The sequence below is a fragment of the Winogradskyella sp. PE311 genome (genome assembly GCF_046545555.1).
In the GTDB taxonomy this organism is placed as follows: domain Bacteria; phylum Bacteroidota; class Bacteroidia; order Flavobacteriales; family Flavobacteriaceae; genus Winogradskyella.
Map to the genome: position 1 here is coordinate 1144852 of NZ_JBHZTH010000001.1, position 115343 is coordinate 1260194.

The following is a 115343-nucleotide window of genomic DNA, read 5'->3' on the forward strand; positions in this document are numbered from 1 at the left end:
GTTTGCAGCTGGCGCAATTACTTCATATCCTAAAAACGTATTAAAACGTCCAAAGGTTAACGTAGTAGTTTCTGAAACATTCCAGTAAGCATAAGCTTGGTTTACAATTCCATCCACAATATCGTTGCTAAAAGTGGCACCTGCCCCTCTTGGCCCTACAACTAAATCTAAAACAGCACCTATTTTACCTTTCTCATAGCTTGCTATTATATTACCCATGCCTAAAGCAAATCCTGTTTGATCTGCAAAAGCAGTACCGAAAGATGCACCTGCATCATCTGGTGCAGATATGTAAGTTTGATAATAAGCATCAACGCTTCCACTTAAAGTAAATGATGATTTTGCTTCTTCCTCTTCTTGGGCAAATGTCATGATTGTTGTAATACCCATTAAAAGTGTAAATAATTTCTTCATAATTTTATTCATGTTTAAAAAGTTAGTTGGGTCAAATCTATTTTTTTTAGACACTTACCCCAAAAAAATAGGGGTTAAAATAAAATTTTTACCAATATAACATTTTATACCCTATAATTTTTAGGGTAAGTGTATTTTTTGTTGATTTTTTATGAAATTGATAATTTGTTAATTACAGTATTAGCATTAATTAAATCATTTTGATGAAGTATTCTTAAGTTATTTTATATTCCGAAATCGTTTTCGCAATAATTAACTTTTATTTCTGAAAAAATCTTTTTTGAGTTATTGGCAGTAAATAGCTAAAATATTATCATTCTCTCAATTAATATGCCCATTATTATCGATTTGCGAAAAGTGTTTTTGCTTTTTTTATAATCGAATTCTTGACGCTATATTAGAGGTTCAATGTGGCTTAAAAAACCCTCAAAATTTATTGAATTATGCTGAAGAAACAAGGCCTTTATTTACCAGAATTTGAACACGATAATTGTGGTGCAGGATTTATATGTAGTTTAACAGGTAAACGCTCAAATGATATAATCCATAAAGCACTTGAAATACTAGTTAAACTAGAGCATCGAGGTGCTGTGAGTTCTGATGGTGTAACTGGTGATGGTGCTGGTATATTAATAGATATCCCTCATAAGTTTTTTAAGATTTTTTGCGAGTTTGATTTACCAGAAGCTGGCGACTACGCAGTTAGTAATGTTTTTCTTCCAAAAAAGGAAAATCAACGTCAGTTTTGTATCGATGTTTTTGAGAAAGAAATTGAAAAACAGGACCTTAAGTTAATTGGCTGGAGAGACGTACCTGTTAACAGTAATGTTTTAGGTAAAGTGGCTAAAGTTACTGAGCCCTTTGTAAAGCAAATCTTTATAGGAAAATCTCATAACAAACAAACCGACAGAGATTTCAATTTAAAATTATTTGCTGCCAGAAAAATTGCAGAGCATACTATATATGGTTCTAAATTATCTGAATCGAAATTCTTCTATCTACCTAGTCTTTCCACAAAAATTATAATTTTTAAAGGATTATTAATGCCAGAACATATAAATGAGTATTATCTCGATTTATTTAATTCTGCTTTAGATACACGATTGGCACTTGTACACCAGCGTTTTTCAACAAATACATTTCCTACGTGGGACTTAGCGCAGCCGTTTAGGTATATATGCCATAATGGGGAAATTAATACGGTTAGAGGTAATGTATCTAGAATGTTTTCACGCGAAGAAATTATGGAAAGCCCATTGTTTGGTGAGGATATTAAAAAGATAATTCCAACGATATTAAAAGGGAAATCAGATTCTGCAACTTTAGATATGGTTGTAGAATTATTATTAATGACGGGTCGCTCTTTGCCAGAAGCCATGATGATGCTTGTGCCAGAAGCTTGGGAAAAAAACCCAGATATGTCTGATGCTAAAAAGGCTTTTTATGAATACAACTCCTGCCTCATGGAGCCATGGGATGGACCAGCTTCTATACCATTTACAGACGGAAATTATATCGGAGCTGTACTAGATAGAAACGGATTACGCCCTTCGCGTTACACCGTTACCAAATTGGGTAACGTAATCATGTCTTCGGAGACTGGCGTGGTAGATATTAAGCCAGAAAATGTTGAGTACCATGGGCGATTAGAACCGGGTAAGATGTTTTTAGTAGATATGAACGAAGGTCGAATTGTCAATGATGAGGAGATAAAAGAAGAAATAGCTTCTAGGCATCCTTATCGAGAATGGTTAAATGAAAATTTAATTCACCTTAAAGATATTGAAGCTAAAAAAGGCCACATCGCCTATGATGAAATAGACTTAAAAAAACGTGAAATTGTTTTTGGATACACACAAGAAGATTTAAATACTATAATTCGTCCGATGGCTCAATTAGGTAAAGAACCTATTGGCTCAATGGGAAGTGATACTCCAATTGCTATTTTGTCTGAGCGTCCTCAATTGATATATAATTATTTTAAACAGCTATTTGCGCAAGTTACTAATCCGCCCTTAGATGGTATTCGTGAAGAGTTAATAACAGATATAAGTTTAACTTTAGGTAGTGACGTTAATATTTTTGAGATTAATGCAGATCATTGTAAAAAACTAAAAATTCAAAATCCTGTAATTTCAAAACATGATTTAGATAAGATTAGAGATTATGATTCTAATCCAGATTTTAAAGTCGAATCTATTTCAATGTTATATGAAGTGAATCGTGGATTAAACGAATTAGAGGTCGCATTAGATAATTTAGTAACTAAAGCCTCTAAAGCAATTGATGAAGGTGCAAATATCATTATACTCTCAGACCGTTATGTGGATAAGAATCATGCTCCAATTCCAGCATTACTTGCTTGTTCTTATCTAAACCATGCGCTTCATAAATTAGAAAAGCGCTCAAAAATTAGCTTAATCATAGAGTCTGCTGAGCCTAGAGAGGTACATCATTTTGCTTTATTATTCGGTTTTGGTGCAAGCGCTGTTAATCCTTATATAGTAAATGAGATTGTTCAAAAGCAAATAAACGAATCGGATGTTACAGATTTAGAATACCTAGCGGCTATTAAAAATTATAATAAGGCTGTTGGTAAAGGCATCTTAAAAGTGATGAATAAAATTGGGATATCAACATTAAATTCTTATCGAGGATCACAACTTTTTGAGTGTATCGGAATTAACACAAAAACGGTAGAAAAATACTTCCCAAATACACCAACTCGCATACAAGGTATTGGTTTAAGAGAGATTGAACAGGAAATTGTCAAACGTCATAAGCGCGCGTTTCAAGCCAATGAAACTAACGCAGATATAGAAATTGGTGGAGAATATAGATGGAGACGTGGCCAAGAAAAGCATATGTTTAACCCATTAACGGTAGCTAAACTTCAAGAATCTGTTCGTACCAATAAGGCATCAACATTCAAAGAATATTCAAAGTTGGTTAATGATCAATCCGCACGCTTAATGACTATAAGAGGTTTATTTGAATTTGATCAATTTGACCCAATTCCGCTTGAAGAAGTAGAGTCATGGACAGAAATTGTAAAACGTTTTAAAACGGGAGCTATGTCTTATGGATCTATAAGTAAAGAAGCTCATGAGAATTTAGCGGTAGCAATGAATAGAATTGGTGGGAAATCTAATTCAGGTGAAGGAGGAGAAGATCAAGAACGTTTTTATAAAAGTTCTCAAGGTGATTGGAAAAATTCAGCTATAAAACAAGTGGCTTCTGGTCGTTTTGGTGTCACCTCTAACTACCTAACAAGTGCAAGCGAAATTCAAATAAAAATAGCACAAGGTGCAAAACCAGGAGAAGGAGGGCAGTTGCCAGGTCCAAAAGTGAATAAAGAGATTGCAAAAACTAGAAATTCTACACCTTATGTTGGTTTAATTTCACCACCTCCGCATCATGATATTTATTCTATTGAAGATTTATCACAACTAATTTATGATGTTAAATCAGCGAATAGATCAGCACGAATCAATGTAAAATTAGTCTCGGAGATTGGTGTAGGAACCGTTGCTGCAGGAGTTGCAAAAGCAAAAGCAGATGTAATTTTAGTAGCTGGTTTTGATGGAGGAACCGGAGCAACACCACTAACCTCTCAAAAACACGCAGGTTTACCTTGGGAACTCGGTATTGCCGAAGCACAGCAAACTCTTGTAATGAATGATTTACGAAATCGTATTGTTTTAGAGTGCGATGGTCAATTAAAAACAGGTCGTGATGTTGCTATTGCATGTCTTTTAGGTGCTGAAGAGTTTGGTTTTGCTACTGCACCTTTGGTGGCTTCCGGTTGTATTATGATGCGTGTTTGTCATTTAAATACGTGTCCTGTTGGTATTGCAACGCAGAATCCTGAGTTGCGTAAAAAGTTTAAAGGGAAACCAGAACATGTGGTGAACTACATGTATTTTGTAGCTCAAGAGTTACGTGAGATAATGGCGAAACTTGGCTTTAGAACCATCAACGAAATGGTTGGTCAGTCTCAAAAACTAAATAGGAATAAAGCTATAGATCATTATAAGTCTTCTGGTATTGATTTAACACCAATTCTGCATAAAGTAGAAGTCGAAGATGATGTAAAACTATATAACACTTATTGCCAAGATCACAATTTAAATGTGCACTTAGATTTTAAAATTGTAAAACAAGCGCATCAAGCATTATTTAGAAGGCAAAAAACACATTTAGAGCTGCCAATAACAAATATAGATAGAGCAGTAGGAGCTATAATTAGTAATGAAATCTCAAAGATTTATGGCGCAGACGGTTTACCAGATGATACCATAAATATAGATTTTCTAGGTTCTGCGGGCCAAAGTTTTGGTGCCTTCGCAACTAAGGGATTATCTTTTACAGTACATGGTAACACTAATGACTATCTTGGAAAAGGATTATCTGGCGGAAAATTAATTATTAAGGTACCAGAAGAATGCACTATCGTACCTGAAGATAATATTATAACAGGAAATGTTACCTTATACGGAGCAACTTCAGGAGAAGTTTATATTAATGGAAAAGCTGGAGAGCGTTTTTGTGTAAGGAATTCTGGCGCTAAAGCTGTGGTAGAAGGTATTGGAGATCATGGTTGTGAGTATATGACGGGAGGTGTTGCAGTTATTCTTGGAGAAGTTGGTCGAAATTTTGGTGCAGGTATGAGTGGAGGTATAGCTTACGTTTTAGACGAAAAGGATACTTTTAAGCGTAACTGTAATGCTGAAGATTTAAATATTGATCCAATAACGGAGGTGGAAGATCAAATGCAATTAGAGCAGTTGATTCAAAATCATTTTGAAGCTACAGAAAGCCCATTAGCGAGACGTATTCTAGACAACTGGAAAACTTATCTCCCTAAGTTTAAGAAAGTATTGCCAGAAGAATATAGACAAGCCTTAGTGCGATTAGAACAAGAACAATTAGAATTAGCGTAGATTATGGGAAAGACAACAGGATTTTTAGAGTATAAGCGTCAAGATGAGAGCTATATCGCACCAGAAAAGCGTATTGAAAATTACAAAGAATTTACTATTCCGTTAAAGGAAGAAAAACTAAAAGATCAAGGTGCACGATGTATGGATTGTGGTATACCTTTTTGTCATAGTGGCTGTCCGCTTGGTAATTTTATTCCAGATTTTAATGATAAAGTTTATAAAGGTAAATGGAAAGAAGCTGCTGAAATTTTGCATAAGACTAATAATTTTCCAGAATTTACAGGTCGTTTGTGTCCTGCGCCATGCGAGGAAGCTTGTGTGTTAGGTATTAACGAAGATCCAGTAACAATTGAGAATATTGAAAAAAATATTGTTGAAACAGCTTTTAATGAAGGTTGGATAGTTGCAAACCCTCCAAAAGTAAGAACTGATAAAAAAGTGGCGGTTATTGGGTCAGGACCAGCAGGTTTGGCTGCGGCACAACAATTAAACCATGCGGGCCATACCGTTACGGTTTTTGAACGTGATGAAAAGGTTGGGGGCTTACTACGCTATGGTATTCCTGATTTTAAAATGGAAAAAAATGTGATCGACAGGCGTGTTAAAGTTTTAGAAGAAGAAGGCATAACCTTTAAAACAAACGCTCACGTTGGAAAAAATATAGATGCAATACAATTAAAAAATGATTTTGATGCCATTGTATTATGTGGTGGTGCAACTGTAAGACGAAGTATTCCTATTCCTGGATCAGACTTAAAAGGTGTAACTCAGGCTATGGATTTTTTAAAGTTGAATAACGAATATGTAGATGGCATTGCAGAATTTAAAGATATCATTTCTGCAACTGATAAAAATGTCATTGTTATTGGAGGTGGTGATACTGGTAGTGATTGTATAGGAACGTCTAACAGACATGGTGCAAAATCAGTTACTAATTTTGAGATTTTAAGTAAACCATCTGAAGGAAGACCAGCACACCAACCTTGGCCTTATTGGCCTATGAAACTAAAAACTACTTCATCTCATAAGGAAGGTGTAGAACGTTTTTTTAGTATTTCTACCAAGGAGTTTTTAGGAGATGAAAATGGGAAGCTAAAAGGTCTTAAAACAGTTGAGGTCGAATGGATTTTTAAAAATGGCGAACGTCCACAGTTAATAGAAGTACCAAATACAGAGAAAGAATGGGAATGTGAGTTAGCTTTATTAGCATTAGGGTTTACTGGTGCAGAAATGACTTTAGCGGAACAGTTTGATTTAAAAATGGATTTTAGAACAAATATTGATGCTTCCGTGAAAGATTATGCAACAAATATTCCTGGAATTTTTGCAGCAGGTGATATGCGCAGAGGACAGTCTTTAATAGTCTGGGCAATATCTGAAGGTAGGCAAGCAGCACATCATGTTGACACCTATTTAATGGGTGAATCTAATTTACCTTTAAAAGATGATAGTGATTTACCAAGAGTATAGTTATATTTGTATCTAGAACAAGCTACAATATTATTTTATAGAGTTAGGGCTATTAATTAATTAAATAGTAGCGTTCTAAAAAGCACCTATTTTTAGGTGCTTTTTTTATTTCGGATACTTAGCTTCAATATCCTTTAAACACAAATTATGAATACTACCAATATGAGAATGTTCTTTTCCTAAATCTGGTTGGTATGTATCATTTTGTACTTGATTTCCAATCTTTTGATAAGCCTCTCTAAATGACATACCATCTATTACTAAATTATTAATGCTATCCACTGTAAACAAGTATTTATACTTATCATCATTAAGGTCTACATCTTTAACAATGATTTGTTGAATGGCATAATTAAAAACATCTAAAATGTCTTTGACATCTTCAAACGCATTAATGATATTCTCTTTTAGTAATTGAAAGTCTCTATGATAACCACTTGGTAAATTATTAGTTATTAATAACATCTCGGTATGCAAAGCTTGTATTTTATTACACTTTCCTCTAATGAGTTCAAATACATCAGGATTCTTTTTGTGCGGCATAATACTACTACCTGTAGTCAATGCATCTGGAAATGTGATAAATCCAAAATTCTGACTCATGTATAAGCAAATATCCATGGCGAAACGACCCATAGTATTACATAATCCGCCTAATGCACTCGCAATTGCGCGTTCACTTTTTCCTCTACTTAATTGTGCGGCAACTACGTTATATTTTAAAGTGGAAAAGCCTAATTCTTTGGTAGTAATATTTCTATCGATAGGAAAAGAACTTCCATAGCCAGCTGCGGAACCTAAGGGGTTTTGATCTGCAATTTTAGAAACTGCATTTAATACATATATATCATCAATTAACAATTCAGCATAAGCAGAAAACCATAAACCAAAAGAAGAGGGCATGGCAACTTGTAAATGTGTGTAACCAGGTAATAATTGATTTTTGTGAGTTTCGGCTAAATTTAAAAGCGTATTGAAAAACGTTTTTGTTTTGTCATTAATGATTTCTAGATTCTCCTTGTAATATAATTGAAGTGCTACTAATACTTGGTCGTTTCTAGAACGTGCTGTATGAATTTTTTTTCCAACTTCGCCTAATGTTTTGGTCAACTCATGCTCAATTTTAGAGTGTACATCTTCAAATGATTCTTCTATAATAAAAGTGCCTTCTTCTATAGATTTAGATAAGTCGTTTAATCCTGATTTAAGTTGTTGTAATTCATTAGAAGTTATAATTCCAATAGACTCTAACATTATTGCATGTGCTAATGAGGCTTGAACATCATATTTAGCAATATGCATATCAATCTCTCTATCGTTTCCAACCGTAAATTGTTCTATTTTTTTATCTATTGAAAATCCTTTGTCCCAAAGTTTCATAATACTTTATTTAATAAGTTAATGTAGATACCAATTCCTTCTTCAATTTCAGTCAAATAAATAAACTCATCTGCTGTATGCGATCGTGTGCTATCTCCAGGCCCTAATTTTAAAGAAGGACAACTCAAAACCGACTGATCTGATAATGTAGGCGAACCATAAGTTTCTCTTCCTAAGGCAATACCAGCTTTTACCAAATCGTGATGAATAGGAATAGAAGATGAATTTAACCTTAAGCTTCTTGGGGCTATACGTGTACAAGGTGATTTTTGATTTAATATATTTGCGATTTCTTGGTTTGTGTATTTATCATTCACACGAACATCAACAACCAAATCAACTTCAGATGGAACAGCATTGTGTTGCGTGCCAGCATTAATTTGAGTCACAGTCATTTTTACATCTCCGAGGACCGGTGATTTCTTTTCAAACTTATAGTCTTGAAACCATTTTAAGACATCAATAGTATTATAAATAGCATTGTCTTTATTTGGATGTGCCGCATGACTGGCTGTTCCTTTCACTTTGGCATCAAAAACGACCAAACCTTTTTCAGCAATTGCCAGATTCATTAATGTCGGTTCTCCAACAATTGCAACATCTACATTTGGTATGATAGATAACATACTATTCAAGCCATTTGGCCCACTGCTTTCTTCTTCAGCAGAAGCCACTATGACCAAATTGTACTTCAAGCTTTTCTTTTTGTAGAAATGGGTGAATGTTGCGATTAAAGACACTAAACAACCACCTGCATCATTACTGCCTAAGCCATATAATTTACCATCTTCTACAATAGCTTTTAATGGGTCTTTCGTATACCCATTATTTGGTTTTACAGTATCGTGATGTGAGTTTAATAAGAGCGTAGGTTTCTTCTCATCGAAGTGTTTATTGGTTGCCCAAATGTTATTTTTATTCCGTTTGAATGGAATTTGATGTGTAGTAAACCAATCTTCAATTAACAAAGCAGTGTTGTCTTCTTCTGAAGAAAATGACTGCGTTTCTATAAGCTGCTTTAATAAATCAATAGCTTCTGTTGTCAGTTGTTCTATCATTTTGTAATGATTGTATGTTTGTTATTTGAATTGAAAAGCATATCGGATTTTCCAATACAAACTTTTTGTACATTATGATGTATAGCATGGAAACAGTTATCTAATTTTGGCAACATGCCTTCGAATATGATGCTGTTATCTTTTAGTGTTTCGTAGGTTTCTGTATTGATGGTTTCAATAACAGAATCATCATTTTCTACATCATTTAAAACACCATTTTTTTCAAAACAATAGTAAAGTTCTGTATTATAAATTGAAGCAAATCCAATCGCTAATTCTGAGGCTATTGTATCTGCGTTGGTGTTTAGTAATTGACCACTTTCATTATGCGTAATGGCACAGAAAACAGGTGTAACAGTATTGTTTAAAAGGACTTCTAGTGTTTTTGTGTTAACTTGTTTTACATCGCCAACAAAACCGTAATCTATAGGTTGAGCTGGACGTTTCACAGATATAATTGAGTTTCCGTCTGCGCCAGAAAATCCGATAGCGTTACAATCATTTGCTTGTAATTGAGCAACTATATTTTTATTGATTTTACCAGCATATACCATTGTAATAATGTCTAAAGTTTCGTTATCTGTTATACGTCTGCCTTCATTCATTTTTACAGGAACATTCATTTTTTTAGCCAATTGTGTTGCCAACTTTCCGCCACCATGTACCAATATTTTTGGGCCTTTAAGCTTTGCAAATTGACTCAGAAATAGTTCTAATGCTTCACTGTCATCAATTATATTACCTCCTATTTTTATGATTTTTAGTGTTTTCATATTAGATGTTTTCTAATAATTGTTTCAATACTACTTGTGCTGCAAAAGTTCTGTTGTTAGCTTGTTCTATGACGACAGATTGTCCGCTATCTAAAACTGCATCTTCTACAACAACATTTCGTCTTACAGGTAAACAATGCATAAATTTAGCTTTACCTAATTTAGCTTTGGTCATCATCCAATTTTCATCTTGACTAAGTATCTTTCCATAATCATTATAATTGCTCCAATTTTTAACATACACAAAGTCAGCATCTTTTAATGCGTCTTCCTGATCATAATTAATAGTAGAGTTTCTAGTTATTTCAGGATTCAATTCATAGCCTTTAGGATGTGTAATCGTTAAATCTACATCTAAATCTTGCATCATTTCTACAAATGAATTCGCAACTGCCTGTGGTAACGCTTTTGGATGTGGTGCCCAAGACAATACTACTTTCGGTGTCTTTTTTTCTGTTAATTCTGAAATGGTTATGGCATCTGCCATCGCTTGTAATGGATGTGCTGTAGCACTTTCCATGTTGATGATTGGTACCGATGCATATTTTTGAAAGTTATTGAGTACATATTCTGATTCGTCTTTAGCCTTATCTTCTAATGTTGGAAATGCTCTAACAGCAATAATATCTGCATATTGTGAAATGACTTGAGCCGCTTCCTTGATATGTTCAGATGTGTTGACATTCATAACCGTTCCATCTTCAAATTCTAAATTCCAAGCGTCATTTATATTTAGGATCATAACATCCATGCCTAAATTTTTTGCCGCTTTTTCTGTACTTAATCGTGTACGTAAACTCGAATTAAAAAATAGCATAACCAAGGTTTTATTTTTACCTAAATCTTGAAATTCAAAAGGATTCATTTTTAGTAAAATGGCTTCCTTTATTGTTTCAGAAAGGTTCGATATATCCTTTATTGTAGTATAGTTTTTCATATTAATTTCAATTCATTTTTCAATGCTTCAATGAAGACATCAACATGCTTTTTTTGGATCGTTAATGGCGGAAGAATTCTGAGGACATTAGGATTTTTAGCACCTCCTGTAAAAATATAATGCTTGTAAATAAGTGTCTTTCGTAATTCAGAAATCGAAAAATCAAACTCTAAACCTAGCATTAATCCTCTTCCCTTAATGGTCTTTAACTTTGGCAATGCTTTTGCTTTTTCAATAAAGTACTCGTATATCTCTGAAGCATTTTGCATTAAGTTGTCTTGTTCTATAACTTCTAATACAGCACGAGTTGCAGCACAAGCCAAATGGTTACCACCAAACGTTGTGCCCAATAAACCAAAAGAGGCTTTAATCGATGGATGAATTAAAATTCCACCAACAGGAAACCCGTTACCCATACCTTTAGCAATTGAGATAATATCTGGTGTAATGTTGTGTTTTTGAAAGGCGAAAAAATCCCCTGTTCTGCCAAAACCAGATTGCACTTCGTCTGCAATCAATGCTGTGTTGTATTTTTCACAAAGTGCTTCTAATCCTTGATAGAATTCAGTTGTGCTTTGATCAAGCCCACCAACTCCTTGAATACATTCTATAATGACAGCACAAGTTTGATTTACTTTTAGAATTGCTTCTACAGATTTTAAATCACCTAGTTCTACAAAGTCAACCTCTTGTTGTGCGTTTAATGGTGAAACAACTTTTGGGTTGTCCGTTGCGGCCACAGCTGCTGAAGTTCTGCCATGAAACGAATTTTTAAACGCTAATATTTTGTGTTTACCATTATGAAACGAAGCTAGTTTCAAAGCATTTTCATTGGCTTCTGCACCAGAATTGCATAAAAACAATTGATAGTCTTTACAACCAGAAAGTTCTTCTATTTTATCCGCTAATTCAACTTGTAATGGGTTTTGAATCGCATTACTATAAAAGCCTAATTTTTTAACTTGGTTAGATATAGCTGAAACATATTTTGGATGTGAGTGCCCAATAGAAATTACAGCATGTCCTCCATAAAGATCGAGATATTCTGCACCTTTATTATCGTAAACGTAGATATCTTTTGCGCTTACTGGTGTAACATCGTATAAAGGATATACATTAAATAAACTCATATCTGTTCTTTTTTTATGGTGTTGATTTTATTAAATGAAGCTACCATGCCTTGTATCAATGACGAGCTTAATCCTTTATGTTCCATATGATTTAAACCAGTAATTGTACAGCCCATAGGTGTGGTTACTCTGTCAATTTCTTCTTCAGGATGATTTTTATTTGTGATTAATAAATTAGCAGCACCTTCACTTGTGTACATCGCTAATTCTTGTGCTTCTTTAGCATCGAATCCTAATTGAATTGCAGCTTGGGTTGTGGCACGAATCAATCGCATCCAAAACGCAATTCCACTAGCACAAACTACTGTTGCAGCTTGCATTTGGGCTTCTGGTATTGCTAAAGTGTGCCCTAATCTGTTGAAAATTGCTTCTGCAATTGGAATACGTTTTTCGCCTTTTTCATTACTACATAAGCAGGTCATTGATTTTCCAACTGCAATAGCTGTATTTGGCATAGCTCTTATAATAAACTGATCTTTTCCAATTTGAGATTCAATTTTTGGAATTAGATATCCTGTTATAGTCGAAATCATTACATGATTTTCTGTCAAATATGGCTTCACGTCGTTTAATATTTGCTCAAAATGTGCTGGTTGTACAGCAAAGATTAAGATATCAGATTGCTTTGTGGCCTCAATATTATCAGTTGTTAATACGACATTTTTGTAGCCTTCAAATTCTTTAATGTCATCCAAGTTTCGTTTGGTAAGATATAAGGTTGTTATTGCATTGTTGGTTATCAATCCTTTTGCGATTGACTTACCTAAGTTTCCTGTTCCTATGATTGCGATTTTCATATTGTCGTTTTTTTGTCATTCCTGCGAGGGCAGGAATCTATTTTTTATTAGTTCTTCATTGTGGATTCCTGCCTGTGCAGGAATGACAACAATTAGAAATAATTTGCTTTCAATTTTAATCCTTCAGTTTCTTCAAAACCAAAAGCTAAATTCATGTTTTGGATTGCTTGTCCTGAAGCACCTTTTAATAGATTATCAATTACACTTGTAATTAATATTTTATTTCCGTGTTTTTCAACACCTATGATGCACTTGTTGGTATTTACCACTTGTTTCATATGAACTGCTTCATCTGAAACAAACGTAAATTCTGCATTTTTGTAATAACTCTTATAAAGTGATTTAGCATCTTCTAATGTGCCATTAAAAGAGGTGTAAGCAGTTACAAAAATTCCTCTAGAAAAATTACCACGATTCGGCATAAAATGGACCTCAGAATCAAAATCGTCTTGTAATTGATTTAAGGTTTGATTGATCTCACCTAAATGCTGATGTGTAAATGCCTTGTAATGCGAAAAGTTATTATCTCTCCATGTAAAATGTGTCGTTTTAGATAATGATGTTCCTGCACCAGTTGCTCCTGTAACTGCATTTATATGAATATCTTCTTTAAAAGAATTTGAATCTGCTAAAGGTAATAGTGCTAACTGAATTGCTGTTGCAAAACAACCTGGATTTGCGATATAATTAGCCTTTTTTATTACTTCTTTTTGTAATTCTGGTAAGCCGTAAATAAAATCTTTTCCAGCGAAAATTTTATCAGCTTCCAGCCTAAAATCATTACTTAAATCAATGATTTTTGTGTTTTCAGAAAATGTATGCTGCTCTAAAAAGGTTGTTGAATTACCATGACCTAAACAAAGGAATAACACATCAACATCAGTGTTGACTTCACTTGTAAAATTCATTTCTGTAGAGCCAACTATATCTTGATGTACCTTGTATAGTTTATTTCCTGCATTTGATGTACTAAATACAAAATCTATACTTGTTTGCTTATGATTTAATAACAATCTAATCAATTCACCTGCCGTATATCCAGCACCTCCTATAATTCCTGCCTTAATCATAATTCTGAATTTACTTGTTGATAGATTTTGTTTTGATTACCTATTATTTTAATGAAGCCTTTCGCTTCATCCGCTGTCCAACCTTTATTTTCTTCACCATAACTTCCAAATTTAGCATTCATTAAATCATGCTGAGATGAGATACCATCTAAACTGAAATGATATGGCTTCAATGTAACGATAACATCACCAGAAACTTTGTCTTGACTGTTTTGTAAAAAGGCTTCCATATCTCGCATCACAGGATCTAAATACTGACCTTCATGCAAATGCATGCCGTAGAAATTTGACAAATAATCTTTGTGTTGTAATTGCCATTTAGTTAAAGTGTGTTTCTCTAATAAATGATGCGCTTTTATAATAATTAAAGCAGCAGCAGCTTCAAAGCCAACACGTCCTTTAATGCCAACAATAGTATCACCAACATGAATATCTCTGCCAATTGCATAAGCCGAAGCTATATCATTTAATATTTCTATGTTTTTGTCAGCTGAATCTGCTTTTCCATTTAAAGCAACTAATTCACCTTGCTTAAAAGTTAAGGTTACTTGTTCTTCACCGTCTTTTTTTAATTGTGAAGGATATGCAGATTCAGGTAGTGGTTGTTCTGATGTCAACGTTTCTTCTCCACCAACACTAGTTCCCCAAAGTCCTTTGTTAACAGAATACTTTGCTTTGTTCCAAGACATGTCAATCCCATTTTCAATGAGGTAATCAATCTCTTGTTGTCTTGTTAATTTGCCATCTCTAATAGGTGTGATGATTTCGATTTCTGGAGCTAAGGTTTGAAAAATCATATCGAACCTTACTTGGTCATTTCCTGCTCCAGTACTTCCGTGAGCAATATACTTAGCATCAATACTTTTTGCATATTGAATAATTTCAATGGCCTGAATAATTCGTTCTGCGCTTACAGACAAAGGATAGGTGTTGTTTTTAAGCACATTTCCGAAGATTAAATACTTAATCACTTTATCATAATAGGATGCAATAGCATCAATATTCTTATATGTTGAAACACCCATTTTGTAAGCGTTACTTTCTATAGTTTTGATTTCTTCTGATGTAAAACCACCAGTATTAACACTTACGGCATGTACATCATAACCTTCTTTACTTAAACTTACTGCGCAATACGATGTGTCTAATCCACCACTATATGCAATTACTAATTTGCTCATTTTTTTTCTTTTTTTAGAAACATCGATTGCTTAATGTTTTTCAATCGTGTCCATACTTTTTTATCAATATTTTTCTCTTCTAGTTTCTGCTCTTCCTTTTTATTAGGATCGTAGAGCATACCAGTACATAGACACATTTTTTGTTCGGTTCTGGTTAAAACATCAAAGTTTTTACAGGTTTGGCAACCTTTCCAAAAGGATTGATCATCTGTTAACTCTGAAAACGTCACAGGCTTATAACCTAGATCACTATTCATTTTCATAACAGCTAATCCTGTTGTAATACTAAAGACTTTTGAATCTGGAAACTTTGTTCTAGAGTGTCCAAAAATTACTTTCTTGATTTTTTTTGCTAAGCCTTGATTTCTAAAATTAGGATGAACAATTAGTCCTGAATTAGCAACAAATTTTCCGTGTCCCCAAGATTCGATATAACAAAAGCCAGCAAATTCATCTCCATCTAAGGCAATTACTGCATTGCCGTTTTCCATTTTGGTAATGATGTATTCTGGTTGTCGTTTTGCGATACCAGTTCCTCTGACTTGAGCAGCTTCTTCGATAGTTTTACAGATGATGTCTGCATAAACTGTATGTGATTTATCAGCAATAACAATTTTCATTGTAATTGAGTTTTAATTTAATAATGTGTTTTTGTTTTTTGAAAGCTGAACAGGACTCACCTAAGTTCAATACATAGAAATACACCCTAAGGGCGACGTGGAAAAAAGCGGCGTGCTACATAGTTATTATCTAATGAGATAATTAAAAACTGAAAACGATATTTGAAATTTGATTTGTACACAATAAAAATAAAAAAATGAAATAGAGTTTGTTGCTAAAATGAAGTATTAGCGGCGGCGTAAATGTCTGGGAGCTCTATATAATTGTGTATTCATAATGCTAATTTACATATTAAAATATAAACGACAAGAGATAATTTCTTGTTTTCTACAATATTTATGGATTTCTAAAAAAAAGACTTTTCATATTGTAAATATCTCATCTTTAAGCCGTTTTAGTTGATAAACTTAATTTAAACTAAAAACTGAAACAAATCAGGTTTATCGTTTAAATAATCTCCATAGAAATTATGAAGCTTCATTTTAGTTATCAATGGCTCTAAGTCGTCAGGTGACTTTAATTCTAAACCAACTACGGCGACGTCATTCTCACGATTTGCTTTTTTTGTATATTCAAAATGAGTGATATCATCTGTAGGACCTAAAATGTCAACGACAAAATCTCTTAAAGCTCCTGCGCGTTGCGGAAACTTTATAATAAAATAATGCTTGAGATTTGCATAGAGAAGGGCACGCTCTTTAATTTCAGCAGTACGTGTAATATCATTATTACTGCCACTAATTACACAGACTACATTTTTACCTTTAATCTCATCTTTAAATTGCTCTAATGCTGAGAGACTTAAAACCCCTGCTGGTTCTGCGACAATGGCGTCTTTATTATATAGATCTAAAATTGTTTGGCAAATCTTTCCTTCATCCACTTCAACAACACGATGTAAAGTCTCTTTGCATATGGCAAAATTTAAATCACCAACACGCTTTACTGCAGCACCATCAACGAAGCTATCAATGGTTTTTAATGTAGTATTCTTATTCGCGCGTATCGAAGTTAACATCGCTGCGGCACCTTTTGGTTCTACGCTAATAATTTTTGTTTGAGGTGATAAGAGTTTAAAGACAGAAGATAAACCTGCTGCAAGTCCACCACCACCAACTGGAACAAACACATAATCTATGGGATGGGTTTCAGCTTGATCTATTATTTCTAAGCCAACCGTTGCCTGACCTTCAATAACTTTTTGATCATTAAAAGGGTGGACAAAAGTTTTGTTCATGTCTTCGCTTTGTTGTTTAGCGGCATGATAGGCATCATCAAAAGTATCACCAACTAATACAACATCTATATAATCTTCGCCAAACATTTTAACTTGTTCAATCTTTTGACCAGGCGTTGGAGAAGGCATAAAAATGGTGCCTTTTATTTTTAAAAGTTTACATGAAATAGCCACACCTTGTGCATGGTTTCCAGCACTCGCACACACAATTCCATTTTCAATTTGAGATCCATTTAAAGAAGAAATTTTGTTATAAGCTCCTCTAATCTTATAAGAACGGACTTCTTGTAAGTCTTCCCTTTTAAAATAGATATTCGCCCCAAATTGTTTGGAGTAGCGTGCATTTTTAATCAAAGGAGTGACAGATGCAATGTCTTTTAATTTTTCTGCAGCAGCTTCAATTGCTTTTAGTGTTGGTCTATATGTGGTTTTTGTTTCTTCCATCTTTAGTTCCCGTAAAAACGGGAATCTCTTTTATTTTGTGGATTCCTGCCTTTGCAGGAATGACAAGTTTACGCTAAAACTGAATCAACAGTTTTAACATCAGATTTTATCACTTTCATTGCTGTCATTGCCGCACGCAAACGTTGACCAACAGCTTCGATTGGATGATTTCTGATGGCATCATTAATCGCTATTAATTCTATATTATCAACTCCGTTTGAACTTGAAAATGGCTTTCCGATTATACTAGTATCAACTGTTTTCATAAAATCAGTTAATAATGCTTTGCAAGCATGGTCAAACAAATAGCAACCATATTCAGCTGTATCAGAAATCACTCTGTTCATTTCGAATAATTTCTTTCTTGCAATTGTATTAGCTATTAGTGGTAATTCGTGTAAAGATTCGTAGTAAGCAGAATCTTCAATAATACCAGCACTAATCATAGATTCGAATGCTAATTCTACTCCAGATTTTACAAAGGCTACTAAGAGTACGCCATTATCAAAGTATTCTTGTTCAGAAATATGATCTGACGTTAATGCCGTCTTTTCAAAGGCTGTTTCACCAGTAGCTTCTCTCCACTTTAATAAATTAACATCATCATTTGCCCAATCTTCCATCATTGTTTTTGAGAAATGGCCAGATATGATATCGTCCATGTGCTTTTCAAATAATGGACGCATAATAGCTTTTAATTCTTCAGATAATTCGTAAGCTTTTATTTTAGCAGGATTGGATAAACGATCCATCATGTTTGTTATTCCACCATGTTTTAAAGCTTCGGTAATCGTTTCCCAACCAAACTGAATTAATTTAGCAGCATAACCAGGCTCAATACCTTCTTCAACCATTTTATCAAACGATAGAATAGCTCCTGTTTGTAACAAGCCACAAAGGATGGTTTGTTCTCCCATTAAATCTGATTTTACTTCAGCAATAAAAGAAGACTCTAAAACACCTGCTCTGTGTCCTCCTGTTGCAGCGGCATATGCTTTGGCTTGTGCCCAACCTTTTCCTTCTGGATCATTTTCTGGGTGAACTGCAGTTAATGTTGGTACACCAAATCCACGTTTATATTCCTCTCTAACTTCAGTTCCTGGACATTTTGGCGCCACCATAATTACAGTTAAATCCTCGCGAATTTTAGTGCCTTCTTCAACAATGTTAAAACCATGTGAGTAACTTAAAGTTGCTCCTTTTTTCATTAAAGGCATAACCGCTTTTACAACATTAGTATGTTGCTTATCTGGAGTTAAATTTAAAACCAAATCTGCTGTAGGAATTAATTCTTCGTACGTGCCAACTGTAAATCCGTTCGACGTAGCGTTTTTATATGAATCACGTTGCTGATCAATAGCAACTTGACGCAATGTATAAGAAATATCTAAGCCAGAATCTCTCATGTTTAAACCTTGGTTAAGACCTTGTGCGCCACAACCAACTATTACAATTTTCTTTCCTTTTAATGCGTTTACACCATCTTCAAATTCTGAAGCATCCATAAAGCGACATTTTCCTAGTTGCTCTAATTGTTCTCTTAATGGTAAAGTGTTAAAATAATTTGACATTGTTTTAATTTTTAATGTTGAAATGCTTCTAGCATTGTTGATATTCTCATTTCTTCCTTAGTAACTGCAACACGTCCAGAACGCGTGAACTGCATAATTCCAAAAGCGTTTAACTCTCTATATAGTAGATCTATTTCTTCTTTTCTACCAGATTTTTCGATAGCAAAAAAGACTTTGTTTACGGTTACAATTCTAGCATTACTTTCTTTGATTATATTCTGAATTTGACGTTCATCAAATAATAATTCTGATTTGATTTTGAAGAGACACGATTCCTGATATATGATTTCGTCTTCAGTATGATAGTAAGCTTTAATCACTTCGACTTGCTTCTCAATCTGTCCGATAACTTTTTTCATTTGAGACTCGGTAATATTAACTACAAGGGTAAACCTTGATACACCTGCAATTTCAGAAGGTGAAGTGTTTAGGCTCTCAACATTCATGTGTCTTCTTTGAAATATTGCCGAAATTCTATTCAGTAAGCCTATATTGTTTTCCGTATATATTGAAACGGTATATTGTTTCTTTTCGTTTTCCATAATTACTCTAATCTTATATCTGAAACACTTGCACCTGTAGGAATCATTGGGAAGACATTGTCCTCCTTTTCAACTCTTACTTCTAAAAAATATGGACCATCACAATCGATCATTTCTTTTACGGCAGCTTTTAAATCTTCTCTTTTCGATACCTTTTTAGCATCAATATGATAACCCTTAGCTATAGCTACAAAATCTGGGTTTACCATTTCTGTTGACGCATAACGCTTATCAAAAAATAATTGCTGCCATTGGCGTACCATCCCAAGAAATTCATTGTTCAATACCACAATTTTAACAGGTACTTTTTGCTGAAAAATAGTTCCCAATTCCTGAATATTCATTTGGTAACCTCCATCTCCAGCAATCATAACAACTTCGCGATCTGGTGCAGCCATTTTTGCTCCGATTGCTGCTGGTAAAGCAAATCCCATGGTTCCTAAGCCACCTGATGTAATATTACTTTTCGTTTTATTAAATTCTGCATAACGACATGCAATCATCTGATGCTGACCAACATCACTAACAATAGCAGCTTCTCCTTTGGTTTGAATATTGATTTCTTTCAATACTTCTCCCATAGTTAAACCTTCCTTTGTTGGATGTAAATCATTTTTAATGACTTTATCGTATTCTATTTTGTATAGATCTTTAAATTTTTGATGCCAATCGTTATGCGAATTTGCATTCAATAGTGGTAATAAATCTTTTAAACTTGCTTTAGAATCACCAAGAACAGCGACATCAGTTTTTACATTTTTATCAACTTCAGCTGCATCAATTTCAAAATGAATAATTTTGGCTTGTTTTGCATAGGTTGCTAAATTCCCTGTAACACGATCATCAAAACGCATTCCGATGGCGATTAAAACATCACATTCATTAGTTAATACGTTTGGCGCATAATTACCATGCATACCAACCATTCCAACGTTTAAAGGGTGCGATGTAGGAATTGCAGAAGCACCTAGAATCGTCCATGCAGAAGGGATTCCTGCTTTTTCGATAACAGCTTTAAATTCTTCCTCGGCTTTGCCTAAAATAACACCTTGTCCCCAAACTATTAATGGTTTTTTTGCATTATTAATAAGTTCAGCAGCAGCTTTTAATGAACTTTCTTCTGTGCTTGGAACAGGTTTGTAACTTCTTACACCTTTACACTTTTCGTATTTAAAATCAAACTCTTCAAACTGTGCATCTTTAGTAATATCTATTAAGACAGGTCCTGGTCTTCCACTTTTGGCGATGTAAAATGCTTTTGCGAAAACTTCAGGAATTTCTGAAGCTTTAGTGATTTGATGATTCCATTTTGTAACCGGAGTTGAAATACCTACTATATCAGTTTCTTGAAAGGCGTCACTACCTAATAAATGAGAGCCTACTTGTCCAGTAATACAGACTAAAGGTGTTGAATCTATTTGGGCATCAGCAATACCAGTAATTAAATTGGTAGCTCCTGGTCCTGAAGTTGCGATAGCAACACCAACTTTACCAGAAATACGAGCATAACCTTGGGCAGCATGAGCTGCACCTTGTTCATGACGCGATAAGACATGATGAATTTTATCTTGGTATTTATATAATTCATCATAAACAGGCATAATTGCACCTCCTGGATAACCATAGAGTACTTCTACGCCTTCAGCTAAAAGACATTTTATAACTGCTTCACTGCCAGAAATACGTTCTGTAGTTTCTGAAGTTTTACTCTTATTTTCTATTGTTTGAGTTTCTTTCATAATTTAAACTTCAATTTATGAGATTCCCACTTTCGTGGGAACTAGAATTCGTCAGTAACACAGCCTTTAGAAGCTGAAGAAACTGTTTTTGCATATTTATATAGTACACCACGTTCAAACTTCAATTCTGGTGCTTTCCAATTCTGTCTTCTTTTTTGTAATTCAGCTTCAGAAACTTCCACTGAAATAGTGTTAGTTTCTGCGTCTATTGTTATAATATCTCCATCTTCAACAAAGGCCAATGTTCCTCCTTCTTGAGCTTCTGGTGTAATGTGTCCTACGACAAAACCATGAGTTCCGCCAGAGAAACGACCGTCTGTGATTAAGGCAACATCTTTTCCTAAACCTGCTCCCATAATCGCAGCAGTAGGTTTTAGCATTTCTGGCATTCCTGGACCGCCTTTTGGACCTTCATAGCGTATGACGACGACATCTCCTTTTTCAACTTTTCCATCTCTTATGCCATCATTTGCGGCATATTCACCTTCAAAGACCTTTGCTTTTCCTTTAAAGCTTAAACCTTCCTTTCCTGTAATTTTAGCAACACTTCCTTCAGTTGCTAAATTTCCGTAGAGCATTCTTAAGTGTCCAGATATTTTGATGGGTTCTTCTATTGGTTTAATGACATCTTGACCTTCAGTTAAATCAGCCACATCCAATAAGTTTTCAGCGATTGTTTTTCCTGTAACGGTTAAACAATCTCCATGAATCAATCCTTTTTTAAGAAGGTATTTTAATACAGCTGGAATTCCTCCAACAGCATGCACATCTTCCATTAAGTATTTGCCACTTGGTTTTAAATCTGCCAAGAATGGTGTATTGTCACTTATATCCTGAAAATCTTTGAGTGTAAAATCTATTTGTGCTGCTCTCGCAATAGCTAAAAAGTGAAGCACTGCATTTGTAGAGCCACCTAGAATAGTAACTAGTCTCACGGCATTTTCAAGAGACTTTCTTGTAATGATATCAGAGGGCTTTATATCTTTTTCGAGTAACACTCTTAAAGCTTCTCCGGCTTTTACTGATTCTTCTTTTTTTGCATTACTTAATGCTGGATTAGAAGAGTTGAATGGCAGCGTCATACCTAAAGCTTCAATTGCAGAAGCCATAGTATTTGCTGTATACATGCCTCCGCAAGCGCCAGCTCCAGGACATGCTTTTTCTACGATGTTCTGATATTCATTTTCTGTCATGGTTCCAGCAACTTTGCTTCCCCAAGCTTCAAAAGCTGAAACTACATCTAACTTTTTGCCATTATGACAACCTGAATCAATTGTTCCACCATATACTAAAATTGATGGACGATTTAATCTAATCATAGCCATTAAAGCTCCTGGCATATTTTTATCGCAGCCAACGACAGTAACTAATCCGTCGTAACTCATGGCTTGTACAACGGTTTCCATAGAATCTGCAATAATATCTCTAGATGGTAATGAGTAACGCATTCCTGGTGTTCCCATTGAAATCCCATCACTTACACCGATTGTATTGAAAATCAACCCAACAACATCTTCATTTTTTGTACCTTCTTTTACCAACTTAGCCAAGTCGTTAAGATGCATATTACAAGGGTTACCTTCATAACCTGTACTAGCGATACCAACGATTGGTTTAAAGAAATCTTCTTTGGTTAAACCGATAGCATGCAACATAGCTTGTGCAGCTGGTTGTGTTGGATCTTGTGTTACGGTTTTACTGTATTTATTTAGTTGACTCATAGTTTTATTTAGGCAAAAGTGATTTGCAGAAACTAAATTACTTGTTATCGTATGTTTAAAGATTTACATAATATGTAACAATCTAAATTCAATAGCAGTGACATTTATTTAAAATATTGATAATCAATAATTTAAATAAAAATAAATATGATGTTCAAGTGTGTTAATTTTTTGCATAAAAAAGCCTTCCAAATAAGGAAAGCTTAAAATAAATTTATTCTATTTTCAGTAACTAGTTGCCGTAATCTAAAACGTTTTCGGTTCATAAATCTATTATTCAAAAGATTATAATTCTCGTCAACTAAAATTATTTTTAACTTATAGCCATTAAATCGACTTCTTATGAATAAAAAAATACTTGTATGGTCTATTACTGCTGCACTCGCAGGTTTTCTCTTTGGTTTTGATACTGTAGTTATTTCTGGTGCTGATAAAAAATTACAAGCACTTTGGGGTTCATCAGATGCGTTTCATGGCTCAGTAGTTATGGCTATGGCTTTATGGGGAACTGTTGTTGGGGCATTATTTGGTGGAATCCCAACCAACCGTTTGGGTAGAAAACAAACCTTAATTTTGATTGGAATATTTTATTTAATCTCAGCTATTGGTTCTGCCTTAGTTAATGATCCATATACTTTTGCATTTTTTAGATTTTTAGGAGGAATAGGAGTAGGAGCATCTACGATTGCGGCACCAGCCTATGTTTCGGAAATTTCGCCTGCAAAGGATAGAGGGAGATTAGTGGCTTTATATCAGTTTAATATTGTTCTTGGTATTTTAATTGCTTTTTTATCTAATTATTTGCTCAGAAATGTCGGAGAAAACGCATGGAGATGGATGATAGGCGTAGAGGCTTTTCCTGCATTGATTTATACAATTTTAATATTTACTGTCCCTAAAAGCCCACGTTGGTTAATCTCTAAGCATAGAGATGAAGAGGCTAAAGAAGTTTTAGAACTTATTAACCCTCACGGGAATGCAAACGAATTAATGGAAAAAATAAAGATTGAAAGTCAAAGCCATTCTAAAGGGGAGAATATTTTTATGAAGAAATATCGTTTTCCTTTAATGTTAGCATTTTTAGTAGCGATGTTTAATCAATTTTCAGGTATTAATGCATTTTTATATTATGCTCCAAGAATATTTGAAGAAGCTGGTTTAGGAGAAAGTACTGCACTTTTGAGTAGTATTGGTATTGGTGTTACTAATTTAATTTTTACGTTATTGGGTGTGTTTTTAATTGATCGATTAGGTAGAAAAGTGTTGATGTATATTGGTTCAATAGGCTATATTATTTCATTATCACTAGTGTCAATGGCATTCTTTTTAGAGTGGGAAGGCTTAGCAGTACCAATATTCTTATTCCTATTTATAGCATCGCATGCTATTGGCCAAGGAGCTATAATTTGGGTCTACATTTCAGAAATTTTCCCGAATCATTTAAGAGCAAGTGGTCAATCTTTTGGAACATCTACGCATTGGGTATTAGCAGCAATAATACCATCTTTAGTACCAGTTTTATTTTCATCAATTGGAGCAGGAACTGTGTTTATGGTATTTGCTATCATGATGGTTTTTCAGTTGTTGTTTGTCATATTTATGATGCCTGAAACTAAAGGGATTTCATTAGAAGAGTTAAGTAAAAAATTAATACGAGATGATAAATAATATGAGAACGATTAAACTAACTTTTATTGCAGTAGTTATCGCTTTAATTACAACATTCGGTTGTAAAGAAAATAAAGATTCTGAAACTGAAACGTCAATTGTTTCTACTGAAAATTTAGATGAGGAATTTTATAGACCTAATTATCACTTTACACCAAAAGCCAATTGGATGAATGATCCTAACGGTATGTTTTATCTAAATGGGACATATCATTTGTATTTTCAACATTATCCAGATGGTAATGTTTGGGGTCCGATGCATTGGGGACATGCTACAAGTAAAAATCTTATTCAGTGGAAAGAGCAGCCAATTGCGTTGTATCCAGACGAGTTAGGTCTTATTTTTTCGGGTAGTGCAGTTGTAGATAAAGAAAATACATCAGGATTTGGAAAAGATGGAATTATACCTGTTGTCGCTATATATACGTATCATAATATGGATGGTGAAAAAGCAGGGGATATTGATTTTCAGACACAAGGTATTGCCTATTCTTTAGATGAGGGAATGACTTGGACAAAGTACAGTGATAATCCAGTTATTAAAAACCCAGCAATCAAAGATTTTAGAGACCCTAAAGTAATTTGGGATAACCAAACTAATAAATGGATCATGTCCTTAGCAGCTGGTAATAAAGTTATGTTTTATAGTTCATCGAATTTAATAGACTGGACGCTCGAATCTGAATTTGGCGAAGATAAAGGAGAGCATGGTGGAGTTTGGGAATGCCCAGATTTATTTCCTATGAAAGTAGAAAATAGCGATGAAACAAAATGGGTTTTATTAGTAAGTATAAATCCTTCTGCGCCGAATGGTGGCAGCGCAACACAATATTTTATTGGTGATTTTGATGGTCATAAATTTGTGTTAGATAAAGATTTTGAACAGCAACTACAACAGAAAAATTCAATCTGGTTAGATTATGGTAGAGATAATTATGCGGGAGTGACTTGGTCTAATATTCCAAAATCTGATGGAAGACATTTGTTTATAGGTTGGATGTCTAATTGGGATTATGCACGAGACGTACCCACCTTTAAATGGAGAAGTACAATGACTATTGCTAGAGAGCTTAAACTAAAGAATAAAAACAATGCATACTATATAAATAGTTTACCTGTTGGTGAGCTCGATAAGTTTGCAGAATCAAAACTTTCGAGAGCATTACTACAGAATGATGAGCTTACTAAATTATTAAAGGATGTAGATTTAAATTTTGAGAGGTTAAGACTAGGTTTTACTCTAAATAATTTAAAAAATGACAGCTATAACTTAGTCTTTCATAATAAAGTAGGTGACTCACTTATTTTAGGATTAGATAATGCAAATCATGAACTGTTTATTGATAGACGAAAATCTGGTAAAGTTGACTTTTCAGAAAAATTTGCTCCACGTATTTCAAAAACTAAATTACCAAATAGCCTCGCAGCTTTGCCTGTTCAAATTTTATTAGATAAAACATCAGTTGAGGTTTTTTATAACAATGGAGAGATTGTAATGACTGAGTTGTTTTTTCCAAACGAACCTTTTGTGCAATTTTCTATAATTAGTGATGATGATAGTTTTACGATTGAAGATTTTAAAGTAAGAGAATTTAATTTTAAATAGGATGTCAAAAATTGTATGTTTTGGTGAAGTATTATGGGACGTTTTTCCTAACCATAAAAAAATTGGTGGTGCACCTTTAAATGTAGCTTTTAGACTAAAGTCTTTTGGTAATACGGTTAGTGTAATTAGTAGTGTAGGTAAGGATTCAGACGGCGAGAAGTTATTAGATTTTATAAAAGATAATAATGTTCATTGTGAGGAGATTCAGATACATAGTGAATATAAAACAAGTCATGTAAAAGTTGTATTAGATGATGGAGGTTCTGCATCCTACACGATTGAACAACCTTGTGCTTGGGATTTTATAGAACTTACCGATAGTTCGAAAAATTTAGTAAAAGCTTCTGATGCATTTATTTATGGGAGTCTAGTTGCTAGAACAAAGGTTTCTAGAGCAACACTCTTAGCACTTTTGGGGTATTCAAAATTCAGAATTTTGGACGTTAATCTTAGAGCTCCACATTATGAGTTCAGTTTTTTAAAAGAACTCATGCTAAAATCAGATTTTATAAAGTTTAATGACGAAGAACTTTTAGAATTTTGCGAGTATTATGATTTTAAATCAGATAATATTGAAGCGCAAATTAAATATGTAGCAAAGTTTACCAATACTAATCGCATATGTGTTACACTAGGAAGTAAGGGGGCTATTTTATATGTAAATGAATTATTTTATAGAAGTTCTGGTTACAAAGTTGTTGTGAATGATACTGTGGGTGCGGGAGACTCGTTTTTGGCAACTTTAATTAATGGACTTTTAAATAAAAAAGGGCCATTAGAAACCATAAACATGGCTTGTGCTATAGGTGGTTTAGTTGCTTCAAAGAAAGGAGCTAATCCCAGGATTGAGGCTTATGAAATAAATTCGATATTGAGGAACTAGTTATTAGGTGGAGTTTCTTACAATTAATTCTGTATCAATAATTATAGTTTGATGCGTTATTGGTAAGTCCTTTTGTTTACATTCAATTTCTTGAAATAAAACTTCTATTGATTTTTCTCCAGTCTTTTGTGCATTTTGTTCTACAGATGAAAGTGTCGGTGTAATTACTGTAGACATAAACCAATTGCTAAATCCAAGAACTGCTATATCCTCAGGTATTTTTATTTGCTTTTCATTAAGATAATTAATAACACCAATAGCAGTTAAATCCGTCATTGTGCAAATAGCATCTATAGTTTGCCCATGTTCAGTAATTAATTTCTCAGCATTTAAATAGCCTTCCTCAAAGTCTGCGTTAGAACAGGTATAAACAATGGAAGAATCGAAAATTATATTATGATCCTCTAAAGCTTTTTTATAACCAAGAAAACGATCAATAGAATTTTGTGGATTTAGGTCACCTCTGAAATAAGCAATCCTTTTATATCCTTTTTCTATGAGATACGAAACGGCGTCATAAGATGCTTTTTTGTCATTTATTATAACCTTAGAGCAGTTTATCAGTTTTGTGATTTTATCAAATAAAACCAAAGGCACATCGTAGTTGATAATTTTTTGAAGGTGTGTAAAATTATTTGTGTTATTAGAAAGTGAAATTAAAATCCCATCAACACCTTTGTTAATTAATAAATCTACTTGCTTTATTTCTAAGGCTACGTCTTCATTAGATTGCATTATTATAACCATATAACCTCTTTCCTCAGCTTCTTTTAAAATTGCAGTAATGACACTAGAAAAATAGTAATGTACCATACTAGGAATAATTACTCCGATAGTTTTAGATTCTTTACTTCTCAAACTTTGAGCAAATGCATTTGGTGAATAGTTAACAGCCTCTGCTAATTCAATTACACGTTGCTTGGTATTTTTACTAACATCAGGATAATCTTTCAGAGCCTTAGAAACTGTTGAAATAGATATATTAAGAGTTTTAGCAATTTCTTTTAACGTCGTCTTTTTCATTAAGGAATTTTCAATTTTATATTTAGAAAGGCACAATTTAAATATTCTAACTCATAAATGTTCTTTCGAAATAAAATATTCTATTTATACATAAATATATGTCAATTTAACACTTTACGAAAACCTTTTCGTAAACTTTTTTGGGTTTTTTGTTCAATTCATTTTGCTAAATGTTTAAAAAAATGCAATTTGCTTATTCATTTAATAAATATTTAACAATTTTTTGTTAATTTGTTAACTAAACACCAATTACTAATTAAACTAACTGAATATGACACAAAATCTTTTAAGAAAAATTGTATGTAGTTTTTTCTTTGTTTTAGGGGGATTAATTTATTCCCAAACTGTGACAGGTACTGTCTCAGATGCTACAGGTACATTGCCTGGAGTTAATGTTATTGTTAAGGGTACCTCAAATGGTGCACAAACAGGACTAGATGGAATGTATACTTTAAACGATGTGGCATCTGATGCTGTTATTGTTTTTAGTTACTTAGGATATTTAACTCAAGAGATTCCGGTTAACGGTCAGTCAACTATCAATGTTACTTTAGAAGAGGATGTTGCTCAACTAGAAACGGTTGTCGTAGTTGGTTATGGTAACCAGGTAAGAAAAGAGATTACAACAGCTGTAACAAGTGTAAGTGAAGAAGAATTTAATAGAGGAACCATTAATAATGCCTCACAACTTCTTCAAGGTAAAGTAGCTGGTCTGTCAATATATAATAAAGGTGGTAATCCAAATGATTCTGGTGTTATCAGATTAAGAGGTTTATCAACAGTCGGTGGTAATACAGAACCACTAGTTGTTATAGATGGCGTATTAGGACAATCGTTAAGTAACGTAGATCCAAGTGATATCAAAAATATAACTGTTTTAAAAGATGGATCTGCGGCTGCAATATATGGTTCTAGAGCATCGAGTGGTGTGATATTAGTAACTACTAAGTCAGGTCGCAGTAATCAACCATTTAGTGTTGAATATAATGGTCAATACGGTGTCTCAGGTGCGGTTAATCAGATTGAGATTATGAATCGCAACGAATTCTTAGCTGTTGGTGGGACTGATTTAGGTAGTGATACAAATTGGATTGATGAGGTTACAAGAAACGCATTCTCACAAGTCCACAATATTTCTGCGTCAGGTGGAGCTGAAAACTCTAACTACAGAGTATCATTTAACTATAGAGATACTGACGGTATCTTAGTTAATTCAGGTTTTGAACAAGTGAATGTTAGAGCGAATTTTACAGGACGATTGTTTGACGATAAATTAAGGATTAACTTTAATTCGGCATTTACGCAAAGAGATAGCGAATTTGGTTTTAATGAAGCATTAAGATACGCAGTTGTTTATAATCCAACAGCACCTGTATTTGGTGCAGATGCGCCATTTAATTTTAATTCTGCACAATTCGGTGGATACTTTCAAACTTTAGGTTTATTCGATAGTTTTAATCCTGTGTCAATAGCAGAATTGAATAGAAATGAAGGTAATACAACTACAATAAATTATAATGTTGATTTTAAATATTCTTTTTCAGATGATTTAACTGCGACATTAAATATCGGTAATCAAGTTTCTAAAACGAATAATAATCAATATTATCCTACAACAGGGTTTTTTAGAGGTGGTGCTTTAAGTCCATTTAGAAAAGGTAGGGTGGATTTCTATACTAATGAAGCAAGAACACAGACTTTAGAATTATATGGTACATACCAGAAATCACTTACGGATAAACTTTCAATGAAGTTTGATGGTGGTTACTCTTTCCAAGAAAATGATTTTAATGATTATTTCTTAAGCTTAGGGGATTTTCCACCAGGTATAAACTTTGACTTTAGCAACATTATTGAGATTTCTCAAGATTTAAATGAGGCTGGTCGTGTTAATGCTGCGAGTTCAAGAAATGATAATGATAGAATTATTGCATTCTTCGGTAGAGCGAGTTTCGCTTTTGATGATGCTATTTTCTTAAATGCTTCATTAAGACATGAAGGTTCAAGTAGATTTGGTAGCGAGAATCAGTGGGGTACTTTCCCTTCGGTTGCTGTAGGTGCAGATTTGAACAAATATCTTAATTTAAACAATGTGTCTTTATTAAAGGCTCGTGTAGGTTATGGTGTTACTGGTGCTATTCCTCCAGGAGTTGGTTTGTCTCAAACCACATTTAATGTAACGAATGGTACAGGTGGATTTGGATCTTCTTCTACTGGTTTAGGTACAAGATTAGCTAATCCAGATTTAAAATGGGAAGAGAAGCAAGAATTAAACTTTGGTATCGAATTAGAAATGGACAGATTTTCAGCCACTTTAGATTTATATAATAGAGATATTGTGGACTTCATTACTGCAGTTTCGATTGATGCTGCATCCAACGATGGATTTACATCTCAGTTTCAAAATGCAGGTGAGTTAAATACTAAAGGTGTAGAACTTACTTTGAACTATGATGTAATCAGAAAAGAGAACGTTAATTATAATATGGGGTTAGTTTTATCAACTTACCAAACAACTTTAGAGAAGAATCCAGGTGGTGATAGAACAATTGCCAACTTAGGTGCACCTGGACAGAATGATACTGAAGTAATTTTAGTAAGAGAAGGTGAAGAAGTAGGTCAAATTTGGGGTCCTGTGTTTACTGGTGAAGTAGATGCTAATGGTACACCAATTCTTGCTGATGTAAATGGTGATGGTAACTTAGTCACTGACCAAGGTTCTGCTTTAGCAGAAGATGGTGATTTCGCAGTGTTAGGTAAAGGTTTTCCTGATTTTGAATTAGGATGGACACACAGAGTAGAGTTTGGAAATTGGGATATTAATGCTTTCTTCAGAGGTGCATTCGGTCATAGTTTAGTAAATACATTTAGAGTATTTTATGAGCCAAGAATTGGTTCTCAATCTTCTTACAACTACGTAAATACTGATTTAGCAAGAGACGATATAAGAACTGCGCAGTTTAGTTCTTACTATGTTGAAAAAGCTGATTTCTTAAGACTAGATAACTTAACAGTAGGATATAATTTTGATATTAAAGAAGATTCTTTTATTAAGAGTGCGAGAATTTCTTTAACTGGTCAAAACTTGTTTACGATAACAAATTATACAGGTTCAGATCCTGAGCCTGCATTCCAAGATCAAGGTGCTGTAGATAATGGTGGTACACCAGCAGCAAATCCAGATGTACTTGCGCCAGGTATTGATAGACGTTACAATTATTTTGCATCGCGTACCTTTACTTTAGGATTAAACGTTAAATTTTAATAAAAATTGATATGAAAAATTTTAAAAAATCATTAATTTTTGTATTAAGTGTGATGACGATGTTCTACACTTGTACAGACCTCGAAGAGGTTCTCGAAGATGAGTTAACAGATGAGTTCTCGGACAATGGAGTTCCGGATAGCTCTTCAGAAACAGCAGGAGGAGTATTTCCTTCAGGAGCTTTAGCAGCTTCTTACGCAAGATTAAGAAATGGCTCAGCCGGTCATGGAAGTTACTACTCAATACAAACTGTAGCTTCAGATGAAATGGCAATTGGTCAAAAAGGTGGAGACTGGTTTGACGGTGGTATATGGTTAGATATGCACAGACATACAGTAAACTCTTCTAATGGACCAATTAACGGTACTTGGGTTGATGCGTATGGCGGAATTGCTGAAGTTAATTTAGCATTATCTGGTGCATTATCACCAGACGAAATGGCACAAGCGAAAACGATAAGAGCATTTTTCTACTGGAGATTACTAGATTTATATGGAAGAGTAAAATTAATTACTGCTCCAGGTGCTGACGCACCACAATCTTCACGTACAGATGTATTTAATTTCGTTGAGCAAGAATTGTTAGATGCTATAGGTATTGCTGCTGTTACAGGTAGTATGGATTTATCTTCTAGTAACCTAGGTACTAGTAATGATCCGTATATCGTTAATCAGTATGCGGCAATGGGTCTTTTAGCAAAGTTATATTTAAATGCAGAAGTTTATACAGGTACAGGTCGATACCAAGAAGCGGCATGGGCAGCAGGTTATGTTATTGACAATGGGCCTTATCAATTATGTGATTCAGGGTGTTCAGTTACAAACTTAGCTAAGCGTCCGGCTGTAGATACGGATCCAGATCAATTAACAGGTTATGCAGCTGTATTTGCACCTAATAATCAGTTTAACCCAGAAATGGTTTGGTCAATTTATTATGATCAAGCAAATGCTGGTGGAATGAATTTCTCTCAGATGAACTTACATTATAGTTCTCAGCAAACGTTTGCTTTAGATGCGCAGCCATGGAATGGTTATCAAGTATTAGAAGAGTTTTATAATAGTTATGAAGATACAGATTCAAGAAAAGAAGCCAACTTCTTAGCAGGACCTCAATTAGATTTTGGTGGAAGTGCACTATTAGATTTTGCTGCGGATGATGATAACTTACAAGTTGATTATACTCCTGAAATTACTGAGTTAGAGCCTAATTCTGTTAGACAAAGTGGTGTAAGAGCTTCAAAGTTTAGTTTCCAGTTATTTGGAAGACCTGATATGAATAATGATTACCCTATTATGCGTTTAGGTGATTTATACCTAATCCGTGGAGAGGCTATGGCAAGAAATGCAGGTGACTGGAATATGGCTTTAGCTGATGTAAATACTATTAGAGCAAGAGCAGGTGTTTCTGCACTTGCTTCTTTAACAGCTGATTCTTTCTTTGACGAAAGAGGTAGAGAAATGTTCCAAGAGGCTAGTAGAAGAACTGATAGAGTAAGATTTGGTAAATGGGGTGATTCTTGGTGGCAGAAAACCAACAGTGATGCATTTAGAACAGTATTTCCTATACCACAAGAACAAATTGAAGCTAGTGCTGGAACTTTAACACAAAATCCAGGATACTAATTTAATTTAAGTATTTTATTTGAGTAAAAAAGGGGTACTTTTAAAGTATCCCTTTTTTAATTAATCTTACTTCTACTGCATACTTAAATGAAAAGCGCTATTTTAATTTTATTATTGATTTGTACAGTATCTTCTTGCACAGAATCTAGTAAAAATAATTCTGATAGTTTATTCCTCAAAATAGAAAGCGCCGAATCTGGTGTAACATTCAATAATTCTCTAAAATATACAGAAGCATTAAACCCTTACACATATAGAAATTTTTTTAATGGAGGAGGTGTAGCTCTTGGAGATATTAATAATGATGGACTTTTAGATATATATTTTACTGGTAATTTAGTAGATAACCAACTTTATCTAAATAAGGGCAACTGGAAATTTGAAAATATTACTAAAACAGCTGGTGTAGCTTGTGAAGGTGTATGGTCATCTGGTGTTACTTTTGTAGATATTAATTATGATGGTTTATTAGATATTTATGTTTGTAAAGCAGGTCCTCCGAGCGACTTGAGTAATAGACATAATGAACTGTACATTAATAATGGAGATTTAACTTTTACAGAAAAGTCTAAAGAATTTGGATTAAACATTACAGGTCTGAGTGTGCAAGCTAATTTTTTTGATTTTGATAAGGATGGTGATTTAGACTGTTACCTATTAAACAACTCTATAAAAACTGTCGGGAATTTTGATTTTGTAAAAGATCAAAGAACTAAGTCCACACCAACTGGCAATAAGTTTTTACGTAATGACAATAATTATTTTGTAGACATCACAAACGAAGCAAATATCTATTCTAGTTCTATTGGATTTGGGTTGGGAATTACGGTTAGTGATTATAATAATGACTCTTGGCCAGATGTTTTTGTTTCTAACGATTTTTTTGAGAGAGACTATTTGTATATCAATAAGCAAGATGGCACATTTAAAGAGGATTTGGTAAATCAATTTGGATCTATTTCGATGGGTTCTATGGGTGCAGATGCAGCGGACTTAAATAACGATTCTTTTTCTGATATAATGGTTACAGAAATGCTACCTAAGACTTTACAAAGACAACGTACTAAAACATTATTTGAATCTTGGAATAAATTTGACTTGGCTAATAAAAATGGCTATCATCAGCAGTTTTCTAGAAATGCTTTGCATAGAAATATGGGTAATAACTCCTTTTTTGAAGTAGGTAGATTTTCTAATGTTGCGGCCTCGGAATGGAGTTGGGCTTCATTATTATTTGATGCTGACAATGATGGGTTAAAAGATATATTTATAAGTAATGGAATTTATAGAGATCTTTTGGATAGAGACTACTTAATCTATATGGCAACAGAGGATAAGATTAAAGAGATGATTAAAACTGATAAAGAAATAATGAATAAATTGGTTGATATGATGCCAACTCAAGCTTTACCAAATTCGGCTTTTAAAAATAATGGTCAATTTCAGTTTTCAGACCAAACCATAAATTGGGGTTTTGAGGAACCAAGTTTTAGTAATGGTAGTGCTTATGGAGATATTGATAATGATGGTGATTTAGATCTTGTGGTTAACAATGTTAATATGCAAGCATTTTTATACGAAAATACCACTGATACAATAAGCTCGAATAGTATTTCGCTTAAACTAAATGGTTATGGTAAAAATAAATTTGCAATAGGCTCTAAGGTTGAAATTTTTTACGATGATAATCATTACGGTAGTTTAGAAAATTTTCCTTCCCGTGGTTTTCAAAGCTCAATTTCTCCAAATTTGCTTTTTGGGGTTAATAGTAATAAGTCCATTGACAGTCTAATTATAACTTGGCCAAAAGGAGAGAAAACCAAGCATTATAATTTGAAAACTAACCAAACTTATGAGTTTGATGAATTAGAAATATCTAAAAATAAGAATATTGAGCCTGAAAAATTAAATAGTAATTTATTAATACCATTAAAGGATTTATTTCAATTTAAGCATAAAGAAAATGTAAGTGTAGATTTTAATAAAGAGCAATTATTACCAGAAATGTTTAGTAATGAAGGGCCATTTATTAGTAGTGCAGATGTTAATAATGATTCTATTTTAGATCATTATATTGGTGGGGCAAAAGGTCAAACAGGAGTTTTATATCTATCACAGCATGATACTTTTATTAAGGTTTCGGCTCCGTTTAATATAAATGCAAAGTCAGAGGATACAGACGCTGTGTTTTTCGATAGTGATAATGACGGTGATTTAGACTTGTATGTCTGCAGCGGTGGAAAGTCGTTTTCTAAATTTGATTACTCCTTAAGTGATCGACTTTATGTTAACAACGGTAAAGGTAATTTTAGTATAAGTTTAAAGTCACTAAACTTTAAAAATCCAATAAGTACATCAACAGTTTCAATCTATGACTTCGATCAAGACGGTGATAATGATGTGTTTATAGGAGAGCGCTTTAAAGTAGATACCTATGGTCTTCCATCATCAGGATATTTGTTGATTAACAATGGAGACAACAATTTTGAAATCATTAGACCAAATGCATTATCAAATATCGGATTAATTACGGATTCTAAATGGGTAGATCTTAATGAAGATAATATTAAAGATCTAGTCGTTGTGGGCGAATGGATGCCTATTTCGATTTTTATAAACATAAATGGTGAATTAGTAAACCAGACTGAGAAATTTGAACTTGGAGATACATCTGGTTTATGGAAGACTGTAGAAGTTGAGGACCTAAATAACGACGGAAAATTAGATATAATAGCCGGCAATAAAGGTGAGAATACTTTTTTTAAGCCTAACATGAGATTATTTGTTTCCGACTTTGATAATAATGGTACCAAAGAGCAGATTTTTTGTTATCGAAAAGGTGATGCATATTATCCTATAGTAGATAGAGATGAACTAATTTCTCAAATTTCAAGCCTTAAACAAAAACTGTTATTTTACGAGGATTATTCAAACGCGAGTATGCGTACAATCTTTAGTGAAAATCAATTGGAAAAAGCAAAAATTTTAGATATTAAAATATTAAAAACTTCACTTTTTATAAATAAAAATGGGACATTTGTAAGTCAAGATTTACCAAACGAGATTCAGTACTCCAATGTTACTGCAATTGCAACATTAGATATAAATAAAGATGGGTTTTTAGATGTTATTTTCGGTGGAAACCAATTTAAGATAAAACCACAGTTTGGAATAGATGACGCTTCTAAAGGTTGGGTGACTTTTGGAAGTAAAACTAATGACTTTAAAAAAGTAAGGTCCTTAAATATCGATGGTCAAATTAGAGATTTTGGTTTTTCCTCTTTCAAAGATGAATTACTACTAATGACTACTATAAATAATGACAGCATAAGATTTTATAAAATTGAAAATAAAAAACCCTTAGATGAAATTAAAACTCCATAATATATTAGTGTTTTTTTCTTTGTTATTAATTTGTTCTTGTGGTTCTGATTATGATAAATTAGTAAAGAGAGAGTTAGCAACTGGTAAACAATATAATGACATCTTTTATGATTTAAAATTGGGTCAACCTAGATCAGAGTTCTATGAAACCTGTTGGGAGTATAATAAACGAAAAATATTTACACATGGACCGAGTAATAATTCAGTTCAAGTTGTTTTATATCCAACAGATACAACAAGAACAACTGAAAAAATTAGAATGTTGTTTTATGGAAAATTTAGTGCCGATAAAAAAATAATTGGTATGGATATAGAATTTTCTTATGTAGCTTGGTCACCTTGGAATAAAAATTTGACTTCTGAGAAATTATTACCTAGAGTAAAAGATACATTACTGAAATGGTATCCAGGAAATGACTTTATTAAGGTTAAAGGTAATTTAGTTAAAGTGGATGGTAACAGGCAGATTAGATTAAGTAAAGGGCCAGGTAAGGATGTCAATGTCGTTATAGAAGATTTAGAACATAAATTTAGTAATCTTAATTTATAATTAATGACTAAGTACATAAGTTTAATTATAGTGGTTTTTCTTTTATTTTCTTGTAATGAGGAAACTGAAAATACTTTCGCAATTAATGATTCACCACAATTTCATTTATTACCAACGGATTCTACAGGTATTAATTTTAGTAATGACTTAGTCTCCACTGATGCATTTAATGTTTATAAATATCGAAATTTTTATAACGGAGGTGGTGTTGCAATTGGTGACATAGATAATGATGGGTTACAAGATGTTTATTTAACATCTAACCTAAATGAAAATAAGTTATATCTCAATCAAGGAAATTTCAAATTCAAAGATATCACCTTAACTGCTAATGTTGGTGGTGATAAAGCTTGGTCTACAGGAGTATCCATGGTAGATATAAATGCTGATGGTTATTTAGATATATACGTGTGCAACTCTGGTGATGTCAAAGGGGATAATAAGCAAAATGAATTTTTCATAAATAATGGTGATGCGACTTTTACCGATAAAGCGGCAGAACTTGGCTTAGATGATAAAGGCTTCTCTACTCACGCCTCATTTTTTGATTATGATAAAGATGGAGATTTAGATGTTTATCTTTTAAATAACTCATATCAAGCCATTGGTAGTTTTAATCTTACTAAGAATGAACGTCCTAAGAGAGATGTGTTGGGTGGTGATAAACTTTTTGAAAATAGAGATGGCTTTTTTGTTGATGTTAGTGAAAAAGCAGGAATTTATGGTAGTGTTATTGGTTTCGGTCTTGGCGTCACAGTTGGTGATATGAATAATGATGGATGGCAAGATATTTATGTGTCTAACGATTTTTTTGAGAGAGATTATTTATATATCAATAACCAAGATGGTACTTTTAAAGAACAGTTAACAGAGTCTGTAAACTCTATTAGCGGAGCCTCAATGGGTGCGGACGCTGCGGATATTAATAATGATGGTTTTAATGACATTTTTATCACAGAAATGTTACCTAGTGAGTACGATAGATTAAAGACGGTAACTACTTTTGAAGATTGGAATAAATACCAATACAATTTAAAGAATGATTATTACCACCAGTTCACCCGAAACATGCTTCAGCTTAATAACAGTGACTTAACTTTTAGTGAAATTGGACGTTTTAGTGGAGTTGAAGCTTCAGATTGGAGTTGGGGAGCATTATTTTTTGATATGAATAATGATGGATTAAAAGATTTATTCATCGCCAATGGTATATATCAAGATTTAACAAATCAAGATTATTTAAAATATATATCTAATCAAGAAGTCATTCAATCCATTGTAAAAAATAATAAAGTAGATTATAAGAAGCTAATAGATATTATACCTTCAAATAAAGTTAAGAATCATGCATATATCAATAAAGGAGATCTTAATTTTGAAAGGCAAACCAATGGACTAAATACCGAAGGTTTTTCTAATGGATCGGCTTATGGTGATTTAGACAATGATGGTGATTTAGATTTAGTAGTGAATAATGTGAATATGCCACTATTCGTCTACAAGAATGAACTTGATAAAAATGAGAGTCATTACCTAAAAGTTGTTTTAAAAGGTGAAGGAAAAAATATCGATGCTATTGGAGCAAAACTAAAATTAGCAAACGATTCTGAATCTTACTATCTAGAGCAACAACCAGTAAGAGGATTTCAATCGTCCATGGATAAAAGGCCCAATTTTGGATTTAGGAATATAGGTAATTTGAAATTAACTGTGAATTGGCCATCTGGTAAAGTAACGGAAGTGTTGGATATTGAAGCTGATAATACCTTAACACTAGAAGAAAAAGATGCAGTAATCCAAGAAGATGTTGCTAATGATAACTCTAAAAATTTATTTGAAAAAAGTGATAATAGTTTAAACTATACACATAAAGAAAATAATTTTATTGATTTTAATGTTGAGCGTTTATTGCCATTTATGCGAAGTACCGAAGGACCAAAAATGGCAGTGGGTGATGTTAATGGTGACGAAAAAGAAGATATTTTTATTGGAGGCTCTAAAGGTAATTCAGGGAAGTTGTTTTTACAAGACGGCGAACGTTTTATAGAAGGTAATTCAGAGATTTTTGAAAACAATAAAGCCACAGAAGATGCGGAAAGCGTATTTTTTGACGCAGATGGTGATGGTGATTTAGATTTATACGTGTGTAGTGGAGGAGTAGAGTTTTCAAAATTCAGTCCTTACTATTTAGATAAACTTTATTTAAATGACGGTAAGGGAAATTTTACGGTTTCATCACAAATATTACCAACTGAAGATGGTTATCATAGTAGTAGTACTGTCACAGCAGCAGATGTGGATAATGATGGGGATATCGATCTTTTTGTTGGTGAGAGATCAATTCCTAAACTCTACGGTAATTCAGGAGCAGGTTATTTATTAATTAATGATGGCAAAGGAGGTTTTATTGAGAAATCTAATACAATAGCACCAACTTTTGATGCCATAGGAATGATAACCGATGCCTCTTTTTTGGATATTGATAAAAATGGGTTTCAAGATTTAGTAGTCGTTGGTGAGTTCATGGGAGTGAGAGTGTTTCAAAATACCAATGGAACATTTAAAGAAGCATTAAATAATGAACTATCAGAATTAAAAGGATGGTATAACAGTATTGAAATAGCGGACTTAGATAATGATGGCGATAATGATTTAATAATCGGTAACCACGGACTAAACAGTAGATTTAAAGCTTCAAAAGAAAACCCAATAATACTCTATGCCAATGATTATGACAATAATAGTTATGTAGACCCAGTTTTAGCATTTACGGCAGAAAACGGAAAACAATATCCTTATGCACTGCGGCATAACTTAGTTGATCAATTAAAGTATTTAAGTAAAAAATATCCGGATTATGAGTCGTTTAAAGATGCCTCTATTTCAGATATTTTTACAAAAGAACAATTAGATAAGAGTGTAATAATTGAGGCTAATAACTTTAACACCATCATGTTAATTAATAATGGTGATTTTAATTTTGAAGTAAAGACTTTACCTAAGGAAGTTCAGTTTTCTCCAATTTATGCAATAACTACCGCAGATTTTGATAAAGATGGTGATCTCGATATGCTTTTAGGAGGTAATTTAAATGGTGTAATGCCAGAGTTTGGAAGATATGATGCCTCGTTTGGTAATTATCTTGAAAATTTGGGGAATAATAACTTTAAACATCATGTTACTGGTAAGGGTATAAAAATTAATGGAGAAATAAGAGATATAAAAGTGATAGGGAATAAAATCTTTATTGCCAAAAACAACAATCCATTAGAAGTATATAAATTTTAATATGATTAAAAGAATAGCCATAATTTGTTTTTTTATTTTTTCTTGTTCGGGAGAACGAGATAATAAAGAAGGACTTGGTGATGAAATACAAACCGTACCATTTAAAATCTTAAATCCTGAGGATTCAGGACTTAAATTTTCTAATGACTTAACAGATACTGGAGATTTAAATATTATCGAATATCTCTATTATTATAATGGTGGTGGAGTTGCTTTAGGTGATATTAATAACGATGGTTTAGATGATATTTATCTTACAGCAAATCAGAAGCCAGATAAGCTGTTTTTAAATTTAGGAAATCTAAAATTCAAGGATATTTCTAAAGAAAGCGAAATAAGTTTAGAAACCAATTGGTCTACAGGTGCAACAATGACAGATGTTAATAATGATGGTTTACTAGATATTTATGTTTGTAAAGTTGGAAATTATAAGGGTTTATCTGCTCATAATGAATTGTATGTAAATCAAGGTAATAATAAGTTTAAAGAAGAAGCAGCATCTTATGGTCTAAATTTTTCTGGATTTTCAACACAAGCATCATTTTTTGATTATGATAATGATGGTGATATGGATGTTTATCTATTAAATCATTCTATTCATTCAGTGTCTTCATATGGTAATAAAGACCTAAGAGAAAAATCAGATGCTTTAGCTGGTGATGTATTATTAGAAAATACTAAGGTTAATAATCAGGTTACGTTTGTAGATGTTACAGAGAAAGCTAAAATCTATAATAGTGCTTTGGGTTATGGATTAGCTATTTCAACATCAGATGTCAATAATGATGGTTTTATAGATATTTACGTGGGTAATGATTTTCACGAAAATGATTATTTGTACATCAATAATGGTGATAAAACATTTAAGGAATCTAGTGCAGATTATTTTAATAGCACATCTAGATTTACTATGGGAGTAGATATAGCTGATATGACCAATAATGGTAAACTAGATATCATGACTTTAGATATGATGCCGTATAAAGCTGATATATTCTTAAAGTCAGGAGGTGAGGACTCAGATAAAGTCAATCAAATTAAAAATTCTTTTGGGTTTCAGCAGCAATACGCACGTAATCATTTGCAATTAAATCAAGGTGATTATTTTGCCGATGCAGCTTTATTAACAGAGACCCATGCAACGGATTGGAGTTGGTCGCCTCTTTTATTAGATTATAATAATGATGGATTAAATGATATATATATTACAAACGGAATTTATAAAAGACCCAACGATTTAGATTATATAAAATATATAAGCACAGTAGATTTCGCCAATTACGCAGATAAAGAACAAGATACTATTGAGTTGAAGTTAATTGAAGCCATGCCAACACTTAAATTGCCGAATAGTCTTTTCACCAACCAAGGTAATTTAACTTTCGATAATACAAAGGCTGACACTAAAAATGAAGGAACATATTCAAATGGAGCAGCATATTCAGATTTAGATAATGATGGGGATTTAGATATTGTAGTTAATAATCTAAACGATAATGTAACTGTTTTAGAAAATTCCACATCTAATAATTATCTCACTATTCAGCTTATTGGAGAAAATGGTAGTCTAAATACTAATGGCGCTAAAGTTATTTTATATAGCGAGGGAAGTACGTTATATAAAGAGCAAGTAACTGTAAAAGGTTTTTTATCAAGCTCGACAGCTAAAGTACATTTTGGTTTAGCCAATGCTACTAAGGTAGATTCATTAAAAGTAGTTTGGTTAGATGGAACTGAAACTATAAAAACAGATCTTAAGATAAATTCTATTGTAAAAGTTAAAAAAGAAGATGTTTCTGAAAGTCAATTGAATAAAAGGACAGCTCCAAAAATATCAGAATTTGATTATCAGCATTTTGAAAATGGTTTCTTAGATTATGAACAAGATGGATTGATGCCAGAAAGGTTATCTATAGAAGGCCCTTCTGCTGTACAAGCCGATTTTAATGGGGATGGACTTAAAGACCTTTTTATTGGTGGTGCAAGAAACCAAAAGCCTGTATTATATTTTATGACTAAAGAGGGCAAGCTCGAAATACAAGATGTGGCAGTTCTAAAAAGTGACGCTATGTACGAAGATACAGATGCTATTGCTTTAGACATAGATAATGATAATGACCTAGATATTTATGCCTTAAGTGGTGGTAATGATTATCAAGAAGGTCATCCATTGTTAGAAGATCGTGTCTATCTCAATGACGGAAATGGTAATTTTTCTAAGCTTAAAGCTAAACTTATAACTACTAATGGTGCAACTGTATCTAGTTATGATTACGATAAAGATGGGCTTGTAGATTTATTTATAGGTAACCGCTCACTACCTGGTGCTTATGGATTATCTCCACAAAGCTTTGTTTTAAAGAATAAAGGGAATAATAGCTTTGAAATTGTTGCTAAGTACCGTTTCGGAATGATTACAGATTCCAAATGGGCAGATTTAAATAATGATGGTCTTACAGAACTTATCATGGTAGGTGATTGGATGCCAATTACAGTCTTGTCTTATAATGCGGAAGGAAAATTTGAAAACAAAACAAAAGAGTTTGGTTTTGATAAGAGCAACGGAATGTGGAATACAATCGAAGTAGCAGATATAAACAGCGATGGTCAACCAGATATTTTGGCTGGTAATACAGGGTTAAATTTTAAGTGGAAAGCGTCAAAAGAAAAACCTGTAATAATGTACCTAGATGATTTTGACGAGAATGAAAAATTAGATCAACTCATTTTTTATGATTTCTTCGGGACCTACGTTCCCTTCGCATCAAAGGATAAATTAGTAGAACAACTACCATCGCTAAAAAAGAAATACACGGATTATAAGTCGTTTTCAAATGTTGAAAAAATAGGAGATTTAACGGATAAACCAGAGTCGGAAATTATAAATATTAAATACCTCTACGAATTAAGATCTATGGCATATATTAATAAGGGTGATCAATTTATACCAAATGAATTACCTAAAGAAGCTCAATTAAGTACAATTGAAGATTTTCTAATTGATGATAATCAAATACTATTTACTGGAAACTATGATGGTTTTATTACAGAATTGGGTCAGTCTTCTTCAAATTCAGGAGGTCTAATTAACATAAGTGACCAAGAATCTATGAGTTATCAGCCCTTAAATTTGCCTAGATATATTAATGGGAGAAAGCTTGTGAAAATAAATGAAAACGAATATTTAATCATAACAAACGGCGGAAAGTCATATTTACTTAACCGTTAATGCTATTAAAATGAAAAAGATAAAAAATCATATAAATGCGCTATTATTATTGCTTTTGGTGGCAAGCTGCGCAAAACCCTTAGAGCATATAAAAGTAAACCCAGAATTATTTCACGCCTCTGTAGATAAGGTGATGGAAATACAAATACACGATATATTTTCGCCTCCTGTGGCGAGTAGAGTATTTGTCTATCCTAACATTACAGCATATGAAATCATAGCTCAAAACAATGATGACATGGAGTCATTTGCAGGTGTTATAAATGAATTTACAGTAATTCCAAAAGCTGTAGTTAGTGATAGTATTAATTTAGAATTATCTGCACTTATTGCTCATATGGAACTAAGTAAAAGTCTCATTTTTTCTGAAGAAAAAATGGGTGTAGTTCAAGATAGTTTGTATGCTGAGTGGACTGCTTTAAATGAGGCGGAATTCTTAGATTCTAAAAACTATGCCTTTAAAGTCATTGCCCACGTGAAAGAATGGATGGACAAAGACAACTACAACCAAACCCGAACTATGCCTAAATTTACAGTAGATACGGATGATCCTTCTCGTTGGCAACCAACACCACCATCTTATATGGATGGAATAGAACCACATTGGAATAAAATACGACCGTTTGTATTAGATTCTGCATCTCAATATAAACCAAAAAAGCACCCTGAGTTTTCTTTAGAAAAAGGATCGAAGTTTTATGATGAGCTAATGGAGGTCTATAACGTGAGTAATGAAATCACTAAAAAAGGGGATGACTCAGAAGAAATAGAAATTGCACAATTTTGGGATTGTAACCCGTTTGTATCAGTAACTAGAGGGCATTTTATGTTTGCTACAAAAAAGATTTCTCCAGGCGCACATTGGATAGGGATTGCTAAAATAGCAGCAAGAAAGTCAAATGCTAATGTGGCGGAAACAGTCAACGCATATACAAAAACGTCTATAGCAATAGCAGATGCGTTTATTAGTTGTTGGGACGAAAAATATAGAAGCAATCTTATAAGACCAGAAACTCTAATTAATCAAAATTTAGATCAAGATTGGTTGCCAATTTTACAAACACCTCCATTTCCAGAATATACAAGTGGACATTCAGTAGCTTCAGGTGCAGCATCTACCGTATTAACAGCACTTTTTGGTGATAACTTTCAGTTCGATGATGATACTGAAGTACCATTCGGACTACCAATTCGTTCATTCGATTCATTTAACCTAGCAGCAGAAGAAGCAGCAGTAAGCAGAATGTATGGCGGAATTCATTACAGAGCAGCAATAGACGAAGGTTTAATTCAGGGAAGAAGTGTCGGTTCTAATGTTGTAAATAAACTAAAGATAAAATTGGAAAAGTAGATTTGATAGGCGATAAACTAACATATCATTCAAACTTTAAAGTAATTAGTGATGAGGTTATTACTCATCTAAAAGACCAATTCTTAAATAAGAAAAGAATTTGTATAGCAGTTGGTGGAGAATCTGGAAGCGGAAAAACGTCACTGGCATATGCTCTATTTCTAGATATAGAAAAACAACTAGGTATTAAGGGGTTTACATTTCATGGAGATGATTATTTCCATTTACCACCAAAAGATAATCATAACCAAAGACTTACTGATATTAAAAACGTTGGTGTCGATGAAGTTAATTTAACCCAGTTGGATCAACATATTAGATTATTTTTAAATGATGAAAAACGTCTAAAAAAGCCTTTGGTAAATTACGGAGAAAACACGATTAATGAGGAAATAATATATCCTAAGGATTACGATTTCTGTATTGTAGAAGGTACATACACTATGTTATTAAAAGAGCCGTCTTATAAGATATTTATAGAAAATTCTTATGCAGACACTATAGAAAATAGAATAAAAAGAGGACGAGATATCTTGGACGATTTTAGCGAGCAGGTTCTAGAGATTGAGCATAAAATTATAAAAGTACACGTTACACTTGCTGACAAGACTGTAAAGAATATCATTTAATAATATCTGTAAATATTATTTATAGTCTTGTGATTGGGTCGTGTAATTTGTTTTTTTAACCATTAAAATCAAAACATTATGAAACTAACTAAACCAAGATTATCATTTTGGCAAATCTTCAACATGAATGTGGGATTCTTAGGAATTCAATACAGTTTTGGATTGCAACAAACAGCAATAAATCCAATCTTTTTATATTTAGGTGCACCAGAAGACATGTTACCTATATTGAATATCGCAGGTCCGGTAACTGGACTAATTGTACAACCAATAATAGGAGCGATGTCAGACAAAACGTGGTCTAATCGTTGGGGAAGACGAAAGCCTTATTTTTTAATAGGTGCCTTGTTAGGTAGTTTATGTCTATTTGCATTTCCGCATAGTCCAGTGTTATGGTTCGCCGTTGGTTTGTTATGGATATTAGATGTTGGTAACAATATGGCTATGGAACCTTACAGAGCATTTGTTGGTGATAAATTACCAGAAAAGCAATTAAGCTTAGGTTATCAAATGCAAAGTCTTTTTGTTGGAGCTGGAATACTTTTAGCTAATGGTTCAATTATCTTGTTTCAAAAATATCTTGGTGGTGATTCTGTTGAAGTCGCTGGTAAAATCCCTCAGTGGTTGTATTATTCATTTTATATCGGTGGTATTCTTTCAATTACAACGATATTATGGTCTGTTTTAAAAACACCAGAAATTCCGCCTTCAGAAGAAGAACTAAATGATATTAATCACATAAAAAGTCTTCCGTTTAGTAAGCGCTTATCACAACCCTTTCAAGAAATCGCGCACGCTATAAAGCATATGCCAAAATTTATGTGGAAAATTGGAGCCGTATATCTTTTTCAATGGTATGCACTATTTATTTATTGGCAATTCATCACACCATTGTTTAGACAAACCTTAGGTTTTTCAATTTCTGAAGCAGGTGCTCAAGCGGCTAAAATGAGTACGACATACAATATTGTTACAATGGTAATAGCATTGGCATTGGTGCCTCTAACATTACGTTATGGTGGTAAAAAAATATATGCCTACAGTTTAATTGGTACAGCATTATCACTTTTTATTATTCCTTACATATCAGATCCAATAATGGTATTAGCACCAATGGTACTTTTTGGTATTGGTTGGGCAGCTATGATGGGCATTCCATACACCATGGTATCGAAAGTAGTTTATCAAGAACGGCGTGGTGTTTATATGGGTATTTTAAATATGATGATTGTTATACCGATGTTCATACAAACCCTAACATTTGGTCCAATTTACAAGTATTTATTAGGGAATAATGCAATAAATGCCATGCTATTTGCAGGTGCATTTTTTGTCATCGCGGGTGTATTAGCAATGCGTTTAAATGTGCCAAAGTCCTCTGAAGATTCTGAGGTTGAAATTTCAGAATAACAATAATTAATTATGTATGAAAAACTTAGGAATTAAGGTTTCGATCTATTTAAACTATTTTGTTTTTGCTATACTTTTAAATAGCGTTGGAATTGTTATTGAAAGATCAACTACAATTTATAAAGTAACTGAATCTCAGGCTTCAGTCTTAGAGGCATTTAAGGACTTGCCAATTGCGATTGTATCATTTATTGTAGCTTCATTTCTCCCTAGATTTGGTTATAAAAAAGCAATGCTAACAGCCTTAGCTATTGTATTTTTTGGATGTTTGTATATGGTGTTTGGTAATACATTTTATCATACCAAGGTCCTATTTTTATCCATAGGAGTAAGTTTTGCATTAATTAAACTTTCAGTTTATTCATTAATAGGGATTTTGACAAGTTCAAAAAAGGAGCATGCATCATTTATGAGTTCTATAGAAGGATTTTTTATGGTAGGTATTGCCTTAGCTTACTTTTTATTCCCAGCTTTTTACGATGACGAAAATAATATAAATGATTGGTTGAATGTTTATTATCTGCTTTCTGGCCTTATCCTTATTTCCTTTTTGTTTTTACTATTTTCAAAATTAGAATATAAAATAGAAGCTGCTGGAACAAACCTTAAAGAAGACCTTTTAGCTTCAGCTAAACTAATTATTGTCCCATTAGTTTTAGTATTTATTATATCTGCTTTTCTTTTTGTTATGATAGAGCAAGGAATAATGACTTGGTTACCAACATTTAATAAGAAAATATTCAATTTTAGCTCAGTTTTAAGTGTTCAAATGGCTAGTATCTTAGCTTTATCTTTGGCTGCAGGTCGTTTCATAGCTGGTGCCTTAACTAAATATCTAAATTGGGTAGTACTCGTTATTTCTTGTGTAGTTATTTCTGGAGGTATTTTAGTTTATGTTTTACCTCAATTACAGGGCGAGATTGAAGCAATTGGTACTATCGATAGTTTATCTCAGGTTCCATTTTTGGGCTTCATTTTACCACTTATAGGTTTATTTATTGCACCAATATATCCACTACTAAACTCTACAGTATTAAGTTCTTTGCCAAAAAGACTCCATTCACCAATGTCTGGTTTAATAATAATTTTCTCTGCTTTAGGTGGAACTATTGGATCAAGAATTGTTGGTGAATTATTTGAAAGTATAGGTGGTGCAAACGCATTTTATTTCCTGTTAATTCCTATGGTGTTACTTATTGTATTTGTATTACTTATAGATAGAATGTCTAAAAGAAATAGTGCTTTAGCAGAATGATTTTTAAACTAAATATTGAAGAAATACTTTCTAAACTTTTAGCCCAAGAAGACCCAGATGGTGATAAAAAAATAACCATTGAGGATAATGGACCAAAAGCTTTTAAATTAACTTCTACAGAAGGAAATCAAACAACTATAAAAGGAACATATCAACTTTCAAATCTTTTACAAGAGTTGGTTATTCAAAAGCAACAGGGTAAAACTGAAGCAATAATAGATTTTCAGAATATTGATGAGTTGCCAGCGAATAGAATTTCTAGAATGATTAGAGATTTTTATTGGAAAGGATTGACGAGACGAATGGATAAATCAGGAATTGAGGCATTAATTTCAGATACTAAAAACGATAGTTTAACAGCCAAAACACTTCCAGTATATATTCCGTATTCTGACGATTTAGCTTTTAATTATTACAAGGATTTAGAAGCTGACCTTCCAATCAAAGCCATTAAATTGCCTAAAGACATCACACCAGATTTTGTGAAGTCTATAAATAATGCGCCTGGTATTTTAAGTTTAAAATTAGAGAATAAAAATGGTGATATAGAAGGCGTTCCTTTTGTGGTTCCTGGTGGTCGATTCAATGAAATGTACGGTTGGGATAGCTATTTTGAAGCTGTTGGTTTACTCTGTGATGGAAAGGTTGAACTTGCCAAAGCTATGGCTGATAATTTTCAATATCAAATTGAACATTATGGTAAAATCTTAAATGCGAATCGTAGTTACTATTTAACCCGAACACAACCACCGTTTTACACGAGTTTGATTTCCGAGGTTTTTGAAATCACTAAAGACAAAGACTGGTTGCGTAGTCATTTAAAAACAGCAATAAAAGAATATGAGACGGTCTGGATGGTTAAAGGCAAGCGATTAACTTCAAACGGGTTAAATCGATACTATGCAGAAGGAATTGGTTTTCCCCCAGAAACGGAAGAAGGTCATTTTGATGAGGTCATAGAATCTTATGCAAAATCACATTCACTTTCAATAAAAGAATTTGTTGCAGACTATCAATCTGGTAAAATAAAAGAACCAAACTTAGATATCTACTTTACACACGATAGAAGTTTAAGAGAATCTGGCCATGATACCTCTTGGCGTTTAGATGATGTCTGTGCAGATTTAAATACAGTTGCTCTAAATAGTTTATTATACAAATACGAATCTGATTTTGCGCATCTGATTGATACTTATTTTGATGGTGTTTTTGAAGGTTATCACGGCGCATATTGGTACACAATTGCAGATGAAAGACTAGAGCGAATGTATAAGTTCATGTGGAATGAAGATAAAGGGCAGTTCTTTGACTATAATTTTAAAATGGAAGAGCAATCACATTTTGAAAGCGCCTCTAATTATATTCCTCTTTGGACTGGAGTTTATAAGAGGCACGCAAAAAATATAGTTGATACTTTAATGTATCAACTTAAAGAAAAAGGTGGTATTGCTGGTACATCTAGAGCAATGAACGCTGAACTTCCTGAGAATGCGATTCAACGTCAATGGGATTATCCTAATGGTTGGGCTCCGCACCAAATGATGATTTGGAGAGGGTTAAAAATTCAAGGTTTTCAGGACGAATTACAAGAATTAGTCTATCGTTGGTTATATATGATTACTAGGAATGCAGTAGATTATAATGGTACAATTCCAGAAAAATATGATGTTGTTGCTGCAACCCATAAAGTGTTTGCCGAATACGGAAACGTGGGTACAGATTTCGAATATATTACACAAGAAGGTTTTGGCTGGATGAATGCCTCTTTTCAATATGGACTACAATTATTAAATCAAGATTTAATTCAACGGCTTAATAACTTAGAAGCACCAGAATCAATATTCAAATTATAATATGAAATCATTACAACTCATTTTATCTAATAAACGCTACTTCTCAATTGTTTGGGTTTTTAGTTCACTAAATATAATGATTGGAACATGGGTATTATACATTCCTCAGGTAAAAAATAAATTACAATTAGACGATTCTCAAATAGGATTTGCCTTGTTCTGTTTGGCGTTGGGCTTATTGTTTTTTATTCCTGTAGTACCTTTGATTACCAAAAAGATTGGAATAGGAAAAGCAACATTTTTTGGTATATGTATTTTTAGTGTCGCCTTCATTGGTCCATTAATTGCCCCAACATACGTAATGTTATGTATATCTCTTTTTTTAGTTGGCATCTTTTCAGGATTAACAGATATAGCCATGAATACCGTAGTATCTGAAATGGAGAAATCAGATGAGGTGAATTTTATGTCTGCTGCTCATGGTTTTTTTAGCTTAGGAGGAGCTATAGGTGCTTTAGTTGGTTCAGTTTTAATTGGTGTTTTTGATTCACCATTATATCATGTTGTGATTATGACAACTTTTGTTATAATTACAAACCTGCTTTTATTTAGACAGTATTTTAATATAAGAGAAGTAGAAGAGGTCTCTGAAGAAAAGCAAAAGCTTCCTATGAAATTACTAAAACCATTAATAATTCTTGGGTTTTTAGCTATGGTAATTATGGGTAATGAAGGAGCGATTGAACACTGGAGTTCGATTTATTTAACTGAAGTTGTACAAGTATCTTCAGAAAATTTGGCAGGTTTAGGATTTACCGTTTTTTCTATAATGATGACTATTGGACGTTTTTTTGGTGACGGAATTAGTGCAAAAATAGGCTCTGCTAAAATAGTAATACTAGGCTGTACTTTAGCAGCCATAGGATATGTGTTTGTACTTCTAAATGGACTTATTTTAACAGTTTTAGGTTTCGGTATTATTGGCCTTGGTTTATCAGTTATCATTCCAGAGCTGTTAAGAATTGCCGGAACAACAAAAGGAATTGCAGCTTCGAAAAGCATTTCGTTCGTTTCTGGTGTAGGTTTTGTCGGATTTTTAGTTGGTCCAGTAATATTGGGTTATATTTCAGATAGTTTTAGTTTAAAAATGAGTTATGTGTTTTTATTAGGCATTACTTTATTAGCAACTTGTATTGCTGTTTTTAAGCTAAAAGCGAAATAAGTACCAAAAACAATACATGTTTAATAGAAAGGCACAATTAGAAAAGCTTAAGGCGACAACTCAATTTGATATTATAGTCATTGGAGGTGGCGCCAGCGGATTAGGTATTGCTGTTGATGCTTCGTCTCGAGGGTTTAAAGTCGCTTTGTTTGAATCTCATGATTTTGCAAAAGGTACATCAAGCAGAAGCACAAAGTTAGTGCATGGTGGAGTACGATATTTGGCACAAGGAAATATTAAATTAGTTACTGAGGCCTTAAGAGAAAGAGGTTTGCTTCAAAAAAATGCAAATCATTTATTTAAAAGACAGGCATTTTTAATACCGAGTTACACGCGACTCAATAAATATTTTTATGGAATAGGATTAATAGTATATGATTTATTATCCTTTAGAAAATCAATAGGTGGTTCAAGAATCATTTCTACAAAAAAGGCTATTAGTAGAATAGTAAATCTTAAAAAGAATAAACTTAAAGGAGGCGTTACCTACTTTGATGGGCAATTTGATGATGCCAGATTAGCATTGAATTTAGCGCAAACAGCATGTGAATCTGGTGCAACTATTCTTAATCATTTTAAAGTAACTGACATGCTTAAAAATGAAGAAGGTACGCTTTCAGGAGTTGAAGTCGTTAATGCTGAAACTCATGAAATCATTAAGGTGAAATCTAAGGTTGTTATAAATGCAACTGGTGTATTTTCTAATAAGATTTTAAAACTTGCAGGACGTAAAAAGAAGAGCCTCAAAATAGTACCAAGTCAAGGTATTCATTTGGTTTTAGATAAAGATTTCTTGGATGGTGAAACTGCATTGATGGTTCCTAAAACAAGTGATGGACGCGTTTTATTTGCAATCCCATGGCATAATAAAGTGGTGGTTGGTACAACAGACACACCTATTAAAAAGCCAAGCTATGAACCTAAACCTTTACAGGAAGAAATAGATTTTATTTTAGAAAATGCTTCAGAATATCTTATAAAAAAACCCACCAGAAAAGATGTGCTATCCGTTTTTTCAGGGTTAAGACCTTTGGTTGCTCCGGAAGGTGATAAGAGCAATACCAAAGAAATTTCTAGAGGGCATAAAATTATACATTCAGAAAGTGGTTTACTCACTATTGTTGGTGGTAAATGGACAACCTACAGAGAGATGAGTGAAGATGTAGTTAATGAAGCGATAGTTACCCATAATTTAGCGAATGTAAAATCTAAAACAAGAGTATTGCCAATTCATGGGAATCTAAATGGATCTGATAAAAAAGAACTAGATAAAAATCTATGGTTTTATGGAAGTGATACTACAGCATTAGAGCAACTAATAAATTCAGAAGATAGTTATAACGAACAGATTCATCCTAATTATGAATTTATGGTAGGTCAGGTAATTTGGGCTGCAAGATATGAAATGGCAAGAACTGTTGAAGATTTTCTCGCAAGACGAATTCGATTATTGTTTTTAGATGCTCAAGCTTCTATAGATTGTGCTGAGGTCGTTGCAGATATTCTACAAAAAGAATTAAAGAAATCTGATTCGTGGAAGCTTCATCAAATAGAAGAATTTAAGAATCTAGCGCAAGGCTATTTAATTTAAAAAAATATGTCACAACAACTCATTTTAGCACTCGATCAAGGCACAACATCTAGCCGATCTATTGTTTTTGATGTAAGTGGAAATAATATTGCTTCTTCCCAACAAGATTTTGAACAAATATTTCCTAAAAATGGTTGGGTTGAGCACGATCCTGAAGCCATATGGCAATCGCAATTAAAAACTATAAACGAAGTACTTTCAAAAGATGCTTACAAAGTAAAAGATATTTCTGCGATTGGTATTACCAACCAACGTGAAACAACCATCGTTTGGAACAGAAAAACTGGCGAACCTATTTATAATGCTATTGTTTGGCAAGATAGAAGAACAGCCGCTTTTTGCGATCAGTTAAAAGCTAAAGGCTATGCTGAAGAAATTCAAGAAAAAACAGGACTAATCATAGATGCTTATTTTTCTGGATCTAAAATCAAATGGATATTAGATAATGTGCCTAAGGCTAAAGATTTGGCTGAAAAAGGCGAATTGTGCTTCGGTACAGTAGATACCTGGCTAATCTTCAAGCTAACAAAAGGCAATGTCTATGTTACGGATGTTAGTAACGCATCACGTACCATGATATTTAATATTCATACACTCAAATGGGATAAGGAATTATTAGATTTATTTGGGATTCCGGAAACAATGCTTCCAGAGGTAAAATCGTCATCTGAAATATATGGCTATGCAGAATTGTTTGGTGAAAAAATTCCAATCGCAGGAATTGCAGGTGATCAACAAGCTGCACTTTTTGGTCAACTTTGTACAAAAAAGGGCATGGTAAAAAACACCTATGGTACAGGATGTTTTCTGCTAATGAATACGGGAAAAACACCTGTTGCATCTCAAAATCAACTATTAACGACAATAGCCTGGCAAATCAATGGAAAAACCCAGTATGCTTTGGAAGGTAGTGTGTTTGTTGGTGGTGCAGCTGTACAATGGCTAAGAGATGGATTGAATTTAATCGATGATGCTAAGGATGTTGAGGCATTAGCTAGTCAAGTAGATGATAGTGACGGAGTTATTGTTGTGCCTGCATTTACTGGCTTAGGATCACCCTATTGGGATCCATATGCAAGAGGGAGTATTCAAGGTATTTCTCGCGGTACCACTAAGTCACACATCGCAAGAGCGACATTAGAAGGTATTGCCTTGCAGGTATATGACATTGTAAAAGCTATGGAAAGTGATGCTAATATGCACTTAAAAGAGCTTAGAGTAGATGGAGGAGCTTCTGCAAATGATTTGTTATTGCAAATACAATCTGATATATTTAAATGTGATGTTGTGAGACCTACGAATCTAGAGACAACGGCCTTAGGTGCAGCATATTTAGCTGGTTTAGCGGTAGGTATGTATAAGAATAAAAAGCAGATTCGAAAACAATGGAAAAAAGACAAAACATTTAATCCAAACACGAATTCTGAAAAACAACTGAAACTTATTTCTCAGTGGCATAAAGCTGTTAATCGCAGTAAGAATTGGGTGGAGGATAATTAATCCTGAAATTCTAAAATTTCAATATTTTTAAATTCAATAGGATGACTTTCGCTTTGCAAGGAAATGTATCCAGATTTTACTGGTTCGCCTGCTCTAGCTTCTGATAATGGAGTACCATAATCTCCACCATAGATAGGCTTTGTATATTCCATTACTTTTTCACCATTTATAAAATGTTTAATAATGGAATCATTGTAAACTTCGATTTCTACATGTACCCATTGGTCATTATGAAACGTTTTCGCTGTTGAAGGTATACAATGTTCAGTTACTAATTTGTTATTAATATTTATATGTATACCTGGAGTGCATACATTACCTGTTGGCCTCTCGTCAACCCCATTTCCACCTAAAAATTGAGCTTCGATAGATACTGGAAATCCTTGATCTAATCCTATATTTTTAGGGTTTTCACAATGCAACATCACACCACTATTCTTATAACCCCAATCTTCACCATCAGCAATCTGATCATCTAAAAATCTATAATCTAGACGTAACTTGTAATTAGAAAATGGTTTTTTGTAATATATATGCCCAAAGGTGTTATTAAACGTGTCATTGTATTCAGAATAATTTACACTTAAAATACCATTATTAACTCTAAATGTATTTTTATAATTATCTCCAGCAGGATAGCCTTTAATCTTAACAATCCAATCGTCTAAATTATTTTTTTCAAGTAGATTAACCCATTCAGCTGCAGTCTCAGTTTCTTCTTTTTGAGTTTCATTTTTACAGTTAACCACAAAAATTCCGAAGCAACAAATAAAAATTAAGCGTTTATATAATTTAAAGTTCATATTTATAAATTAAAGTGAATACGCTTTTCCGCTAGTTTCACTCAAATCTATACAGCCTTCCTGTTTACCAGGAACTGGCACATAATCCATAATTTCTTCACCGACCTTTTCAGAATTTTTGTAAGCAAAAATACAAAGATCTCTAACCCTACTTAAGGCTACAAAATTTAAAGCATCACTAGGTATATCAGTCTCATCGTCTAGTGCTGTGTAAAAAGATTTCATCAGCGCTTGGTTTTCTTCTTTAGTCTTTTTTAATATAGTCGCTAAAGCAGGTTCAATAGCACTTGATTCTACATCAGCCAATACTTCAGTATTGGCATTTTTCATTACAATGTTACCAAAATTAGAAAAGCCTTTCATAAAAAGTTCTCGTTCTTCCGTTTCATAGGTTTCTAAGACGTATCTGTCTATAAATTCAGGCACATTAACTTCCGTTGCACTTGGTGCATCTTCTGTTTTTGGTAAAATAATATCTGTAAGTTTATTTAGTAAAGATGCCTGGTCGACCGAAAATAATGTTGGTACCCAAGTTGGTTTATCACTAGTACAACCTTGTAATAAACTCATAGCTGAAGGTGCTACTAATAATGCTCCTAAAGACAATCCTAAACCTTTAATTACTTCTCTTCTTTTCATGTGTTTATGTATTATAGATTACCTTTTTTAAATTCACTAGCGGCATGATCTGCAGCTCTTGCTGTTAAAGCCATATAGGTTAATGATGGATTTTGACATCCTGCAGATGTCATTGCTGCTCCATCAGTTACATAAACGTTTTTAACATTATGTACTTGGTTATATTCATTTAATACAGACGTTTTTGGATCTCTACCCATACGTGCTGTTCCCATTTCATGTATACCTAATCCAGGTGCTCCAATACTATCCATTGGAGAAATATCTTTAAAACCAGCTTTTTCTAACATTTGCATAGCTTGAGCAATCATATCTTTTCTCATTTTTAACTCGTTCTCTTTAAACTCAGCATCAAAAGTAACTGTTGGTAAACCCCATTTATCTTTTTTATCATAGTCTAGAGTCATTTTATTTTCGTGATATGGTAAAGTTTCACCAAAGCCCATTAATCCCATTGTCCATCCACCTGGTTTTAGAATAGCTTCTTTAAGTTCTTTGCCATAACCTAATTCTTTTACACTATCTGACCAATCTTCTCGGCTAGCACCACCTTGGTATCCATAACCTCTTAAAAACTCTTTTTGATCAGTATCTCCACCTATATTTCTAAATCTTGGGATATAAATACCATTAGGACGTCTACCAGAATAATATTTATCCTTAAACCCATCAAACTTGGCATATGCACCAGCTTTAAAATGGTGATCCATAACATTATGACCTAATTCACCAGAATCATTACCTAGTCCATCAGGGAATCTTTCAGATTTAGAATTCATTAATATATAAGTAGATGCAATTGCAGAAGCACATAAGAAAATTACTTTTGCTTTAAATTCAAACGTTTCGTTAGTTTCTGCATCAATCACTCTTACTCCAGTTGCCTTTTTTGTAACATCATCATACATAACTTCATGTACAATAGAGTTTGGTCGCATCGTCATATTACCTGTAGCTTCTGCTGCTGGTAGGGTAGAAGAGTTACTACTAAAGTAAGCTCCAAACGGACAGCCTCTCATGCAACGATTACGATATTGACAGTTAACACGACCCATACCAGGTTTTGTCCCTTCTGTTATATGAGCTACTCGACCTATTGTTAGTAATCGGTCTTCGTAATTTTCCGAAATGCTATCTTTTAAATGATCTTCAACACAATTAAGTTCCATTGGCTTTAATAGTTTGCCATCTGGTAATTGTTTTAAGCCTAAGTTTTCACCACTCACGCCAATATATTCTTCTACATAGTCATACCATGGTGAAATGTCTTTATATCTAATTGGCCAGTCTACAGCAATACCATCTCTTTTATTTGCAGTAAAATCAATATCACTTAATCTATAACTTTGACGTCCCCACATTAATGAGCGTCCACCAACATGATAACCACGAATCCAATCAAAACGTTTCTCTTCATTATATGGGTGATCTATATCATCTACAAAAAAGTGACTGCGTTCTTTTCTAGTAACATAACCCGTTCTGTGTTGTTTTTCTTGTCGTTTTATATCTTCTTGTGTTGGTCTTCCTGCATTTGGTAAATCCCAAGGATCTAAATTCGCTGTAGGATAGTCCTTAACATGTTGTACCATTCGACCACGCTCTAGAACGAGGGTCTTTAAGCCTTTTTCACATAATTCTTTTGCTGCCCATCCGCCAGAAATTCCTGTTCCTACAACAATAGCATCATATTCTGTAGTTTCTACTTTAGTGTTGTTATTCATAGTCTTAGTTTAATCGATATCGTGAAATTGATAATATTTTTCCAATAAACTTGAGAAAAGCTCATAAATTATCAAATATATTTTTTGAAAACAGAAAATTAGCTAATTTGCATGGTATAATTGTTTAAAATATTTCAGTGAAAGTAAACAAACAAGAAATTGAGCCTTATGAAGTTGATGGAGTGGTTTATCATGCAGACACATGTTTGCCATTAATTGATGCTTATAACAGAAATAAGATAAAGTTTAAGGCACTAGCACGTCATACGTACCCAGGCGATCGATTAGATGAAAATACTTTAGGTCTAAATAGTATTGGGTACTGGGATGCAAACGAACCACAAGATTGGGGTTTAGATTGGCATAGAAACGAGGGTATTGAGTTTCATTTTTTAGAATCTGGTACAATGCCTTATTCTCAAGAAAACAAAGAGGTAGTGCTAACACCAAACCACTTAACAATTACACGTCCTTGGGAAGCTCATAAAGTAGGAAATCCTAATATAGGTATGGGTAAATTTTATTGGGTTATCATAGATTTAGGTGTTAGAAGGCCGCATCAAGAATGGGTTTGGCCAGATTGGATTACTTTAACAGAAAGTGATTTAAAACAATTAACTAACTTTTTAAGACAGGATGAGAAATCTATATTAAAAACAGATCAGCGCATACGCGATTGTTTTAAGCGTATAAATAGTGCTGTAAATACAGATAAAAAAGGTAGTAATGCTTCACGAATTCGTTTATTAGTAAACTACTTATTGATTCTTATTTTAGATTTATTAAAGACGGAAGACATTGTGCTCGATGAATCATTAATTGATAGCTCGAGAAGCGTTCAGTATTTTCTAAAAGAATTGGATAAAAACTTATCAGAAGATTGGACTATTGAGCGTATGTCACGCAGTGCAGGTGTAGGTTTAACAAGGTTTACGCACCATTGTAAGCAATTAACAAATCTTACGCCGATGCGTTACTTAGCAATGAGACGTGTAGAAATGTCTAAAAAAATACTGTTAGAAAATGAAGCGTTGACAGTTGGTGAGGTTGCTTATTCATGCGGATTTACAACAAGTCAATATTTTTCTACAGTCTTTAAAAAGCATGAAAAATGCTCGCCAAATGAATTTCGGAAAATGCGCCAAATTGAAACGTCCTTAACAGCTTATCCAGAAATTTAATACGCTTTGTATAAATCCTTTCACTGAATAAAAGTAAACATCGAATCTTAAAGGATTGATTATTTTTCAATTCTAAACTAACTAAATACAACTAATGAAACGATTTTTTATATTTCAATTCGCTCTTATTACTTTATTTTTATTTAACTGTAAAGAAGAAAAAAAAGAAGAATCTGTGAAAGAAGACCAAACAGAAATAATTAAAGACGATACGAATTATCCGATTTCTTTAGCACAATGGTCGCTGCATAGAGAAATTGAAACAGGAAAACTAGACCCTTTTGATTTCCCTAAGGTAGCAAAAGAGCTCGGTTTTGAAGCTGTAGAATGGGTAGATCAATTATATGCAAAGGAACTTGATAGTTTAGGTTTTGATGCAGTAATAGAACGATGGAAAGAAGAGAGCGAAAAACATGGAGTAAAAAATGTGCTTATTATGGTAGATCGTGCAGGTGATTTATCACATTCAGATTTAGAAAAAAGAAATGAGGCTATAGAAAGTCATAAAAAGTACATAGATGCTGCTGCTTATTTAGGGTGTCAAGCGATTCGTGTAAATACATTTGGAACCTTCAATGCTGATGAATGGGTTGAGGCTACTTATGATGGTTTAAAGCGATTATCAGAATATGCCGCTACTAAAAATATTAGCGTCCTTGCTGAAAATCATGGTTGGTTTTCATCAGACCCTAGATTAGTAATACCAGTTATAGAAAGGATTAATTTAGATCATTGTGGTACCCTTGCTGACTTTGGTAATTGGTGTATAAAAAGAACTAAAGACGAAAACTGGGGAGACTGTGCAGAGGAATATCCAGATAAATATGAAGGGTTTGAACGTTTAATGACAAAAGCTCAGGCTGTAAGTGCAAAAGCTTATGAGTTTGATGAGAATGGAAATGAAACAACCTTGGATTTTGAAAAATTCATTCAAATAATTAAGAACTCAGATTATAAGGGTTATATCAGTGTTGAGTACGAACATGAAACTCTAAGCGAGCGTGAAGGAATAATTGCAACTAAGAAATTATTACAAAAGTATTTAAAAACTAACTAATATGAAATCATCTACTTCCGTTAAGTTATCAATAATGATGTTCCTTGAATTTTTTATTTGGGGAGGTTGGTTTGTTACCATGGGTTCTTTTCTTGGGAACAATTTAAGTGCATCTGGTGCTGAAACAGCAATGGCCTATTCTACACAATCTTGGGGAGCAATTATTGCTCCTTTTATAATTGGTTTAATCGCTGATCGCTTTTTTAATGCTGAAAAAATATTAGGAATACTGCATATTGCAGGTGCTATTTTAATGTATTTAATGTCGCAAACTACTGAATTTAGCGTGTTTTATCCATATGTGCTAGGATATATGATTGCTTACATGCCAACACTAGCATTAGTTAATTCGGTCGCTTTTAATCAGATGAATGATCCTGCAAAACAGTTTCCACATGTAAGAGTTTGGGGAACCGTTGGTTGGATTTTAGCAGGTTTAGTAATTAGCTTTGTATTCAAGTGGGATTCTATTGAGAATATTGCTAATGGTATGTTGTCTAATACATTTTTAATGGTAGCAATTGCTTCGGCGATATTAGGCGTATTTAGTTTTACGTTACCAAAAACACCACCAAGTATTTCTAAAGAGGATAAGGTGGGACTTTCAGATATACTAGGATTAGATGCTCTAAAATTATTGAAGGATACAAATTTCTTAGTGTTCTTTATATCTTCAGTATTAATATGTATTCCTTTAGCCTTTTATTATCAGAATATAAGTCCATTTTTAACTGAGTATAAAGTGGAAAACTCAACGGCTTGGGCTTCTTTGGGTCAAATGTCTGAAGTATTATTTATGCTGTTATTGCCATTCTTCTTTAAAAAATACGGCTTTAAGAAAACAATCTTATTCGGAATGCTAGCTTGGGGAATTAGATACTTGTTGTTTGCTTACGGTAATGCAGGTGATTTGTTTTTTATGGTTGTCTTAGGAATTGCTTTACATGGTATTTGCTATGATTTCTTCTTTGTTTCTGGTCAAATTTACACAGATTCGAAAGCTGGTGAAAAAGTAAAGAGTGCAGCACAAGGTCTTATCACATTAGCGACTTATGGTGTTGGTATGTTGGTTGGTTTTTGGGTAGCCGGACAAATTGTAGATGCAAATTTAATAAGCGAGGGTTTACATAGCTGGAAAGATATTTGGGTATTCCCAGCGATCTTTGCAGGTGCAGTTATGCTTTTGTTCGCTTTATTATTTAAAAACGAAAAAATAGAATACAAAGATTCATAAATATATGAGTAATAAAATACGACTTGGCATTTTAGGTGGAGGTGGAGATTCACTTATTGGAGTTTTGCACAGAGTAGCTTCTTCGATGTTTGATAGATACCAACTTGTTGGAGGATCTTTTAACCCTTCTTTGGACGAAAGCATCAAGTTTGCTAATCAGATAGGTATTCCTACAGATCAAGTTTATAAAGATTTAGATACGCTAATCGAAAAAGAATTAGAACTTCCTGAAGAGAAACGAATGGAAGTTGTGTCTATCTTAACTCCTAATTTTTTGCACTTTCCAATGGCTAAAAAATTATTGAAAAATGGATTTAATGTCATTTGCGAAAAACCAATGACAACAACTTATGAAGAAGCGAAAATTCTTCATGAGATACTTAAAAAGTCAAATACTGTTTTTGCGGTTACTTACACGTATACAGGTTATCCGATGGTTCGTCAAATGCGTCAAATGATTGCAAATGGTGACATCGGAAAAATTCAAAAAATTGATGCGCAATATTATCAAGGTTGGATTAATCCTATAATTCATGATAAAGCACAACGAAAATCCACATGGAGATTAGACCCAGTAAAATCAGGTATTAGTTGCTGTATTGGTGATATTGGTACACATGCTTTTGATATGGTTGAATATATGTCTGGACTTAAGGTAAATTCAATATTAGCAGATTTAAATTACTTGTATGAGGATAACCAAATGGATATCGATGGAACTGTCCTTATTCATTGCGATAATGATGTCAAAGGTGTGATTCGTGCAAGTCAAATTGCTACTGGAGAAGAAAATAACTTTACAGTACAAATTTATGGTGATAAGGCAGGATTAAAATGGGAACAAGAGAACCCGAACTATCTCTACCTATTAGAGGATGGTCATCCCTTAAGAGTTTTAAAACCAGGTCATGCTTATAATAGTGATCTATCCTTGGATGGTACTAAGTTGCCTCCAGGACATCCTGAAGGGATTTTCGACTCCATGGGAAACATCTATAAAGGTGTTGCGAAAGCTATAAGAAATGAAGATTATGACCACGGAGAATTTCCTACTATGATCGATGGAGTGCGAGGTATGAATTTTATTGAAAAAGCAGTTGAGTCGCATAAGGCAGGTAATATTTGGGTAGAAATTGATAAACAATAATTGAGCATGAAAACGATTAAAGGACCTGCAGTATTTTTAGCCCAATTTATGGATAGTAAAGCTCCGTTTAATTCATTAGATGGGCTCTGTAAATGGGCGAGTGATTTGGGTTATAAAGGTATTCAAATACCAACAGACATAAGTCTAATCGATTTAAAAACTGCTGCTGAAAGCCAAACCTATTGTGATGAGTTTAAAGGAAAAATAAATTCTTACGGATTAGAAATTACTGAACTTTCTACCCACCTGCAAGGACAATTGGTAGCGGTTCATCCTGCGTATGATACTATGTTCGATAATTTTGCGCCTGATAATTGTAAGGGCAATCCAAAAGCCAGAACAGAATGGGCTATTCAACAAGTAAAAGATGCGGCAACAGCTAGTCGAAGATTAGGTCTAAATGCACATGCAACTTTTTCGGGTTCTTTATTATGGCATACAATGCATCCATGGCCGCAGCGACCAGACGGATTAGTTGAAATGGGTTTTGAAGAGTTAGCTAAACGATGGCTACCAATTCTTAATCATTTTGATGAACAAGGTGTCGATGTGTGTTACGAAATTCACCCAGGTGAAGACTTACACGATGGTATAACTTTTGAGCGCTTTTTAGAAGCAACGAATAACCATAAACGCGTCAATATTTTATACGACCCATCACATTTTGTATTACAACAACTCGATTATATTGAATATATAGACCATTATCACGAATTTATAAAAGCCTTTCATGTTAAAGATTCAGAATTTAAACCTACAGGTAAAAAGGGAATGTTTGGTGGCTATGGAGATTGGAAAGACCGCGCTGGTCGTTATCGTTCGCCTGGTGATGGACAGGTAGATTTTAAAACAATTTTCACAAAACTTACAGAATATGGTTGCGACGTTTGGGCAGTTATGGAATGGGAATGTTGTATAAAAAGTCCGGAGCAAGGAGCGCGTGAAGGTGTAAAGTTTATACAAGATCATATTATTGAAGCTACCGAAAAGCGTTTTGATGATTTCGCTGGAGCTGAAATAGATAAAGAACATTTAAGAAAAATACTAGGAATATAAATACTATAGAAATGAATAAATTTTTGATTTTAGGCCTATGCCTTTTTACTATTATTTCTTGCAAAGAAAACAAAGAAGTGGAAGTAGAAAAAGAAGTTGTTGAAGTTGTGGCTAATGAAAATACCAAGGAATGGACGATATTGTTTGACGGAACGTCATTAGATAACTGGAGAGGCTATCTGTCTGAAGAAATGTATCCTGAATGGACCATTGAAGACGGCGCTATGGCTTTTACACCAGGAAAAGAAGGTGGAAAAAACATTATTTCTAAGAATACGTATACCAATTTTGTTTTGTCACTAGAATGGAAAATATCCGAAGCCGGAAATAGTGGTATTTTTTGGGGAGTTTATGAAGATAAAAAATATCCGGAAGCATATATGACTGCTCCCGAAATACAGGTGTTAGATAACGCTAAACACCCAGATTCATTTGTTGCAAATGGTACGCATAAAGCAGGTTCATTATATGACATGATAATGTGTCCAGAAGAGCATGTAAATCCGGCAGGTGAATGGAATCTATGTGTTATTGAAGTAAACCAGGATGCTAACTTGGCCAAAGTAAATATGAATGGTACTGAAGTTATGAGTTTTCCGTTACACGGAGAAGATTGGGATAAAATGGTGGCGAACTCAAAATTTAAAGATTGGGAAGGTTTTGGTAAATACAAAACAGGTCACATAGGATTGCAAGATCATAGCGATAAGGTTTGGTATAGAAATATTAAAATAAAGAATCTAGACTAGTTATATTTTCTAAGTTGAGCTTCCCAAGGTTGAAGTTCTTTAATCGAATGCGAAATTGAAAGGTTAGAGATCACCAAGGTGCTTGTATCTAAATTTAAATCAGGATGTTTTATTGATTGTATATCATCACTAAAATTTAACAGAATAACATAACGATTTTCATGGTCAGATCTTGTGTAGATAAAAAGAAATTCGTCTTTTTCATTTATGCACTTGTAATCGCCATAAACCATTGTGGTGTTAGCTTTTCTAAATGCTATCATTTCTCGGTAAAAATTTAAGACAGAATTTGTGTCGTTTTCTTGAGTTTCAACATTTATAGTCTTATAATTTTCATTGACTTTAAGCCATGGTTTACCTTTAGAAAAGCCTGAATTTTTAGTGCTATTCCATTGCATAGGAGTACGCGCATTATCCCGACTTTGCATATGGACTAGGTCTAAATATTTTTCCATATTCTTACCGTTTGCTTTGGCTTCATGCCAGCTGTTAAGCGTCTCAACATCGTTATAGTCTTCAATTGACGAATAGGCGACATTGGTCATCCCAATCTCATCACCTTGATATACATATACAGTACCTCTTAATGTGAATAAGAGCATTGCCAAAAGCTTTGCAGATTCAGTATGGTATTTTTTGTCATTACCAAAACGAGACACCATCCTCGAAAAATCATGATTGCCTAAAAATATACTTCCCCAACCTTTATCTTTTAATTTAATGTCCCAATCGTTAAATACTTTTTTGAAATGAGGTAATGACACTTCGATGGGATCATATTTTCCACCAGGACCATTATCAATAAACATATGATCAAAATGAAAAATCATATTCAACTCGTTTCTATCAACATTTACATAATCCAGTCCATTATTGAGGTCAATACCAGGACCTTCACCAACAGTCATTATATCATATTTAGATAATACTTCTTTATTGAGTTCGTTTAGATATTTGTGAATTTTTGGACCGTTTGCATAATAGTTTTTTATAGTCTTACCATAATCATTAGGATAAATACTGTCAGGGAAATTGATCTGCTTTGAGATTAAAGAAATAACATCCATCCTAAATCCATCCACTCCTTTTCTACACCAATAGTCAACAATTTTATGTATTTCTTCGCGTACTTTCGGATTTTCCCAATTAAGATCGGGTTGCTTTTTGGTGAACAGATGCAAAAAATACTCGTCTGTAATATCATCTTTTTTCCATGCAGAACCGCTAAAAAAAGAAGTCCAGTTATTTGGTGGATTTCCATGTTTTGATGGTTTCCAAAAATAATAATCTCTATAAGGGTTATCTTTAGATTTACGAGATTCTTTAAACCAATTGTGCTCATCAGAACTATGATTTAGCACTAAATCCATAACAAGTTTTAGACCTCTTTTGTGCATGCCATCGAGTAGTTGGTCAAAAGCATCTGAGCCACCAAAATCTTCCGAAATTGCTTTATAGTCAGAGATGTCATAACCATTGTCATCGTTGGGAGATTCATAAACAGGACACAACCAAATGATATCTACGCCAAGCGATTTTATATAATCTAGCTTTTTAATTATACCGTAAATGTCACCCAAACCATTTCCCGTTGTATCTTTAAAAGAGCGCGGATAAATTTGATATACGACTCCCTCTTTCCACCAAGTTTTTTGCATAAATAAAATTAGATTACTTATTTAGAATATAAAATACGTGGATAACACTACTATTACAATGAAGATGCCAATTGGTTTGGTGTATCTCCAAGGTGTTGTGTCAATGACTTCTGTAATTTCAGGAACATATATATCTTCGTCCTTTTTGGGCTTTACAAACCTAAATAATAACATAATTACCATGTTAATGACAAACAAAATCCCCATAATATGTAAGAAATGCGGATAAGCCTCGGCTTTTATAGTGGCTAATTCGTCCACATCAGTAATTCCATTAGAAGCAGCATCAGCCATTGCATTATCTATAGTATTTGGTCCTAAATATAGTAAGCTAAAGAGATACATAAGTACTCCACCTATTAATACTGTTTTAGCGCCAATGGTAGGTACTCTTTTAGATATAATTCCTGTTAATACCACAGCTAAGATAGGCACACTTAGGCTTCCTAAAGCTTGTTGTATATAGTCAAATAAACCTCCAGGCGCATTAGCGATAAAAGGGGCTATACTCATTGCAATTAAGGCAAGTATAAGCCCTGCAATTTTCCCTGCTTTTACCGATTGTTTTTCAGTTGCATTTTTATTAAAATTTTGTTTGTATAAATCAGATCCAAAAAGTGTTGCGCTACTATTCAATAAACTATTAAATGAACTTAATACAGCACCAAACAACACCGCAGCAAAGAAACCGATTAAGGCTGTTGGTAGTACTTTTTTAACCAAAGATGGGTAAGCTTGATCTGCATTTTCAAGGTTACCTTCAAAAACGTGCCAAGCAATAATTCCTGGCAGTACCACAATTACAGGTATTAGGAATTTAACAAATGCAGCTGCCATCATTCCTTTTTGTCCTTCTGCTAAATTTTTAGCGCCAAAAACACGTTGCAAAATAGATTGGTTGGTTCCCCAATAATAAATTTGTGCAATCATCATACCAGTGAAAATTGTTCCAAACGGAATCGATGAAGTCACATCACCTACAGCATTAAATTTTTCAGGATTACTATTCCATAATGTATCAAGACCGTCCATTACATTTCCGTCACCAATAACACTTAGTCCAAAAATTGGTATTAAAAGTCCACCAATTAGCAAACCAATAGCGTTAATTAAATCGGAAACAGCTACGGCTTTTAATCCGCCAAAAATGGCATACACAATACCTATGATTCCAATACTCCAAACACATAACCAAATAACACCAGATTGAGACATACCTAATAATTCTGGTAAGTCAAACATAGTACTAAAAGCTAATGATCCTGAATATAAAATTGTAGGTAATAATACAACACCAAAGGCTATTAAGAATAATACAGCTAATATCGCCCTTGTCTGCTGATCAAAACGTCCTTCGATAAATTCTGGAATTGTAGTAATACCAGAGCGCATGTATTTAGGTAAAAGAAAAATAGCAGTTACAACAATAGCTATAGCGGCAAGTGTTTCCCATGCCATTACTAAAATGCCTTCAGAAAATGCTTGACCATTAAGGCCAACAATTTGTTCTGCAGAAAGATTTGTAAGCAACAAGGAACCTGCTATGGTTAATGCACCGAGGCTTCTTCCGCCAAGATAAAAGCCATCTGCTGTTGATTCATCCGTGTTTCTAGTGGCATACCAAGCTATAATTGCAACTAAAGCGGTAAAACCTATGAAGGTTATTATTGATAACATATATATTAGAAGTTAGTTAGTACGTACCAATATATGAAAATCCAATTAAGCACACTTTATTTTTAGTAATAGACATACACCAAATCAATCGAAAACGTTTTCGATGTAAATTTAATTTTGTTTTTGATTAGAATTATGGTTTGTGCCAAACGGATTGTAAATTTAATAACTAAATAATAAAATATTTAAACTAGCAGGATGAAAGGAAACAATGAAAATCAAAAAACTCAATTTAATGGCGTTATGCTTAATGCTTATCCTGATAGTATTGGTGAGAGGTTAAAAGATACTTTAGATGTGTTAAAGCTACCCGAGTTTAAGAACACCTTTTCACTTTTTTATGTATTACCAACATTTTTTAATAGTGATTTAGATCGTGGTTTCTCCATTGTAGATTATAACATCAATGATGAGCTAGTTTCAAAGGAAGATATGATATTATTTGAAGAACTCGGGATAAGCCTAAAATTTGATATCGTTTTGAATCATTTATCGGTTGGTTCTCCTCAGTTTAAAGATTTATTAAAACACGGTAAAAACTCTAAATACAAGGACTTTTTTATTAATTGGAATACCTTCTGGAAAGATAACGGAACACTTAATGAAGACGGAATAATAATACCAGAAGAGTTATTATTGAATAAGTTATTCATGCGAAAATCTGGATTACCAATTTTAAAAGTGGTATTTCCTGACGGATCAGAGCGACCTTATTGGAATACATTTTATCAAAAAGTAACCTATAATAAGATTAGTGTTGAAGACTTAAAAGAAATACAAAATTTATCTACTCAACAGGCAGTTGCAATATGTAAACTGGTAAACGCTGAAATTGATAGCATTGAAAATTTAAAGGAATTAGATTTTGGTGCTTACAAAGCGTTTAAAGATGCTGTCATTTCTATTTTAAAAAAAAATAGGTCCTATTTAGGACAAATGGATGTGAATGCAAAATCTGAATTAGTTTGGGATTTTTATGAAGAAACTTTAGCTAAGCTTAAAGATTTTGGTTGTAAGATTTTAAGACTAGATGCTTTTGCTTACTTACATAAGGAGGTTGGTGAGTCTAACTTTTTTAACACACCTGGCACTTGGAATCATTTAGATAGAATTAAAAAGATTGCAGATAAAAATGATTTAATTTTGTTACCAGAAATTCATGCAGAGTATGGTGCTAACCTTCATGATGAGGTCGCAGCAAGAGGTTTTCAGATTTATGATTTTTTCTTACCAGGATTAATGGTTCATACACTAGAGCAAAGGTCTAGTACTGCGCTTTTAAAATGGGCTCAAGAAATAGTTAATAAAAAATACAAGGTTGTAAATATGTTGGGTTGCCATGACGGCATTCCTGTCTTAGATTTAAAAGGTAAAGAGGTTAATGGAACCTATAACGAAGGCTTATTAAAGGATGAGGATATTGATTCGATAATGGAAACTGTGATAGGTCGAGGAGGACGAGTAAAAAACTTGTATGGGCCTAATGGAAAGAAAATATCCTACTACCAGGTTAACGCTACTTTTTTTAGTGCTTTAGGTGAAGATTCGCAAAAGATGCTTTTGGCAAGAGCCATTCAATTGTTTATGCCAGGTATTCCTCAGATATGGTATCTAGATCTTTTTGAGGGTAAGAATGACTATAAAGCTGTCGAGAGAGCTGGCGATGGTGGACATAAAGAGATTAATAGAACGACTTTGAAAGTAGAAGATATAAACGCTGGGTTAGAGAAAAAATCAGTACTCAACCAATTAGATTTAATTAGATTAAGAAATACGCATGAGGCATTTTTAGGTGAAATAATTGTAAACTCTGGTTTGGAGTCTGATATTAAAATATGTTGGAAGAATAATTCTAGTTATGTAAATTTAAGTGTTAATCTAAATAATTACAGTTTTGAAATTAGGTATTCAGAAGAAAACCAAGAAAAAATTATAAACTTTAATTAAAAAGAGCAAACTTATTTTATAAATAAACTTGCTCTTTCATTTCTTATTTAATAAAAATTAAAACATTTGCTGAACAGGACATAACTGATTTCCACTTTGTGTTATTCCTGAAACGATTTCTAGATCTGGTATAATAAATCCAGGTCCAATAACTTGAGAGCAATCTGTTATTAGTGTTGCTACTTGTTCGTTATCAACAAATAAAATAATTTCATCACCAAAGGTATTATTATCAGTATTGCCAGTTACTGTAAACTCTTCATTTAGTTCAAGTACGCTGTTAAATATAATAATACCGTCAGAAGTTTCAACGCGAACAGGTGCTTCTTGGGAGCCTCCAATATATTTAAAGGTTAATTCGGTAATAGCACTATCGCATTCAACGCATGTCTCTTCTGTTTCTATTTCGAGTGCAATATTATCGATGGCGCCAGAACTGTTCATTACTATTTCCATAAAAGCAATATCAGTTGTATTTTCTAGATCTACGGTGGTTTTTGAATTATCACCACCAGGACTTATCTCTGAACTAAATAATATAATACCTTCCATGTTAAATAGAGTAACCATTGATGGATTAGATGACGCTTCTATGTCTAAAATATCAAAAGAAGTTAAAGTTATATTATTGTTAGCGCTAAAATCAAAAACAAAGCTGGCTCCAATTTCAAAAATATCATCAGGATCATTTGCATCTAAATCTTCAGATAGTATAAGAACATTGCCTAACGAGATATCATTACTCGCGCCGCCACTACCTATACCTGGGCCACCATAAATTTCATTTGGTGTGCCGATGTCAAAATCACCTCCAGTAGGATTTGATGAGTCAAAAATCATAGCATTATTGCTATTTGGAAAAATCATAGTTATACCTTCAACCAGAGTATTTTCGAATGGATCGTCAATATTAATTTCTGAAACAATATCACCAGCAGTAAAATCTTCAAAATCAATTATGTAAGATTGGGTTGTTGAGAATTGTTGATCTAAATTATAGCGATAGTTAATCGTTTCTGTAAGTTGAGAGTCTGTGTCCGTTTCACAAGCAAATACTAAGGATAGCATGGCTAATGAAAAAAGGGGTAAATTTTTCATAGTAGATTAAAATTTAAAGATTTGGTGTAAGAAATTTAGAAAAAATATTTACTGTTTTACCATTTTCAGTTTGAAAAACGTTGAAACGAACTCTATTTGTAATTATTTTCTGATAAAATACGTCCTTTAGACAGGTATTTATTGCTATTTACCAAAAAACCCGATTCAAATGAATCGGGTTTTTGATGGTGGTGCCTCCAGGAATCGAACCAGGGACACAAGGATTTTCAGTCCTTTGCTCTACCAACTGAGCTAAGGCACCAATTGCTTAATTAAGCGGATGCAAATATATATGCAATTTTATTATTCACAAAAGGAAACTTGTAAAATTTGATTTTATAAATTTGTATTTTACCAATAACGTATGAATCTTATAGTTGATGTCGGAAATACCTTTGTTAAATTTGCTGTTTTTCAGGACGATAAATTAATATACAAAGTCAGTTTTGAGCTTTCAGAATTTAAAAAGGAATTTAAATTACTTAAAAAAGAATTCCCAGAACTTAGAAAAGCTATTGTTTCTTCTGTTGGGCGTTTATCAAAAAAGCAAATTGATATTATAGATGAAGATTTAAAGTTACACGAGCTAAATTATAAAACGAAACTTCCTTTTAAGAGTCTTTATAAAACTCCGAAAACTTTAGGTGTGGATCGTATTGCGTTAGTAAGTGGTTCTGTAAGTCAATTTCCATATAAGAATGTATTAATTATTGATGCAGGTACTTGTATAACATACGATTTTGTAACGAGCGAAAATGACTATTTAGGAGGTGCTATATCTCCAGGCATACGATTACGATATCAGTCACTTAATAATTTAACTGCAAATTTACCGTTATTAGAAAAAGATAAACCAAAAACAATTATTGGCGACTCCACAGAATCATCTATTCATTCAGGCGTTGTAATTGGGATAATTAAAGAAATTGATGGTGTTATTGAAGAATATAGAGCAAAACACCAAGATTTAACAGTTATTTTAACAGGAGGAGATGCCAATTTTTTGTCAAACCAATTAAAAAATAGCATATTTGCGAATTCAAATTTCCTATTGGAAGGTTTGAATTTTATTCTAGATTTTAATTCAAAATAATGATAAAAAGACTCATTGTAATTTGTATTACAATTATCAGTTCTAGTGTTTTTGCTCAGCAAGGAACAACTTCACCATATTCATTTTACGGAATAGGTAGTCTTAAGTTTAAAGGAACGGTAGAAAATAGAAGTATGGGAGGTATAGGTGTTTACTTAGATAGTATACATGTAAACCTCAGAAACCCTGCAGCCTATGTTGGTAAAAATGTAGATGCGTTTCCTTTTGATGGAGAAAGTAGACCTGTAAAATTTACGATAGCAGGCACAGCTTCTAATGTAACTTTAAAGAGTGACTCTGGTGAGGCTTCAACGAGTAGTTCTACCTTTGACTATTTGGCACTTTCTATACCTGTTGGTAAGTTTGGATTTGGATTTGGATTGTTGCCATTTACTTCAGTAGGTTATAAGTTAGATGACATTAATGATGATGGTGATATTGTAAATCGTTTTAGAGGAGAAGGTGGTGTTAATAAAGTCTTTTTAGGTTTTGGTTATCAATTATCTGATAAATTAAGTGCTGGAGTAGATTTCAATTACAATTTCGGAAACATTCAGAATTCGGCAATAGAATATGCATATACACCAGAGGGTGATATCGTTCAGTATCAAACAAGAGAAGACAGTAGATCAGACTTAAGTGGCCTGAATGTAAACTTTGGTTTGGCTTATAAAACTAAAGTTTCTGATAAATTAGAATTATCAGCTACTGCTACTTACGCTCCAGAGAGTATTTTAACTTCTGAAAATGAACGTACACTTTCTACTATAGCGATTAGTATTTTTACAGAAGCGGAAAGTGTAATTAACACTCAAGATGGTGATGTAGCACAGAAATCAGAGATAACTTTACCGTCTCGTTTATCTTTGGGAGCAGGTATTGGTGATCCTCAGTCATGGTTCGTTGGTGCAGAATATACGCTTCAGAATACGAGTGATTTTTCTAATCCTGTACTAGATAACGATATTTCTACTTTTGAGAATGCATCTCAATTTTCTTTAGGTGGTTTTTATATTCCAGACCACGATGCTTTTTCTGGTTACTTTAAACGAGTTGTTTACAGAGCCGGTTTTAATTTTGCTAATACTGGTTTAGTAATAAAAGATGAGTCAATTAATGAGTTTGGCATATCTTTTGGTCTAGGATTACCTGTTGGAAGTAGAAGTTTATTTTCTAATGCTAATGTAGGATTAGAATTTGGGCAACGCGGAACAACTAACAAAAACTTAATTCAAGAGAATTTTATAAACTTTAACTTAAGTTTATCTTTGAACTCTAGATGGTTTAGACAAAAGAAGTACAACTAACAAATTTTTAACATGAAGACGAGAATTACATTAATCCTACTAACACTTTTTATGGGTATAAACCTTGGTTTTGCTCAACAAGATGAAGAGTGTATGAATAATCTATCGATATTTGATAGCTACGTGAAGAGCAAAAAATACGATGATGCATATGGCCCTTGGAAAATTGTGCGTGAAAAATGCCCAAAATTTAATAGAGCAATTTATGCGCATGGTGAAAAAATATTAACTCATAAAATTGAAAATTCAACTGGTGCTGAGCAAGTTGCTCATATTAAAGACCTATTAAAATTGTATGACGAAAGTAGAGAGCATTTTGCCTCTAAATACGACGTAGGAGAAGTTGAAGTAGATAAAGCCAATTTAGTCTATAAATATATGGACGAATTAAAAATGTCTAAGGAAGAGGATTATAAAATGTTTGATGAGGCTTATAAAAGAGATGTTGATCATTTTACGAATGCAAAGGGGTTATATACTTATTTTTCTTTAGCTGTAGATATTTATGATGCAGGAGCAAAAACACCTGCTGATGCGCAAAAGATGTTCGATAAGTATGATGATGTTATTGAGGTTATTGAGAATATTGTTGGTAAAAATACTTTAGGTCTTAATAAATTAGTAGAAAAAGAAGAAGGTGGTTCTGCTTTAACGAAAAAGGAAGCACGTTTAAAAAAATATTACGAGTCAAGTATAAAAGCTTTTGAAGATCAGGTGATACCAAGTATGGATAAAAAGCTAGGTGATAGAGCAAATTGTGAAGTTCTGGTGCCATTGTACGAGAAAGATTTTGAAGAAAAGAAAAATGATGCCGTTTGGTTACAACGTGCTATGAATAAAATGGGTGAGAAAGATTGTACCGATCAGCCAATGTTTGAAAAACTCGTAGTACAAAAGAACACTATAGAGCCAGATGCTAAGACTGCCTTCTATTTAGGAGTATTAAAAGAAAAACAAGGTAATAAAGCAGAAGCAGATAAGTATTACGATCAGTCTTTTCAGTTAGAAACAGATCCTTTAAAAAAGTGGAAGTTAATAATGAGAGTTGCTGAGAAAAACTACAGAAGAGGTAGTTTTGGTAAGGCAAGACAACAGTATACAGAGGCTTTAGGTCTTAACCCATCTAATGGTACACCATATTTAAGAATAGCAGCAATGTACGCTAAAAGTGCTAACAACTGTGGCGATTCTAACTTTAATAAAAGAGCTGTGTTTTGGTTAGCAGCTAATGAAGCTGAAAAGGCAGGTAGAGTTGATGGTAGACTTAGATCTACTGCATCTAAGACAGCTGTAAGTTACAGAGCAAGTGCACCTTCTAAATCCGATATTTTTACAGAGGGTAATGCCGGTCAAACAATCAAAATCGGATGTTGGATTGGACGCTCGGTAAAAGTGCCAAGTATTTAATGCAAAAAAGATTTTTACATACCATAAAGAACTTAGTCACAGCAATCGCTGTGACTTTGTTTTTTGCATGTGAAAACAATTTTAACGATGTCCAACAAGTTGGTGTATTACAAAATCAACCGATTGGCGAAGCCGAAAATATAGATTTAAAATATACCGAATTAGAGGAACAGGATACAACAGTGCGTTTATTGGCTAATCTTATAAGTCCAAAAATGTTCGACTATTCTAATAGAGATTTCGGATTTTCTGAATTTCCTGAAGGTATCCAATTGAAAGTGTATGACGAGAATAATAAGCTAACCACTATAACATCCAAGTATGCTATATTCTATACAGAGACAGATATTATCGACCTAAGGGGTGATGTTGTGATAGCTACTCACGAAAAAGACTCTTTATTCACTGATCAATTATACTACAATCAAGAACTAGAGTGGGTATTTACGAATAAGCCTTGGTTATTTAAAAGATCTGTTGGCCCTTTGCATGGAATCGGTTTTGATTCTGATAAGGGTTTTAAAAACTTTCAGATGTTAGAAATGGGAGGTGATTTTGAAATTGATAATTAATTATCTTTGTAATAAAATTACAAATAGATAAACTGACTTATGAAAATCCTTCAATTCTTTCAATACGCATATATTATCTTTGCTGCACTTTTCCTTTGGGATGCAATAACAAATTGGTCTGTTGATAGAAACAGATCTTATATGTCTTTACTTTTTGTTGCGTTAGCCATTTTCATGTTCTTTTTTAGAAAACGTTTTGCGAAAAAATTTCAAGATCGTGATAAAAAGTAATCGATGTCTCTAGATATTATTATCATCATTACGACACTTATACTTTCTGCGTTTTTTTCGGGTATGGAAATTGCTTATGTTTCTGCCAATAAAATCCATATTGAATTAGAAAAAAAACAAGGGGATTTTTTAGGTAAAATTTTAGAAAAACTTACAGCAAAGCCATCTAAATATATTGCCACAATGCTTATTGGTAACAATATAGCATTAGTTATTTATGGTCTTAAAATGGGTGATGTATTGGTGCGTTGGTTTACGTCAATTTTGCCATTAGATAGTCCTATCTTAACGTATTTGTTTTTAGACCTTCAATTATTAACCCAAACTGTAATTTCTACTCTAGTAATACTAATTACAGCAGAGTTTTTACCCAAGGTATTTTTTCAAATCTATGCAAACTCTCTATTGAAGTTGCTGGCATTACCAACCTACATTTTTTATTTACTTTTTAATTGGGTTTCAGATTTCATTATTTGGATTTCAGATGCGGTTTTAAAATATATTTTTAAAGCTACAGGAGAAGATGTTGTTTTAGCTATGACCAAAGTTGAACTTGGTAACTACATCACCGAACAAATGGAATCACTCGAAGGAAATGAAGATGTTGATAGTGAAATTCAGATATTTCAGAATGCATTAGAGTTTTCAGAGGTTAAAGCAAGAGAAGTTATGGTGCCTCGTACTGAGATTACAGCTGTAGATATCTCAGAATCTATAGAACATCTTAGTCAGTTATTTATAGAGACAGGAAGAACAAAAATTATTGTCTATAAAAATAATATTGACGATATATTAGGTTATGTGCACGCTTTTGAACTTTTTAAAAAGCCAAAGACTATTAAGTCGATTTTAATTCCTATAGGATTTGTACCAGAGACTATTCTTATTAAAGATGTGCTTAATATTCTTACCAAGAAGCGAAGAAGTATGTCTGTGGTTATTGATGAATATGGTGGAACATCTGGAATAATGACCGTTGAGGATATTATAGAAGAATTGTTCGGGGAAATAGAAGACGAACACGATACTATTGAACTAATAGACGAGCAAATTAACGAAAAAACGTATAGGTTTTCTGCAAGATTAGAGGTAGATTATATTAATGAAACCTATAAGATTAACCTTCCGGAAGGAGAAAATTATGAAACATTAGGAGGTTTAATTGTTAATGCGACTGAGGAAATTCCGAATGAAAAGGAGGACGTTATTATAGATAATTTTAAGTTCACCATAGAGGAAGTTTCATCTACTAAAATCGATGTTGTACTTTTAAAAATACGTGAAGTAGATTAATAGATTGCATCGCTTATAAAAACTGTACTTCTCCTTTCATAATTTATTAGAAAATACTATTTTCGCAGACTTATTTGTACGAAAAAAATAGACTATGGCAATTTTAAATAAAATTAGACAACGCTCACTAATATTAATATTGGTGATAGCGTTGGCATTATTCGCTTTTGTAATACAAGGTGTAATTGATAATCCTAATGCTTTTTCAAATACACAGGGTGTTGTGGCTACTGTTAATGGAACCGATATCGATAGAAATGATTTTCAGCAGAAAGTAAAATCTTATCAAGATAGAGTGGGTGGTAGAGTTAGTTCTACACAAGCAATGAACACTATATATAACCAAGAGCTTCGTCAAATCATTATGGATGATGAGTACGATCAACTAGGTCTTTCTGTTGAAAAGGACGAGATGCGCGACTTATTAAAAAATAGTTTTCAATCTTACCCTGAGTTTCAAGATGAAAACGGAACGTTTGATGTTAACCGTTTAAATGCGTTTATATCTAACTTAAAAGATCTTAATGGTGAGACAGCACCTTTAGGTAATTTTTTAGTGAATTATGAAAGTTGGGCTAATAACGAACAAACAATTGCTGCAAATTCGATTCAACAAACTTACTATAACATGATTAAGACAGGAGTTAATACTACTGTTGTTGAAGCTGAAAATGAATATTTAGCAGATGCGAAAACTGTAGATATTCGTTATGTGCAAGTCCCTTATACTTCGATTGCAGATAGTTTAGTTGAGGTAACAAATGCAGATGTTAAAGCTTACATGAATAAAAATGAAGATAAGTTTAAAGCAGATGCTAATAGAGAGGTGGTTTATGTCGAGTTTAAAGAAGAGGCTTCAAAAGAAGATGAGGATGCTATTAAAGCAAAACTTATTGAATTAAAAACTGATAAGGAAGAATATAACCAAAGTACTGAAAGTGTATATACAAGAATAGGTTTTGATACGGCAGAAAATGTTCAGGAATTTATCAATACAAATTCAGATATTGAATATAATGATTCTTACTTAAGAGCTGCTCAATTACCTGCTTTAGCTAAAGACACTCTTATGAAACTCGAAGTGGGCGATTATTATGGCCCTTATAAAGATGGTGAGTATTATAAACTATCTAAGGTTATAGATACAAAGCGTTTAGCAGATTCTGTAAAGGTGAGACATATTTTAATACCTTATGTTGGAGGACAAAGAGCTGATGCGTCTGTAACTAAAACACCAGAAGAAGCTAAGGCAACTGCAGATAGTATTTTAGCAAAAATAAAGAGCGGTACTAAGTTTTTAGATTTATTAGATTTATCTTCCGATAAAGTTAGTAATGAAAAAGATGGTGAATTAGAGTTTGCTTATAATGCTGGTATGGCACCAGAATTTAAAGCGTTTTCTTTTGATAACAAAAGAGGTGATGTTGAAGTAGTTGGAACTTCATTTGGATACCATGTTATCGAAATATTAGAGCAAAAGAGTTTCAATAGAACTATAAAAATTGGTACGTTAGCTAGAAAGATTGAGCCTTCTGATCAGACATTACAAGATGTGTTTAACAAAATGTCTAAGTTTGAAATTGCTGCTAAGGATACTGACTTTAATGAATTAGCAAAAGAAAAGGAACTTACAGTAAAGCCAATTACGTTTAAAGAATTAGATGAAAATATGCCAGGACTTGGAAGTCAAAGACAAGTTGTGCGTTGGGCATTTGAAGAAGGAACAGATGTTGGTGAGTATAAAAATTTCCCAATTTCAGGTTTCGGATTTATTGTTGCAAAAGTTGTTGCGAAGAATGAGGAAGGTTTAATGAGTGTAGAAAATGCTTCTATTACCGCTGCACCTCAAATTAGAAAAGAGAAAAAGGCTAAAATGATACGCGAAAAAATTACTGCCACTACTATCGATGAGATTGCATCGAGCCAGGGACAGAGTGCTAGGACAGCCGCTGCCTTAACGTTAAAAAACACAACACTTTCTGGTGCAGGCGTTGAGCCTAAAGTTATAGGGGCTGCTTTTGGTTTAGAGCAAGGCAAAACATCTAAACTTATAGATGGAGAAAAAGGTGTTTATGTTATAGAAGTAACTAAAATTACTGATGCAACAAAATTAGATAATTATACTGCCATAATGAATAGATTAAATACAGAACGTAGAGGAGCAGTACAGAATAAAGTATATCAGGCTTTAGAGAAAGCTGCGGATATTAAAGATAACAGAGCAAAAACGGTTTACTAATCGTTAATGTTATAAAATATAAAAAGCTTCACAGAAATGTGAAGCTTTTTTCTTTTATAGAACCATATCACTATAAGGAATAACTGTATTAAAGCCTTTAGAATTAAAATAATCTGCAGGATTAATTTGAGACGTTACAAGTATAAAATCTCCGCCCCAAGCACCAAGACTTTTTACTGAACCTTTAAAATCATTAAAAAGCAAAGACTTAATAGTTTTTTGATCTATAAGTTTAGAGATAATAGTTTCGTGGGTATTAATAAGGTTTTCAAATTCTAACAGTGTTTCAGAAGCTATCATTGCTTCGGTGATAGCATTTATAGCTTTAATAATTGAAGGTTCAACTTTTGCCTTTTTCCTATAAGCTGCAATACCATCTCTACTATTTTGTTTTTGATTCAGATACACAAAGTAGAGTTCTGATTTAAATTTTGGGTCAAAACTAACAGTTTCAACCAAAGGGCTTTGGGCGTAGCGTAATTGGTAAGTTATAGGTGTGTTATGCTTTGCGCAAGCAATATCATAACCACTACCTTTAAATGTTTGTTCTAAGAGTTTGTAAGCGTCAACATTGGCCCAATTAGCAATATTATTAATTAATGTAGAAGATGTACCTAAACCCCATTTTCTATTAAAATCTTGATGTGTTTTTATGGTGTAACCTTGCTCAGTGTTTAAAAACTCAGGATTAAGATCATAAGCAGCTCTTAATATTTGAATTAATCGCTTAGAAACATCTGTATAATTCTTAGCTTTTAACCTTAGTCGAATCGCACTATCGTTTAAAGTGAACTCATCTTCAAACCATAAAGCATCTAATTCGTCATAGCTTTCCCAAACGATAGTTTTAGTTTTATTTTTTTCTGTAGTTAAGCTTTGTCCATATTTTGTCGGTATGGCTAGTGCTTTTGCCTTGTCTAATACAACATATTCTCCTGTTAATAATAATTTACCGTTGCTTCTAAATGTTTTGGAATAAGCTGTCAAAGTATATGTTTGATTTTATAGTTATTTGTTAGAGTGATTTTGGAATTTTATTTTATCCTAATATTTTCAATGGCTTCAACAACAGCACTATGCGTAACCACATGAGTTTTAAAATGTTCTACTATCTTTATTTTCTCTTCTGAAGTGGCTTCAAACTGATTTAAAATATTCATTAAGTGCATTTTCATATGCCCTTCTTGTATACCTGTTGTGGTTAAGGATTTAACTGCGGCAAAATTTTGTGCCAAACCAGCAACTGCAACAATTTGCATTAGATCTTTAGCAGTTGGCTTATTTAGCATATCTAATGAAAATTTAACTAAAGGATGCAAACTTGTTAAACCACCAACAGTACCTAAGGCTAACGGTATTTCAATCCAAAATTTAAATGTATTGTTTTCAATAGAGCAGTGCGTCAAGCTCGTATATTTGCCATTTCTAGACGCATAAGCATGTACACCAGCTTCTACTGCTCTAAAGTCGTTACCTGTTGCTAAAACTACAGCGTCAATTCCATTCATTATGCCTTTATTATGCGTTACGGCTCTATAAGTTTCTATCTCTGCAATATTGACGGCTTGTTTAAATTTTTCAGCAAATAAATCTGGGTTAGCAATATCTTTACTTTTTAATTCTGAAATAGGACAAGATACTTCCGCTCTCACTAAACAATTTGGTACATAGTTAGAGAGGATGCTCATTATGAGATCTAAATCGCCATCTAATGATAATTCGGCCTCTCTTTTCAGCGTTTGAGCAAATTGCTCTAAGCATGAGTTAATAAAATTTGCACCCATGGCATCTAACGTTTCAAACGTTGCATGCAATTGGTAATAATTATTTAAGTCTTCAGTTTTATTTTTTAATTCAATATCTAAAATACCACCACCACGTCGTTTCATGTTCTTGGTTATTTCTGCGGTTGCAGAAATAAGTTTTGGCTTTACTGTATTAAAAAAAACCTCTAGATCAGAGCTGCCTCCAGCATATGTAAAATGAACTTGTCCAATTTTTTCGGTAGATATAACTTCGGTTTTAAAACCGCCACGTTCGTACCAAAACTTAGCCGCTTTACTAGCTGCAGCAACTACAGAGCTTTCTTCAATAGCCATTGGTATTGCATAAAGCGTTCCGTTTATTAAAAAGTTGGGAGCTACACCTAATGGTAAATAATAGTTCGTAATTGTATTTTCTATAAACTCATCGTGAAGTTTTTGAAGTTTTTCATCGGAGTTCCAATAGCGTTTTACAAGTGTTCTAGAGCTATCCTTATCTTTAAAATAAGTATCTAAAAGCCATTCAATCTTTTCGGATTTAGTGAGTTTAGAAAAGCCAGAAATAATGTTTGGCATATGTGTTCAAAATTTAAAGTGTAAAGATACTTCCTAATGGCATAAAATGTGTGATTAAACTCTCATTATTGCTGATTTACTCATAATTATAACGTTTTTTTGCATTATTTTTAGTAAACTTGGCATTGCTATATTGAAAAAAAAGCATAAGACTTATTATATGAAATTAAGACACTTCATTGCCATCATAGGATTTTTAACGACCTCTTTAATTTATTGTCAAAATCAGCAAATTACACTCGAAGATATTTGGAGTGGAGCCTTTAGAACGGAAGGCATGCAAGCTTTGCATTCTATGAAAAACGGAAAGCAATATTCAGTTTTAAATTTTAATCGAACTACAAGAACAGCAACAATCGATATTTACGATTATAAAACACTAGAAAAAGTAAAAACCTTAGTTTCATCCGCGGACATCGCAGAGATTCAAGGTTTTTTTGATTATACCTTTAGTGATGATGAGTTGCAAGTTATCCTAACTACTAATGAAGTGCCAGTATTCAGACGTTCGCGATTAGGTGAGTATTATGTTTACAATATTGCGTCTAAAAAATTAACCAAAGTTTCCGATGATTTGGTACAAGAACCAACGCTGTCACCAGATGGAACAAAGATAGCTTATGGTTTTGAGAATAATCTTTATGTAAAAGATTTAAGTTCAGGAAAAGTGATGGCGCTAACATCAGATGGTGAAAAGAACAAAATTATTAATGGTATTACGGATTGGGTATATGAAGAAGAATTTGCTTTTGTAAGAGCTTTTGATTGGAATGCAGACAGTAACCAAATTGCATTTATTCGTTTTGATGAAACTGAAGTGCCAGAATTTTCAATGGATGTTTTTGGATCAGGGCTCTACCAAACACAGCAAGTATTTAAATACCCTAAAGCTGGTGAAGCTAACTCTAAAGTGTCTTTACATTTGTATGATTTAAATTCTGAAAAACTACAAGAACTTAAAGTGGATAAAGCCTATGCAGACTTTTATATTCCTAGGTTAGAGTGGACAAATGAAGCTAATGTTTTAAGTGTTCAGTATATGAATCGTCACCAAGACGAATTAGATCTTTGGATGATTGATACAAAAACAATGACTTCAGATTTAGTTTTAGAGGAAAAAGATAAAGCTTATGTCGATGTTACTTTCAATTTAACTTTTTTAGAAGATAATAGTTTTATTTGGACGAGTGAAAAGGATGGCTATAATCATATATACCATTATGCTAAGGACGGAAAGTTAATTAATCAAGTTACCAAAGGGAATTGGGAAGTGACGAATTATTACGGTTTTAATGAAAAAACAAATTCTATTTATTATCAATCCGTGGAGAACGGTTCTATTAATAGAGATATTTATTCCATAAAATTAAACGGCAAAAATAAAAAACGTTTATCAAAAACTGAAGGTACAAATAGCGCTTCATTTAGTGCAGACTTCACTTATTTTATAAATACACACTCTAGTGCTACGTCACCACCTGAGTATACTTTAAATAATTCTAAGTCAGGAGAAGTTGTTAAGAGTATAAAAGATAATGATAGATTAGCTCAAAAGGTTGGGGATTTTGTAACCTCAAAAAAAGAGTTTAGTACTATTAATGTTAATGGTAACGACTTAAACATGTGGATGATTAAACCTGCAAATTTTGATGCTACCAAAGCATATCCTTTATTTATGTATCAATATTCTGGTCCAGGCTCTCAGCAAGTAGCAAATCGTTGGAATGGTACAAATGATTATTGGTATCAAATGCTTGCGCAACAAGGTTATATTGTTGCTTGTGTAGACGGAAGAGGTACTGGATTTAAAGGCGCTGATTTTAAAAAAGTAACACAAAATGAATTAGGTAAATACGAAGTCGAAGATCAAATAGAAGCTGCAAAAAAGTTGGGAGCTCTACCTTATGTAGATGCAACTAGAATTGGAATTTGGGGTTGGAGTTATGGTGGTTTTATGAGTAGTAATGCTTTATTTAAAGGAAACGACGTATTTAAAATGGCAATTGCTGTAGCGCCTGTTACAAGTTGGAGATTTTATGATTCTATTTATACAGAACGATATATGACGACTCCGCAAGAGAACCCAAGTGGTTACGATGAAAATTCACCAATTAATCATGTAGGTAAATTAGAAGGAGACTTTTTACTAATCCATGGCTCTGGTGACGATAATGTGCATTTACAAAATACCATGCGTATGGTAGAAGCTTTAATACAAGCCGATAAGCAATTTGAATGGATGATATACCCAGATAAGAATCACGGTATATATGGTGGAAATACAAGACTGCATTTATATAAAAAGATGACAAATTTTATTAATAAGACTTTAGGTGATAAGCTAGAAAAGAATAAGGAAGAGAAGGAAGCATCTAAGATTAAAGGATAAAAAATAACTAACTAAATTAATATATATGGAATTTAAATTCGGAGGTTCAGCAGAGAACCAAAAAACAGTATTGGGCCACCCTTCTGGTCTATTTGTTTTGTTTTTTACTGAAATGTGGGAGCGTTTCTCTTATTATGGAATGCGCGCATTATTGGTTTTATTTCTAGTATCTACAATATTAGATGGTGGTTGGGAATGGAGTAGAGCAGATGCATTAGTTCTTTACGGATGGTACACAGGTTTAGTTTATATAACACCTATTATCGGTGGTTTTATAGCTGATAAATTTATGGGATATAGGAGAGCAGTCGTTCTTGGAGCATTTATTATGACATTAGGACATGCAGCTATGGCTCTAGAAGGTATGACTTCAATGTTTTTTTATGCAGGATTAACATTTCTAATTATTGGAAATGGTTTTTTTAAACCGAACATTTCATCAATGGTTGGTCAACTATATAAGAGTCAAGGAAAAGAAAAAGATGCAGGATACACTATTTTTTATATGGGTATTAACGCAGGTGCATTTTTAGGTATTTTACTTTGTGGATATATAGGAGAAAATATTGGATGGCATTATGGGTTTGGTTTAGCAGGAATATTCATGTTTTTAGGAATGTTACAATTTTTCTTTACTCAAACCATATTTGGAAAAATAGGTTTGTCACCTAAACAAAGCGAAGATTTTGAAGATGTTATAGAAGATAGTGTTGAAAAATTAGAAGATAATGTTGAGGATTTAATTGAAGAGGCAGAAAGTTCTAAAGTAGTTAGGGATCGATTATTTGTAATTGGTATTTTCTCTCTATTTGTAGTGTTTTTTTGGTGGGCTTTTGAGCAAGCAGGGGGATCTATGACTATTTTTGCTGCTGACTATACAGACAGAGCTTTAGAAGGTAATGCAGCATTAACTTTTAAAATTGTAAATACGATAATAACTATTGTGCCAATGATTGTAATAACTTGGGTTCTTGCTATGTTGTTCAAACAAACTTTTAAGAAATATGCCTTAGCAAATATCTTACTCGCACTAAGTTTTATCATTATTTGGGGAATAGTAATTTGGATGTTGAATAGAGAATTTCAGGCTGATACAACAGAAGTACCGGCTTCTTGGTTCTCAGTATTAAATTCATTATTTATTATTCTTTTTGCACCACTTTTTTCTAAACTTTGGGAAAGTAAATATAATCCTTCAGGACCAATTAAGTTTGCAATAGGTTTGCTTTTAGTTGGACTTGGATTTGCGGCATTAGCTTACGGTTCTGCAGGAATACCTGATGGGGCGAAAACAGCTTCAGTTAGTTTAATTTATTTAGTAATTGCATATTACCTGCATACTATGGGAGAACTTTGTGTGTCACCAGTAGGATTGTCTTATGTGAGTAAGTTAGCACCAGTTAAATTGGTAAGTATGATGTTTGGTATTTGGTTTACAGCAAATTTCTTCGCTAATCTTTTAGGTGGATTTACAGGAAGTTATATGGATCCAATTATGGAGGAGCATGGCCTAAGTACTTTCTTTTTAATATTTACTATTATTCCAATAGCAGCAGCGGTAATTATGTTTTTATTAAACCCAATGCTGAAACGCAAAATGCATGGAATAGATTAGTGCTAAACCGTTAAAATAACCTAAAATGCTCCCTTAAAGGAGCATTTTTTGTAAGTTAGGCACAAGAATTGCAACAAACGAGTGACTGGAATAAATTCAGATAAAATGAAAAAAATAGGATTAATACTATTGGTAGTGCTACTAGCATCATTTAAACCAATAACCAAAGACATAGAGGGCAAAATTAATTGGGTAACGATTGAAGAGGCTTTAGAGCTTCAGAAGAAAGAACCGAGAAAGATAATAATGGATGTTTATACCAACTGGTGTGGTCCATGCAAAATGCTAGATAAAAATACCTTTGGTAATAAAGATGTGGCTAATTATGTAAATAAAAATTATTATGCAGTTAAGTTTAATGCAGAGGGTAATGATAAAGTTACATTTAAAGATAAGTCGTTTAGTAATCCAAATTTTGATCCTGCAAAAGTTAATAGACGCAATAGTCCACATGAGTTTGCTAGATTTTTAAAAGTAAGAGCTTATCCTACCATGGTATTTTTAGATGAAAACGCTAATTTAATTTACCCAATAACGGGCTATTTAAAACCACAACAATTAGAGTTATATCTAAAAATGTTCAAGACTGACAAACATAAGGATATGGATACCCAAGAAAAGTTTAATGAATACTATAAAGCTTTTAAGCCAACGTTTAAAGAATAATTACTTTAGTTAAGAAAAAAGGCTCCTTTTTCATACGTATAATGAAATGGGATTTTTTTATTTCTACAAGTCGTCTTCCAGCGTGTTACGTAAGATTTATAGTTACTTGCATCTATGATTATTTTTTCAGGTTGTAGACTGTCAATAACTCTGTTGAGATTTAATTTGGGCGAGTTTCTTAATAAAATATAATTTGGTTTAAAGGATATGTTTTTATAGATAGCTAAACTATCAATTACTAGAATAGTTTTATTTTTAAATCTGTAAATAGATTGTAAACTATCGGTCGAAACAGAATCAATCAATTCACCAACTTTATAATTTCTAATCACATTGTCCGTTTGTTGTTTTAAGCTATCTAAATTATGATGTACAAGTAATTGATCATTTTGTCTTTCGCCAATTATGGAAAAACGACTCTTATTAAAGATTATAAAGTCATCCTTATTACTTGCGAAGCTATTGTAAATCATTATACTTTGAAAAGCAATGATACCAAAAAGACAAAAACTAACCCATTTAAAAGCTTTGGTTTTATAGATTTTAACTAATGCTATAATTATAAAGTAACTTATAAGTACTTGCAAAATCGTAAAGGGTATATCTCTGAATAGAAAATCTTCAAACTGAGCCACCCACGCAATAAAATTATTTAGACTTTCAATAATGTAGCTATATGTAGTAACTACAAATTCTGGAAGTATGTTTAAAAGTGCCAACACAATTACTAATAATCCAAACCCTAAAATAAGCCCTAAAAAGGGAATAACAACAATATTAGAAATAAAGAACAATCCTGGGAACTGATGAAAATAAAACAAACTGATAGGAACAACACCAGCTTGTGCCGCTAAGGTCACTGTAAATATTTGCCATAATTTATCGCTTACTAAAAATTTAGGCTTCCAGAGTTTATAAATTATGGGTTGAACACTGACAATACCAAGAACTGCTAAGTAGCTCATTTGGAAGCCAACTTCAAAGAGAAATGTAGGCTTAAAAAGGAGTATAATAAATGCTGAAATCACTAAAGTGTTATAAATATTAGCAGGTCGTTTTAAATGCATGGCAATGCTTATAACGCTAAACATAGTAACAGCTCTCGTAACTGAGGGTGATAAACCTGCAATTATAGCAAATGACCAAAGTATAATTATTAAAACTAATGGTCTTATATAATTACCATATTTAAGATAGAGTAGAGGTCTGAACAAAAAATTAAGAATCCATAATAAAACCCCTACATGCAAACCAGATACAGCAAGAATATGAATCGTTCCAGAATTCACATAATTATTATAAATCGTTTTATCGATGGTCTGGCGTTGGCCTAGCAATAAAGCATTAATAATACTAAGTTCTTTATCTTTGAATCCGGCATCCATCAGGCGTAAATTAATTTGCGTTCTTAATGCATCAGCATAACCATAAATTGTGGTTTTAGAATTTGATATTAGTAGTAATTCGTCAGATTCTAGATAGGTTTGATGATAAACCTGCCTTAATTTTAAATATTTACTATAATCAAATTGATGCGGATTTAATGGTTTTTGAATAACTTCAAACTTAGAAGACGTATAGATTAAATCGTCAACAGAAAGAGAATTATTGACACTATTGTGATTAATATTGATTAATAATTTTCCAGAGGCTTTCTTACCGTTAATTGTATTTATGGCAACAATGTATTTATCGTTATAGCTGTCTGTCTTGAGACGTTCTTTAATTCTAAAGGTGACATTATTATAATTTTCTGAAATATTGAGATGGCTGTAATGATCTTTTTGAAGTTTCTCATTTTCTATAGCATATGTCATCATGCCAACTCCTACCATGCAGAGATAAGCTAAAATTCCAAAGAATGGTGAGTCATTTACTTTCCCTCGAAGAATTAACCAGTAAATACTTAAGAGTAAAATTAAACCAATAATTATATACAGAAGGGATTGAAAACTAAATTGAATGTAATGTGCTAAGATGATTCCAAGAATCAAACAGAGCGTCAGTTTTATGATTATAAAATTTAGTAATTTCATAATATTGAATTACTAATATAAATAAACATTATAACAAACGTCTCGCCTGCACAAAAGCAAAGTACCAATATTTTTCAGCTAAAGAAGATACCATTACACCTCTGCTACTAGACGCATGTATAAATTCTACATTACCAGGTCTAATGTTGGTGACAATACCAACATGGTTAACTTTTCGGCTATTTTTTTTAGTGGCAAAAAATACTAAGTCACCAACGTTTACTGCTTTAAGGTCCACCCAAGATCCAGCACTTTTCAAACCAGATGTTGTCCTTGGTACACTAATATTATGTTTATTAAAACTAGTATAAATTAGACCAGAGCAGTCCATACCTCGCTTTGTGGTTCCCCCATATTTATAACGTGTACCATTAAAAGTTTTTGCAAATTTAACAATGCTTTCAGCCTCTTTTGTAGGTTTTATAGTAGTGTTAACTTTTACGGTATGTGTTTGTTTGTTTTTACTTGAGTACGCTTTTTTAGATTTACAATTACAAAGAAGTACGACTAAAAATAAAAATGGTAAGAGACGATTCATTTAACTTTAAAGTAGGTGAAAAGGTTTAATCCCGAAATTAATAAAAAAGATGCTCACTTTTTTATAAATTTATATAACTATGATAATATTAATTGTTAATTCAGATCTAGATAATTCTATAATTACATGTTTCGTGGCTGTAATTGCCAGTATGTTTTTAATTAAAGGATTGAAACAAAAATTAAAATCTATTAAGTTTAGTATCCATTCTTTTCAGAATGATGATTTAAAAAACCACATTAGTAATTATGCATTAAACTTTGAGAATAATATCGTTGTAATTAAATCATTTGGCATTAAAACTAAATTTACAGCAATTTTAGTTACACTAATAATTATAGTATTTCCATTGTACGAGTTTATTGAAACCTTAAAACCTCAAAGTTTTATTGCAGACTGGTCATGTTTTCCTAATTAATTATAGCATCATAAATTAATTGAGCTGCTGTTTCACTAGCTCCTCTACCACCAAGTTTCTTCTCTAATTCATAATAATCTATAAAGAGTTGTTCACGTTTTTTGGACTCTAAAATAGAAGTAAGTTCTTTTTTTAAGCGTTTCTTGTTTAAATCTCCTTGAATCAGTTCGGTAACCACTTCACGATCCATTATTAAATTAACTAGTGATATGTATTTTAGAGTAATAATACGTTTTGCAATTTGATAGGATATTGCATTTGCCTTATAGCATACAACTTGAGGAACTTTATATAAAGCTGTTTCTAATGTAGCAGTACCAGATGTAACTAAAGCGGCATGAGAAATACTTAAAAGATCGTATGTTTTATTAGAAATAAAATTCACATTATCTTGTTTAATGAAGTTTTTATAAAACTCAAAATCTTGGCTAGGGGCACCAGCAATTACAAATTGATATTCTGTAAAATCATTCACTACACTTAGCATAACTCCAAGCATTTTGGTGATTTCTTGTTTTCTACTTCCTGGTAATAATGCAATTATAGGTTTTGCACTTAGTTTATGCGATTTTCTAAACTTAATTTCTTCAATTTGTGACCTATTTGCAATAGCATCTATCAATGGATGGCCTACAAAGTTAATCTCATAGTTATACTTTTTGTAAAATTCTTTTTCAAAAGGCAGAATGCAATACATAGCATCTACATCGCGCTTAATTTTTTCGACACGACTAGCTCTAGATGCCCAAACTTGTGGAGAGATATAATAATGCGTTTTAAAATTTTTGGTTTTTGCCCATTTAGCTATGCGCAAATTAAACCCTGAATTATCAATAAAAATAATAACATCGGGTTGGTAGGAGTCAATATCTTTTTTACAAAATTTTATATGGCCAGTTATTTTTCTAAGATTGAAAATTACTTCGGCAAAGCCCATAAACTGACGTTCTTTGTAATGAACAACTAGTTCTCCACCAACGCTTTGCATTAAGTCGCCTCCCCAAAATCTAATAGAAGCTTTTTTATCTTTTTTAAATAAAGCTTTCATTAGGTTAGAGCCATGTAAATCTCCTGATGCTTCGCCAGCAATAATATAATATCGCATTTAATTAAAAAATTTAATAACCATAGTTATTATAAAAACAAGTAAGGTAGCAATAAGTACTCCTCTAGCTCTGAGATCTTGGTTTTTCTTTAGAAATAAGAAAAAAGCACCGAGATTTAGTAAGGCACCAATACTCATAAGTTTAGTTAGAAACCCTTCAGAGATAGATTGTCTAATAACTTCTCCCCAATCGTCTGATTTGCCAAAAATTTGAATGGCAATTATTAATCCAAAAGATGCAGAGATAAGCCCAACTGCAAATCCTATTAAAATTTCTTTTTTCATTTATACAGAATTTATTCTAGCGTATAATTTTAGTTTGAAATCTATTTTAAATTCCAAGTATTTAAATTTTGTATGGCATGATGTGCTGTTAAATCAAATTGAACAGGAACAACGGATACATAGCCATTCTCTAAAGCCCACTCATCTGTATCCTCGCCATTATCCATATTAACAAATTTACCTGCAAGCCAATAGTATTCTCTTCCCATTGGGTTTGTGCGCTTATCAAATTCTTCAACCCAATTAGCACGAGCCTGTCTGCATATTTTAATACCTTTAATCTTGTCTTTTTCTAAATTAGGTAAGTTGACATTTAAAACCACTCCGTCTGGTAGACCATGTTCTAAGACTTGCTTAGTAATGATTTTAATAAATGATGTGCAATGGTCAAAATTCGCATTCCAATTATAATCCAATAAGGAGAATCCTATTGCCGGAATACCTTCTATACCAGCTTCTAATGCTGCACTCATGGTTCCAGAATAAATTACATTAATAGATGAATTTGAGCCATGATTTATTCCTGAAACACAAATATCCGGCTTTCTTCCTAAAATTTCTCTTACAGCAAGTTTTACACAATCAGCAGGTGTGCCAGAACAACTATATTCTTGTTGATTACCGTCAATATTTATCTTTTCTAGGTGTAATGTAGAATCTATAGTTATAGCGTGGCCCTTGCCACTTTGCGGACTGTCCGGTGCTACAACAACAATTTCTCCAATAGTCTGCATTACAGAAATAAGCATTCTAATTCCTGGTGCAGTAATACCATCGTCATTAGTTATTAAAATTAAAGGGCGTTTTGGCATTTTCTATAAAATTAAGATACTGTAAAAGTACTAAAAAGCTTACGAATGAATGTAATAACTCGCTTTAACAAAAAATTAGTGCCTTGATTTTTTATGGCACGGTTTTTTCTTCTATTTTAGTACATTATTGAAACCTACTTTAATACAAGTAAAAAATATAAATAGAATGAAAGGGAATTATAAGTTTTTGTTGTTGGCGCTATTAATAGCTTTTGCCTCATGCAGTTTCACGAATAAGACATTCGAAGATCCAGATAAAGATAAATTACTAATTCAGTTAATTACTTATGTCTTAGATCAAGGTCATTTCGACCCACAAGAGTTAAATGATGATTTTTCGGCTAATGTTTTTGATGACTATTTAAGCCAATTAGATCCGTTTAAACGTTATTTCTATGCTTCTGATATCGAGGAATTTAAGGCTTATAAAAATCAGATTGATGATCAGTTAAAGTCATATGATTTATCTTTCTTTAATCTTACTCACAATAGGTTAATACAGCGAATTGAGGAATCGAAGAAATTATATGCAAATATATTGGAGAAACCTTTTGATTTTTCTAAAGATGAGGCATACTCTGCAGAGTATGAAAAATTGACCTATGTTAAAAGTAAGCGAGAGATGAAGGAGCGCTGGAGACAACAACTTAAGTTTTCCACCATAGCTAATTACGATGATGCCTTATCAGAGCGAAATTCTGATTTATCAGCAAACAATCTTCCTGAAAGCGTTTTTTCTGCATCTGATGAAAAGAGCATGGCTAAAGAGAAAAAATCTTTGAAGCAAGTTGAGGAAGAAGCAAGAAATGAGACAAAGCAATCTTTAGATGATTTATATGATTTTATTAAAGATAGACAACGTAAAGATTGGTTTGCCGTATATATTAATGCAGTGGTAGAAGAGTTTGATCCTCATACATTCTATTTTGCTCCAGAGGATAAAGATCGTTTTGATGTAGCTATGTCTGGTAATTTTGAAGGTATTGGGGCGCGTCTTCAAAAAAAGAGAGATGCTATTATAGTTAATGAAATTATTAGTGGTGGTCCAGCATGGAGAGCAAATGAATTAGAAGTTGGTGATCAAATAGTTAAAGTAAAACAAGAAGATGAAGAAGAAGGAGTAGCTATTGTTGGTATGCCTTTAGATGAGGCAATTAAGTTTATTAAAGGTCCAAAAGGAACAATAGTAACGTTGACTTTAAAGAAAGTTGATGGAACAGTGGAAGATATAACCATTAAGAGAGATATTGTTGAACTTGAAGAAACCTATGCTAAATCATCTACAGTAGAAAAGGATGGAAAAACATTTGGGGTAATTAATTTACCAAAGTTTTATATAAACTTTGAAGATTACAATAAACGTAATGCTGCATCAGATATTAAGCAAGAAATTGTTCGTCTTAAGGAACAAGGTATGGAAGGTTTAGTTTTAGATTTAAGAAATAATGGCGGAGGCTCTTTGCAGACGGTTGTAGATATTGTTGGATTATTTATAGAAGATGGACCGGTTGTGCAAGTGAAGACGACAGGGGAACCTAAAGAAATTTTAAGTGATAAAGACAAATCTATAATTTGGGATGGGCCATTAGTTATAATGGTAAATGAATTATCAGCGTCAGCATCCGAAATTTTAGCTGCTGCCATGCAAGATTATAAACGTGCAATTGTAATAGGTAGTAAACAGACATATGGCAAAGGAACTGTTCAGAATGTGTTAGATTTAAACAGAATGGTACGTAATAACTCTAATGGAGATATGGGAGCTTTAAAGTTTACCACTCAAAAGTTTTATAGAATCAACGGTGGTTCAACTCAATTAGAAGGTGTTAAGAGTGATGTTGTTGTTCCAGATCGTTATAGTTACATCGATATTGGAGAAAAAGATCAAGAAAATCCATTGCCATGGGACGAAATAGATGCTGTAGATTACGAGTTTTGGGGAAATTATTTTGATTACGATTCTACAATCGAAAAAAGTAAGGCGCGTATGGCATCAAATGAGCAGTTAAAGTTGATTGATGCAAATGCTCAGTGGGTAAAGAAAATAAGAGATAGAGATATCTATTCGTTGAATTATAATAAGTATAAAAAAGAAATGGAGCTTAATGAAGAAGAAGCAAAACGTTTTGAAAAACTATCTCAATATAAAACAGATCTTACATTCAATTCTTTACCATATGAGTTAAATTTAATGGAGAAAGATTCTGTTTTAAAAGAAAAACGCAGACGCTGGCATGTTAGCCTAGCGAAGGATGTTTATATAGAAGAGGCATTAAATGTGCTTAACGACCTTAAAATGACTTATGCTATAAAGAATAATGTAGCAAATGTGAAGAATTAACTCTTAAATGAGAAACCAAAGTAATTCACTTACAAGTTTAGCGCTTCAAAAGTTTAGAAAAAACTTTTGGGGCGTTTTTAGTTTGATTATAATTGGTTTTATTGGTTTAGTTTCTGTTTTTGCCTACGTTTTTGCGCCAGATGCTTCTAAAAATGCTAACCAAATGCATTTGTCAATTCATTCGAAGTCTCCTGGCTTTAAAGTTGAAATATTAACCATACCATCTGGTATTGAGACTAATCAAAACTTTTTTACAAAAGTATTCTTTGGAAAAGAAAATACAGATACAGAGATTCCTATTCAATCTTATTTGGTTAAAGATGGAGTTTTAAATTATGTAGAATACGCTTCAGATGGATTACAAGGTTTGGAAAAACAAGTATCATTAATAAAATTTCCTGATAAGAAGTATCAAAACCATATAGATAATCGAAGCTTTATTTTTGGAACAGATAAATATGGAAGAGATTATTTGAGTCGAATTTTAATAGGCTCTCGTATATCTTTTTTTATTGGTTTTGTGGCTGTGTTTATCTCTCTAATTGTTGGGTTGCTTATGGGAAGTTTAGCAGGTTATTATGGTGGAAAAATTGATGCATTTATCATGTGGATAATAAATATCACATGGTCTATTCCAACTTTGTTATTAGTTATAGCCATCACTTTAGCTTTGGGTAAAGGATTTTGGCAAGTTTTTATCGCGGTTGGCTTAACGATGTGGGTAGAAGTTGCTAGAGTTGTCCGTGGTCAAATAATTAGTACTAAAGAAATGCAGTACGTTACAGCCGCTAGAGCTTTAGGTTATAACGATTACAGAATCATCACAAAACATATATTGCCAAATATTTTTGGGCCGTTAATCGTAATTTCGGCAGCTAATTTTGCAGCTGCGATTTTAATAGAGAGTGGTTTAAGCTTTTTAGGAATTGGCGCACAACCTCCTATGGCAAGTTGGGGAGCTATGATTAAAGATCACTACAATTATATTATATTAGGTAAACCCTACTTAGCTTTAATACCAGGACTTTGTATTATGCTATTAGTAATGGCGTTTATGCTTGTAGGTAATGCCATGCGCGATGCTCTAGATGTTAAAACCTAGTTTTAATAACATCTTTGTTTTCTTGAGATTGCTTAAAAAATAAAGACCAATTTTCTGGTTTTAAATACTCTGCAAATCGATCCGCACGATATTCACCATTTCTAACTAAAATCTCACCATTAGTTTTAATTGCGGCAAATGAACCACATAGTGCATTGTGGGTAAATAATTTTGATTTGAAAAAATTAGTTTTATCAGAAAAAAAGAATTCCTTTTTATTTTTAGGGTTATTCATAAGTACAATTCCTTCTTCAAATAAACAAATAAAGGTGATTCCTTTATCATTAAGTTCTTTCTTAATTGATTTAAGAAATTTTTTACGATTGTTAATTTTGTATCGACCCCATTTATTTTTTCTTTTTGATGAACAAAGGTCATTTTTAAAATAGTATTCAATAATTATAGTGGAGCTATCTGCAATCTTTTTTAAAATTGTTTTTTCGAGCTCCTCTTTAACTTTCGCGTAATCTGCCAACCCAAATAAATATTGAGGTCTTAAAATAGAGTATCTTATTTCTTTACTGTCAATAGAATCCCAACGACTAAAATTTCCTCGTTTCTTTCTGTATTCATTTAAGCTGATTGAATCTCCTTTTTCGTCTAAATAAATTCTTTCTTGGCCAAAACCTTTAATGGTAAAAAGTAAAGCAACAAAGATAAATATATGAAGTTCTATGTTTTTCAAGACGGATTGTGGTTACTTTTTTAGAGTCTCAATTTCTATATTGGTGTCGTTAATAAAACCTAAAACGTCTTCCTGTCCAATACTTTTTGATGATGATGTAACAAAATATGGAGGAAGCTCTTCCCAGAATTTCAATAATTCTTCGCAATACTCTTTTACGTGTTTGTCTATAGCCTTTGGTTTTAATTTATCTGCTTTAGTAAAAATAATTCCAAATGGAATTTCACTTTCTCCTAAATACTGCATAAATTCTAAATCAATGGGTTGAGGTTTATGTCTAATGTCTACTAAAACGAAAGCAGAAACCAATTGCTGTCGTTGTTCAAAATAGTTTGTTATAAACTTCTGAAATTTTTTCTTAGAAGATTTAGAAACTCGCGCATAACCGTAGCCTGGTAAATCCACTAAATACCAACTATCATTAATTATAAAGTGATTAATAAGTTGTGTCTTTCCGGGACGACCAGAAGTTTTTGCTAAACTTTTGCGATCTGTTAGCATATTAATCAAAGACGATTTGCCGACATTACTTCGTCCTATAAATGCATACTCAGGTAGGTCGTTTTTTGGGCATTTTGCCACTTCAGAATTACTAACAACAAATTCAGCTGATTTTATTTTCATAGGACTTCCTGTGAAGATAGGAATTTTTTAAAGTTATAATATATGCACAGTTTTTAAGAAAACTAAAGGTCTCTTTTTTTTAACCATCCATTTAGAATTTTATTAAATTCTTCAGGATGTTCCATCATAGCTGCATGTCCGCATTTATCAATCCAATAAAGGTCGGAGTCTGGTAATAAATCATGAAATTCCGTTGCAACTTCAGGTGGAGTTACGGTATCATTTTTACCCCAAATAATACAGGTTGGTGTATGCATTTTCGGCAAATCACTGGCCATATTATGTCTAATTGCGCTTTTGGCAATTGCTAAAGTTTTTATGAGCTTGTTTCGGTTGTTTACTGTTTCGTATACTTCGTCAACAATTTCTTTTGTGGCTACAGCCGGATCATAGAAAACATCCTGTGCTTTCTTTTTTATAACTTCGTAATCACTGCGCTTTGTGTAGCCGCCTCCCATTGCACTTTCATAAAGGCCAGAGCTACCTGTAATGATTAATCCTTTTACTTTTTTTGGGTATAACTTAGTGTGGTATAAACCTATGTGCCCACCTAATGAGTTGCCTAGCAGAATCACTTCGTCAAAACCTTTAAATTCTATAAAAGCTTTAAGGTAGTTGGCAAAACTCTTAACGTTTGTTTTGAGCAAAGACATAGTGTAAATAGGGAGTTCTGGTATGATAATCTTATACCCATTAGAACTAAAGTAGTTAGTGACAGCATCAAAATTACTGAGCCCTCCCATTAGTCCATGTAACACAATTATTGGTGTTCCTTCTCCTACTTCAATATATCTATAATCCTTTTCTTCTTTTAAAAGGTGTGCCATCTACAGGTTAGTGCTTTAGTGTTAAAAATCAAATATAACTAAATCCTTTTGAATATAAATAGATCTGTGATTTTTCGATTTTTCAAAATATCATTTTAGAGAAACTACTTGTTAATAATTCCCACTTTGAAGGTTCCACGTTGAATATTGATTCTATTGAGTTTGTATACATATTCCAAAATATAAAGACAAAACTTATTAACAAATGTGGGGGTAAGTGGTAAAATGTGGTAATTTTTTCAATATATTTGAATCTTAATCGTTTAAGTGGTAAACCGAGTCTGTTGAATTCATTTATAGGAACATACGAGTGTAAAGCTGATGCCAAAGGAAGGCTAATGATTCCGGCTGTTTTAAAGAAACAGTTGGCTGGTGCTTTGCAAGACGGGTTTGTATTGAAGCGAGCTGTTTTTCAACCGTGTTTGGAGCTTTACTCAATGACCGAATGGAATGCTATGATGTCTAAGGTTAATAAGCTTAATCGGTTTAAGAAGAAGAATAACGATTTCATTAGGCGTTTTACTGCTGGGGTAAAAATGGTTGAGGTTGATAGTGCTGGTCGTCTTTTAATCCCTAAAGATTTAATCAGTTTTTCAGGTATTTCTAAACAAGTTGTCTTAGCCTCTGCAGTTAATATAATTGAAGTTTGGGATAAGGATAAGTACGAACAAGCTATTGATGATGCTGCTTCAGATTTTGCTGATTTGGCAGAGGAGGTAATGGGACAAGAGGATAATGATGATGGGATATCATAATGCGGTTTTACTCAAAGAAACAGTAGATGGTTTAGATATAAAGCCAGATGGTATTTATGTAGATGTTACTTTCGGAGGAGGTGGTCATAGTAAAGAAATTTTATCTAGGCTAGGTGCAAATGGAAGGCTGTATGCTTTTGACCAGGATAAAGATGCCTTAGCTAATAGTATTGAAGACGATAGATTTGTTCTCATCAATGAGAATTTTAGATATATAAAGAGGTTCTTAAGATTTTATGGTGTTAAAGAGGTTGATGGGGTTTTAGCTGATTTTGGCGTGTCATCGCATCAGTTTGATGTCGCGGAACGAGGGTTTTCTACACGTTTTGAGGCGGATCTAGATATGCGAATGAATAGAGATAATAAATTGTCTGCTTTTGACGTGATTAATAACTATGATGAAGAACGGTTGAGAGTTGTTTTGTTTCAGTATGGTGAGTTAAGACAATCACCTGCAATGGCTAGAGTAATAGTTGCTGAACGCGCAAAAGAAGATATAAAAACAAGTAAGCAGTTGAAGTCAGTGCTAAAGCAATTTTTAAATCATAAAAAAGAGAATAAAGTTTTAGCGCAAATATATCAGGCAATTAGGATTGAAGTAAATCAAGAAATTGAAGTATTGAAAGAGTTGTTGCTTCAAACCCCTGAAATTTTAAAAACCAACGGTAGGTTAAGTTTTATATCATACCATTCTTTAGAGGATAGGTTGGTGAAACGTTTTATTAGAAATGGACTATTTGAGGGTGAACCAGAACGTGATGTATTTGGAAATTTTGAAGTGCCATTGAAGAAGGTTGGAAGGCTTATAGTCCCGACGCACGCTGAGATAAAACTTAATAATAGAGCAAGAAGTGCTAAACTTAGAATAGCTAAGAAATTGTAAAATGAGATTCTGAAGATAAAGAACCTTAAATGAAGAAAAATATATACGGCATATTACGTGGTAAGTTTTTAATCAGTGATGATTCATTTAAAAATTGGAGAATAATTCTTTTCGTTTCAGTCCTTGCCGTTATAATGATTGCTAGTTCGCATAGTGCTGATCAAAAAGTACACGACATAGCAAAATTGAGTAATGAAGTTAAGGAGTTGAGGTCCGCTTTTGTAGATGGACGCTCAAAATTAATGCGATTAAAAATGGAGTCGTCTATAATAAATAAAGTGGCAGAAAAGGGAATAGAAATTTCTGAAATCCCACCTACAAAAATCAGGGTTAAAGCGTCAAAATAGAAATTTTGTAGCTCTGACAATGAATTTTAAATTTAAATCAAACTTTGGCAACAACTGAAAATAACATATTAAACCGATTGTACTTTGTAGCAGGTTGCATGTTTGTATTCGCCTTAGCTGTGGTTTTTAAATTATGCACTATTCAGTTTATTCAAGGCGAGGAGTATAGAGAACTGGCCGAGAAACGAACAGTAAAAGATTTTGATATTGAGCCCAATCGAGGTAATGTTTATTCTGCAGATGGTAGTCTTTTAGCAACATCTATCCCTAAATATGATATTAGAATTGACGCTATTCAAGCTACTAAAGTGGTTTTTGAGGATCATATAGATGCCTTGGCAGATTCTTTAAGTGCGTATAAGGGTAAAAAATCTAGTTATTATAAAAATAGTATAAGAAAAGCTCGTAAAAATAAGAATAGATATTTTTTGCTAGCAAGAGATATTAGCTATTCGGATTACATAAGAATGCGCAATTTTCCATTACTTAATAAGGGAGCTATAAAAGGTGGGTTAATTGTAGAACAGACCACAAGGAGAGAACATCCGATGGGTGAAATTGCTTCTCGTTCTATTGGTTACGAGAGAATAGATGAGAATAATTATGCAACGAGAGTTGGTATTGATGGTGCATTTGGGGAAAAATATTTGCAAGGACATAAAGGAAAACGTTTAAAACAAAAAATAGGTAATGGTCAATGGAAGCCAATTGCCGATTTTGATCAGATAGAGCCTAGAGATGGATATGATGTTTACACCACTATAGATGTTAATATACAGGATATTGCTCATCATTCCCTTTTGGGTCAGCTTGAAAAGTATGAAGCTGAACACGGTTGTGTTGTTGTTATGGATGTTAAAACTGGTGAGATTAGAGCTATTTCTAATTTAGCAAAAACATCAAAAGGTACATATTATGAAAAATTAAACTACGCTGTAGGCGAAAGTCATGAGCCCGGCTCTACTTTTAAGGTAATGGCAATGATGGCTGCATTAGAGGATAAAGTTATAGATACATCAACCATCATAGATACAAAAAATGGAATTAAATATTTTTATGGAAGGACTATTAGCGATTCGCATCGCGGAGGTTATGGTAAGATATCAGCTGCAAGAACCTTAGAAGTATCTTCAAATATTGGATTGGCCACTATAGTTGATGACCATTATTCAAAAAAACCAGAAAAGTTTTTAGATAGATTGGGCAAATGGAAGCTAGATCAACCTTTAGGAGTATCAATAATTGGTGAAGGTAAACCAGATATACCACGACCAGGCGCTTCTAACTGGAGTAAGAATGCATTGCCTTCAATAGCTTATGGTTATAATCTTACGATGACACCTCTTCAGACTTTAGCCTTTTATAATGCTATAGCTAACAACGGCGAGTTAATAAAGCCACGATTTATAAGATCTGTAAAATCTTTTGATAAGGATATTGAGATTTTTGAAAAGGAGGTTCTTGTAAATAAAATTTGTTCTTCAAAGACATTGTCTGAAATTAAGGATATTCTAAAAAATATTATTATTCGCGGCACAGGTGAGCGCATGTACTCTGAAACATTTTCTATGGCAGGAAAAACTGGTACTGCAAGAACTGACTACGCTGACTTTGAAGAATGGAAAAAAGACAAAAAATATATTTCATCATTTGCAGGCTACTTTCCGGCTGATAATCCTAAGTATTCCTGTATTGTTGTTATACATAAACCTAGTACTGAAGTAGGCTATTATGGGGCAGATGTCTCTGGTCCTGTTTTTAAACGTATTGCTCAAAAAATTTATACAGATACACCAATTGTAGATGAGGTAAAATCTGTAGATTTTAAAAATACCTTGGTGAATAAGGATTTTGAAAACTACTTTGAAAATGCTCGTAAATACAAGGAGTTAATGCCAAGCGTAATAGGTATGCCAGCAATGGATGCAATTGCATTGCTCGAAAACCTTCAGGTTAATGTTAAGGTGAAATTAAATGGAAACGGAACCATTAAAAAACAATCTGTTGATAGACATAAGAAATTAGAGCCTAACCAAACAATTGTTTTAGACGCCTCATGATGGTTTTAAGAGACATATTGTATAAGGTTACTATTAATGCAGTTGTTGGCAGCACGACTTTGAAAGTTAATAAAATTGAATTTGATTCAAGGAAGATAAAAACTCAAGATGTTTTTGTTGCAATTTCTGGTACAATAACCGATGGACATAGATATATTGAGAGTGTTGTTGAGGCGGGAGCAATAGCGATAATTTGTGAGGTGCTTCCTAAAGTGCTAAAAGATGGTGTTACCTATATAGAGGTTGCGAACTCTAATCAAGCCTTAGCTTTTATGGCAGCAAATTATTACCAGCATCCTTCCTTAAATCTAAAACTTATTGGAGTTACAGGAACCAATGGTAAAACTACTGTAACAAGTCTGTTGTATCAACTTTTTAAAAAAGCGGGCTATAAGGTTGGTTTACTATCTACAGTAAAAATAATGATAGATAATACAACTTATAAAGCAACCCATACTACGCCAGATTCTTTAACAATTAATAAATATCTGAAATTAATGAATGATGAAGGTGTTGAGTTTTGCTTCATGGAAGTAAGCTCGCACGGCATTCATCAAAGAAGAACAGAAGGGTTAAGATTCGTCGGAGGGATTTTTACAAATCTATCTCATGATCATTTAGATTATCACGACACATTCGCTGAATATAGAGATGTTAAAAAATCTTTTTTTGATCATTTGCCTAAAGAAGCTTTTGCATTGTCAAATATAGATGATAAAAATGGTTTAGTGATGCTTCAGAATACAAAGGCTAAAACCTATTCCTATGCCCTTAAAACCTATGCTGATTATAGAGCTCAGATTTTAGAGAATCAATTTGGTGGTTTATTACTAAAGTTAAACGACAACGAGTTATGGACCAAACTTGTAGGAAGCTTTAATGCGTATAATATTTTGGCAATTTATGGAGCGGCTGAATTATTAGGTCTAGAAAAGCAGGAGGTTTTGAGATTAATCAGTGAGCTCGAAAATGTCTCAGGGCGTTTTCAATACTTTATTTCAAATGAAAACATAACGGCAATTGTTGATTATGCACATACGCCAGATGCACTAAAGAATGTTCTCGAGACTATCAATAGTATAAGAACAAAGAATGAAGATTTAATAACAGTTGTTGGTTGTGGTGGTGATAGAGATAAAACAAAAAGGCCTAAAATGGCTCATATTGCTTCAACTCTCAGTACAAAAGTAATTTTTACGAGTGATAATCCACGTAGCGAAATACCTGAGCGTATAATTGAAGACATGGAAGAAGGTGTTGAGCCTCAGAACTTTAAAAAGACGTTATCAATAACAGATAGAAAGCAAGCAATTAAAACAGCATGTCAAATGGCAGATTCTAGAGATATTATTCTAATAGCTGGAAAAGGTCATGAGACCTATCAAGAGATTAAAGGAGAACGATCTGATTTTGATGACTATAAAACCGTTCAAGAATTATTAAAACAATTACAAAAATAGATAGATGCTGTATTACCTATTTGAATATTTAGAAAAACAATTCCAATTTCCTGGAGCATCACTTTTTGGGTTTTTAACTTTTAGAGCGGCAATGGCAATTATACTATCGTTGTTAATTTCTACAATATTTGGAAAACGCATAATAAAATTCTTGCAAAAACAGCAAGTTGGTGAAACTATACGTGATTTAGGTTTGGAAGGGCAAGTTGAGAAAGCTGGCACGCCAACTATGGGAGGAATTATAATTATTCTGGCCACATTAATTCCTGTACTGCTATTGTCTAAATTAGAAAACATTTATATAATCTTACTTATAATTACGACCTTATGGATGGGAACCATTGGATTTATTGATGATTACATCAAAAAATTTAAAAATGATAAGCAAGGATTAAAAGGTAAATTTAAAGTTCTAGGACAGGTTGGTTTAGGGATTATAATTGGTGCTACTTTATACTTTCATAAAGATGTTACAATTAAGGAAGAACTGCCTACTGAAGAACAGCGCATTTTATTGGCTGAGAATCCTGATCTGCCAACAGCTCAGTTATTTGATGTGGCTGAGAAGTCTACAAAAACAACAATTCCTTTTGTAAAGAATAATGAGTTTGACTATTCTGATTTGATTACTTGGATAAACCCAGAGTTAGAAAAATATGCTTGGATAATATTCATTTTGGTTACCATAATAATTGTGACAGCAGTTTCAAATGGAGCCAATCTAACTGATGGAATAGATGGTTTGGCAGCAGGAACTTCAGCCATAGTCGTTTTAACTCTAGGGATTTTTGCATGGGTATCTGGCAATATCATATTCTCACAGTACTTAGACATTATGTATATCCCGCAAGTCGAGGAAATTACAATTTATATAGCAGCCTTTGTAGGTGCTTTAATAGGGTTTTTATGGTACAATGCTTATCCAGCTCAAGTTTTTATGGGTGATACAGGTAGTTTAACTATAGGTGGAATTATTGCAGTAATAGCTATTGCTGTAAGGAAAGAATGGTTAATTCCAATCCTATGTGGAATATTTTTAGCAGAAAATTTATCAGTAATGCTTCAAGTAAGTTACTTCAAGTACACCCGAAAAAAATATGGAGAAGGAAGAAGAATTTTTAAAATGTCTCCTTTGCACCACCACTATCAAAAATCGGGTTATCATGAAAGTAAAATTGTGACACGATTTTGGATTGTAGGTATTTTGTTAGCCATTATTTCTATAGTGACCCTTAAAATTAGATAATGAAACGATTTGTATGCATAGGTGGCGGAGAAAGTGGTGTAGGTGCAGCGTTATTGGCTAAAGCCAAAAACTACGATGTATTTGTTTCTGATAAAGGTGAGATAAAAAAAAAGTATAAAGACGTTCTTTTAAATAATAAGATTGAATTTGAAGATATGAAGCATACAGAATCAAAAATTCTGAATGCAGATATCATAATGAAAAGTCCTGGTATACCAGATAAAATTCCTTTAATAAAAGAAATTAGAGAAGCTGGTATTAAAGTAATTTCAGAAATTGAATTTGCTTCTATTTATACCAATGCAAATTTGGTTGCAATTACAGGTAGTAATGGTAAAACTATAACGGCAACTTTAACTGATCACATACTTAAACAAGAAATTGACGTTGGTTTAACTGGGAATATTGGTGAAAGTTTTGCGAAACAAGTTCTCGAAAATGATCATGAGAATTATGTCCTAGAGGTGAGTAGTTTTCAGTTAGATGATATCGAAACCTTTAAGCCATTCATAGCTGTTTTAACCAACATCACACCAGATCATTTAGATCGATATAATTATGAGTTTGAAAACTATGTTTCTTCAAAATTCAGAATTATAGAAAATCAAACTGACGAAGACTATTTCATTTATGATGCGGATGATCCAGTCATTTTAAATTGGCTAGATAATAATTCAATTAAATCCAAAATGTTGCCTTTTTCATTGACAAAAGTCATGCATGAGGGAGCTTATTTCGATACTAATAAGATAATAATAACAATAAATAATAACCAAATAATTATGCCAACAGAGAATATAACATTAGAGGGTAAACATAATATTAAGAATGCAATGGCAGCTTCTACTGTGGCGCATTTGCTTAAAATTAGAAAACAGACTATCCGAGAAAGTTTAGAGAATTTTCAGGGTGTAGAGCATCGTTTAGAGCATGTGTTAAAGATTAACAAGGTTCAATATATCAACGATTCTAAAGCAACAAATGTAAATGCAACTTATTTTGCTTTAGAGAGTATGGACGCACCAACTGTTTGGATTGTAGGTGGAGTAGATAAAGGTAATGACTATAATGAGTTGTTTCCTTTCGTAAACGAAAAAGTTAAAGCTATTATCTGTCTTGGTGTTGATAATGAAAAATTATTTGAGGCCTTTGGAAATATGGTTGATGTTATTATTGAAACTCAATATATGAGTGAAGCTGTTAAAATTGCCTATAAAGTGGCAGATGCAGGTGAAAATGTGCTGCTTTCTCCTGCTTGTGCGAGTTTTGATTTATTTGAAAATTATGAAGACCGTGGTCGACAGTTTAAGAACGCCGTACGTAATTTGTAGTAGGGTTTAATAAAGATGAATTAGGGACTCATTGATAAAGTATAAGGTTAAGCGTGCAAAATGTATTTACACAAATAAAGGGAGATAGGGCTATTTGGGCAATAGCAACGTTATTGGCTATATTTTCATTTTTGCCTGTTTATAGTGCGGCCAGTAACTTGGCAGATTACTCTGAAAGTGGTAATACTTTTACTTTTTTTCTTAAGCATTTCATGCATTTAGCACTTGGTTTCACTATTATGTTTGTTGTCCATAAAGTCCCATATAAATATTTCAGAGGGCTTTCAATGGTCCTTATTCCTGTAGTTTTGGTATTACTTTTAATTACAATATTACAAGGCTCTACAACTGTAGACGGAACTAATACAAGTCGTTGGATTAATATTCCTGTTGTAAATATGTCTTTTCAAACGTCCACCTTAGCTGCGGTTGTTTTAATGGTTTATGTAGCGAGATACCTTTCTAAAATAAAAGATAAAACAATTTCATTTAAGGAAACTATTTTACCTCTTTGGGCGCCAGTATTTTTTATTCTAATATTAATTCTACCTGCCAATTTTTCTACAACTGCAATCATATTTACTATGGTGATGATGCTCGCTTTTATAGGTGGATATCCAATTAAATACCTACTAGTAATTATAGGTAGTGGTCTTTTGTCCTTAGTATTATTTGTGCTTGTTGCTAAAGCATTTCCTGAAGCCATGCCAAACAGAGTAGACACGTGGATGAGTAGAGTAGAAAACTTTACAAATAAGCAAGATACTGCAGAAGATTATCAGATTCAACGCTCTAAAACAGCAATTGCATCTGGCGGAATTTTTGGATTGGGTCCAGGAAAGAGCCCAACGAAATATTTATTACCACAGTCATCTTCTGATTTCATATTTGCAATAATTATTGAGGAGTATGGATTAATTGGCGGATTGTTTTTGTTGGTTCTGTATTCCTGGCTGTTGTTTAGAATAGTAATAGTATCACAAAAATCAGATACCATATTTGGGAAATTATTGGTACTTGGTGTTGGATTACCAATTGTGTTTCAGGCATTAATTAATATGGCTGTCGCAGTGGAATTATTTCCAGTTACGGGTCAAACTTTACCATTAATTAGTAGTGGTGGGACATCAATTTGGATGACATGTTTGGCGGTAGGTATTATTTTGAGTGTAAGTGCAAAACGCGAGGAAATAAAAGAAAATGAAATATTTGATGGAGATAATCCTTTGGATATATTAAGTGAAACGATTTAATGGGTAGCTATAAATTTATATTATCTGGAGGTGGAACGGGAGGTCATATATATCCTGCTATCGCTATTGCTGATGAACTAAAGTCGCGGTATCCAAATTCTCAATTTTTGTTTGTTGGAGCTTCAGATCGCATGGAGATGGATAAAGTGCCGCAGGCTGGCTATAATATTGAAGGTTTGTGGATATCTGGGATACAAAGAAAATTAACACTAAAGAATTTAGCATTTCCTTTTAAATTAATTATCAGTTTAATGCGCTCAAGAAAGATTTTAAAAACCTTTAAGCCGAATGTTGTTATTGGTACAGGTGGTTTTGCTAGTGGCCCACTTTTACAAAGTGCAGTTTTTAGAGGAATTCCGTGTTTAATACAAGAACAAAATTCTTATCCAGGAATTACTAATAAATTACTTGGTAAAAAAGTGGATACAATATGCGTCGCTTATGAGGGGTTAGAAAAATTCTTTCCAAAAGAAAAATTAAAATTAACAGGTAATCCAATTCGTAAAGATTTACTGAAGGTAAAAGGAAAGCAGATTGAAGGTAAAGATGCATTTACGCTTATTCATAGTAAATATACTTTATTGGTGCTAGGCGGTAGCTTAGGAGCAAGACGTATTAATCAACTAATAGAATTTAATCTAGAGTTTTTTGCAACTCAAAATGTACAGCTAATTTGGCAATGTGGTAAGTTATACTATGATCAATATAAGCAGTATAGTCAATTGGATAATGTGCAAGTACATGCCTTCTTAAATAATATGGATATGGCTTATGCAGCAGCAGATATTATAATTTCTAGAGCAGGTGCAATTTCGGTATCAGAATTATGTATTGTCGGTAAGCCGGTAATTTTTATTCCCTCTCCTAATGTTGCAGAGGATCATCAAACAAAAAATGCTAAAGCAGTAGTAGATAAAAATGCAGCAATTTTGATCAAAGAAAAGGACTTAGAATTGAAGTTTGAAGATTCATTTTTAGAGTTAATTTCTGATGAAGAAAAAAGAAACGAATTAAGTAAAAATATTAAACAATTGGCTTTAATTAACGCAACAAATGCCATTGTTGATGAAATTGAAAGCCTATTAAAAATATAAATGAATTTAAAAGTCGCAAATAACATATATTTTATCGGTATTGGTGGTATAGGAATGAGTGCCCTTGCACGTTATTTTGTGACTAATGGCAAAAACGTGGCAGGTTATGATAAAAAGGCATCAGATATTACGGTGGAGCTAGAAGAATTAGGTGTTTTAATCCATTTTAATGATAGCGTATCAGAAATAGATAAGAGTTATTTAGATATAGAAGAAACCATAGTAGTTTATACTCCAGCAATTTCAGAGAGTCATTCTGAATTAAGATATTTCAGAGCTAATAATTTTAGGGTATTGAAGCGTTCTACTGTTTTGGGTGAAATAACCAAGCAAACTATGTGTTTAGCAGTAGCTGGTACCCACGGTAAAACAACTACCACAAGTATTTTGGGTCATTTATTGAACCAATGTGACGTACCTATGACTGCTTTTTTAGGTGGCATTAGTGAAAATTATAATTCAAATTTAATCCTAAACGGAACTGAGGTTACGGTTGTAGAGGCAGATGAGTTTGATCGATCTTTTTTAACTTTATCTCCAAATATTGCTTGTGTGACTTCTATGGATGCGGATCATTTAGATATTTATGGCGATGCTTCTGAACTCATTAAATCATTTGAGGATTTTGTAGATTGTATAAAGCCTAATGGTAAACTTTTTGTAAGAAATGGTTTGCCACTAGATGGCATCACTTACGGTATTGAAGATAATTCGGACTATAGTGCTCAAAATGTCATCATAGAAAATGGAAGTTATATTTTCGATTTAAGGACGCCAAATGGGTTACATAAAAGTTACAAATTTAACCTACCTGGTAGACATAACCTCTCTAATGCAACAATAGCCTTGGCAATGGCAGTAGAATATGGACTTGCCCATACGCAGCTATCAAAAGCTTTAGCAACATATAGAGGTGTTAAACGAAGATTTACTTATCAAATAAAAACGGACGATTTTGTTTTTATAGATGATTATGCGCACCATCCAGAAGAAATTAATGCAGTCCATTTAGCAGTAAGAGAGATGTATCCTGGTAAAAAGGTACTGGCGGTTTTTCAACCACACCTTTTTTCTAGAACACGAGATTTTGTAGATGGTTTTGCTGAAAACCTTTCGAAATTTGACGAATTAATTCTTTTAGACATATATCCCGCGAGAGAATTACCAATTGCAGGTATATCATCAAAATGGTTATTAAGCAAAATTGAAAACCCAAGTAAGAAGTTAGTACAAAAACCTGATTTAGTTGCTGAAATTAAAAAATCAGATGCTCATGTTTTATTAACTATAGGTGCAGGTGATATAGGAGCAGAAGTAAAACATATTAAATCAGCTTTAAGAGATGGGAATTAATTATAACTATATAAAAATCATAGGATTAATAGTGCTGGTTGGTTTTCTCTATGCGTTTTCAAAACACAGAAACAGCAATCGTACGGTTACGAATCCAAACATAAAATTTATAGGAGAAAACCAATTATTCGTCACAGATGTGACTGTTAGTAAATTGTTAATACAAAATCAGAAGACGGTTACGGGACAGCCTAAAGAAATTATAGATTTGAATGAATTAGAAATTGCACTAAATTCTAATCCAATGATAAAGAATGCTGAAGTGTTTATGTCAGTAAACGGTAAGCTTTCAGCAGAGATTGAACAAAAACGACCAATTGCGAGAGTCAATACAAATGTGTCATATTATATTGATGATGAAGGTTCCTTTATGCCTTTGTCTTCTAATTATGCAGCAAGAGTGCCTCTAGTTACAGGTATTATTGAAAAAAACAGTCTTGAAACAGTCTTTGAATTTGCAAAAGCTGTAGATGGAGATGAATTTTTGAAAAAGCATGTTGTTGAAATTCATCAGAATGCTAATGAAACTATTGATTTTAGAGTTCGAAAAAGTGATTTTACTGTTCATTTAGGAACTTTGAAAAAACTTAAAAAGAAGATAAATAATTTTAAGATTTTTTATCAAAAAGCTCTAAAAGATAAAATTTTAGATAATTATAAATCGGTGAATCTAAAATTTGATAAACAAGTTATATGCACCAAAAAGTAAATTATGGACAAGCATAACATTTCGGTAGGTTTAGATATAGGAACTACAAAAATTGTGGCCATGATAGGTCGCAAAAACGAATACGGTAAAGTTGAAATTCTTGGAGTTGGTAAATCCAAAAGTATGGGTGTGCACCGTGGTGTAGTAAATAATATTACGCAAACTATTCAATCTATACAACAAGCAGTTCAAGAGGCTGAAGCTACAGCTTCTGAAAAAATTGAAGAAGTTACAGTGGGAATTGCTGGCCAGCACATAAGAAGTTTACAGCATAGCGACTATATAACCAGAGCAAACTCTGAACTAGTAATAGATGAAGCTGATATAGATCGATTAATAAACCAAGTACACAAGTTAGTTATGCTTCCTGGGGAGGAAATTATACACGTTTTACCACAAGAATTTAAGATTGATGGTCAGGCTGAGATAAAAGAACCAATCGGTATGTATGGCGGTCGACTTGAAGCTAATTTTCATGTTGTAGTAGGTCAAGTATCTTCTATTAGAAATATTGGAAGGTGTGTTAAAAGTTCGGGTTTACAACTGGAAGGTATAACTCTAGAACCTTTGGCTTCGGCTAATGCTGTATTAAGCCAAGAAGAAAAAGAAGCAGGAGTAGCTTTAATTGATATAGGTGGTGGGACAACAGATTTAGCTGTTTTTAAGGACGGAATCATAAGACATACTGCTGTTATACCATTTGGTGGAAATGTTATTACTGAAGATATTAAGGAAGGTTGTTCAATAATAGAAAAGCAAGCGGAATTATTAAAGATGAAGTTCGGTTCTGCCTGGCCAGGTGAAAATAAAGAAAATGAAATAGTTTCAATTCCTGGTTTAAGAGGGAGAGAACCTAAAGAGATAACATTAAAGAATTTGTCAAAAATAATTCATGCACGAGTTGTTGAAATTATAGAACAGGTTTATGTAGAGATAAAGAATTACGGGCACGAGGAACAAAAGAAGAAACTAATAGCAGGTATAGTACTTACAGGGGGTGGAAGTCAATTAAAACACTTAAAGCAATTAGTGGAGTACATAACTGGAATGGATACCAGAATAGGGTATCCTAATGAACATTTAGCAGGCGATAGTGATGAAGATATAGCTAGTCCCTTATTTGCCACGGCCGTTGGGTTAGTGATGGATGGTCTAAAACGACAAGAAAGAAAAAATACAGAAGAAGAAATTGACGAGGATATACAAAATATTGCTGAAGAAGAAAATATAGGAGCTGAGCAAGAGGTAGTTAAAGATCAACCAATTAAGGAACGTCGTTCATTTTTAGATAAACTGACTGAGCGTGTAAAAGAGTTTTTAGATAATGCCGAATAGGAAACTAATTAATCAAAATATAAAATCCCATAATCTCAGAAAATATGAGTAATAACAACGAATTTGGAAACATCTCATTTGATTTGCCAAAGCATCAGTCTAATGTCATTAAGGTAATTGGTGTTGGTGGAGGTGGAAGCAACGCTATTAATCACATGTTTCAACAAGGTATTAAAGGTGTTGATTTTGTTATTTGCAACACTGATGCACAGGCACTTCAAAATAGTGGAGTACCTAACAAAATTCAATTAGGTGTTGCCTTAACCGAAGGTTTAGGAGCAGGTGCAAATCCAGATGTTGGTGAAGAAGCGGCAGTTGAGAGTTTAGAAGATATTCGAAGAATGTTAGACACTAACACAAAGATGGTCTTTATTACTGCGGGTATGGGTGGTGGTACAGGAACAGGTGCAGCTCCAATAATTGCCAAAATGGCTAGAGAACTAGATATATTAACAGTAGGTATAGTGACAATGCCGTTTCAGTTTGAAGGAAAAATGCGTAATGAACAAGCGCAGCGTGGTATAGAAAAATTAAGAGCGCATGTAGATTCGTTAGTTGTTATAAATAATAACAAACTTCGTGAGGTATATGGTAATCTTGGTTTTAAAGCAGGATTCTCAAAAGCAGATGAAGTTTTGTCAACTGCTTCTAGAGGTATTGCTGAAGTTATTACACACCATTATACACAAAATATTGATTTACGCGATGCGAAAACTGTGTTAAGTAATAGTGGAACTGCTATTATGGGATCTGCTACAGCTTCTGGGCAGACTAGAGCACAAGAAGCCATTATGAAGGCTTTAGACTCACCATTACTTAATGACAATAAAATAACAGGAGCTAAAAATGTATTATTACTTATAGTTTCTGGTTCTCAAGAAATTACTATTGATGAAATTGGAGAAATCAACGATCATATTCAGAATGAGGCAGGTCATGGAGCCAATATCATTATGGGTGTAGGAGAAGATGAGTCATTGCAAGAGTCCATTGCTGTTACGATTATTGCAACAGGATTTGATATAGATCAGCAAAATGAGATTTCTAATACTGAAACCAAAAAAGTAATACATGCTTTAGGTGAATCATCCGAGGATGATATTAGTGTTACGGAGAGAGAACCAGCAATTATTACCCCTGATATTGTTTTAGAAAAAAAGATAGAAGAGCCAATTGTTAAGCACATTTTGCTAGATGAAGATACAATTATATCTAAGCCATTAGGCAATGATATGGATATAATTGAAACTTCAGATCTGCTCAAAAGCATGGATGTAATTTATGATGAGGTTTTAGATACCAAGAATGATATAGAACCTGAAGAATTCATCATTACAGAAATTGAGAATAAAGCTGAAGCTATTGAATTAGAAACAGAGGAAGAACAAATTTCATTAACTTTTGATTTACCATTATCAAATACTAAAATGGAAAAATTTGAGGAGTCAGACTCTAATGAAGAGAAAATGTTTTTTAGTTTAGATGATGAAGTGAAAGATATGGATGTAAACGAACCGATTGAGATTATGTCTGTAACAGAAGTAAATGAAGAGGGAGAAAAACGTTATGCGTTAGATGATTTTGAAAGTTTTGAGTCATCGATGAATTCAAATACTAAGGAGCCAGAAGTAAAACAAGAAATAGTTTTTGAGAAAAAAGTTCTTCCGGTTGAAACAAATGAAGAGGTTTTTGAAGAGGAAATTGACCCAATGAATAGCCCGATTTCTGAGCTTATTAAAGCTCGTGCAGATGAGCGAAGAAAACATATGAAAGATTTTAATTATAAGTTTAATACAGCCAAGATTGACGAAATAGAAAAAGAACCTGCTTACAAAAGACAAGGTGTGGATTTAGAAGATGCTCAGCACTCATCTGAGACTAATGCTTCTAGAATGTCCATTGGAACAGATGATAACGATGATATTCAGTTAAGAAGCAATAATTCATTCTTACACGATAATGTAGATTAATAGTAAATTCTGTTTAGTGTTTTACACTATGTCTAAAGCCCAAAAAGTACCCTCAACTTTTTGGGCTTTTTGTTTTGTTAGTTTTTATATTTTTAAAGTACAACCTAACTTTTTTGTTATCTTCGTTGTCGAATTAAATTGACACTATTATGAGCTTACAAAATGATGTAATGACGGCTATGAAGACCGCTATGAAAGAAAAAGATCAAACGGCTTTAGCGGCTTTAAGAGCCGTAAAAGCAGAAATACTATTAGCGCAGACTTCTTCTGGGTCTAAGGAAGCCATAACAGAGGAAGAGGAAATAAAAATCTTATCTAAAATGGTAAAGCAACGTAAGGATAGTGCAGCAATATTTTTAGAACAAGATCGCAAGGATTTAGCGTTGCCAGAGATTGATCAAGCAGAAATAATTAGTCAGTTTTTACCAGAGGCATTGAGCGAAGAAGAAATAGAAAAGGTGGTTATAATGACCATAGATGAGATTGGGGCTGAAGGAATGAAAGATATGGGCAAAGTTATGGGTTTAGTATCTAAAGAATTAGCAGGTTGTGCGGATGGCAAAACGATATCTATGATTGTGAAATCTAAATTAATCTAGATAAAAAAACAATAAAACTTCTATTTAAACAGAGTTTTTTGGCCTCGTAGTTCAACTGGATAGAATATCAGATTTCGGCTCTGAGGGTTGGAGGTTCGAATCCTCTCGAGGTCACAATGAAGAAACCATACCGTAAAAGTGTATGGTTTTTTAATTTCTAACTATATTTAGCAATGCTCTACTTACTGCAGGAAACGGAAGTGCCTACTATGAATCCAACACTAAAGCTGATTTTTATATTCACCTTTTTTATTGGTATGGCTTCGGTAGTTTTAAGTCGCTTTTATGTTTTTTTTGAAGAGCAATATGCTTTAAAATATAAAAAGCCTTTTTTTATAAATATTATCTTATTTAAGAACACTCTTAATGCTAAAGAATTAAAAGTGCTAGAAAAAGAGTTCAACTTCTACAATAGATTAGGAGAAAAAGAACGGGCTATATTTAGACATCGTACAGCAACTTTTATAAAGACTAAAAATTATGTTGGTAGAGATGGAATTAATATTACAGATGAAATTAGAGTGATAGTTGCAGCAACGGCAATTATGTTAACTTTTGGTTTTAGAAAATATCTAATAGAGTTAATCGAAACCATTGTAATTTATCCAAAAGCATATTTTTCGAAAATAAACGGAGTATATCATAAAGGTGAAACAAATCCTCAAATGAAAACTATAGTATTTTCCTGGGAAGATTTTAAACAGGGTTATCACATAGGTGATGATAATTTAAATCTTGGTATACATGAATTTGGACACGCAATTCACCTCAATGCATTTAGTAGTGATGACATAAGTAGTATGATTTTTAATGAGGGTTTTAAAGATTTAACAGATTATCTTCAAAGTCATCAATTGATAAGGCAAGAGTTAATAGATTCTAAGTACTTTAGAGCATATGCTTACACAAATCATTTTGAATTCTTTGCTGTATTATTGGAGAACTTTGTTGAAACACCAGGAATCTTTAAGTCTCAGTTCCCAGAGTTATACGGTTATATGAGACAGATGCTTAACTTTAAATTTAGTAGATACTAAAAAGCTTTAAATAAAGTCTTATTTTTAAAGCATGTATAAAACAAATAGATTAGTATGAAAAAAATATTAGTCACAGGAGGTGCTGGTTTTGTTGGATCTCATCTTTGTGAACGTTTATTAAATGAAGGAAATGAAGTTATTTGTTTAGATAATTATTTTACTGGTTCTAAATTAAATATAGAACATTTAATGGATCATAATTATTTCGAATTAATACGTCATGATATTACAAACCCTTTTATGGTCGAAGTAGATGAAATCTATAACTTAGCTTGTCCTGCTTCGCCTGTTCATTATCAATACAATCCAATTAAAACAATTAAAACCTCGGTAATGGGTGCTATTAATATGTTGGGTCTCGCTAAGAGAGTACATGCTAAAATATTACAAGCTTCCACGAGTGAAGTTTATGGTGATCCTACTGTTCACCCTCAACCAGAGTCCTATTGGGGAAATGTTAACCCGATTGGCCTTCGTTCTTGTTACGACGAAGGTAAGCGTTGTGCGGAAACTTTATTTATGGATTATCACAAAGAAAATAATGTAAAGATTAAAATCATTAGGATATTTAATACTTATGGACCTAGGATGCATCCGCAGGATGGTAGAGTAGTCTCCAACTTTATTGTGCAGGCATTGAAGGGCGAGGATATTACTATTTTTGGTGAAGGTACACAAACTAGAAGTTTTCAATATGTTGATGATCTAATAGAAGGTACACATAGGATGATGAATAGTAGAGATGGCTTTGTTGGTCCTGTAAATATTGGTAATCCGATAGAGTTTACTATGCTTCAATTGGCTAATGAAATTATTGATTTAACGGGTTCAAATTCTAAGTTAACTTATTTGCCTTTGCCACAAGACGATCCTATGCAACGTCAACCAGATATTAGTTTAGCTAAAAAAGAGTTAAATGGTTGGGAGCCAAAAGTGCACTTACGTGAGGGGCTTGGCCATACCATATCTTATTTTGATGAACTTTTAACAAAGTAAATTAGTATTTTTTATACCTCATTATAAAATGAAAAAAGCCTCTAAGGATTAGAAGCTTTTTTTAGTGTGTAATTTTCGAATTTATAATGCGAAAATAAGCTGTAAATGAGTTTGGAAGTGATTGTTATCAAAACCACTATCTTTATGATCGAATGCAAATTTAGCAATACTTTGTAATCTTGCACCTAGAGTTTTTCTTCTATTAAACCAAACAAGTACACCTCCACCTAAATTTGCCGAGATGTTAGTTTCATCTACGGAAAAAATCCCTAAACCAGCATTACCATAAATATCTAACCAGTCTACGTTAGGGAAAATATGTTTGCCAAAATAGTATTTTGCATGTGTATCAAATGAAGTATAAGTAAAATCATCAGTTAACGTAACTCCGTCAATTTTATCACCTTTAGAAAACTTATTTAGTGTAAAACCTTGCTCAATAGAAAAACCAGACTCCCAGCCTAATTCTATAGCCAAAGATATAGGTAAACCATTTGCCCAATCACCAGGACTGCTTACAGGTGATCTTGTACCTAAACTATTAATTGCGTTTAAGCCAATGCTACCAAACCATTCTTTGTCGCTACTTTGAGAAAAAGAAGAAATACTAAAAGAAACTAATATTAATAAAAGAATTATTTTTTTCATGCTAAATTCAATTTAATCAAAGGTAAACTTTATGATTAATAAAACAAATACTTAGTTTACTGAATTATTTTTTAAA

Annotated in this window: 89 protein-coding genes and 2 tRNA genes (2 of these 91 only partly in view); 56 read left to right on the top strand and 35 right to left on the bottom strand. The window is 33.1% G+C overall.

What is annotated here, in order from left to right:
- Positions 1-414: the 5' end (the start) of an outer membrane beta-barrel protein gene (locus ACFWU4_RS04825; RefSeq protein WP_411125416.1), read on the bottom strand. The gene continues 609 nt to the left of window position 1, outside the view; 414 of the gene's 1023 nt are visible here — the first part of the coding sequence; its start codon is at positions 412-414; its stop codon lies off the left edge, out of view.
- A 443-nt stretch (positions 415-857) separates the two neighbouring features.
- On the opposite strand from ACFWU4_RS04825, the gene gltB reads away from it, so the two are divergent.
- Together gltB and ACFWU4_RS04835 are read left to right on the top strand one after the other, a co-directional pair.
- On the top strand, positions 858-5357 hold the full coding sequence (gene gltB, locus ACFWU4_RS04830) for a glutamate synthase large subunit (protein WP_411125418.1): 4500 nt from the start codon (positions 858-860) through the stop codon (positions 5355-5357).
- A gap of 3 nt (positions 5358-5360) precedes the next feature.
- Positions 5361-6827: a glutamate synthase subunit beta gene (locus tag ACFWU4_RS04835; protein ID WP_411125420.1), complete on the top strand. Its 1467-nt coding sequence runs from the start codon at positions 5361-5363 to the stop codon at positions 6825-6827.
- A gap of 105 nt (positions 6828-6932) precedes the next feature.
- Here ACFWU4_RS04835 and argH read toward each other — a convergent pair whose 3' ends face one another.
- From argH to ilvD, 14 genes are all read right to left on the bottom strand, one after another.
- A complete protein-coding gene (gene argH / locus ACFWU4_RS04840) occupies positions 6933-8207 on the bottom strand; it encodes an argininosuccinate lyase (RefSeq protein ID WP_411125422.1) in 1275 nt (424 codons plus the stop codon).
- Positions 8204-9265, bottom strand: coding sequence for a M20 family metallo-hydrolase (locus ACFWU4_RS04845; RefSeq protein WP_411125423.1), 1062 nt, complete (start codon positions 9263-9265; stop codon positions 8204-8206). Before ACFWU4_RS04845 ends, argH begins: the two co-directional genes overlap by 4 nt.
- Positions 9262-10038 carry an acetylglutamate kinase gene (gene argB / locus ACFWU4_RS04850; protein ID WP_411125425.1) on the bottom strand — a complete coding sequence of 259 codons (777 nt, stop codon included), beginning with the start codon at positions 10036-10038 and terminating at the stop codon, positions 9262-9264. Before argB ends, ACFWU4_RS04845 begins: the two co-directional genes overlap by 4 nt.
- Position 10039: 1 nt before the next feature.
- Positions 10040-10975, bottom strand: a complete 936-nt coding sequence (locus ACFWU4_RS04855; RefSeq protein ID WP_411125427.1) for an acetylornithine carbamoyltransferase — start codon at positions 10973-10975, stop codon at positions 10040-10042.
- Positions 10972-12105, bottom strand: coding sequence for an aspartate aminotransferase family protein (locus ACFWU4_RS04860; RefSeq protein WP_411125429.1), 1134 nt, complete (start codon positions 12103-12105; stop codon positions 10972-10974). Before ACFWU4_RS04860 ends, ACFWU4_RS04855 begins: the two co-directional genes overlap by 4 nt.
- Entirely contained in the window at positions 12102-12902 is an 801-nt protein-coding gene (gene proC / locus ACFWU4_RS04865) for a pyrroline-5-carboxylate reductase (protein WP_411125431.1), read from the bottom strand. Before proC ends, ACFWU4_RS04860 begins: the two co-directional genes overlap by 4 nt.
- Before the next feature lie 92 nt (positions 12903-12994).
- Positions 12995-13972 (bottom strand): N-acetyl-gamma-glutamyl-phosphate reductase, encoded by a 978-nt coding sequence (gene argC, locus ACFWU4_RS04870; protein ID WP_411125432.1) that lies wholly within the window; start codon positions 13970-13972, stop codon positions 12995-12997.
- Entirely contained in the window at positions 13969-15153 is a 1185-nt protein-coding gene (locus ACFWU4_RS04875) for an argininosuccinate synthase (RefSeq protein ID WP_411125434.1), read from the bottom strand. The genes argC and ACFWU4_RS04875 overlap by 4 nt, the downstream gene beginning before the upstream one ends.
- Positions 15150-15773, bottom strand: coding sequence for a GNAT family N-acetyltransferase (locus ACFWU4_RS04880; protein WP_411125436.1), 624 nt, complete (start codon positions 15771-15773; stop codon positions 15150-15152). The genes ACFWU4_RS04875 and ACFWU4_RS04880 overlap by 4 nt, the downstream gene beginning before the upstream one ends.
- Positions 15774-16186: 413 nt before the next feature.
- The gene (ilvA, locus tag ACFWU4_RS04885) at positions 16187-17455 is read right to left on the bottom strand and encodes a threonine ammonia-lyase IlvA (RefSeq protein ID WP_411125438.1); all 1269 of its coding nucleotides are present in this window, start codon (positions 17453-17455) and stop codon (positions 16187-16189) included.
- Between the two features lie 68 nt (positions 17456-17523).
- Entirely contained in the window at positions 17524-19026 is a 1503-nt protein-coding gene (ilvC, locus tag ACFWU4_RS04890; protein ID WP_411125440.1) for a ketol-acid reductoisomerase, read from the bottom strand.
- Between the two features lie 11 nt (positions 19027-19037).
- Entirely contained in the window at positions 19038-19568 is a 531-nt protein-coding gene (ilvN, locus tag ACFWU4_RS04895; RefSeq protein ID WP_411125442.1) for an acetolactate synthase small subunit, read from the bottom strand.
- A 2-nt stretch (positions 19569-19570) separates the two neighbouring features.
- Positions 19571-21307: a biosynthetic-type acetolactate synthase large subunit gene (ilvB, locus tag ACFWU4_RS04900; protein ID WP_411125444.1), complete on the bottom strand. Its 1737-nt coding sequence runs from the start codon at positions 21305-21307 to the stop codon at positions 19571-19573.
- A 41-nt stretch (positions 21308-21348) separates the two neighbouring features.
- Positions 21349-23028 carry a dihydroxy-acid dehydratase gene (gene ilvD / locus ACFWU4_RS04905; RefSeq protein ID WP_411125446.1) on the bottom strand — a complete coding sequence of 560 codons (1680 nt, stop codon included), beginning with the start codon at positions 23026-23028 and terminating at the stop codon, positions 21349-21351.
- A 342-nt stretch (positions 23029-23370) separates the two neighbouring features.
- Between ilvD and ACFWU4_RS04910 the strand changes: the two genes are divergently transcribed.
- The 3 genes from ACFWU4_RS04910 to ACFWU4_RS04920 are packed head-to-tail and all read left to right on the top strand — an operon-like array spanning position 23371 to position 27185.
- The gene (locus ACFWU4_RS04910; protein WP_411125448.1) at positions 23371-24696 is read left to right on the top strand and encodes a sugar porter family MFS transporter; all 1326 of its coding nucleotides are present in this window, start codon (positions 23371-23373) and stop codon (positions 24694-24696) included.
- Position 24697: 1 nt separating this feature from the next.
- Positions 24698-26302 carry a glycoside hydrolase family 32 protein gene (locus ACFWU4_RS04915; protein WP_411125449.1) on the top strand — a complete coding sequence of 535 codons (1605 nt, stop codon included), beginning with the start codon at positions 24698-24700 and terminating at the stop codon, positions 26300-26302.
- Between the two features lies 1 nt (position 26303).
- Positions 26304-27185, top strand: a complete 882-nt coding sequence (locus ACFWU4_RS04920; protein ID WP_411125451.1) for a carbohydrate kinase family protein — start codon at positions 26304-26306, stop codon at positions 27183-27185.
- A 3-nt stretch (positions 27186-27188) separates the two neighbouring features.
- On the opposite strand, the gene ACFWU4_RS04925 is transcribed toward ACFWU4_RS04920, so the two are convergent.
- Positions 27189-28208, bottom strand: coding sequence for a LacI family DNA-binding transcriptional regulator (locus ACFWU4_RS04925; RefSeq protein ID WP_411125453.1), 1020 nt, complete (start codon positions 28206-28208; stop codon positions 27189-27191).
- A 271-nt stretch (positions 28209-28479) separates the two neighbouring features.
- Between ACFWU4_RS04925 and ACFWU4_RS04930 the strand changes: the two genes are divergently transcribed.
- The 14 genes from ACFWU4_RS04930 to glpK all read left to right on the top strand — a co-directional run bounded on the left by ACFWU4_RS04930 (position 28480) and on the right by glpK (position 54297).
- Positions 28480-31473 (top strand): SusC/RagA family TonB-linked outer membrane protein, encoded by a 2994-nt coding sequence (locus ACFWU4_RS04930; RefSeq protein WP_411125455.1) that lies wholly within the window; start codon positions 28480-28482, stop codon positions 31471-31473.
- A gap of 11 nt (positions 31474-31484) precedes the next feature.
- Complete coding sequence (locus tag ACFWU4_RS04935; RefSeq protein ID WP_411125457.1) at positions 31485-33095, top strand: RagB/SusD family nutrient uptake outer membrane protein; 1611 nt, start codon at positions 31485-31487, stop codon at positions 33093-33095.
- Between the two features lie 87 nt (positions 33096-33182).
- Positions 33183-36479, top strand: a complete 3297-nt coding sequence (locus tag ACFWU4_RS04940) for a VCBS repeat-containing protein (RefSeq protein WP_411125459.1) — start codon at positions 33183-33185, stop codon at positions 36477-36479.
- Positions 36460-37029, top strand: coding sequence for a hypothetical protein (locus ACFWU4_RS04945; protein ID WP_411125460.1), 570 nt, complete (start codon positions 36460-36462; stop codon positions 37027-37029). The genes ACFWU4_RS04940 and ACFWU4_RS04945 overlap by 20 nt, the downstream gene beginning before the upstream one ends.
- Positions 37030-37032: 3 nt before the next feature.
- Positions 37033-40317 carry a VCBS repeat-containing protein gene (locus tag ACFWU4_RS04950; protein ID WP_411125462.1) on the top strand — a complete coding sequence of 1095 codons (3285 nt, stop codon included), beginning with the start codon at positions 37033-37035 and terminating at the stop codon, positions 40315-40317.
- 1 nt (position 40318) lies between these two features.
- The gene (locus tag ACFWU4_RS04955) at positions 40319-43546 is read left to right on the top strand and encodes a VCBS repeat-containing protein (RefSeq protein ID WP_411125464.1); all 3228 of its coding nucleotides are present in this window, start codon (positions 40319-40321) and stop codon (positions 43544-43546) included.
- Positions 43547-43556: 10 nt separating this feature from the next.
- Entirely contained in the window at positions 43557-44897 is a 1341-nt protein-coding gene (locus ACFWU4_RS04960) for a vanadium-dependent haloperoxidase (RefSeq protein WP_411125466.1), read from the top strand.
- Positions 44898-44899: 2 nt separating this feature from the next.
- Positions 44900-45526, top strand: a complete 627-nt coding sequence (locus tag ACFWU4_RS04965; RefSeq protein WP_411125467.1) for a hypothetical protein — start codon at positions 44900-44902, stop codon at positions 45524-45526.
- Between the two features lie 78 nt (positions 45527-45604).
- On the top strand, positions 45605-46936 hold the full coding sequence (locus tag ACFWU4_RS04970) for an MFS transporter (RefSeq protein WP_411125469.1): 1332 nt from the start codon (positions 45605-45607) through the stop codon (positions 46934-46936).
- A 16-nt stretch (positions 46937-46952) separates the two neighbouring features.
- Positions 46953-48191 (top strand): MFS transporter, encoded by a 1239-nt coding sequence (locus ACFWU4_RS04975; RefSeq protein ID WP_411125471.1) that lies wholly within the window; start codon positions 46953-46955, stop codon positions 48189-48191.
- Complete coding sequence (locus ACFWU4_RS04980; RefSeq protein WP_411125473.1) at positions 48188-50044, top strand: trehalase family glycosidase; 1857 nt, start codon at positions 48188-48190, stop codon at positions 50042-50044. Before ACFWU4_RS04975 ends, ACFWU4_RS04980 begins: the two co-directional genes overlap by 4 nt.
- 1 nt (position 50045) lies before the next feature.
- Positions 50046-51206 (top strand): MFS transporter, encoded by a 1161-nt coding sequence (locus ACFWU4_RS04985; RefSeq protein WP_411125475.1) that lies wholly within the window; start codon positions 50046-50048, stop codon positions 51204-51206.
- A gap of 16 nt (positions 51207-51222) precedes the next feature.
- Positions 51223-52797 (top strand): FAD-dependent oxidoreductase, encoded by a 1575-nt coding sequence (locus tag ACFWU4_RS04990; RefSeq protein WP_411125477.1) that lies wholly within the window; start codon positions 51223-51225, stop codon positions 52795-52797.
- Positions 52798-52803: 6 nt separating this feature from the next.
- A complete protein-coding gene (glpK, locus tag ACFWU4_RS04995) occupies positions 52804-54297 on the top strand; it encodes a glycerol kinase GlpK (protein ID WP_411125479.1) in 1494 nt (497 codons plus the stop codon).
- On the opposite strand, the gene ACFWU4_RS05000 is transcribed toward glpK, so the two are convergent.
- From ACFWU4_RS05000 to ACFWU4_RS05010, 3 genes are read right to left on the bottom strand one after another with little or no spacing between them, the layout of a single operon-like run.
- Positions 54294-55100 (bottom strand): DUF1080 domain-containing protein, encoded by an 807-nt coding sequence (locus ACFWU4_RS05000; protein ID WP_411125481.1) that lies wholly within the window; start codon positions 55098-55100, stop codon positions 54294-54296. The genes glpK and ACFWU4_RS05000 overlap by 4 nt on opposite strands.
- Before the next feature lie 9 nt (positions 55101-55109).
- Entirely contained in the window at positions 55110-55739 is a 630-nt protein-coding gene (locus ACFWU4_RS05005; protein WP_411125482.1) for a gluconate 2-dehydrogenase subunit 3 family protein, read from the bottom strand.
- 11 nt (positions 55740-55750) lie between these two features.
- Positions 55751-57463, bottom strand: a complete 1713-nt coding sequence (locus ACFWU4_RS05010) for a GMC oxidoreductase (protein ID WP_411125484.1) — start codon at positions 57461-57463, stop codon at positions 55751-55753.
- 137 nt (positions 57464-57600) lie between these two features.
- On the opposite strand from ACFWU4_RS05010, the gene ACFWU4_RS05015 reads away from it, so the two are divergent.
- The 6 genes from ACFWU4_RS05015 to ACFWU4_RS05040 all read left to right on the top strand — a co-directional run bounded on the left by ACFWU4_RS05015 (position 57601) and on the right by ACFWU4_RS05040 (position 63887).
- Positions 57601-58644: a helix-turn-helix transcriptional regulator gene (locus ACFWU4_RS05015; RefSeq protein WP_411125486.1), complete on the top strand. Its 1044-nt coding sequence runs from the start codon at positions 57601-57603 to the stop codon at positions 58642-58644.
- Between the two features lie 94 nt (positions 58645-58738).
- A complete protein-coding gene (locus ACFWU4_RS05020) occupies positions 58739-59701 on the top strand; it encodes a sugar phosphate isomerase/epimerase family protein (protein WP_411125488.1) in 963 nt (320 codons plus the stop codon).
- Position 59702: 1 nt separating this feature from the next.
- Positions 59703-60935: a nucleoside permease gene (locus ACFWU4_RS05025; protein WP_411125490.1), complete on the top strand. Its 1233-nt coding sequence runs from the start codon at positions 59703-59705 to the stop codon at positions 60933-60935.
- Between the two features lie 4 nt (positions 60936-60939).
- The gene (locus tag ACFWU4_RS05030) at positions 60940-62082 is read left to right on the top strand and encodes a Gfo/Idh/MocA family protein (protein WP_411125491.1); all 1143 of its coding nucleotides are present in this window, start codon (positions 60940-60942) and stop codon (positions 62080-62082) included.
- A 6-nt stretch (positions 62083-62088) separates the two neighbouring features.
- A complete protein-coding gene (locus tag ACFWU4_RS05035) occupies positions 62089-63138 on the top strand; it encodes a sugar phosphate isomerase/epimerase family protein (RefSeq protein ID WP_411125493.1) in 1050 nt (349 codons plus the stop codon).
- An 11-nt stretch (positions 63139-63149) separates the two neighbouring features.
- Entirely contained in the window at positions 63150-63887 is a 738-nt protein-coding gene (locus ACFWU4_RS05040; protein WP_411125495.1) for a DUF1080 domain-containing protein, read from the top strand.
- Here the strand turns inward: ACFWU4_RS05040 and ACFWU4_RS05045 are convergent.
- Together ACFWU4_RS05045 and ACFWU4_RS05050 are read right to left on the bottom strand one after the other, a co-directional pair.
- Complete coding sequence (locus tag ACFWU4_RS05045) at positions 63884-65545, bottom strand: alpha-glucosidase (protein ID WP_411125497.1); 1662 nt, start codon at positions 65543-65545, stop codon at positions 63884-63886. The genes ACFWU4_RS05040 and ACFWU4_RS05045 overlap by 4 nt on opposite strands.
- A gap of 21 nt (positions 65546-65566) precedes the next feature.
- The gene (locus ACFWU4_RS05050; RefSeq protein ID WP_411125499.1) at positions 65567-67222 is read right to left on the bottom strand and encodes a solute:sodium symporter family transporter; all 1656 of its coding nucleotides are present in this window, start codon (positions 67220-67222) and stop codon (positions 65567-65569) included.
- Positions 67223-67420: 198 nt separating this feature from the next.
- Between ACFWU4_RS05050 and ACFWU4_RS05055 the strand changes: the two genes are divergently transcribed.
- Positions 67421-69169, top strand: coding sequence for a glycosidase (locus ACFWU4_RS05055; protein ID WP_411125501.1), 1749 nt, complete (start codon positions 67421-67423; stop codon positions 69167-69169).
- Between the two features lie 57 nt (positions 69170-69226).
- Here ACFWU4_RS05055 and ACFWU4_RS05060 read toward each other — a convergent pair whose 3' ends face one another.
- Both ACFWU4_RS05060 and ACFWU4_RS05065 read right to left on the bottom strand, forming a co-directional pair.
- A complete protein-coding gene (locus ACFWU4_RS05060; RefSeq protein ID WP_411125503.1) occupies positions 69227-70267 on the bottom strand; it encodes a hypothetical protein in 1041 nt (346 codons plus the stop codon).
- A gap of 186 nt (positions 70268-70453) precedes the next feature.
- Positions 70454-70529: transfer RNA gene (locus ACFWU4_RS05065), tRNA-Phe, on the bottom strand.
- Between the two features lie 102 nt (positions 70530-70631).
- On the opposite strand from ACFWU4_RS05065, the gene ACFWU4_RS05070 reads away from it, so the two are divergent.
- From ACFWU4_RS05070 to ACFWU4_RS05100, 7 genes are all read left to right on the top strand, one after another.
- Positions 70632-71360 (top strand): type III pantothenate kinase, encoded by a 729-nt coding sequence (locus tag ACFWU4_RS05070; RefSeq protein ID WP_411125505.1) that lies wholly within the window; start codon positions 70632-70634, stop codon positions 71358-71360.
- Entirely contained in the window at positions 71360-72667 is a 1308-nt protein-coding gene (locus ACFWU4_RS05075; protein ID WP_411125507.1) for a hypothetical protein, read from the top strand. Before ACFWU4_RS05070 ends, ACFWU4_RS05075 begins: the two co-directional genes overlap by 1 nt.
- Positions 72668-72679: 12 nt before the next feature.
- Positions 72680-74074, top strand: a complete 1395-nt coding sequence (locus tag ACFWU4_RS05080) for a hypothetical protein (RefSeq protein ID WP_411125509.1) — start codon at positions 72680-72682, stop codon at positions 74072-74074.
- The gene (gene lptC / locus ACFWU4_RS05085; RefSeq protein WP_411125511.1) at positions 74074-74646 is read left to right on the top strand and encodes an LPS export ABC transporter periplasmic protein LptC; all 573 of its coding nucleotides are present in this window, start codon (positions 74074-74076) and stop codon (positions 74644-74646) included. The genes ACFWU4_RS05080 and lptC overlap by 1 nt, the downstream gene beginning before the upstream one ends.
- Positions 74647-74685: 39 nt before the next feature.
- Positions 74686-74877 carry a hypothetical protein gene (locus tag ACFWU4_RS05090; protein WP_411125513.1) on the top strand — a complete coding sequence of 64 codons (192 nt, stop codon included), beginning with the start codon at positions 74686-74688 and terminating at the stop codon, positions 74875-74877.
- A gap of 3 nt (positions 74878-74880) precedes the next feature.
- Positions 74881-76170: a hemolysin family protein gene (locus ACFWU4_RS05095; protein WP_411125515.1), complete on the top strand. Its 1290-nt coding sequence runs from the start codon at positions 74881-74883 to the stop codon at positions 76168-76170.
- 94 nt (positions 76171-76264) lie between these two features.
- Entirely contained in the window at positions 76265-78409 is a 2145-nt protein-coding gene (locus ACFWU4_RS05100) for a peptidylprolyl isomerase (protein WP_411125517.1), read from the top strand.
- 54 nt (positions 78410-78463) lie between these two features.
- Here ACFWU4_RS05100 and ACFWU4_RS05105 read toward each other — a convergent pair whose 3' ends face one another.
- Positions 78464-79396: a GYDIA family GHMP kinase gene (locus tag ACFWU4_RS05105; protein ID WP_411125519.1), complete on the bottom strand. Its 933-nt coding sequence runs from the start codon at positions 79394-79396 to the stop codon at positions 78464-78466.
- Positions 79397-79443: 47 nt separating this feature from the next.
- The gene (locus tag ACFWU4_RS05110) at positions 79444-80748 is read right to left on the bottom strand and encodes a hydroxymethylglutaryl-CoA reductase, degradative (protein WP_411125521.1); all 1305 of its coding nucleotides are present in this window, start codon (positions 80746-80748) and stop codon (positions 79444-79446) included.
- Between the two features lie 160 nt (positions 80749-80908).
- Between ACFWU4_RS05110 and ACFWU4_RS05115 the strand changes: the two genes are divergently transcribed.
- The 3 genes from ACFWU4_RS05115 (at position 80909) to ACFWU4_RS05125 (ending at position 85418) form a co-directional block, all read left to right on the top strand.
- Entirely contained in the window at positions 80909-83137 is a 2229-nt protein-coding gene (locus ACFWU4_RS05115) for a S9 family peptidase (protein ID WP_411125523.1), read from the top strand.
- Between the two features lie 25 nt (positions 83138-83162).
- Positions 83163-84752: a peptide MFS transporter gene (locus tag ACFWU4_RS05120; protein WP_411125525.1), complete on the top strand. Its 1590-nt coding sequence runs from the start codon at positions 83163-83165 to the stop codon at positions 84750-84752.
- A gap of 105 nt (positions 84753-84857) precedes the next feature.
- On the top strand, positions 84858-85418 hold the full coding sequence (locus ACFWU4_RS05125; RefSeq protein WP_411125526.1) for a thioredoxin family protein: 561 nt from the start codon (positions 84858-84860) through the stop codon (positions 85416-85418).
- Between the two features lie 5 nt (positions 85419-85423).
- Here the strand turns inward: ACFWU4_RS05125 and ACFWU4_RS05130 are convergent, their stop codons facing one another.
- Entirely contained in the window at positions 85424-87412 is a 1989-nt protein-coding gene (locus tag ACFWU4_RS05130) for a ComEC/Rec2 family competence protein (RefSeq protein ID WP_411125528.1), read from the bottom strand.
- 70 nt (positions 87413-87482) lie between these two features.
- The gene (locus ACFWU4_RS05135; RefSeq protein WP_411125530.1) at positions 87483-87992 is read right to left on the bottom strand and encodes a C40 family peptidase; all 510 of its coding nucleotides are present in this window, start codon (positions 87990-87992) and stop codon (positions 87483-87485) included.
- 79 nt (positions 87993-88071) lie between these two features.
- On the opposite strand from ACFWU4_RS05135, the gene ACFWU4_RS05140 reads away from it, so the two are divergent.
- Positions 88072-88410, top strand: coding sequence for a hypothetical protein (locus tag ACFWU4_RS05140; protein WP_411125532.1), 339 nt, complete (start codon positions 88072-88074; stop codon positions 88408-88410).
- Here the strand turns inward: ACFWU4_RS05140 and lpxB are convergent.
- From lpxB to surE, 3 genes are read right to left on the bottom strand one after another with little or no spacing between them, the layout of a single operon-like run.
- Positions 88403-89515 carry a lipid-A-disaccharide synthase gene (lpxB, locus tag ACFWU4_RS05145; protein ID WP_411125534.1) on the bottom strand — a complete coding sequence of 371 codons (1113 nt, stop codon included), beginning with the start codon at positions 89513-89515 and terminating at the stop codon, positions 88403-88405. The genes ACFWU4_RS05140 and lpxB overlap by 8 nt on opposite strands.
- Positions 89516-89800 (bottom strand): hypothetical protein, encoded by a 285-nt coding sequence (locus ACFWU4_RS05150; protein ID WP_411125536.1) that lies wholly within the window; start codon positions 89798-89800, stop codon positions 89516-89518.
- Positions 89801-89841: 41 nt separating this feature from the next.
- The gene (gene surE, locus ACFWU4_RS05155) at positions 89842-90612 is read right to left on the bottom strand and encodes a 5'/3'-nucleotidase SurE (RefSeq protein WP_411125538.1); all 771 of its coding nucleotides are present in this window, start codon (positions 90610-90612) and stop codon (positions 89842-89844) included.
- Positions 90613-90778: 166 nt separating this feature from the next.
- Here surE and ACFWU4_RS05160 point away from each other — a divergent pair, with 166 nt between their 5' ends.
- Positions 90779-92953 (top strand): carboxy terminal-processing peptidase, encoded by a 2175-nt coding sequence (locus ACFWU4_RS05160; protein ID WP_411125540.1) that lies wholly within the window; start codon positions 90779-90781, stop codon positions 92951-92953.
- Positions 92954-92960: 7 nt separating this feature from the next.
- Positions 92961-94055: an ABC transporter permease gene (locus ACFWU4_RS05165; protein ID WP_411125542.1), complete on the top strand. Its 1095-nt coding sequence runs from the start codon at positions 92961-92963 to the stop codon at positions 94053-94055.
- Here the strand turns inward: ACFWU4_RS05165 and ACFWU4_RS05170 are convergent.
- The 3 genes from ACFWU4_RS05170 to ACFWU4_RS05180 form a co-directional block, all read right to left on the bottom strand.
- Positions 94045-94740, bottom strand: coding sequence for a hypothetical protein (locus ACFWU4_RS05170; RefSeq protein WP_411125544.1), 696 nt, complete (start codon positions 94738-94740; stop codon positions 94045-94047). The two genes, ACFWU4_RS05165 and ACFWU4_RS05170, sit on opposite strands and share 11 nt — an antisense overlap.
- Positions 94741-94752: 12 nt before the next feature.
- Positions 94753-95364: a ribosome biogenesis GTP-binding protein YihA/YsxC gene (gene yihA / locus ACFWU4_RS05175; protein ID WP_411125546.1), complete on the bottom strand. Its 612-nt coding sequence runs from the start codon at positions 95362-95364 to the stop codon at positions 94753-94755.
- Positions 95365-95426: 62 nt separating this feature from the next.
- Positions 95427-96191 (bottom strand): alpha/beta fold hydrolase, encoded by a 765-nt coding sequence (locus ACFWU4_RS05180; protein WP_411125548.1) that lies wholly within the window; start codon positions 96189-96191, stop codon positions 95427-95429.
- Between the two features lie 284 nt (positions 96192-96475).
- On the opposite strand from ACFWU4_RS05180, the gene mraZ reads away from it, so the two are divergent.
- The 17 genes from mraZ (at position 96476) to ACFWU4_RS05265 (ending at position 114619) form a co-directional block, all read left to right on the top strand.
- The gene (gene mraZ / locus ACFWU4_RS05185) at positions 96476-96946 is read left to right on the top strand and encodes a division/cell wall cluster transcriptional repressor MraZ (RefSeq protein WP_411125550.1); all 471 of its coding nucleotides are present in this window, start codon (positions 96476-96478) and stop codon (positions 96944-96946) included.
- Entirely contained in the window at positions 96933-97829 is an 897-nt protein-coding gene (rsmH, locus tag ACFWU4_RS05190; protein ID WP_411125552.1) for a 16S rRNA (cytosine(1402)-N(4))-methyltransferase RsmH, read from the top strand. The genes mraZ and rsmH overlap by 14 nt, the downstream gene beginning before the upstream one ends.
- 29 nt (positions 97830-97858) lie before the next feature.
- On the top strand, positions 97859-98176 hold the full coding sequence (locus tag ACFWU4_RS05195; protein ID WP_411125554.1) for an FtsL-like putative cell division protein: 318 nt from the start codon (positions 97859-97861) through the stop codon (positions 98174-98176).
- A gap of 98 nt (positions 98177-98274) precedes the next feature.
- Positions 98275-100236, top strand: coding sequence for a penicillin-binding protein (locus ACFWU4_RS05200; RefSeq protein ID WP_411127230.1), 1962 nt, complete (start codon positions 98275-98277; stop codon positions 100234-100236).
- The gene (locus ACFWU4_RS05205; protein WP_411125556.1) at positions 100233-101696 is read left to right on the top strand and encodes a UDP-N-acetylmuramoyl-L-alanyl-D-glutamate--2,6-diaminopimelate ligase; all 1464 of its coding nucleotides are present in this window, start codon (positions 100233-100235) and stop codon (positions 101694-101696) included. The genes ACFWU4_RS05200 and ACFWU4_RS05205 overlap by 4 nt, the downstream gene beginning before the upstream one ends.
- A 4-nt stretch (positions 101697-101700) precedes the next feature.
- Positions 101701-102942, top strand: a complete 1242-nt coding sequence (mraY, locus tag ACFWU4_RS05210) for a phospho-N-acetylmuramoyl-pentapeptide-transferase (protein ID WP_411125557.1) — start codon at positions 101701-101703, stop codon at positions 102940-102942.
- Complete coding sequence (murD, locus tag ACFWU4_RS05215; RefSeq protein ID WP_411125559.1) at positions 102942-104273, top strand: UDP-N-acetylmuramoyl-L-alanine--D-glutamate ligase; 1332 nt, start codon at positions 102942-102944, stop codon at positions 104271-104273. Before mraY ends, murD begins: the two co-directional genes overlap by 1 nt.
- A gap of 53 nt (positions 104274-104326) precedes the next feature.
- Positions 104327-105526, top strand: a complete 1200-nt coding sequence (locus ACFWU4_RS05220) for an FtsW/RodA/SpoVE family cell cycle protein (RefSeq protein WP_411125561.1) — start codon at positions 104327-104329, stop codon at positions 105524-105526.
- Entirely contained in the window at positions 105526-106620 is a 1095-nt protein-coding gene (gene murG / locus ACFWU4_RS05225; protein ID WP_411125563.1) for an undecaprenyldiphospho-muramoylpentapeptide beta-N-acetylglucosaminyltransferase, read from the top strand. The genes ACFWU4_RS05220 and murG overlap by 1 nt, the downstream gene beginning before the upstream one ends.
- Positions 106621-107973, top strand: a complete 1353-nt coding sequence (murC, locus tag ACFWU4_RS05230) for a UDP-N-acetylmuramate--L-alanine ligase (protein WP_411125565.1) — start codon at positions 106621-106623, stop codon at positions 107971-107973.
- Positions 107963-108682, top strand: a complete 720-nt coding sequence (locus ACFWU4_RS05235) for a cell division protein FtsQ/DivIB (protein ID WP_411125567.1) — start codon at positions 107963-107965, stop codon at positions 108680-108682. Before murC ends, ACFWU4_RS05235 begins: the two co-directional genes overlap by 11 nt.
- A gap of 3 nt (positions 108683-108685) precedes the next feature.
- Positions 108686-110017 (top strand): cell division protein FtsA, encoded by a 1332-nt coding sequence (gene ftsA, locus ACFWU4_RS05240; protein ID WP_411125569.1) that lies wholly within the window; start codon positions 108686-108688, stop codon positions 110015-110017.
- 44 nt (positions 110018-110061) lie between these two features.
- Positions 110062-111987: a cell division protein FtsZ gene (ftsZ, locus tag ACFWU4_RS05245; RefSeq protein WP_411125571.1), complete on the top strand. Its 1926-nt coding sequence runs from the start codon at positions 110062-110064 to the stop codon at positions 111985-111987.
- Between the two features lie 149 nt (positions 111988-112136).
- The gene (locus ACFWU4_RS05250; RefSeq protein WP_411125573.1) at positions 112137-112586 is read left to right on the top strand and encodes a GatB/YqeY domain-containing protein; all 450 of its coding nucleotides are present in this window, start codon (positions 112137-112139) and stop codon (positions 112584-112586) included.
- Between the two features lie 40 nt (positions 112587-112626).
- Positions 112627-112700 (top strand) — tRNA-Arg (locus tag ACFWU4_RS05255).
- A 59-nt stretch (positions 112701-112759) separates the two neighbouring features.
- Positions 112760-113623 (top strand): zinc-dependent peptidase, encoded by an 864-nt coding sequence (locus tag ACFWU4_RS05260; RefSeq protein WP_411125575.1) that lies wholly within the window; start codon positions 112760-112762, stop codon positions 113621-113623.
- Between the two features lie 54 nt (positions 113624-113677).
- On the top strand, positions 113678-114619 hold the full coding sequence (locus ACFWU4_RS05265; protein WP_411125577.1) for a UDP-glucuronic acid decarboxylase family protein: 942 nt from the start codon (positions 113678-113680) through the stop codon (positions 114617-114619).
- An 81-nt stretch (positions 114620-114700) separates the two neighbouring features.
- Here the strand turns inward: ACFWU4_RS05265 and ACFWU4_RS05270 are convergent, their stop codons facing one another.
- Together ACFWU4_RS05270 and ACFWU4_RS05275 are read right to left on the bottom strand one after the other, a co-directional pair.
- Positions 114701-115267 carry a hypothetical protein gene (locus ACFWU4_RS05270; protein WP_411125579.1) on the bottom strand — a complete coding sequence of 189 codons (567 nt, stop codon included), beginning with the start codon at positions 115265-115267 and terminating at the stop codon, positions 114701-114703.
- A 64-nt stretch (positions 115268-115331) separates the two neighbouring features.
- Positions 115332-115343: the end of a nucleotidyltransferase family protein gene (locus tag ACFWU4_RS05275; RefSeq protein WP_411125581.1), read on the bottom strand. The gene runs 1053 nt beyond the window's last position; only the last 12 of its 1065 coding nucleotides appear in the window; its start codon lies beyond the right edge, outside the window; its stop codon occupies positions 115332-115334.

Excerpts from the sequence above, each read along its gene's own strand:
- gltB (WP_411125418.1), top strand. The coding sequence starts at position 858 with ATGCTGAAGAAACAAGGCCTTTATTTACCAGAATTTGAACACGATAAT.
- ACFWU4_RS04835 (WP_411125420.1), top strand. The coding sequence starts at position 5,361 with ATGGGAAAGACAACAGGATTTTTAGAGTATAAGCGTCAAGATGAGAGC.
- argH (WP_411125422.1), bottom strand. The coding sequence starts at position 8,207 with ATGAAACTTTGGGACAAAGGATTTTCAATAGATAAAAAAATAGAACAA.
- ACFWU4_RS04845 (WP_411125423.1), bottom strand. The coding sequence starts at position 9,265 with ATGATAGAACAACTGACAACAGAAGCTATTGATTTATTAAAGCAGCTT.
- argB (WP_411125425.1), bottom strand. The coding sequence starts at position 10,038 with ATGAAAACACTAAAAATCATAAAAATAGGAGGTAATATAATTGATGAC.
- ACFWU4_RS04855 (WP_411125427.1), bottom strand. The coding sequence starts at position 10,975 with ATGAAAAACTATACTACAATAAAGGATATATCGAACCTTTCTGAAACA.
- ACFWU4_RS04860 (WP_411125429.1), bottom strand. The coding sequence starts at position 12,105 with ATGAGTTTATTTAATGTATATCCTTTATACGATGTTACACCAGTAAGC.
- proC (WP_411125431.1), bottom strand. The coding sequence starts at position 12,902 with ATGAAAATCGCAATCATAGGAACAGGAAACTTAGGTAAGTCAATCGCA.
- argC (WP_411125432.1), bottom strand. The coding sequence starts at position 13,972 with ATGATTAAGGCAGGAATTATAGGAGGTGCTGGATATACGGCAGGTGAA.
- ACFWU4_RS04875 (WP_411125434.1), bottom strand. The coding sequence starts at position 15,153 with ATGAGCAAATTAGTAATTGCATATAGTGGTGGATTAGACACATCGTAT.
- ACFWU4_RS04880 (WP_411125436.1), bottom strand. The coding sequence starts at position 15,773 with ATGAAAATTGTTATTGCTGATAAATCACATACAGTTTATGCAGACATC.
- ilvA (WP_411125438.1), bottom strand. The coding sequence starts at position 17,455 with ATGGAAGAAACAAAAACCACATATAGACCAACACTAAAAGCAATTGAA.
- ilvC (WP_411125440.1), bottom strand. The coding sequence starts at position 19,026 with ATGTCAAATTATTTTAACACTTTACCATTAAGAGAACAATTAGAGCAA.
- ilvN (WP_411125442.1), bottom strand. The coding sequence starts at position 19,568 with ATGGAAAACGAAAAGAAACAATATACCGTTTCAATATATACGGAAAAC.
- ilvB (WP_411125444.1), bottom strand. The coding sequence starts at position 21,307 with ATGAAAGAAACTCAAACAATAGAAAATAAGAGTAAAACTTCAGAAACT.
- ilvD (WP_411125446.1), bottom strand. The coding sequence starts at position 23,028 with ATGAGTCAACTAAATAAATACAGTAAAACCGTAACACAAGATCCAACA.
- ACFWU4_RS04910 (WP_411125448.1), top strand. The coding sequence starts at position 23,371 with ATGAATAAAAAAATACTTGTATGGTCTATTACTGCTGCACTCGCAGGT.
- ACFWU4_RS04915 (WP_411125449.1), top strand. The coding sequence starts at position 24,698 with ATGAGAACGATTAAACTAACTTTTATTGCAGTAGTTATCGCTTTAATT.
- ACFWU4_RS04920 (WP_411125451.1), top strand. The coding sequence starts at position 26,304 with ATGTCAAAAATTGTATGTTTTGGTGAAGTATTATGGGACGTTTTTCCT.
- ACFWU4_RS04925 (WP_411125453.1), bottom strand. The coding sequence starts at position 28,208 with ATGAAAAAGACGACGTTAAAAGAAATTGCTAAAACTCTTAATATATCT.
- ACFWU4_RS04930 (WP_411125455.1), top strand. The coding sequence starts at position 28,480 with ATGACACAAAATCTTTTAAGAAAAATTGTATGTAGTTTTTTCTTTGTT.
- ACFWU4_RS04935 (WP_411125457.1), top strand. The coding sequence starts at position 31,485 with ATGAAAAATTTTAAAAAATCATTAATTTTTGTATTAAGTGTGATGACG.
- ACFWU4_RS04940 (WP_411125459.1), top strand. The coding sequence starts at position 33,183 with ATGAAAAGCGCTATTTTAATTTTATTATTGATTTGTACAGTATCTTCT.
- ACFWU4_RS04945 (WP_411125460.1), top strand. The coding sequence starts at position 36,460 with ATGAAATTAAAACTCCATAATATATTAGTGTTTTTTTCTTTGTTATTA.
- ACFWU4_RS04950 (WP_411125462.1), top strand. The coding sequence starts at position 37,033 with ATGACTAAGTACATAAGTTTAATTATAGTGGTTTTTCTTTTATTTTCT.
- ACFWU4_RS04955 (WP_411125464.1), top strand. The coding sequence starts at position 40,319 with ATGATTAAAAGAATAGCCATAATTTGTTTTTTTATTTTTTCTTGTTCG.
- ACFWU4_RS04960 (WP_411125466.1), top strand. The coding sequence starts at position 43,557 with ATGAAAAAGATAAAAAATCATATAAATGCGCTATTATTATTGCTTTTG.
- ACFWU4_RS04970 (WP_411125469.1), top strand. The coding sequence starts at position 45,605 with ATGAAACTAACTAAACCAAGATTATCATTTTGGCAAATCTTCAACATG.
- ACFWU4_RS04975 (WP_411125471.1), top strand. The coding sequence starts at position 46,953 with ATGAAAAACTTAGGAATTAAGGTTTCGATCTATTTAAACTATTTTGTT.
- ACFWU4_RS04980 (WP_411125473.1), top strand. The coding sequence starts at position 48,188 with ATGATTTTTAAACTAAATATTGAAGAAATACTTTCTAAACTTTTAGCC.
- ACFWU4_RS04985 (WP_411125475.1), top strand. The coding sequence starts at position 50,046 with ATGAAATCATTACAACTCATTTTATCTAATAAACGCTACTTCTCAATT.
- ACFWU4_RS04990 (WP_411125477.1), top strand. The coding sequence starts at position 51,223 with ATGTTTAATAGAAAGGCACAATTAGAAAAGCTTAAGGCGACAACTCAA.
- glpK (WP_411125479.1), top strand. The coding sequence starts at position 52,804 with ATGTCACAACAACTCATTTTAGCACTCGATCAAGGCACAACATCTAGC.
- ACFWU4_RS05000 (WP_411125481.1), bottom strand. The coding sequence starts at position 55,100 with ATGAACTTTAAATTATATAAACGCTTAATTTTTATTTGTTGCTTCGGA.
- ACFWU4_RS05005 (WP_411125482.1), bottom strand. The coding sequence starts at position 55,739 with ATGAAAAGAAGAGAAGTAATTAAAGGTTTAGGATTGTCTTTAGGAGCA.
- ACFWU4_RS05010 (WP_411125484.1), bottom strand. The coding sequence starts at position 57,463 with ATGAATAACAACACTAAAGTAGAAACTACAGAATATGATGCTATTGTT.
- ACFWU4_RS05020 (WP_411125488.1), top strand. The coding sequence starts at position 58,739 with ATGAAACGATTTTTTATATTTCAATTCGCTCTTATTACTTTATTTTTA.
- ACFWU4_RS05025 (WP_411125490.1), top strand. The coding sequence starts at position 59,703 with ATGAAATCATCTACTTCCGTTAAGTTATCAATAATGATGTTCCTTGAA.
- ACFWU4_RS05030 (WP_411125491.1), top strand. The coding sequence starts at position 60,940 with ATGAGTAATAAAATACGACTTGGCATTTTAGGTGGAGGTGGAGATTCA.
- ACFWU4_RS05035 (WP_411125493.1), top strand. The coding sequence starts at position 62,089 with ATGAAAACGATTAAAGGACCTGCAGTATTTTTAGCCCAATTTATGGAT.
- ACFWU4_RS05040 (WP_411125495.1), top strand. The coding sequence starts at position 63,150 with ATGAATAAATTTTTGATTTTAGGCCTATGCCTTTTTACTATTATTTCT.
- ACFWU4_RS05045 (WP_411125497.1), bottom strand. The coding sequence starts at position 65,545 with ATGCAAAAAACTTGGTGGAAAGAGGGAGTCGTATATCAAATTTATCCG.
- ACFWU4_RS05050 (WP_411125499.1), bottom strand. The coding sequence starts at position 67,222 with ATGTTATCAATAATAACCTTCATAGGTTTTACCGCTTTAGTTGCAATT.
- ACFWU4_RS05055 (WP_411125501.1), top strand. The coding sequence starts at position 67,421 with ATGAAAGGAAACAATGAAAATCAAAAAACTCAATTTAATGGCGTTATG.
- ACFWU4_RS05060 (WP_411125503.1), bottom strand. The coding sequence starts at position 70,267 with ATGAAAAATTTACCCCTTTTTTCATTAGCCATGCTATCCTTAGTATTT.
- ACFWU4_RS05070 (WP_411125505.1), top strand. The coding sequence starts at position 70,632 with ATGAATCTTATAGTTGATGTCGGAAATACCTTTGTTAAATTTGCTGTT.
- ACFWU4_RS05075 (WP_411125507.1), top strand. The coding sequence starts at position 71,360 with ATGATAAAAAGACTCATTGTAATTTGTATTACAATTATCAGTTCTAGT.
- ACFWU4_RS05080 (WP_411125509.1), top strand. The coding sequence starts at position 72,680 with ATGAAGACGAGAATTACATTAATCCTACTAACACTTTTTATGGGTATA.
- lptC (WP_411125511.1), top strand. The coding sequence starts at position 74,074 with ATGCAAAAAAGATTTTTACATACCATAAAGAACTTAGTCACAGCAATC.
- ACFWU4_RS05090 (WP_411125513.1), top strand. The coding sequence starts at position 74,686 with ATGAAAATCCTTCAATTCTTTCAATACGCATATATTATCTTTGCTGCA.
- ACFWU4_RS05095 (WP_411125515.1), top strand. The coding sequence starts at position 74,881 with ATGTCTCTAGATATTATTATCATCATTACGACACTTATACTTTCTGCG.
- ACFWU4_RS05100 (WP_411125517.1), top strand. The coding sequence starts at position 76,265 with ATGGCAATTTTAAATAAAATTAGACAACGCTCACTAATATTAATATTG.
- ACFWU4_RS05110 (WP_411125521.1), bottom strand. The coding sequence starts at position 80,748 with ATGCCAAACATTATTTCTGGCTTTTCTAAACTCACTAAATCCGAAAAG.
- ACFWU4_RS05115 (WP_411125523.1), top strand. The coding sequence starts at position 80,909 with ATGAAATTAAGACACTTCATTGCCATCATAGGATTTTTAACGACCTCT.
- ACFWU4_RS05120 (WP_411125525.1), top strand. The coding sequence starts at position 83,163 with ATGGAATTTAAATTCGGAGGTTCAGCAGAGAACCAAAAAACAGTATTG.
- ACFWU4_RS05125 (WP_411125526.1), top strand. The coding sequence starts at position 84,858 with ATGAAAAAAATAGGATTAATACTATTGGTAGTGCTACTAGCATCATTT.
- ACFWU4_RS05135 (WP_411125530.1), bottom strand. The coding sequence starts at position 87,992 with ATGAATCGTCTCTTACCATTTTTATTTTTAGTCGTACTTCTTTGTAAT.
- ACFWU4_RS05140 (WP_411125532.1), top strand. The coding sequence starts at position 88,072 with ATGATAATATTAATTGTTAATTCAGATCTAGATAATTCTATAATTACA.
- lpxB (WP_411125534.1), bottom strand. The coding sequence starts at position 89,515 with ATGCGATATTATATTATTGCTGGCGAAGCATCAGGAGATTTACATGGC.
- ACFWU4_RS05150 (WP_411125536.1), bottom strand. The coding sequence starts at position 89,800 with ATGAAAAAAGAAATTTTAATAGGATTTGCAGTTGGGCTTATCTCTGCA.
- surE (WP_411125538.1), bottom strand. The coding sequence starts at position 90,612 with ATGCCAAAACGCCCTTTAATTTTAATAACTAATGACGATGGTATTACT.
- ACFWU4_RS05160 (WP_411125540.1), top strand. The coding sequence starts at position 90,779 with ATGAAAGGGAATTATAAGTTTTTGTTGTTGGCGCTATTAATAGCTTTT.
- ACFWU4_RS05165 (WP_411125542.1), top strand. The coding sequence starts at position 92,961 with ATGAGAAACCAAAGTAATTCACTTACAAGTTTAGCGCTTCAAAAGTTT.
- yihA (WP_411125546.1), bottom strand. The coding sequence starts at position 95,364 with ATGAAAATAAAATCAGCTGAATTTGTTGTTAGTAATTCTGAAGTGGCA.
- ACFWU4_RS05180 (WP_411125548.1), bottom strand. The coding sequence starts at position 96,191 with ATGGCACACCTTTTAAAAGAAGAAAAGGATTATAGATATATTGAAGTA.
- rsmH (WP_411125552.1), top strand. The coding sequence starts at position 96,933 with ATGGGATATCATAATGCGGTTTTACTCAAAGAAACAGTAGATGGTTTA.
- ACFWU4_RS05195 (WP_411125554.1), top strand. The coding sequence starts at position 97,859 with ATGAAGAAAAATATATACGGCATATTACGTGGTAAGTTTTTAATCAGT.
- ACFWU4_RS05200 (WP_411127230.1), top strand. The coding sequence starts at position 98,275 with ATGTTTGTATTCGCCTTAGCTGTGGTTTTTAAATTATGCACTATTCAG.
- ACFWU4_RS05205 (WP_411125556.1), top strand. The coding sequence starts at position 100,233 with ATGATGGTTTTAAGAGACATATTGTATAAGGTTACTATTAATGCAGTT.
- mraY (WP_411125557.1), top strand. The coding sequence starts at position 101,701 with ATGCTGTATTACCTATTTGAATATTTAGAAAAACAATTCCAATTTCCT.
- murD (WP_411125559.1), top strand. The coding sequence starts at position 102,942 with ATGAAACGATTTGTATGCATAGGTGGCGGAGAAAGTGGTGTAGGTGCA.
- murG (WP_411125563.1), top strand. The coding sequence starts at position 105,526 with ATGGGTAGCTATAAATTTATATTATCTGGAGGTGGAACGGGAGGTCAT.
- murC (WP_411125565.1), top strand. The coding sequence starts at position 106,621 with ATGAATTTAAAAGTCGCAAATAACATATATTTTATCGGTATTGGTGGT.
- ACFWU4_RS05235 (WP_411125567.1), top strand. The coding sequence starts at position 107,963 with ATGGGAATTAATTATAACTATATAAAAATCATAGGATTAATAGTGCTG.
- ftsA (WP_411125569.1), top strand. The coding sequence starts at position 108,686 with ATGGACAAGCATAACATTTCGGTAGGTTTAGATATAGGAACTACAAAA.
- ftsZ (WP_411125571.1), top strand. The coding sequence starts at position 110,062 with ATGAGTAATAACAACGAATTTGGAAACATCTCATTTGATTTGCCAAAG.
- ACFWU4_RS05250 (WP_411125573.1), top strand. The coding sequence starts at position 112,137 with ATGAGCTTACAAAATGATGTAATGACGGCTATGAAGACCGCTATGAAA.
- ACFWU4_RS05260 (WP_411125575.1), top strand. The coding sequence starts at position 112,760 with ATGCTCTACTTACTGCAGGAAACGGAAGTGCCTACTATGAATCCAACA.
- ACFWU4_RS05265 (WP_411125577.1), top strand. The coding sequence starts at position 113,678 with ATGAAAAAAATATTAGTCACAGGAGGTGCTGGTTTTGTTGGATCTCAT.
- ACFWU4_RS05270 (WP_411125579.1), bottom strand. The coding sequence starts at position 115,267 with ATGAAAAAAATAATTCTTTTATTAATATTAGTTTCTTTTAGTATTTCT.